This window comes from Stenotrophomonas maltophilia complex sp. Om-AH-Sm3, assembly GCF_059337855.1.
Map to the genome: position 1 here is coordinate 115344 of NZ_JBYBLQ010000005.1, position 112198 is coordinate 227541.

Here is a 112198-nt window from a genome sequence, read left to right on the forward strand (position 1 = left end):
CAGGTCGGCGGCCCGGCCGACCTCGACGCTGCCATGCGATGCCTGCAGCTGCAGATGACGCGCTGCCTGCAGCGTGGCCGTACGCAGCACGTCGGCCTGGCTCAGCCCCGCCTGCCGCAGCCACTGCAGTTCGTCGTGGTAACGCAGTCCACCCAGTCCGGTATCGGTGCCGACCAGTACGGTCACGCCAGCCCGATGGGCGGCGCCGGTGAGCGCCAGGCCATGGGTGAAGTAGGCCTTCAGCGCCTGTTCGCCGCGCGCGCCGGGATAGCGCGCCACGGTGGCCTTCAGATCGTCGCGCCATGCCCAGCGCGAGAGCGGATCCAGGTAGGCCAGGCGCGGGTCGTCGACGAACGCCGGATCGCGCGCGCGTGCATCCTCTTCGCGGGTGACATGGGTCGGTACGAACGCCGCACCGCTGGCCTGCATCAGGTCGAACGCCTGGGCGCAGAGGGCGGGCTGGTAGTCACCCACCATGGCTTCGGCGAGCGCGGTCGGGTTCCCGTCATCGAGCGAGCCTTCGCGCCAGGCGGCGGCACTGTCCACGCAATGGCGCACGAACAGATGGCCGTGCTCGAAGCTGCGCTGGCCCGCGTGCAATGCGGCTTCCAGCGGGACCGCCCTGGGCAGGTGTCCGACCAGGGGCAGATGCAGCTGCCGCGCTTCGCTGGCCAGCCGCTGGTAGGTCTCGGCGCGAAGGCGGTTGTAGACCTTGAACGCATCGACGCCGCGTGCGCGGTACGCGTGTGCACGTTCGCCCGCTGCATCCGGCGTCAGCGCCGGGTCCTCAAAATAGAAGCTGGCGATCTGTACGAAGCGCGGTGCAACCTGCTGCCCGGCAATGGCCTGTGCGGTCCAGCGGCGCTTGTCGGCCACGCAGGCGATCAGCGGATCGGTGGCCTGTGGGCAGTCCATCATGTCGCGGGTACCGGTGATGCCGTTGGCCAGCATCAACGGAAACTGCAGTTGCGGTGACAGCTGCAGTGCATGGGTGTGCATGTCCCAGAAACCGGGCAGCAGCCAGCGTCCGCCCGCATCGAGAACCGGCAACGTGGTCTCCGGCGGGTCTTCACCGATGGCGGTGATGGTGCCGTTGCGCACGGTCACCGTGGTGGGTTCGCTGGCCTGGCCGCGGGCGATGTCCACCACGCGTGCGTTGACGATCACGTGACTGTTGCCGGGGTGGGGCAGCGGTGGTTCAGACAGCGGCCAGAGCAGGGCGGCGGTGAACAACAGGGGGGGGACCAGCAGGAGCACGGCCAGCACGCGCGGCCAGCGGCGACGACGGGCGGAGCGGGGTAGTGCATCCATGAACCGGCAATCCTTGCATGGGGTCGCCTGCAGGGTGCGCCAACATGGGTGCCGATGCCAGTGACCATCGGCATCCCGCCCTCCATGCCGCGTGGGCAGGTACCCTGTGCAGCGGATTCCCTGATCACGCCGCGCCATGTCCATCGTTCTCACCGATTTCGCCCGTCCCCGCCTGTTCCCGCGCGTACCGCGTGGCAACACGATCCAGGACTGCACTGCCGAGCAGTTCGAAGCGCACCTCAACGCGCACGCGCCGATGAAGGTACTGGACGGCTATGCGCCGTTCTGCAAACTGTTCGTCTACGAGAACTGGACCAGCACGCGCTGCCTGACCGTGCCGATCACCGAGGCCAACCGCCATCTGCTGCGCAGTGGTTACGAGGCACGCAATCGCGACGAACTGCCGGTGCTGGTGCGCTGGTTCGAGGGCGTGGAGTCGCCGCGTGCGAACTATCTGGTGGTGATCCTGTACAGCGCCGAGCAACTGGCGAAGGAAGGCTCGCCGATCGAGGCCGACTGGGGCATCGTCGGCTGTATCTATACCGCCGAGCCGGAAGAGGTGCCGATGGCGCCGATCACGATGATGCGCAATGCGCTGGGCGTGGAAGAGGGCGGTTCCGGCGTGCCGTTGGACCGCGAGGCCTACCGGCGTTCTGTCGAGTTCTGGGAGAGCAACGCGAACTGGCGGCCGTGAGCGATATTGGTCATCCACGCATCGCGTGAGTGTACGGACCGCAGTAGAGCCACGCCATGCTTGGCTGCCTGGCCTTCAGGCAGCTTTCCATTCCCACCACGGGTAGTGGTACTCGCGGTCGATGGCCTGCCAATGCTGGCCGCAGTGCATGCAGGCAACGTTGTGGCAATCGCCCCAACCATCCTCGGCCTCCTGCAACGCGAGCAGCTGCATCTGCCCTTGTTCGATCAGGCGGCGCGGATCGAAGAACGGGTAGCCGGGATTGAGCGCGCACAGGCAGCCTGCGTGTGCCTGCCAGTGACGCAGCCGTTTCAGGGCCGCCTCCAGATGCGCCTGGTTGCTGATCAGCATGCCGCCGAGGGTGATGCCGTGGCAGCTGCGTTCAATCAGGTCCACATGCGCGGCCAATGCGTCCAGCGACGGTGCACTGAACAGTCGTGCGACGATGCGGGCGGCGTCGGTGATGCGCGTCGCGTCGCGCGACAGCAGGTCCTGCAGCAGCACATCGGCCTGCGCGTCTTCCAGCCTGGGCGGCGGTGCCGCAGACCACGGCCAGCGCATCAGCGTGCCTTGCCGATGGCAGCGTAGTGGCCGGCGGTCAGGCGCAGCAGGTCGGCCGGCGCCAGTTCCACTTCCAGGCCACGGCGGCCGGCGCTGACGTGCAGCGTGGGCAACACCTGCGCGCTGGCATCCAGGAACGTGCGCAGGCGCTTCTTCTGCCCCAGCGGGCTGATGCCGCCGACCAGGTAGCCGGTCGCACGCTGCGCGGCGTCGGCGGCGGCCATCTCGCACTTCTTGCAGCCGGCCGCTTCGGCCAGCGCCTTCAGGTCCAGGTGGCCGGCCACCGGCACGATCGCCACCAGCAGTTCATGTGCTTCAGTGCTGGCCAGCAGGGTCTTGAAGACCTGGGCCGGGTCGAGGCCGAGCTTGTCGACGGCTTCGCCGCCATACGATTCGGCGTGGGCGTCGTGCACATAGCTGCGCACGGTGTGGGCGATCTTCTCGCGCTTGAGCAGGTTGATGGCCGGGGTCATGGACGCATCCTAGCGCGGGGCAGGGGCGTTGCCTTGACCGAGACTCGCGCGTCAACGCAGAACGGGCGCCCGAAGGCGCCCGTCCCGGCTGCGATCGGCTGCATCCAGCATCAGCGCGACATCGACTGCTGCGTCTGCATCTGTTCCTGGGTCTGCCGCTGCGACAGTTCGTTGTCCAGGGCCTGGCTCTGCCGCGTGCTGTCCTGCAGATTGTGGTTCACCGCCTGCGACAGGTCGACGTAGGTGCGATGCATGGCGGGATCGCCGAGCTGGCCCTGCACCGCGAACACGCCCTGGTTGTCCGGCCGCGCCAGCACGGTATCGACCTGGCTCATGCCGGCCAACTTTGACTCGTAAGCCACCTGGCCTGCGGCGTTCTCGAGCTGGCTGCGGTCATTGAACAGCGGCGACAGGCCGCCCTGGCGCCGCTGTTCTTCCAGTGCTTCCAGCTTTTCCACGACCTGCTGGTAACGCGGGTTGTCGGCGTGGCCCGGGGTGGCCATGGTCGGTTCGGCAGCCGGTGCGCGCTGCTGCGTGGCCGCATCCAGTGCGGCCAGGGTAGTGCCGCCAGCCTTGCCGTCTACGGTGAGGTGGTGATCCCGCTGGAACTGCTTGACCGCTTCCAGGGTGCCGGGACCGAAATCGCCATCGGCCACCAGCGGCTTGCCGTCCTTGCCCAGATAGCCCAGGTCGGACAGCTTCTGCTGCATGGCCTGCACCTCATCGCCCTTGCTGCCGTTGACCAGCACGCCGTTGCCCGCAGGCGTGCCCGGTGACCCGTGCGAGGGAGCATGGGTGGGGGTGATGCCGATCTGGACCATGGCCCGGTCGAAGCGCTCATCGCGGCTGGCTACGGCGGCCTGCGACTGGATGCCGTATTTGGTGGCATCGACGAAGTTCTGCACGTCGCCGCGCGTCGGCGGATTGCCGGCCTGGACCGTGCCGCCCTGCAGCTTTTCCGCATTGCCGGCCAGATAGCTGATGAACTGCGGGCCCATGCTGCCGAACTGGTTGTCATAGTCCGCCATGGCCAACTGCAACTCCGGGTTGGCGGCGATGGCATCGGCCGCGGCCGGATTGGTTGCACGCACCTTGGCGATGGCCTGATCGACACGCTCGATGGCGCTGTCCAGCTTGGCGTTGGTGAGCTCGTCCATCCTGGCCTGCGGAATGGCCTGCAACTTGGCGTCGAGCGCCGCCAGCTGCTGGGTGCTCAAGCCGCCCTGCTGGGACAACAGTGCGATGTCACCATCGGTGAAGCCGTTGTCGCGCAGGAAGCGCCTGGCCTGCGGATTGCCGCCGACATCGAACTGCACCAGCCCGAACGAATAGGTGCTTGCGCCTTTCTGTGCGTATGAGAAGTGGTCCAGGTGGCGGGTGTCGCCGCCCAGCTCGGTGTTGAGGAACAGCGTGGACAGCTGTTCGCGCGTAAGGGTGGAATCCGTTGCCATGGTCATCGTCCTTCAATGAGAGAAAAGCGCCGGGCGTGCCCGGCGATTGTCAGCCGGCGCAGTGCTGCTGGGTGAAGCCGAGCAGCTGGCGGATAGCCTGGGTGCCGTAAGCAGCCGGCGCCGGTTCGAGGGCGAACTGGCCAACCATCTGGTTGCTGCACAGCTGTACGGTGCGCCTGCCGGCGGAGGTTTCCTGGGTGCAGTTGGCTGCGAGCAGGGCGTTGGCACCGCCGCCCATGTTCGTGGCGGCCGTGCAGCCCAGCAGGCGACCTTCCTGGCCGTTCTCACCCAGCAGCGTGTTGAAGTTAGCCAGCTGGCTGTTGGGATCGCGCAACACCAGCAGGTCCACGCACTGCTGCTGGCCGTCAGGGGCTTCGCATGCATCCTGATCGACCAGGCCGTCACGCGTAGCGGACAGCACCTTGAGGCGATCGGCGTACACCTGCCGCAGGCACTGTGCATCGGTGCACAGGTCGCGGGTGTGCTCCTGCCAGCGCTGCTGTTCGGCGTGCAGCTTGCTCTGCCCTGCTGCATCGAGCGTGGCCTGTGCGGCAGTGACCGCCTTGCCCATGTCCGCATCCAGGCCGGTCAGGGTCGGGTCCTTGCAGACCAGGGTCTGTGCCGGCGACGCTGCATCGGCGCAACCAGCGCTCGTGTCGGCAACCGTGGCGGGCGCGTCGGCGGCCTTGCCTGCGGGGCTGGCCTGTCCGCTGGCCGCAGCCGGAGCCGTAGCGCCGGCGTCGCCGGCAGGTGGGGTGCAGGCGGCCAGCAGGGCCACCCAGCACAGGGTCATCAGGGGCTTCATGGCCCGGTTCAGTCGTTCACGGTTGCGCGGCATGTCCTGTCCTTTGGTGTCTGCGTCCCGGCGCATGGCCTGCCGTTGGCAGCCCACGCGGGCGTAAAGCCTAGCAAGCAGCTTCTTAGTGCTCCGTGACAGGGTGCGCGGATCAGTTGCCGGGTGCCGCAACGCAGAACGGGCGCCCGAAGGCGCCCGTCCTGTCTGCATCCGTTGCCGGGGGCAGAGCCCTTTCATGCGGAAAGGGATCCGACCCGGCGTACGCCGGTAGTGCCGGCCGCTGGCCGGCACCCCACAGGCATCAGTAGCGGTAGTGGTCCGGCTTGAACGGGCCTTCCACCGGCACGCCGATGTAGTCGGCCTGTTCCTGGCTCAGGGTGGTCAGCTTCACGCCGATCTTCTCCAGGTGCAGGCGGGCCACTTCTTCGTCCAGCTTCTTCGGCAGCAGGTAGACCTTCTTCTCGTAACTGTCCTTGTTCGCCCACAGGTCGATCTGTGCCAGGGTCTGGTTGGCAAAGCTGTTGGACATCACGAAGCTCGGGTGGCCGGTGGCGCAGCCCAGGTTCACCAGGCGGCCTTCGGCCAGCAGGAAGATCGCGTTGCCGTTCGGGAAGATGTACTTGTCCACCTGCGGCTTGATGTTGACGTGCTTGATGCCCGGGTAGGACACCAGTGCGTCGACCTGGATCTCGTTGTCGAAGTGGCCGATGTTGCAGACGATGGCCTGGTCCTTCATCGCGCTCAGGTGCTCGATGCGGATGATGTCGCGGTTGCCGGTGGTGGTGACGTACAGGTCGGCACGGCCCAGGGTCGATTCGATGGTGTTGACTTCATAGCCTTCCATCGCCGCCTGCAGGGCGCAGATCGGGTCGATCTCGGTGACGATCACGCGCGCGCCGTAGGCACGCAGCGAGGCCGCGCAGCCCTTGCCGACGTCGCCGTAGCCGCAGACCACGGCCACCTTGCCGGCCAGCATCACGTCCATCGCGCGCTTCAGGCCGTCGGCCAGCGACTCGCGGCAGCCGTACAGGTTGTCGAACTTGCTCTTGGTGACCGAGTCGTTGACGTTGATCGCTGGGATCAGCAGGGTGCCGGCCTGGGCCAGCTGGTACAGGCGGTGCACGCCGGTGGTGGTCTCTTCGGAGACGCCCTTCCAGTCCTTGACCACGCGGCCCCAGTAACCCGGGCGCTCCTTGGCCACGCGCTTGAGCAGGTTCTTGATGACCTGTTCTTCGTGCGAGGCGGACGCGGTGTTGACCCAGTCGCTGCCGTTTTCCAGCTCGTAGCCCTTGTGGATCAGCAGGGTCACGTCACCGCCGTCGTCGACCACCAGTTCCGGGCCGGTCAGGGTGCCGTCGGCCAGGGTGAAGGTCAGCGCGTCCAGGGTGCAGTCCCAGTACTCTTCCAGGGTCTCGCCCTTCCAGGCGAACACCGGGGTGCCGGTGGCGGCGATGGCGGCAGCCGCGTGGTCCTGGGTCGAGAAGATGTTGCACGAGGCCCAGCGCACATCGGCGCCGATGTCCTTCAGGGTCTCGATCAGCACTGCGGTCTGGATGGTCATGTGCAGCGAGCCGGTCACGCGCACGCCCTTCAGCGGCAGCTCGGCCTGGTACTTGCGGCGGATCGACATCAGGCCCGGCATTTCGTGCTCGGCGATGTCCAGTTCCTTGCGGCCCCAGTCGGCCAGCGTGATATCGCGGATCTTGTAATCACCTTCGGTGGAGAAGGTCTTGGCAACAGCGTTCATTCGTGTGCTCCGGTTGTGGGCGAGCGGATGCTCGCATCTAGCCGGGCGCCGTTGTTACAAAGCCACCTTACCGAGCCTGGCCGGGCCTCGTGGGATCCGGTCGCAGCGCCCCTCGGCAGGGGAGAACCCCCATTATATCGCGGCCCCAGCGTGACATCGGCATGACCCAACCATCGGCAGATGGGGCCACGTGCACGGCCTGTTAAGGTCGGAGTTTTCACGCATCACACAGGTGGAACGATGAGCATGCACGCGCGCCGCACACGGCGCTGGACCGGCCTGGTCCTGTCGATGGGGCTGCTGGCGGTGGCCCCGCTGGCCTGGGCGGCCGCCTCGCAGCCAACTCCGGCGCAGGCGCAGGGCGTCAATGGCTACGAACTGCCATCGGCTGCACTGCAGGCAGTGGTCGACGCCCCGCGCGCGCCGTCGCTGTTCCTGTCGCCGCGCCGCGACGTGGCCGCGATGATGCAGATGCCGTCGCTGCCGTCGATCCAGGTGGTGGCGCAGCCGGAACTGAAGCTGGCCGGCCTGCGCATCAACCCGCGCACGTTCTCCGACAGCCGCTTCAGCTTCGGTGAGAAGCTGTGGTTGATGAACGTGGCCGATGGCAAGGAGCGGCAGATCAGTGGCCTGCCGGCCACGCTGTCGATCGCCAGTGTGATGTGGTCGCCGGACCAGAAGTGGCTGGCCTTCAACCAGGTCGACGCCGCCAGCGGCGCCAATGAACTGTGGCTGGTGGATGTGGCCGGTGGCAGCGCCCGCCGCCTGGTTGCCGGCCTGAACACGGTGATCGGCAGCGGCTACCAGTGGCTGCCGGACAGCCGCGGGCTGGTGGTGTTCACCCGCCCCGCCAACCTGGGGCCGGCCCCGGCCGCCGACGGCGTCCCGACCGGCCCTGCCGTGCAGCAGACCAGCCAGGGTGGCGGCGTGGTGTCGATCCGTACCTATCAGGACCTGCTGAAGAACGAAGCCGACGCCCGCCAGTTCGATTACTACGCGACTACCCAGCCGATGGAAGTCGGCCTGGATGGCAGTACCCGCGCGATCGGTGCGGCCGGCATCTTCATGGGCTTCTCGGTGTCGCCTGACGGCCGCTTCGTGCTGCGCCAGCCGGTGCAGCGTCCGTACTCCTACGTGGTGCCGGTAAGCAGTTTTCCGCGCCGCATTGAAGTGATCGAGCGTGCCAGCGGCAAGCTGGTGCACACCGTCGCCGTTCGCCCGCTGGTGGAAGGGCTGCCGACCGGCAACGATGCCGAAGTGACCGGCGTGCGCGACATCAGCTGGCGCGGTGATGCCGACGCCACCCTGGTCTGGGCCGAAGCGCAGGACGGCGGCGACCCGAACAGGGAGGCCAGGGTGCGCGATGCGGTGCTGATGCAGGCCGCGCCGTTCGACAAACCGCCGGTCACCCTGGCCCAGCTTGGCAGCCGCCTGGCCGGCATCAGCTGGGGCCGCGGTGACCTGGCCCTGCTGACCGAATCGTGGTGGAAGACCCGCAGGACCAAGACCTGGCTGATCGCCCCGGACAACGCCGGTGCCGAGCCGCGCCTGCTGTGGGATCGTGACGCGCAGGACCGCTATGCCGATCCGGGCCGGCCGCTGCTGGCCAGTGACGAGCGGGGTCGTTCGCTGCTGCAGACCAGCCCCGATGGCAGCAGCCTGTACCTGGCCGGTGCCGGTGCTTCGCCGGAAGGCGACCGTCCGTTCGTGGACCGCTTCGACATCGCCACGGGCAAGGCAACGCGCCTGTTCCACTCGCAGGCGCCGAGCTATTCGCTGCCGGTGGCGTTGCTGGACGACCAGGCCAGCTCGCTGCTGCTGAGCCGCGAGAGCCCGGATGAGCCGGCCAACTTCTACGTGCAGTCGCTGGCCGATGCCGGTGCTGCACCGCGCGCGCTGACCCATTTCGCGCACCCGCTGCCGCAGTTGAAGGGCGTGCAGAAGGAGCAGATCCGCTACAAGCGCAAGGATGGGGTCGACCTGACCGCGACCCTGCTGCTGCCGCCGGGCTACGACCCCAAGCGCGACGGCCCGCGGCCGCTGCTGATGTGGGCCTACCCGGGTGAGTTCAAGAGCGCGGCTGCGGCCAGCCAGGTGACCGATTCGCCGTACCGCTTCAACGCGGTCAGCTACTGGGGCCCGCAGGCGTTCCTGGCCAAGGGCTATGTGGTGCTGGCCAGCCCGTCGATGCCGATCATCGGTGAGGGCGACAAGGAGCCAAACGACACCTACATCGAACAGCTGGTGGCCAACGCGCAGGCAGCGGTGGATGAGGTGGTGCGCCGAGGCGTGACCGATCGCGATCACATCGCCATCGGCGGCCATTCCTATGGTGCGTTCATGACGGCCAACCTGCTGGCACACACCCGCCTGTTCAAGGCCGGCATCGCGCGCAGCGGTGCCTACAACCGCACGCTTACTCCGTTCGGTTTCCAGGCCGAGGAGCGCAACTACTGGCAGGCGCAGGACGTCTACCAGAAGATGGCGCCGTTCAATTACGCCGACAGGATCAAGGATCCGATCCTGTTCATCCACGGCGTGGACGACAACAACTCCGGCACGTTCCCGATCCAGAGCGAGCGCATGTTCGCCGCGGTGAAGGGCCTGGGTGGCACCGCGCGGCTGGTGATGCTGCCCAACGAATCGCATGCCTACCGGGCACGCGAATCGATCATGACCATGCTGGCCGAAAGCGAGCGCTGGCTGGAGCAGACCATCGGCCCGGCCGAGCAGGGCAAGGCGAAGAAGAAGCGCTGATACCTGCATGAGGGCGGCCCCTGTAACAGGGGCCGCCTGTGCGGCTGCGCCGCCGCCCGAGCATGGGCTCGGGCGCTACACAGTGTCACGCGCCACGACGCTTGTAGAGCCGAGCCCATGCTCGGCTGCGTCCGCCAGGGATGCGTGCAGATGAAACCATTTTTGCATCGCAGCACGCTGCCCGTTCTGGTTTAGGCTTGGGGTCTGGATCCGTTGACCGAGGCCTGTGCGTCGCCGATGAACGAGTACCGCAGCAGCATCGAGTTTGCTTCCCCCGATCTTCCGCTTCGCGATGACGTGCGCCGGCTCGGCGCACTGGTCGGCGACCTGCTGGTGGAACAGGTATCGGCCGCGTTCCTCGACGATGTCGAAGAGGTACGTACCCGCGCCATCGCCCGCCGCGAGAACCAGGCGCCGCTGTCGGAGCTGGCCGAAGGGCTGGCCGGGCGCACGCCGCAGCAGGCCGAGACCATGGTGCGGGCCTTCAGCACCTACTTCCAGGTGGTCAACATTGCCGAGCGCGTGCATCGCATCCGCCGCCGCCGTGACTACCAGCGTGCCGGTACCGCAGGGGCGCAGCCCGACGGCCTGCAGGATGCGCTGCAGCACCTGAAGGCGCAGGGCGTGGGCCTGGACGAGCTGGCGCAGTGGCTGCCGCGCATCGACATCGAACCGGTGTTTACCGCGCACCCGACCGAAGCGGTGCGCCGCGCGCTGCTGGAGAAAGAGCAGCTGATGGTGGCCAGCCTGGTCGACAACCTCGACGGCCAGCGCACGCCGGGGGAAGCGGCCGCCGATGCTGCGCGCTTCCGCATGGCGCTGACCGCGTCGTGGCAGACCACTGATTCCTCGCCGGTGCGGCCCACCGTCGATGACGAGCGCGAGCACGTCGGCTTCTATCTGGTGCAGGTGCTGTACCGCGTGATTCCGGTGCTGTACGAATCGCTGCAGCAGGCGCTGCGCGATACCTATGGTGAAGAGCTGCCACTGCCGCGCCTGCTGCGCTTCGGTACGTGGGTGGGCGGGGACATGGACGGCAACCCGAACGTGGATGCCCACACCATCCGCACTACGCTGGATGCGCAGCGGCAGGCGGTACTGGCGCGCTATCAGAAGGAACTGCTGCAGCTGGCCAGCCTGCTCAGCCAGTCCACCGAGCGGGTGGGCGTGAGCGATGCGCTGCAGGCGCGCGTGGCGCACTACCAGCAGCTGCTGCCGCAGGTACAGTCGCGCCCGCGCCATGCCGACATGCCCTACCGCCTGCTCAACGATCGCATGCGCGCGCGCCTGCAGGCCACGCTGGAAGACGGCGAGGGCGCTTACGCCGGCCCGGATGAACTGATCGACGACCTGCAGCTGATCCTCGACAGTTTGCGCGCCAATCGCGGCGAACACGCTGGCGGCTTCGCCGTGCAGCGGCTGTTGTGGCGGGTGAAGACGTTCGGCTTCCATCTGGCGCGGCTGGATGTGCGCCAGGAATCGAGCGTGCATGCGCGTGCGCTGGCCACGGTGCTGGGCAGTGACGTAGCGTGGGACGATCTCGATGCCGTGGGGCGTGCGCGCCTGCTGGCGCCGCATGCGAGTGGTGACACGCCGTTGCCGAAGGGCGACGACGAAGGCAACCAGCGGCTCGATGCGGTGTTTGCCGCGCTGGCTGATGCACGCGCACGCCATGGCGGCGATGCACTGGGCAGTTACATCATTTCGATGGCGCACGACCGCAGCGACGTGCTGGCGGTGCTGGCGCTGGCGCGGCGTGGTGGCCTGGTCGATGCCGATGGCGGCGTGCCGCTCGATATCGCGCCGCTGTTTGAAACTGTGGACGACCTAAAGCGCGGCACCGCCACGCTGCGCGACCTGCTGGAGGATCCGGTGTACCGCGCGCACCTGCGTGCACGCGATGATGTTCAGATGGTGATGCTGGGCTATTCGGACAGCAGCAAGGATGGTGGCATTGCTGCTTCGCGTTGGGGCCTTCAGCGCGCGCAGGTGGAACTGCTGGAGGTGGCGGCCGAGGCCGGCATCCGCCTGACCTTCTTCCATGGCCGGGGCGGCTCGATCAGCCGTGGTGGTGGCAAGACCACCCACGCCGTGGATGCGTCGCCACGCGGCAGCATCGATGGCCGCCTGCGGGTGACCGAGCAGGGCGAAGTGATCCATCGCAAATATGGCATCCGCGCGCTGGCCCTGCGCTCGCTGGAACAGGCCACCGGTGCGGTGCTGCGCGCCAGCCTGCGTCCGCGTGCCGCCGAGCCGCGCGAGGACGCGTGGCGGCCGGTGATGGATGCGGTGGCTGCGGCCAGCAGCGAGGTGTATCGCGCGTTCGTCGGCCAGCCCGGTTTCATGGATTACTTCCGTACCGCCACACCGATCGACGTGATCGAGCGGATGACGCTGGGTTCGCGGCCGTCGCGCCGGCTCGGCCAGGACGCAGCGCTGGGCAACCTGCGTGCGATTCCCTGGGTGTTCGCCTGGAGCCAGGCGCGTGCGGTGATTCCCGGCTGGTACGGCGTGGGCAGTGGCCTGCAGGCCGCGGTCGATGCCGGCCACGAACAGACCCTGCGCGATATGGCGCGGGACTGGCCGTTCTTCCGTACCTTCCTGGATGACATCGCGATGGTGCTGTCCAAGGGCGATATCACCATCGCCGAGCAGTTCTCGCTGTTGTCGGGTGAACTGCACGGGCGCTTCTTCCCACAGGTGCAGCGCGAACTGGAGCTCACGCGGCGCTGGCTGCTGGCGTTGATGGACCAGAAGACGCTGCTGGACCACGACGCGCGGCTGGCGCTGTCGATCCGCCTGCGCAATCCCTACGTCGATCCGATCAGCGTGCTGCAGGTGGATCTGCTGCAGCGCTGGCGGGCCAGCGGGCGCGAGGATGACGATCTGCTGCGCGCGCTGGTGGCGTGCGTGAACGGCGTTTCGCAGGGTGTGCAGAACACCGGTTGATCCGCATCCACCGGGCATGGCCCGGCGAATTCGAAAGGGTAGTGCCGGCCGCTGGCCGGCAACTGCGGCCTCGGTGGGTGCGGGGCTTGCCCCGCACGTCCTTATTCTTCCGGCGACGGCGGGTTCGACGCGAGCAGTTCCAGGTGGCGCTGTTCCATTTCCTGGCGCAGCTGGCGGCGGATCTGTGCTGCGGCCTGGCGGCGCTTTTCGTCGGACGTTGCCGGCTGCAAGGGCGGGACAGGCGTCGGCCGGCCTTCTTCATCCACTGCGACCATCGTGAAGAAGCAGCTGTTGGCGTGGCGCACGCTGCGCTTGAGGATGTCCTCAGCCACCACCTTGATGCCGATCTCCATCGATGAGGTGCCGGTGTAGTTCACCGAGGCCAGGAAGGTGACCAGCTCGCCCACCGCGATGGGCTGGCGGAACATCACCTGGTCCACCGACAGGGTGACCACGTAGCTGCCGGCATAGCGGCTGGCGCAGGCGTAGGCCACCTGGTCAAGCAGGCGCAGGATGGCGCCACCATGGACCTTGCCGGAGAAATTGGCCATTTCCGGCGACATCAGCACGGTCATGGACAGCTGGTGGGTTTTCAGTTCAGTCGACATGCGGCGATTGTATCGGCAACCGGTAGTGCCGGCCGCTGGCCGGCAACCACGCGGTTGTTCCCGGAGGCCATGAAAAAGCCGGCCAGCGGCCGGCTCTACCAGAAGCAGAAGGGCCGCTTGCGCGGCCCTTCGTGTTGCTTACTTCAGCTTCGCATCGGCGCGCAGGGCGGCGGCGCGGTCGGTCTTCTCCCAGGAGAAGGCCGTGGCGTTGACGGTCTCGCCTTCGCCGTTGAGGTAGCTGAACTCCTTCGGCTTGCGGCCGAAGTGGCCATAGGCCGCGGTCTGCTGGTACATCGGGTGGATCAGGTCCAGCATCTTGATGATGCCGTACGGGCGCAGGTCGAAGTGCTTGCGGATCAGCTTCTCGATCTTGTCGTCGCTGATCTTGCCGGTGCCGAAGGTGGTGACCGAGATCGAGGTCGGCTCAGCCACGCCGATGGCGTAGGAGACCTGCACTTCGCAACGGTCGGCCAGGCCGGCGGCAACCACGTTCTTGGCGACGTAGCGGGCCGCGTAGGCGGCCGAACGGTCGACCTTGGACGGGTCCTTGCCGGAGAAAGCACCACCACCGTGACGGGCCCAGCCGCCGTAGGTGTCGACGATGATCTTGCGGCCGGTCAGGCCGCAGTCGCCCACCGGGCCGCCGATCTCGAACTTGCCGGTCGGGTTGATGTGGAACTTGGTGCCCTTGTGCAGCCACTTGCCCGGCAGCACCGGCTTGATGATCTCTTCGCGGACGGCCTCGATGAGGTCCTTCTGCTTGATGCCCGGGGCGTGCTGGGTCGACAGGACCACGGCGTCGATGGCCGAGACCACGCCGTTTTCATAGCGCAGGGTGACCTGGCTCTTGGCGTCCGGGCGCAGCCACGACAGCGGCGAGTTCTTCTTCTTGCGGATCTTGGCCTGCTGCTCGACCAGGCGGTGCGACAGGTGGATCGCGGCCGGCATGTAGCTGTCGGTCTCGTTGGTGGCATAGCCGAACATCAGGCCCTGGTCGCCAGCGCCCATTTCTTCCGGCTTCTTGCGGTCCACGCCCTGGGCGATGTGCGGCGACTGCTTGCCGATCAGGTTCAGCACGCCGCAGGTGGCGCCGTCGAAGCCGACGTCGGAGCTGTCGTAACCGATGTCCGTGATGACCTTGCGGGTCAGCGCTTCCAGGTCGATCCAGGCGCTGGTGGTGATTTCACCGGCCACGATGGCAACGCCGGTCTTGACCATGGTCTCGCAGGCCACGCGGGCGCGCTGGTCCTGGGTCAGGATCGCGTCCAGCACCGCATCGGAGATCTGGTCGGCAACCTTGTCCGGATGGCCTTCGGAGACCGACTCGGAGGTGAAGAGATAGCTGGACATCAGGCGTAATATCCCTTGATTCGGATGGAAAGATGGGCGCGCATGATACACGGGGTGCGCCGCCTGTGCATTGTGAACCGGTACCGGTTGCCGGTGGTTAAGCCCGCGTAGGCCCGGCAGGGGCCGTCACGACGGGATTGGGGGCCAGCCTCGAGGCCCAGTGTTCCACCAGCGTGACAACAACAGACGGGGCTGCCCAACCCCCGACCGCGCAGGCCGCGACCCGGCCGTCAAGGGGGCCGGCCGTCATCGTTCTGCCCCGAAACCGCCATCTGGCTGCCGCCTGCCGGGCGCAGGCTGTCGGCCAATCCGGCCGCCGGGCATCAGTGGATCCGCCATGCAGGAACTCGAACAGCGTCTCCAGCAACGTTTCCCCGATTGGTTCCATGGCCGTCGCGGCCAATTGGCGCGGCCGTTGCTGCGCAGCGTCGGCCGCTGGTCGCGCCTGGACCAGATCGAAGCCTTCCTGCAGCGCAGCTCAGGCCTGCGCGGCTTCGGTTTCGTCGCCGCCGGCCTGGAGTTCATCGGCGGCCAGTACCAGGTGGATCCGGCCGCGCTGGCGAAGATTCCGGCCACCGGCCGCCTGCTGATCGTCGCCAACCACCCTTCCGGGGCTCTGGACGCACTGGCCCTGCTGGACGCGGTCGGCCGTATCCGCCGCGATGTGCGGATCGTGGCCAACGACCTGCTGGGGGCGATCGCGCCGCTGCAGGATCTGCTGTTGCCGGTGCGCATCCTGGGCGGCAAGGCGCAGCGCGGCAGCCTGCATGCGGTGGAGCAGGCGTTGGCCGCCGAGCAGTGTGTGATCGTGTTCCCGGCTGGCGAGGTCTCGCGCCTGTCGCTGCGCGGCATCCGCGATGGCCGCTGGCAGCGGGGGTTTGTCCGCTTTGCCCGCGCGGCCGGCGCGCCGGTGCTGCCGGTGCGGGTGGAAGCGCGCAACTCGGCACTATTCTATGGCGCCTCGACCCTGTTCAAGCCGGCCGGTACCGCGCTGCTGGCACGCGAGATGTTCACCCGTCGTGGCCGCCCGCTGCGGCTGAGCATCGGCGAGCCGATGCGGCTGGGCGACGGCGGCGACCCGGGTGCCCAACTGCTGGCGGTACGTCGCGCACTCTATGCGCTGGGCCGCAATGGCGCGGCCGGCAATGCCGCTGCCTGCGCGGGCCCTGAGCCGCTGGCCGCCCCGCTGCCACCTTCGCAGGTCGCCGCCGGCATCGCTGCCGCCACCCAGCTGGGCCAGACCGCCGACGGCAAGCAGATCCTGCTGGCCACCTGCACTGCCGATTCGCCACTGCTGCTGGAACTGGGCCGCCTGCGCGAACTGACCTTCCGCCAGGTGGGTGAGGGCACCGGCCGCAGCCGTGACCTCGACAACTACGACCCGCAGTACGAGCACATCGTGATCTGGGACGCCGCCGCGCAGCGCATCGCTGGCGCGTACCGGATCATGCGTGGTGCCCACGCGTTGGCCCGGCACGGCCTGTCCGGCCTCTACAGTGCGTCGTTGTTCCGCTATTCCGACGACGCCATCAGCCACATCGCCGAAGGCCTGGAACTGGGCCGCAGCTTCGTGGTGCCCGACTACTGGGGCAGCCGCAGCCTGGATTACCTGTGGCAGGGCATCGGTGCCTACCTGCAGTGCCGGCCGGGGATCCGCTACCTGTTCGGCGCGGTGTCGATCAGTGCGGCGCTGCCGCGCGATGCGCGCGAGCAGCTGGTGGCGTACTACCAGCGCTATTACAGCGGCACCGCCGGCATGGCCGAATCGAACCGGCCGTTCCAGTACTTCGCCGCACCGCCCAGTTTCGGTGAGCTGGATGCAGGCGCCGCGTTCGACGTGCTCAAGGCCAATCTGGCTGCACTCGGTACCGGCGTACCCACGCTGTATCGCCAGTACACCGATCTGTGCGAACCGGGCGGCGCGCGCTTCCTCGCCTTCGGGGTGGATCCGGACTTCAGCGATTCGATCGACGGCCTGATCGAGGTGGATCTGTGTGCGATCCGGCCGAACAAGCGCAAACGTTACCTGCGCGACGCGGGGACGCCGGCATGAGCACGCTGGCGAACCTGTCGCCGCACCGGCGCGCAGTGTTCGTCTCCGACGTGCACCTGGGATCACGTCACTGCCATGCCACCGAGCTGGCGCGCTTTCTCTCGCAGCTGCGCTGTGAACGGCTGTACCTGGTCGGCGACATCATCGACCTGTGGTGGATGGCGCACCGCCGTGCCAACTGGCGGCAGTCGCACAGCGAGGTCATCCAGGCGCTGCACGCATTGCGTCGCGCTGGCACCGAGATCATCTACATCCCCGGCAACCACGATGCATCGCTGCGCCAGGTGTGCGGGCTGATGCTGCCGGCGATGCAGGTGCGCCGCCGCGCCATCCACGTGACCGCCGATGGCCGCCGGCTGCTGGTCGCGCACGGCGACGACTACGACGGCGTGACCCACTTCGGCGGCCTGCAGGAAAAGTTCGGTGACTGGCTGTATTACCGCATCCTCACCGGCAACCAGGCATTGAACGCGGTGCGCCGCCAGCTTGGCATGCGCTACTGGTCGCTGTCGGAGTTCCTGAAGAAGCGCAGTGGTGCGGCTGAACGCTACATCGAGCGCTTCGTGCAGGCCGGCCTGGACGACGTGCGCCGGCGCGGCCTGGACGGCATCGTCTGCGGGCATATCCACCGCGCCGCGCTGGTCGAACGCGATGGCCTGGTCTATGCCAACGATGGGGATTGGGTGGAAAGCCTGACCGCGCTGGTCGAAGACCACGACGGCGCGCTGCGCCTGCTGGACCACAACGGCCAGACGCTGGTGGAGCTGCCGGGCGCGCGGTTGTCGCAGGCGGCATAGCCCGCGTGTGTCCCGCTGTAGAGCCGAGTCCATGCTCGGCTGTCGTTACGCGCAACGAAGAGCAGCAGAGCATGGGCTCGGCTCTACATACACCGCGCGCAAGCCGCTAGCATCGGCCCATGGATTCATTGACCCAGATCGTGCTCGGTGGCGCCGTCGCTGCTGCCATCGCTCCGCCCGGCCATCGCCGCGCGGCCCTGCTGGCCGGTGTCGCGCTCGGCACCCTGCCGGACCTCGACGCCCTGTGGCTTGGCTTCACTGCGGCCGACCCGGTGGCGAACATGACCGAACACCGCAGCTTCAGCCATTCGCTGCTGGTGCTGCCCTGGGTGGCCGCACTGATCTGGTGGTTGTTCAAGCGCTTCGGCAATGGTCGCGTCGCGCAGTCACCGCTGCGCTGGTTCTGGGCGATCCAGCTGGCGCTGGTTACCCATCCCTTGCTGGATGCGTTCACCGTCTACGGTACCCAGTTGTGGTGGCCGCTGCGGCCACACCCAACCATGGGCTCCAGCGTCTTCATCATCGACCCTGGCTACACGGTGTGGCTGCTGCTGGGCTGCGTGCTGGCCTGGTTCGGTCGTGCGCGGCCCTGGGCGGGCAAGGTGCTGGGCGCGGCGTTGCTGTTCAGCAGTGGCTACCTGGGCTGGGGGCTGATCGCCAAGGCGCAGGTCGATCGGGCCGCCCAGCAGAGCCTGGCGGCGATGGGCCTGGGTGACGCGCCGCGCTTCTCGGTGCCGATGCCGTTCAATACGCTGCTGTGGCGGGTGGTGGCGATGACGCCCAATGGCTACGTGGTGGGTGATCGCTCACTGGTGGCCGACCATGGGCCGATGCGGTTCGAAGGCCGTCCGTCCAACGTGCAGGCACTGCGCGAAGCGTCTTCAATTCCCGCCGTGCAGCGGCTGCAGTGGTTCAACCGAGGTTTCATGCGTGCGCAGGTGGTGGACGGCCGGCTGGTGCTGAGTGACCTGCGCATGGGGCTGGAGCCGGACTACACCTTCAACTTCGTGGTGGCTGAGCAGGCCGACGGGCAGTGGCGGCCGATAACACCCGAGCAGGTGCGAGTGGATTACAGCAGCCCGGCCGCGCGCGCCGACGCAGGTCGCCGGCTGGCCGCGATGTGGCAGCGGATCTGGCATGCGCCCGAGTAGATCCACGCCCTGCGTGGATGGCGGGACATCGGCGGTGGCAGCCACGCATGGCGTGGCTCTACTGCGTCGATCAGCGCCCGCAGCCGGTGCCGTTGAGTAGATCCACGCCATGCGTGGATGAAGGGACATCGGCGCTGGCAGCCACGCATGGCGTGGCTCTACTGCGTCGATCAGCGCCCGCAGCCGGTGCCGTTGAGCAGATCCACGCCCTGCGTGGATGAAGGGACATCGGCGCTGGCAGCCACGCGTGGCGTGGCTCTACTGCGTCGATCAGCGCCCGCAGCCGGTGCCGTTGAGTAGATCCACGTCATGCGTGGATGAAGGGACATCGGCGGTGGCAGCCACGCATGGCGTGGCTCTACTGCGTCGATCAGCGCCCGCAGCCGGTGCCGTTGAGTAGATCCACGCCATGCGTGGATGAAGGGACATCGGCGGTGGCAGCCACGCATGGCGTGGCTCTACTGCGTCGATCAGCGCCCGCAGCCGGTGCCGTTGAGCAGATCCACGCCATGCGTGGATGAAGGGACATCGGCGCTGGCAGCCACGCATGGCGTGGCTCTACTGCATCGATCAGCGCCCGCAGCCGGTGCCGTTGAGCAGATCCACGCCCTGCGTGGATGAAGGGACATCGGCGCTGGCAGCCACGCGTGGCGTGGCTCTACTGCATCGATCAGCGCCCGCAGCCGGTGCCGTTGAGCAGATCCACGCCCTGCGTGGATGAAGGGACATCGGCGCTGGCAGCCACGCGTGGCGTGGCTCTACTGCGTCGATCAGCGCCCGCAGCCGGCGTCGTTGAGTAGATCCACGCCATGCGTGGATACGGGAGCATTGGTGCCGCGTCGGCTCAATACACCGTCGCGCGGCCCTGAACGAACGAATAGAAGAACACTGCATTCGGGTCGTTCTGCACCAGCCGGAACTCGCGGCGCATGCCTTCCACGGTTTCCTCGTCCACCGAGCCGGCCTGCAGCAGCTGGTCGGCCGCCGACAGCAGCAGCTGCTCCCAGAACGCGATCATGGTCTTGCGACGGGCAGGCTCGCGGTTGTCCAGGTGGATGGTCTTGATCTCGGTATGCACGTCGCGGAAGCCGCCGGCCAGCAGCAGGTTGCCCAGCTTGGCGCCGACGAACGGGTCGCCACCGTGGTCGTACTGGAAGTCGTTGAAGGCCATCCAGTAGCGCCAGATGTGCGGCGAGTACGGATCAAGCAGGAACGAGGCATTCATCACCTCGGTGATGTAGACCGGTGAACCCGGCGCCAGCACGCGGCGCACTTCACTCAACACGCGTGCCGGTGACGGAACGTGTTCCAGCACCCAGCACAGGAAGGCCGAATCGAAGCTGCGCGCCTCGAACGGCAGTTCGCCGGCATCGGCCTGCTGCAGGGTGTAACGGTCGCTGCACGACGGGGTGCGCGCCAGGTTCTCGCGCGCGGTGGCCAGCTGGGTCTCGCTCAGGTCCACGCCGGTCACGTGCAGCTCGGGGAAGCGGCGCAGCAGGATCTCGGTCTGCGCACCCACGCCGCTGCCGACTTCCAGCAGGCGCCGTGCACCGCTGTAGTCGATCTGGCCGAAGATACTCGATTCCAGCAGGCGCGCCTGGGTCATCAGGCGCTGCTGTTCGGTGCCGGAAAACCCGTGCAGGTAGGTCGGAGAGGAAATCGGCGGGGTCATGGGGCGGGCTCTCGGAGTTCAATTCGGTCGAGCAGGCTCGACGTTGCGACGCGGCAGGGCGGTCAGGCTGCCGAAGACAGCGCCGGTTCCCCGTCAATCAAGCGGTCGAAGTACTCGGTGGTCAGCGCGATCTGGCTCTGCGGATCCTCCGCGCGGTTGACCACCGCACGGAAGGCGGCGTTCTCCGGCCGGTCCTTGGCATACCAGCCCAGGTGCTTGCGCGCGATGCGCACGCCCTGCGGTTCGCCATAGAAGGCATGCAGTGCGTGCAGGTGGCCAAGCAGGATGTCGCGCACTTCGGCCAGCGACGGTGGCGGCAGTTCCTGGCCGGTGGCCAGGTAATGCGCCACTTCGCGGAAGATCCACGGCCGGCCCTGTGCGGAACGGCCGATCATCACCGCGTCCACGCCGGTTTCCTTCAAAACGTGGGCAGCCTTCTGCGGCGAATCGATATCGCCGTTGGCGATCACCGGAATGCGCAGGGCGGCCTTGATCTCACCGATGGTGGCGTACTCGGCCTGGCCGGTGTAATGCTGGTCGCGGGTGCGGCCGTGCACGGCCAGTGCAGCGATACCGCTGTCCTCGGCGATGCGCGCGATCAGCGGGCCATTGCGGTGGTCACAGTCCCAACCGGTGCGGATCTTCAGCGTGACCGGCACGTCCACCGCGTTGACCACGGCTTCGAGGATGCGCGCCACCAACTGCTCGTCGCGCATCAGCGCCGAGCCGGCCCAGGCGTTGCACACCTTCTTGGCCGGGCAGCCCATGTTGATGTCGATGATCTGCGCGCCGTGGTCGACGTTGTAGCGCGCCGCCTCGGCCAGCTGCTGCGGCTCGGTACCGGCGATCTGCACGCTGATCGGCGCCGGCTCGCCCTCATGGTCCATGCGGTGGATCGACTTGCGCGTGTTCCAGAAGCGCGGGTCGCTGATGGTCATTTCCGAGGCGGCCAGGCCCGCGCCCAGCCGTTTGCACAGCAGGCGGAAAGGCTTGTCGGTGACGCCGGCCATGGGCGCCAGCACGACGTTGGGGGCGATGGTGTACGGGCCGATCTGCATGCGCCCATTGTAGGGCGCGGGCGGCGGTACGGCCGTGTCGGGTACGGTCCGGTTCAGGCCGATCGGCACCGACCTCATGCCGTACCGGCATCAGCAGATGCTTGACGGTTGCTTCCGTCGCCCCCAAGGGCGGGCGATGGTGGCCGGCTAACCCAGGCTCTGCCAGGCCTGGCGGGTACCCAGGGCGAAGGCCAGCCCCAGGCCCAGGCAGGCCAGCGAACTGACCACCCAGAAGCGCCGGCCGTTGTAGCCGGGTCGCAGCAGCGCCAGGCCGAAGCCCGTCGCGGCGCGCAGCAGCAGCAAGGCAGCGATGGCGGGCAGGACCAGGCGGCTGGCCGGCAGCGGCGAATGCCAGCCCGCGGCGGCCAGTGCGTACAGGGTCCAGGCCACCAGCACGGCCGTGATGCCGACGGTCATCAACGGTGGCCACCAGTGCCCCGCATGCGCGAGCCGGACCACGCGCTGGCCGGCACCGAAGTATCTGTACCACGCGGCGCCGAAGGCGATGCAGCCGATATGCAGCAGCGCCGCAGCGGCACTGCCTGCGGCCGCGACCAGCAACCAGGGGAATCCGTCCATGTCCTGCCCGTGCAAGGAAGCTGCGCGGATGGTGGGCGAGGGGCAGGATGTGGACAATGCGACAGGCAGTCGCAGGGACCGGGTAATGGGCAAAAGAAAGGCCCAGGTGCCTGTGCACCCGGGCCTTGTCATCCACACGTGGCGTGGAATTACTTGGCTTCGGCGTCGGCCGGGGTGAAGCGCGGCATCGCCGCTGCAGCGCCTTCCTTCTCGGTTGAACGGCCGGCGAACTGGTTGGCGAAGCGCACGTGGCGGGCGAACGGGGCATCGGCCACCTGCGCCAGCGACGCGGCCAGCGCACCGTTGAAGGCGTCACCGGCACCGGTGGTGTCGATGGCCTGCACCTGCTCGGCGCCGACGCGGTAGTACGGCTGGGTATCGCCGCGCAGGTTCTCGTCGGCATGCGAGACGAACACGCCCACCGAACCCAGGGTCACCACCACGGTACCGTTGCCGACCAGCTTGCGGCAGAGCGCATGCAGGCTGGCGCCATCCAGCGCGGCGACATCGTTGGCATCCACGCGCTCACCGACATGGCGGCCGAGCAGGGCGGCGAACTCGGTCTCGTTCGGGGTGATCACATCGGCCAGCTTGAGCAGGCCAATGGTCGAGGGCGCGTCGGCCGGTGCGGTGTTGAGCACGGTGGTGACACCGGCCTCGCGGGCCGTGGCCAGCGCCGCTTCGATGGTCTGCACCGGCGATTCCAGCTGTACCAGCACCACCTTGGCGCCGGTCAGCAATGCCTGCTGCTGTTGCAGGAAGTCGGTGCTGAGCGCGGCGTTGGCGCCCGGGCCGATCACGATGGTGTTACGGCCGCGCGCGTCCACATAGATGCCCGCAGTGCCGGTCGGCTCGCTGCTGGCTTCGGCAATCAGGCCAAAGCCATCGTGCGCGGCCAGTTCGCGTGCGGTGGCGCCGCCGGCGTCATCGCCCAGCGCGCACACGAAGTGCGTCTCAGCGCCGGCGCGGCAGGCGGCCACGGCCTGGTTGAAGCCCTTGCCTCCCGGGCCGGTGCTGTAGCGGCCGGCAATGGTCGCACCCGGTGCCGGCAGCGACTCGCACCGCCACACGTGATCGACATTGAAGGAACCGACGACAACGACACTGCTGCTCATAGGAAATCTTTTCTCAACCAGGGGTTCAACTGAAGTGCGTCAGCACGCCGGCGATGGTCGCCGTCATGAAGGTGGCAATGGTACCGCCCAACACCGCGCGCAGGCCGAACTTGGCCAGATCGTGGCGACGTTCCGGCGCCAGGCCGCCGATGCCGCCGATCTGGATCGCGATCGAGCTGAAGTTGGCAAAGCCGCACAGCGCGTAGGTGGCGATCAGGCGACCTTCGTCGGACAGGCTCACGCCCGCCACCTGGCCGTTCACGATCTGCGACAGCTCGGTGTAGGCCACGAACTCGTTGATCACGACCTTCTGGCCGATCAGCGAACCGACGGTGGTGGCATCAGCCCACGGGGTACCGATCACCCAGGCGATCGGGGCCAGCACGTAACCGAAGATGGTCGACAGGTTGGTCGGCTTGCCGATGGCAGCGGCCAGGCCGGTCACTTCGCCGAACCAGGTGAGCGGTGCATTCAGCAGCGCGATCAGGGCGATGAAGGCCAGCAGCATCGCGCCGATGTTCAGCGCCAGCTTCAGGCCGTCACCGGCACCGGCAGCGGCCGCGTCGATGATGTTGCTGGAGGTTTTCTCCACTTCCATCTTCACCGTGCCGCGGGTCAGCGGGGTGCCGGTTTCCGGAATCAGCAGCTTGGCCACGACCAGGGTGGCCGGTGCGGCCATGATGCTCGCCGCCAGCAGGTGCTTGGCGTAGAAGGCCTGCTGCACCGGGTCGCCACCGCCGAGCATGCCCACATAGGCCGCCAGCACGCCGCCGGCGATGTGCGCCATGCCGCCGATCATCATGGTCAGCAGCTCGGACTGGGTCATCCTGGCGATGTACGGGCGCACGGTCAGCGGCGCCTCGGTCTGGCCGATGAAGACGCTGGCGCAGACGCTGGTGGTTTCCGCGCCGGACACGCGCATCACCTTGGTGATCGACCAGGCCATCACGCGCACGATCGCCTGCATGACGTTGAGGTGGTACATGACCCCCATCAGCGCCGAGAAGAAGATGATGGTCGGCAGCACCTGGAAGGCGAAGATGAAGCCGTAGTTCTTGGTGTCCATCAACGAGCCGAAGATGAAGCCCGAGCCCTCGTTGACGAAGCTCAGGACCTTGACGAAGCCCTTGCCCAGCGCATCGAACACGTCGCGCCCGCCCGGCACCAGGATCACCAGCGCCGCGAAGGCGATCTGCAGGGTGATACCGGTGGCAACCAGCTTCCAGTCAACCGCACGCTTGTTGTTGGAAAACAACCAGGTGATGCCGATCAGCACCGCCAACCCGAACAGGCCGAAGCCGATCCTGCCCAAACCTTCGACCATGTGAGTGACTCCCCTGGGGCGTCGCGAAAAACGGGAAGCCTAGTGCAGGGCAGGGGCCGGGGCAAGAAAAAGCAGCGTGCGCGCGCCCATCGGTACCGATCAGGCCAGCAACGGCAAGGGCTTGCGGCCGGCGGCGGCAGGTAGAATGGGGCTCGATCCCGGCCCGGATGCGGGCCCGCAGCAGGAGATTCGCATGCAATACCGTCGCCTGGGCTCCACCGGCCTGCCGATTTCCGCCCTGTCCTTCGGCGCCTGGGTGACCTTCGGTGACCAGATCCCGCGCGACGAGGCCCGCAACCTGGTGGCTGCCGCCTGGGACCACGGCGTCAACTTCTTCGACAACGCCGAGGGCTATGCCAACGGCCGCGCCGAACAGGTGATGGGCGATGTGATCGCCGACCTGCGCCTGCCGCGCGATGGCATCTGCGTCTCCAGCAAGGTGTTCTTCGGCAGCGCCAAGGACCCACGGCCGACCCAGCGCGGCCTGTCGCGCAAGCATGTGACCGACGCCTGCCATGCTGCGCTCAAGCGCCTGCGGGTGGACTACCTGGACCTTTATTACTGCCATCGCCCGGATCCGGACGCGCCGATCGCCGAGACCGTGCATGCCATGGATACCCTGGTGCGGCAGGGCAAGATCCTCTACTGGGGGACCTCGGAGTGGTCGGCGGTGCAGATCCAGCAGGCGCTGGACATCGCCGAAGCACGCAACCTGCAGGGCCCGTCGATGGAGCAGCCGCAGTACAACCTGCTGCACCGCGAACGCGTCGAGGTCGAGTATGCGCCGCTGTATGCCGGTGCCGGCCTGGGCACCACCATCTTCTCGCCGCTGGCCTCGGGCCTGCTGACCGGCAAGTACGACCAGGGCATTCCGGCCGATGCGCGGCTGGGCCGCGAGGGCATGGAATGGCTGCAGGCGCTGGTGCTGGGTGACGACGCCGAGGCCCGCCTGGCCCAGGTGCGCCGCTTCAGCGAAGCAGCGCGTGAGCTGGGCCACGCCCCGGCCGCGCTGGCGATTGCCTGGTGCCTGCGCAACCCGAACGTCTCCAGCGTGATTCTCGGCGCCAGCCGGGTCAGCCAGCTGCTGCAGAACCTGCAGGCGCTGGAGGTGCTGGAGCAGGTCGATGCGGCTGGCTGGGCGCAGGTCGAAGCCGCCTTCGCCTGACAGCCCTTTGCGGAGTCGAGCCATGCTGGACTTCAGATTGACCAGGTCTTTGTAGAGTCGAGCCATGCTCGACTCCGCGCGCAGCGCGTGCGTTTCCAGGCGACGGTGCCAGGAGCAGTCGAGCATGGCTCGACTCTACAAAAGCGCTGTGCCCGTCTTTTGATTGATGGTGACTATCGAATTTTCGAATTCGATCATTAATCCCATCAATCAAATTGAGAATGGTTGTTGATTGTCAACTGAGAATCATTATCATTTGACTCGTCCCTCGCACGAGTCCAGATGCTCATGAATGCTCAACCTGTACTGCTGCGCCCCGAAACGCTGACCCTCCGCGATCGCCCGGTCCGTGTCGTTCCGCCGGAAGAGGTGATCGACAGCGAAGCCCTGCTCAAGGGCCGTCGTGAAATCCTGATCCAGCACGGCGACCGCTTCTACCGCCTGCGGCACACCAGCAACGACAAGCTGATCCTGACCAAGTAACCGCGGCCTGGTCGCCCGCCTCCCTCCCTCCTGCCGGCAGCGCCGGCAGGGTGGGCGACCCGTCCGCGCCCGCTCTCTCCCCCTCGGTCTACCGCGTGCACCTCCCGGGTGCGCCGGTAACCGGGGGTTCCCCTGCCTGACCGAACGAACCCGATGACCCGCCCTACCGCCCTTTGCCTCGCCGTCTGGATGGCCCTGCCGCTGTCCGCCCATGCTGCCGCCGCGGCCACCGCCGCGCCCGATGCGCGCGACTTCGACCGCGTGCAGGTCACCGCCACCCGCACCGAGCGGGCAGTGAGTGACGTGGCGGCCACCGTGGATGTCATCGACCGCGAGCAGATGGACCGGCACCTGGTGCAGGACATCAAGGATCTGCTGCGCTACGAGCCGGGCCTGTCGGTCAGCCGCAGCGCCGCGCGCTTCGGCCTTGGCAGCATCCGCATCCGTGGCCTGGACGGCAACCGCGTGCGCGTGCAGACCGATGGCATCGCCATGCCCACCAGCTTCAACATCGGCTCGTTCTCCAACGCCAACCGCAACTTCACCGATCTGGACACGCTCAAGCGCGTGGAGATCGTGCGCGGCCCGGCCAGCTCGCTGTACGGTTCCGACGCGCTCGGGGGCGTGGTGGCCTTCGTCACCAAGGATCCGGCCGATTACCTCAAGGATGGCAAGGACAGCTACGTCGGCCTGAAGTTCGGCTACGACGGTGAGTGGAAGGGCCTGCTCGGCGGCGTGACCAGCGCGTTCGGCGGCCAACACTGGAGCGGCATGGTCAACATCAACCATCGCCAGGGCCAGGAAACCGGTAACAAGGGCGATGTGCGCAGCCTCGACAACACCCGTACCGCGCCCAACCCGCAGGACCGCGACGGTCGCAGTGGCCTGGCCAAGCTGGTCTATGCACCGAGCGAGGACCAGCGCTTCCGCCTGACCGTGGAAGGCAACGAAGACAACACCGATACCAGCGTGCTGTCCTCGATCGACCGCACCACCACCACCGGCATGAAGGCGCGCGACACGCAGAACCGCACCCGCGTGTCGTTCGCCCATGAAATGGATGCGCTGGACAAGGGCTTCGCCGACAACCTGCATTGGCAGCTGTATACCCAGCACAGCGAGACCAACCAGATCACCGACGAAGACCGCGCCAACCGCAGCCGCCGCCACCGCGGGTTCAACTTCGACCAGCGCGTGTACGGCCTGCAGGCACAATTCAACAAGGCGTTCAGCACCGGCAGTGTCGAACACGCGCTGACCTACGGCTTCGAAGGTGCGCGTACCGAGATCCGCCAGAAGCGCGACGGCTATCAGGTTCTGGCCAATGGCCAGACCAGCACCACCATCCTGCCCGACGCCTTCCCGGTACGCGATTTCCCGATCAGCAAGACCACCGAGCTGGGCCTGTACGCGCAGGATGAAATGCGCATGGCCGGCGGCAAGCTGTCGCTGGTGCCGGGCGTGCGCGTGGATCGCTACGAGCTGAAGCCGGAAGTGGACAGCATCTTCGCCGACGACAATCCCGGCGTTGCGGTGGCCAGGCTGACCAAGACCAGCGTCTCGCCGAAGCTGGGCGTGGTCTATCGCTTCACCGACGAATGGTCGCTGTTCGCCGGCTACTCGCATGGTTTCCGCTCGCCGCCGTACAACGACGTCAACCTGGGCTTCACCAACTTCGCCTTCGGTTACACCGCCATCCCCAATCCGGACCTGAAGCCGGAAACCAGTGATGGCATGGAGCTGGGCCTGCGCTTCCTGTCACCGGCCGCCTACGTCAGCGTCAGCGGCTACTACAACGAATACAAGGATTTCATCGAGTCGCAGTCGCTGGTCGGCACCAACGCCCAGGGCCTGATGGTGTTCCAGTCGCGCAACATCGCCGATGCGCGCATTTACGGTGCCGAACTGAAGGCTGGCGTTGACTTCGGCCAGATCAACCCGGCGCTGCAGGGCTGGGCGCTGCGCAGCTCGGTGGCCTGGTCGCGCGGCGACAACAAGACCGAGGACACTCCGCTGGATTCGGTCGACCCGCTGCGCGGCACCGTCGGCCTGATGTACGACACCGACGCCTGGGGCGTCGAACTGGCCGGTACCTTCGTCAAGCGCAAGGACCGCGTCACTGCAGCGACGGTGTACCGCCCGGCCGGCTACGGCGTGGCCGACCTGATGGCGCACTGGAACTTCGCCCCGGGCGCGACCTTCAACGTCGGCGTGTTCAACCTGGGCGACAAGCGCTACATCGATTGGTCCAACGTGGGTTCGACGCTGTCTGCGACCAGCCGCGTGCTGGATCGCTACACCAGCCCGGGCCGCACCCTTTCCGCCAGCCTTGCCGTTTCCTGGTGACCTCATGAGCCGCGCCTTGTCCGCACGCAGGAATGACGCCATCGCCGTGCAGGGCAGCGCGGCCTGGCCGACCCCGGCACAGCTGGCCACGCTCGGCACCGTGTTGTGCCTGTACCACGCCGACGGCAACGAGCTGGGTGGCTGGCGCCAGGCGGTGCGCGTGCACGCCTGCCAGGGCGTGGACAGCGAGGGCATACGCGAAAGCCTGTGTTTCCTTGATACCCGCGGCCGCTGCGTGTGGCGCTTGTACCTGCTGCCCGACAGCGATTTCCTGGCCTGGGACCGGCTGGTCGCGGCGCTGCCGCCGGGCCCGGAGCACGACAGAGATGGCAGTGTCGGCGAACGCCTGTGGCGGCGCCTGGCCGGCCATCTTGGTGGCCAGCGCTGGCGCCTGTGCACGCTGCGCCTGCATGCCGCGGACGAGGGCCGCACGCTGGCAGCCAGCCTGTCGACCCTGTCCTCGCTGGGCGCGGCCACCGCGCGTCGCATCGCTCGGTTGGAAGGTGCCGAAGGCGAGCTGGCGATCGACGATTGCTGCTGCGCCGACGCCGCGCGCCGGCCGACACCCCGTATTCCCGGCGACCTGCCGCTGATCCGCCTGTGATCCTTTCCTGATGGAACGCCCGCCGGCCCTGGAAGGCCTCTCAACGAACCTGCAACCCCGAAGGAAGACCCGATGAAGTTCCAGACAGCCAGCGTCATGCTGTTGCTCGCTGCCAGCGGCGTGGCCAGCGCGCAGCCCTCCGACATCGCCCGCGACCACGACAGCATCCTCGCCATGCAGGGCGAGTACACCGTCGACTTCGCGTTCGACGAGACCGTGCTGCTCAAGCCCGGCTACGAGCGTGCGCCGGCGATGCGCAGCGGCGGCAGCGAAGTGGTCATCGTGGTCGAGGACACCCCGCAGCGCATCGTGCTGCAGCACCTGTTGCTCGACGAGAAGAGCGGCCACATCACCAAGCACTGGCGCCAGGACTGGGTCTACGAAGCGCCCAGCCGTTTCGAGTTCAGCGCCGACCAGACCTGGCAGGTACGCCGCATTCCCGCAGCGGTGAACCAGGGCGCCTGGACCCAGTGCGTGTATGAAGTGAGCGATGCACCGCGCTACTGTGGCACCGGCAAATGGACGTACACCAACAACGTGCCGAGCTGGACCAGCGACCTGAGCTGGCGCCCGCTGCCGCGTCGTGAATACACAAAGCGCAGCGACTACAACGCGCTGGCCGTGGTCAACCGCCACACGCTCACGCCCAATGGCTGGACCCACGAGCAGTTCAATACCAAGGTGCAGCGCAACGCCGACGGCAGCCAGGTGGAGATCGCCCGCGAGTTCGGCTTCAACGACTACGTCAAGACAACCGAGGTCGACTTCACCCCGGCCCGCGCCTACTGGAAGGCCACCGCCGGCTACTGGGCCAAAGTGCGCCAGCGCTGGGACGGCTTCCTCGGCCAGGCCCCGGGCGTGCACCTGAAGACCAAGCTCGATGGCATGGCGATGATCATCCCGCTGTTCACCCAGGCCGAAGAGATCCAGTCCGGCAAACAGGTGAAGGACGCGCAGATCGACGAGGTCTTCGCCAAGTACGTGGAAAAGGCGCAGTAGATCCACGCCATGCGTGGATGTGCTTGTTCCTTGAACACTGGCAACGCCGTCATGTGCTTTTGGCAGGTGCCGAGCTTGCTCGGCACGCACCCGGGTCCGACGCGGCCTCAGGCCTCGCGCAGCGCCAATGCCGGCGGCGTATGCAGGATCGCCCGCGTGCCCCACCAGCCCGCCAGCAGGCTCAAGCCGATGCCGACTACGCCGCCAATCAGCAGCCCCGGCCACGGCGGCAGCAATGGCAGCTCGAACACCTTCTGCGAGACCGCCACGCCGATCGCAGCGGCCGCGCCCACCGCCAGCATCGCCGCCAGCGTGCCCAGCGCGCCGAACTCCACCAGTACCGCGCCACGCAACTGGCGCCGGGTCGCACCCAGGGTGCGTAGTACCGCGCTGTCGTAGCGGCGCTCGCCGGCGGTGGCCTGCAGCGCGGCCAGCAGCACCAGCACGCCGGCCAGCAGGCTGAACACCATCACCAGCTGCACCGCCTGCGCCACGCGCTCCATCACATCGCGCACCTGCGAAATCACCGCATCCACGTCCAGCAGCGACAGGTTCGGCTGCGCGCGCACCAGTTCGCCCAGGCCCGCCGCCTTGCCGGCCGGCAGATGGAAGGCCGACAGCAGGTTGTGCGGGGTTTCGCCCACCGCATTCGGGTTCAGCAACACGAAGAAGTTCGGCCGGAAGGTGTTCCAGTCCGCCTTGCGCACGCTGGTGACGGTGAACTCGCGTTCCTGCTCGCCCACTGCAATGGTGATGCGGTCGCCCGGGTACAGGCCGTAACGCTTGGCCCAGCCGATCTCCACTGATGCCTCCGGCGCCGTGCTGTCGTTCTTCCAGAAGGTGCCGTTGACCAGCGTGTTGGCGGGGGGGAAGGTGCTGCGCCAGCTGAAGTTCAACGGCCGGTTCTCGTCGTCGTCATCGCGCTGACCTTCGCCTTGTGCCGCTTGTCCGTCCTGACCGGGCTCGCGGTCCACGCGCAGCGGTGGCTTGCCATTGATCGCGATCAGGCGGCCGGTGGCCATCGGTTCGATGCTGGCGTCACCGGCGCCCAGTCCACGCAGCGTGGCCAGCACGCTGTCGCGCTGTTCGGGCTGGATGTTGATCAGGAAGTAGTTGGGCGTGTCCGCCGGCAGGCGCTCGCGCCATTGCTGCAGCAGGCCGGGGCCGGTCACGGCCAGCAACAGCAGCGCGCACAGCGACAGCGACAGCCCGACCAGCTGCATTACCGCCAGCATCCGGCGCCGGGTCAGCGCGGCCAGGCCCAGCCGCCAGTGGCCGTGCAGGCGGTGCTGCAGGCCGCGCAGCAGTTGCAGCAGCACGAAGCCGACCACCCCGGCGGCCAGTGCCAGCGTGGCCAGGCCGCCCAGCACCCACAACGCCAGCTTCAGGTCGCCGGTGACTTGTACCGCCAGCAGCAGGCTGGCCGCCAGCGCTGCCACATAGGCCAGCAGTGACGCCGGCGGCAGGGCAGCGAAGGAACGGTTGAGCACCCGCATCGGCGGCACCCCGCGCAGGCGCAGCAGCGGTGGCAGGCCGAAGCCGAACAGCAGCAACAGGCCGATGCCGGCGCCGGTCAGCGCAGGCATCGCCTCGGGCAACGGCAGGCGCTGCGGCACCAGGCTGCCCAGTACCTGCACCAGGCCTTCCTGCGCGGCCATGCCCAGGCCGATGCCGAGCGCACAGGCCGGCACCGCCAGCATCAGCAGCTGCAGTGCCAGGCCAAGCAGGATGTCGCGCTGGCGCGCACCCAGGCAGCGCAGGATCGCCACCTGGTCGATGCGGCGCAGCGCGAAGCGGTTGGCCGCCAATGCGGTGGCCACGCCCGCCAGCAATACCGCCAGCAGCGCGCTCAGGCCGAGGAAGCGCCCGGCCAGATCGAAGGCCTGGCGCACGCCGCGCTGGGTGTCATCCACGCTCAGCAGGCGCAGGCCCTTCACCTGTGGCAGCAGCCACTCACGCAGGGACGCGACCAGCCCGGGCGGTCCTGCAAACATCAGCCGGTAGTTGATGCGGCTGCCGGGGCCAAGCAGTCCCGTGCCTTCCACATCGGCGCGGTTGACCAGCAGGGTGGGGGACAGCGTCAGCAGGTCGCCACCGGTGTCCGGCTCGGCCTCGATGATGCCGGCGATGCGCAGCGTGCCGGCGCCGAACTCGAGATCATCGCCGGCCTTCAGCCCGAGCCCCTGCAGCAGGCGTGGGTCGGCATAGGCCTGGCCCTTGGGTGGCATGCCGGCATCGGTGATCATCGTACCGCCGGGCGTGGCCCGTACCCGCAGCGTGCCGCGCAGCGGATAGCCCGCCTGCACCGCCTTGATGCTGGCCATCTGGCTGGCATCGCCGTTGAACAGCACGCTGCCGAAGCTGGCGATGCGGGTGTAGGCCAGTCCACGCCGTTGTGCCTCGTCGGCGAATGCCTGCGGCGGGTCATCACGCCCGGCGATGCCGAGATCGCCACCGAGCATTTCCGCCGCGCTGCCGGTCAGCGCCAGGTTGACCCGGTTCACCAGCGTGCCCACCGCGGTCATCACCGCCACGCCCAGCACCAGTGCGGCGAACACGGTGAGCAGGTCGCCGGCCAGCGCCTCGCGACGCAGCGCGCGCCACGCGTGCCGCAGCAGGTTCATGCCTGGGCTCCGCGCTCGACCGGCAGCAGGCGACCATCGTCGATACGATGGATGTACTGGCAACGCTGCGCCAGGCGCATGTCGTGGGTGACCAGCACCAGGGTAGTGCCGCTGCCGGCGTTGAGTTCGAACAGCAGGTCGCTGACGTGCTGGCCGGTGGCATGGTCCAGCGATCCCGTCGGTTCGTCGGCGAACAGGATGCGCGGCCGGGTGACGAAGGCACGCGCCAGCGCCACGCGCTGCTGCTCGCCACCGGACAGCTGGCGCGGGTAGTGGCGGGCGCGATGGGAGAGGCCGACCTGCGCCAGCACTTCATCGACCCGCGTGCGATCCTCGCGCCCGGCGAGTTCCAGTGGCAACGCGACGTTCTCGGCGGCGGTCAGCGCCGGCAGCAGGTGGAAGCTCTGGAACACGAAGCCAACCTCGCGCGCGCGCAGCTGGGCCCGCGCCTCTTCATCGAGGTCGCCCAGGTCCTGGCCCGACAGCGCAATGCGGCCCCGACTGGGCAGGTCCAGCCCGGCCAGCAGGCCGAGCAGGGTGGTCTTGCCCGAACCGGAGGCGCCGACGATGGCCGCGCTGGTGCCTTCATGGACGGTCAGGGTGATGTTGTCCAGTATGTGGACTTCACCCTCCGGGCCCTGCACGGATTTGCCGACCTGGTCGACGGCGATGGCGACGGGCGCGCTGCGGGGGGACAGGCTGTCGATGAGGAGACTCCAATGCGCAAGACGGGATGGAGCCGGCGAGCCGGCGCGATGATGGTGCTGCTGCTAGGGTTCCTGCTGTTGCCGGGGCTGGCCTGTGCCAAAGGTCCGGCTGGCACCGTGCTGGTGCTCGGCGACAGCCTCAGTGCCGCCCACAATATCCCTGCCGACGCCGGCTGGGTCAGCTTGCTGCAACAGCGGGTCAGGCAGCAGTCGAAAACCCCGGCGCGCATCGTCAACGCCAGCATGAGCGGGGAAACCACCGCCGGCGCGCTGACCCGCCTGCCGGGCCTGCTGGCCAGGGAGAAGCCGACCGTGGTGGTGATCGCGCTGGGCGGCAATGACGCGCTGCGCGGGCTGACCCCGGCGCAGGTGCAGGGCAACCTGGAAAAAATGGTGCAGGCCAGCCAGAAGGCCGGTGCCAAGGTGCTGCTGCTGGGCATCGACGTGCCGCCCAACTACGGACCGGCCTACCGCCAGCGCCTGGCCGCGGCCTACAAGGCGCTGGCCACGCAGTACAAGGTGCCGCTGCTGCCGTTCCTGCTGGAGGGCGTGGCCCTGCAGCCGGGCATGATGCAGCCCGATGGCCTGCACCCCACAGCGCAGGCGCAATCGAGGGTGCTGGACAACGTCTGGCCACTCCTGCGGCCCCTGCTCTGAATGATTTACAACCCTCTTGACGGAACTTCACATCGCGTCCACCGTCGATCCGGCATGTTTCACAAAGCTGAAGTTAGAGGGAATCACATGCGTCAGACGAAGGAGACCTCCGGCTTGGTGCTGGTGGTCGAAGACAACCGCAACATCTCCGAGATGATCGGGGAATACCTGGAAGGTCGCGGCTTCGAAGTCGACTATGCACAGGACGGCCTGGATGGCTACCGCCTCGCGGCGGAAAACAGCTATGACGTCGTGGTGCTCGACTTGATGTTGCCGCGCCTGGATGGCATCGAAGTATGCCGTCGCCTGCGCAACGATGCGCGCAAGTCCACCCCGGTGCTGATGCTCACGGCACGCGACACGCTGGACGACAAGCTCACCGGCCTCGGTTTCGGCGCCGATGACTACCTGACCAAGCCGTTCGCGATCCAGGAGCTGGAAGCCCGTCTGCGCGCGCTGATCCGCCGCGAACGCCGCCAGGTGGGTTCGGAAGTGCTGAAGGTCGCCGACCTGGTGCTCGATCCGGTCAGCATGCGGGCCACCCGTGCCGGTACCGAACTGCAGCTGTCGCCGATCGGCCTGCGCCTGTTGACCATCCTGATGCGCGAATCGCCGCGCGTGGTCACCCGCCAGGAGATCGAACGCGAGATCTGGGGCAATGGCCTGCCGGATTCGGACACCCTGCGCAGCCATCTGTACAACCTGCGCAAGATCATCGACAAGCCGTTCGACCGTCCGCTGCTGCACACCGTGCAGAGCGCCGGTTACCGCATTGCCGATATTGCCCAGCCGATGGCCTGATCGGGGCCAGGCCGGTGCAGCATCAGGCCCGGCCGGGCAACGACCCCGCACCGGGCACGGATGACCGGCCGGCACTGCCGCCGGTCATCCTCCGTGCACGACTACGGCGCAGCGCGCTGCCTATAATCGCAGCGCTCTGACCGGGACCCCGCAATGCCGCACGGCCTGCCGCGCAAGATCCGTATCGCCTTCATCCTGCAGGCAGTCCTGGCCAGCCTGGGCATCCTGCTCGGTGCCTGGCTGGTTTCGCTGGTGATCAAGCACAGCCTGGTCGGCGCCGCCCTGCGCGAGGAAGCGGCCTATTACTGGACGCTGCACGAGGCCTCGCCGGTGCAGCCACCGCCCAATACCCAGAACATCCGCGGCTACCTGCTGGAAAGCGGGCAGTCGGCGCTGTCATTGCCGGCCAACCTGCGCAACCTGGAACCCGGTTTCCACGAGCTGCCCAAGGATGACCAGCTGGTACTGGTCGATGTGCGTCCGGCCGGCCGCCTGTACCTGGTGTTCCTGCGTTCGCGTGCGGAGATGTTGGCGTTCTGGTTCGGCATCGTGCCGGTGCTGCTGACCCTGTTGGCGGTGTATGGCGCCAGCTGGGTCACCTACCGGGCCTCCAAGCGCCTGGTGTCGCCGGTGAACTGGCTGGCACGGCGCGTCTCGCGCTGGGACCCGGGCCACCCCGAAGCGGCCGATCTGGAGCCGAACAAGCTGCCGGCGGACATGCAGGGCGAGACCCGCCAGCTGGCGGCCGCACTGCATTCGCTGGCCAACCGGGTCAGCGCGCACGTGGCGCGCGAGCGCAACTTCACCCGTGATGCCAGCCATGAGCTGCGCACGCCGTTGACCGTCATCCGCGTGGCCAGCGACATGGCCCTTGGCGATGAAACCCTGCAGCCGCGCCTGCGCCGCAGCCTGCAGCGCATCCAGCGTGCAGGCCGTGACATGGAGGCGGTGATCGATGCGTTCCTGATCCTGGCCCGCGAGGCCGATGTCGAACCGCAGATCGAGCTGTTCGACGTCAACGACATCGTCCGCTACGAGGTGGACAACGCCAACGAGCTGCTGGGCAACCGGCCCGTATCGGTGCACCTGCACGGCGACGGCCCGGTACAGCTGCACGCACCGCCGCGGGTGCTGCAGGTGGTGGTCAGCAACCTGGTGCGCAATGCCTGCAGCTACACCGACGAAGGGCGTATCGACGTGCACGTGCTCAATGACCGGGTGGTGGTGCGCGATACCGGCATCGGCATGTCCGCCGAGGCGCTGTCGCGCGCGTTTGAACCGTTCTACCGCGCCGAGCCGAGCCGTCCGCAGGGCACCGGCCTGGGCCTGTCGATCGTGCGCCGGCTGTGCGACCGCTTCGGCTGGAAGGTCAGCCTGGCCAGCGAGCCGGGCAAGGGCACCGAGGCCACGGTGATCTTCCGGTAGAGGGATTTTGCCGGGCTGCGCCCGGCACCCGCCGAGGCAACATCAACATCAAAAGCGGGCATTCCGTGGAATGGCGGGGCGGTGTGGGTTTGCAGGACACGCCGTAAACCCGTCCATGGGGGCTCGATGGCGCCATCCATGGCGCCAACGGTCCTGCAAACCCACACCGCCCCGCCTTCGACAGTTTCCCGCGATCCGCAGTAGATCCACGCCATGCGTGGATGGGGTTGCTCAGTTGCAGTTGACCTTCGGCGCCAGCGCCCTGGTCCAGATCGCATAGCCGGCCGGGGTCATGTGCAGCATGTCCTCGCGGAACAGCGTCGCATCCGGCTGGCCATCGGCGCCGAGCATCGGCGTGTAGATGTCGGTGAAACCGGTGTTGGGCAGCTTGGCCAGCGCGGCCTTGATCAGCGTGTTGGCCTCGTTGATCGCCGGCAGCAGGTGCGCGCGCGACGGGCTCGGCTTGATCGACAGGTACTCCACCCTGGTCTTCGGCAGGTCGCGATGCACGCGCTGCACGAAGGCGACCACGTCGTCGCGCACCTGCACGGCGCTGCGGCCACTGTTGAGGTCGTTGTCGCCCGCGTAGAAGAACACTTTGCATGGCGCATACGGCACCACGATGCGGTCGGCGTACCAGGTGCTGTCGCGCACTTCCGAGCCGCCGAAGCCGCGGTTGAACACTGGCTGGCCAGGGAAGTCGGTGGCCAGGCTCTCCCAGAAGCGGATCGAGGAGCTGCCGATGAACTCGATGCCACCGCGCGGCGGCGGGGTGGACTGGTCGGCGCTGGCGAAGCGGGCCATGTCGCCGGCCCAGGCCACGTTGGAGACCTGTTCTGGCACACGGGGCGACTCGGCCGGGCTCAGCGCCTGGGCCAGCGGTGCGGCAGTCAGCAGGCCCAGCATCAACAGGCAGGTACGGCGACGGGACATCAGGCGCTCCAGCAGGCAAGGGGCATCCATCATAGGAGCATGCCCGGGCCGTTGCTTGCCCCTGGCAGGCCGTTCAGCGGGCCGGCGCGGGCTGCGGTTGGCGGCCTTGTGGCAAAATGGCCGCCATCTGCCTATTCCTGTGCACCCATGATTCCCTGCCGTGCGTCTGAGCGGTCGCTGCGCCGCGCCCCCGTTGCTGGATGTTCCACCCGTGGCTGATCAGTTCGGCCACCTGCCGCGCGGCCCGCGCCGCATCTTCCAGGCCGCCCGCTGGTCCTGGCAGGGCCTGCGCGCTGCCTGGCTGCACGAGTCCTCGTTCCGGCTTGAGGTCTACCTGCTGATCCTGCTGACGCCGATTGCGATCTGGCTGGGCCAGACGCCGGTCGAACGCGCGCTGCTGATCGGCTCGATGCTGCTGGTGCTGGCGATGGAGCTGGCCAACTCGGCCATCGAAGCGGTGATCGAACGCTACGGCAGTGAGATTCACGAGCTGGCCGGCCGCGCCAAGGACATGGGCTCGGCGGCGGTGTTCGTGCTGATGATGAACGTGTTGCTGTGCTGGGCGCTGGTCGTGGTTCCGCACGCGCTGGCCGGCAACTACGGCTGAAACCCCATTCCCCCACTGCCTTGAAGAGTTTCCATGTCCTTTGAGTTCCTCGCCGACCCCAATGCCTGGGTGACCCTGTTCACGCTCAGCGCGCTGGAAATCGTGCTCGGCATCGACAACCTGGTGTTCATTTCCATTGCTGTCAGCAAGCTGCCGGAAGAGCGCCGCCCGTTCGCCCGCAAGCTCGGCATCGCGGTGGCCTGCATTACCCGCATCGGCCTGCTGGTATCGCTGGCCTACCTGGCGCACATGGCGGCAAACCTGTTCACCGTGGCCGGCATGGGCATCTCCATCCGCGACCTGGTGCTGATCGTTGGCGGCCTGTTCCTGATCATCAAGGGCTGCATGGAGATCAAGGAACTGATCAGCGGTGGCGAGGATGAAGATCCCAGCACCACCAAGGCCTCGGCCGTGTTCGGCTACGTGATCGCGCAGATCGCGGTGATCGACATCGTGTTTTCGCTGGACTCGGTGATCACCGCCGTCGGCATCGCCGACCACATTCCGGTGATGGTCGCCGCGATCCTGCTGTCGGTGATGGTGATGCTGCTGGCCGCCAACCCGCTGGGCCGCTTCATCGATGCCAACCCGACCGTGAAGATGCTGGCGCTCGCCTTCATCCTGATGATCGGCGCGGTGCTGATCCTGGACGGCCTGGACGTGCACGTGCCCAAGCCCTACATCTACGCCGCGATGGGCTTCTCGGTGCTGGTGGAGTGGCTGAACCTGCTGATGCGCCGCCGCGCCCGCGAGCACAACGTGCCGGGCGCCGGCAACTGGTAAGCGCGCCACTGGCGTGTGAGTCCCTCAGAACCCCCGGCATTCCGGGGGTTCTGCGTTGTGGGGGCGAGGTCGGTTCTGCAACGGCATTGTGGTTTTTGCACTTGTGGCTGCGTTCCGGCTTCCACTTGTGAACCAGGATCAACAGTGTTTTCCCGGGGCGAGGCTTAATCCGGCGCAGCAAAGCGCGCAGGCTACGCACTCCCGATTCCCGCCCCCAGGACCCCCCCATGAATTCCAGAGCCGCCTTGCTGGCGCTTGCCGTTGGCGCCTTCGCCATCGGAACCACCGAGTTTGCCCCGATGGGCCTGTTGCCGGTCATCGCCGACGGCGTCGGCGTTGGCATCCCCACTGCGGGCATGCTGATCACCGCCTATGCCGTGGGCGTGATGCTGGGCGCGCCGGTGATGACCCTGCTGATGGGGCGTTTTGGCAAGCGCACCGCGCTGATGCTGCTGATGTCGATCTTCGTCGCCGGCAATCTGTTGTCTGCGCTGGCGCCGAACTACGGGATGCTGCTGCTGTCGCGCCTGGTCACCAGCCTCAACCATGGTGCCTTCTTCGGCATCGGTGCGGTGGTCGCTGCGAGCCTGGTGCCGAAGGAAAAGCAGGCCGCTGCCGTGGCCACCATGTTCATGGGCCTGACCATCGCCAACATCGGCGGCGTGCCGCTGGCGACCTGGGTGGGGCAGCAGCTGGGCTGGCGCCTGTCCTTCGCCGGTACCGCAGTGCTGGGCCTGGTTGCGATCACTGCGCTGGGTTTCGCGCTGCCGGCATCTGCACCGGGGCCGCGCCCGGACGTGCGCCGCGAACTGAAGGCGATCCTGCAGCCGCAGGTGCTGCTGGCGATGGCCACCACCGTGCTTGGTGCGGGTGCGATGTTCACCCTCTATACCTACGTCGCACCGGTGCTGACCGAATTGACCGGCGCCTCCAATGCCTTCATCGCGATGTCGCTGGCCCTGATCGGCATCGGCTTCACCTTCGGCAACGGCATCGGTGGACGCATGGCTGACTGGTCGCTCGATGGCGCCACACGGATCCTGCTGGCCGTCCTGGCGGTGCTGATGTTCGTGCTGCCGCTGGCCTTCATGAGCCACGCCACCGCGGCGCTGGGTGTACTGCTGTTCGGTGCGGCGACCTTCGCCCTCGTGCCGCCGCTGCAGATCCGGGTGATGCAGGTGGCCAGCGAGGCGCCGGGCCTGGCGTCGTCGATCAACGTGGGTGCATTCAACCTGGGCAATGCGGTAGGTGCTGCGCTGGGGGGGGCGGTGATCAGCTCGGGACTGGGCTACGCCGCGATTCCGGTGGCCGGTGGCCTGCTGGCCGCGTCGGGCCTGCTGCTGGCATGGCTGGGGCGTCCGCGTACTGCGGTGGCTGAGGCCTGCTGAGTGATATGGGGTTCCGGCAGGGCTTGCAGCCCTGCACCCGCTAAAGGCGAAGGCAACCGCCGAAGCAACAGCAACCGCAACAGCCGGCGCTGGTTTTCTGAGGGTTGGGCGGGGCGGTGTGGGTTGGCAGGACACGCCGTGAACCCATCCATGGGGGCTCGATGGCGCCATCCATGGCGCCAACGGTCCTGCCAACCCGCACCGCCCCACCTCCGACAGATTGCCGCGATCGGTCGGAACGGCGTTCTGCTTTGGTAGGTGTCGACCTTGGTCGACACGAATGCCTGAAGAACCGGCTTTTGCTTTTGATTTTTCTTTTGATCTTCCCGCGGTGCGCAGAAAACTGTCCATGGCCGGGAGGGTGGGTTGGCTGGGGGCGTGAGCCGCATGGATGCGGCGACCGAGCTTACATGGACGTACTTGCAGCGGCCCCCAGCCGACCCACCCTCCCGGCCCATCCCCGAGCTGGCTGGACCACACCGCGGAGGGGGCGGCGCCGATGGCCGGTCTTTCACCCGAACCATGGCATGCTCGGCGCCAAGCCCACCCGGAACCTCCGCCATGCGCCTGTTCACCCGTGTCCTGCCCCTGATGCTGCTGGCCTCCCTGCTGTCCGGCTGCGGCTACAACGCCATCCAGCAGAAGGATGAGGCGGTCAAGGCCAGCTGGTCCGAAGTGCTCAACCAGTACAAGCGCCGCGCCGACCTGGTGCCCAACCTGGTGCAGACAGTCAAAGGTTTCGCCAGCCAGGAAGAGCGCGTGCTGACCGAAGTCACCAACGCCCGCTCGCGTGTCGGCCAGATCAACGTCAACGCCGACGACGAGGCCTCGCTCAAGCAGTTCCAGCAGGCCCAGGGTGAACTCGGCAGCGCGCTGTCGCGGCTGCTGGTGGTGACCGAGAACTACCCGGTGCTGAAGTCCGACCAGAACTTCCGCGACCTGCAGGCCCAGCTGGAAGGCACCGAAAACCGGATCACGGTTGCGCGTGGTCGTTACATCCAGCAGGTGCAGGACTACAACACCTACATCCGTTCGTTCCCGCAGGTGATCACCGCCAAGATCTTCGGCTACAAGACCAAGCCGAACTTCACCGTGGACAACGAAGCGCAGATCTCCAACGCACCGGCGGTGGATTTCGGCAACGCGCCGCAGCAGCAGCCGGCACCGCAGCCGGGCCACTGACCGATGCGCCTGGCCACTGCGCTGCTGGCCCTGCTGCTGTGGCTGCCGCTGGCGGCACAGGCCCAGCAGCTGGCGCCGATTCCGGCGCTGGATTCGCCGGTGGTCGATACCACCGGCACGCTGGATGCTGCGCAGAAGCAGGCGCTGGTGCAGCAGGCGCTGGACCTGCAACAGCGCAAGGGCAGCCAGCTGCAGGTGCTGGTGGTACCCACCACCCAGCCGGAGGACATCGCGCAGTACACCACGCGGGTCTTCGACCAGTGGCAGATCGGCCGCAAGGGCGTGGATGACGGCGTGCTGCTGGTGGTGGCCAAGGAGGACCGGCGCGTGCGGATCGAGCCGGGTTACGGCCTGGAAGGCGCGATTCCCGATGCCATCGCCAACCGGGTCATCCAGGAGTACCTGGTGCCGCGCTTCCGCGCCGGCGACTACGCCGGGGGCATCACCGATGCCACCGCCGTGCTGGTCAAGCTGATCGATGGCGAAACGCTGCCGGCACCGGTCAGTGGCCATCGTGGGCGCGAGCCGGGTGCCGGCGGCGATGCCTGGTTTCTGGCGCTGTTCATCGGTGTGTTCGCCGGCAGCATCCTGCGCGGCGTGTTCGCGCGCGTGCCGCGCCCGCTGCGTGGCCTGCTCGGCGGCGCTGGCGCAGCCGTGGCGGCGTTCCTGTTCACCTCCACCCTGCTGGCCAGTGGCCTGGCCGGCGTGGTTGGCCTGATCGTGGCGATGCTGTCCGGCCATCCGGGGCGCTTTGCCGGCGGTGGTGGCTGGGGCGGCGGCAGCTGGGGCGGGGGAGGCGGCTTCGGCGGTGGTGGTGGATTCGGCGGTGGTGGCGGCTGGGGCGGCGGCGGTGGCCGTTCCGGTGGCGGTGGCGCTTCGGGAGGCTGGTGATGATCCAACGTCTGTTCCGCCATGTATTCTCGCCCTCGGTGCGGCGTGCCTTCCCGCCAGCCACGCTGCAGGCGATCACCGAGGCCATCGCCGCCGGTGAGCAGCGCCACGGCGGTCAGGTGATGTTCGCTGTGGAGGCCGATCTGCCGCTGGCCGCGTTGTGGCACAAGGTCACCCCGAGGCAGGCCGCCGAGCATGCCTTCGCACGCCTGCGCACCTGGGATACCGCCCACAACAACGGCGTGCTGATCTACCTGCTGCTGGCCGACCATGCCATCGAGATCGTCGCCGACCGAGGCCTGCATGGCCGGGTCAGCCCGGCGCAGTGGCAGCGGGTCTGCACCCATCTGCGCGAGGGCCTGCGTGGTTCCAATCCGGTGGAAGCGCTGCAGGATGCCATCGACGAGGTCTCCAGCCTGATCGAAGGGCACTTTCCGGCCTCGACGCGGTCGAACGATGACGCGTTGCCGAACTCGCCCCAGCTTCTTGGTTGAGCCGGGGCGGCACTGGCCCGAGAATAGGCGTTCAACCGCAAGGCACCTTCCATGATCTATTTCCACGACATCGACCCCATCGCCCTCTCGCTGGGGCCGATCAAGGTGCACTGGTACGGCATCATGTACCTGCTCGGCTTCACTGCGGCCTGGCTGCTGGGCCGCACGCGCATCGCGGCCGGGCGCCTGCCGGGCGTCGATGCCAACGGCTTCTCCGACCTGTTGTTCTACGCCATGCTCGGCGTGGTGCTGGGCGGCCGCATCGGCTACATGCTGTTCTACGCGCTGGGCGATTTCCTGCACAACCCGCTGCTGCTGTTCAAGGTGTGGGACGGTGGCATGAGCTTCCATGGCGGCCTGCTGGGCGTGCTGGGTGCCTGCTGGTGGTGGTCGCGCAAGCACGCGCTGCACTTCTTCGACACCATGGATTTCATGGCGCCGCTGGTACCGCTGGGCCTGGGTTTTGGTCGCATCGGCAACTTCATCGGCGCCGAGCTGTGGGGCAAGTACACCGACGGCACGTGGGGCGTGGTGTTCCCGTCGGGCCTGCCGGCGCCGCTGAACCAGTTGGACCACGCGACCCTGCAGGCGCAGTTCGCCACCGGCGCGCTGAACCAGTTCGCCCGCCATCCCTCGCAGCTGTATGAAGCGTTCCTGGAAGGCCTGGTGATGTTCGTGGTGCTGTGGACGGTGTCGGCCAGGCCGCGCCACCGTTATCTGGTCGGCGGCCTGTTCGCGCTGATGTACGGCCTGTTCCGCTTCGCCGTCGAATTCGTACGCATGCCCGACAACGGCGTCTACGTGGCCTTCGACTGGCTGACCCGTGGTCAGATCCTCAGCCTGCCGCTCATCGCCTTCGGCCTGGTGCTGCTGGCGATGTCGCGCCGCGCGCCGGTGCTGCAGCCGCAACCGGTGATGGCTGCGGAGGGCAAGGCATGAAGGCCTACCTGGACCTGCTCGCGCATGTGCTGGAACATGGCGCGCAGAAGAGCGACCGCACCGGCACCGGCACCCGCAGCGTGTTCGGCTGGCAGATGCGCTTCGACCTCAATGAAGGTTTCCCGCTGGTCACCACCAAGAAGCTGCACCTGCGCTCGATCATCCACGAGCTGCTGTGGTTCCTGAAGGGCGATACCAACATCGGCTACCTGAAGGACAACCAGGTACGCATCTGGGACGAGTGGGCCGACGAGAACGGCGACCTCGGTCCGGTCTACGGCAAGCAGTGGCGCAGCTGGGCCACCGCCGATGGCCGCGAGATCGACCAGATGCAGTGGCTGGTGGACGAGATCAAGCGCAACCCCGATTCGCGCCGGCTGGTGGTCAGCGCCTGGAACGTGGGCGAGCTTTCGCAGATGGCGCTGATGCCGTGCCACAACCTGTTCCAGTTCTACGTGGTGGACGGCAAGCTCAGCTGCCAGCTCTACCAGCGCAGCGGCGACATCTTCCTCGGCGTGCCGTTCAACATCGCCAGCTATGCGCTGCTGACCCACATGGTGGCGCAGGCCACCGGCCTGGGCGTGGGCGACTTTGTGCATACGCTGGGCGACGCGCACCTGTATTCGAACCACTTCGAGCAGGCGCGCGAGCAGCTTTCGCGTGAACCGCGCGCGCTGCCGAGGCTGTGGTTGAACCCGGAGGTGACCGACCTGTTCGGCTTCCGGTTCGACGACATCCGCATCGACGGCTATGACCCGCACCCGGCGATCAAGGCGCCGGTGGCGGTGTGAGTGCCATGAAGCTCTCGATGATCGTGGCGCTGGACCGCAACTGGGGCATCGGCCAGGGCAATGCCATGCCCTGGCACCTGCCGGATGATTTCAAGCACTTCAAGGCGCTCACCCTGGGCAAGCCGATCCTGATGGGGCGCAGGACGGCCGAGTCGATCGGCCGCGTACTGCCGGGGCGGACCAACCTGGTGCTGACCCGCAGCGGCCAGGTGCCGTTCGCGGGCATGCGCGCGGTGGCGTCGCTGGACGAGGCGAAGGCGATTGCCGAAGGCGAGGGCGCCAGCGAGCTGTGCATCATCGGCGGCGGTGAGATTTTCCGTCAGCTGCTCGACCAGGCCAGCGACCTGTACCTGACCTGGGTCGATGCCGAAGTCCCCGCGGATACCCATTTCCCCGAGGTGGACGTGCAGGACTGGCGGGAAGTGAGCAGCGAGCCGCACCCGGCCGACGAACGCCATGCCTACGCGTTCCGCTTCGTGCACTACGTGCGCCGCTGAGGATGGTTTCCTGTAGAGCCGAGCCATGCTCGGCTGCTGTTGCCTGACCCCTCCCGTAGCCGAGCATGGCCCGGCTCTACAGGGGCCTACGGCATCCGGTAGTGCCCGATGATCGCGTGCTGGAACAGCAGGTTCTCTTCACGCGTGCCGCGTGCGATGTTGTGCAGCACCAGCGGTGTGCCATTGGCCAGCCTCCGGTCGGAGACGATGCCGACATGCAGCAGACCGTTGCCGTTGAGCTTCCAGGCCACGATGTCACCGGCCGCATAGTCGGCGGCGAGGGCGGTGATCGGTTGCTGCCAGCCCTGCCGTTCGAACCAGCGCATCAGGTTCGGTACGCGGCGATGATCAATGTTGCGGTCCGGTCGTGACAGGCCCCAGATCGCCGGATAGGCGCTGAAGTTGCCGCGCATGTCTTCGTGCAGGCGCGCCTGCAGGTCCAGGCCCTGGCTGCGCAGGGCGCGCACCACCACGTCGGTGCACACGCCGCGATCAAGCGGGACGTCGCCGCCGGGATAGGACAGGACCTGGTAGGCGGGATCGTAACGGGTGGTGACGCCGATCTGCGCGCGCGCTGCAGCCACCAGTGGCGGCGAAGGCGCCTGTGGCTGCGATGGCGTGGGGGCGGCATTTCCGCCGCCGGTGGGAGCCGGAGCCGAAGCAGGCTGGCAGCCGCTGACCAGGGCCAGCGTCAGCAGCAGCACCCTCCATGGTGCCCAGCCGCGCCGCGTCATGCCTGCGGCGCGGCGCCGTTGTTGTTGGGTCCACCGGAACCTCCACCACCACCACCACCTCGACGGCGACGACGGCGCGGACCACGGTTGCCCGGGCTGGCAGCAGCGGCGTTGCCGCCGCCCTGTTCCTTGCCCTGCACCGCAGCGGAGGGGCGCTCGTGCGCCGGTCGCGCCGGCGGGCGGGCGTGGGGTATGGGGGCCGGTACATCGCGGCCCGGCACCTGCACCACGCGCAGCTCGTCGGTATCGAGCTGGATCGCGGTCAGCTTGCCGCCCCAGACTGCGCCGGTGTCGATGGCGTGCACGCCCTGGGTGATGGTCAGGCCCAGCGCCGACCAGTGGCCGCAGACGATCTTGAGGTCGCGCTCGACCCGGCCCGGTACTTCGAACCAGGGGTAGAGTCCCTGTTCCTGCGTGCCGGGGGTGCCCTTGTCCTCGATGCCGATGCGCCCGCGCGGGGTGCAGTAGCGCATGCGGGTGAGCACGTTGATGATCGCGCGCGAACGGTCGTAGCCGGACAGGTTCGGCGCCCAGCTTGGCTTGTCGCCGTACATGTTGCGGAACAGCTTGCGGTAGCCGGCGCCGTGCAGCTGCACCTCGACTTCGGCAGCGTGCTTCTCTGCCATCTGCGTGGTCCACTTCGGCGCCAGGCCGGCGTGCACCATCATCCAGCCCAGCTCGCGATCCACATGCACCAGCTTCTGCAGGCGCAGCCAGTCCAGCAGTTCGTCGCGGTCCTCGGCCTGCACGATGCGCAGCAGGTCCGGGTTGACCTTGCGCTGCTCCTCTTCGGTGCGTGCACCGACGGCCAGCAGCGAAAGATCATGGTTGCCCAGCACCACCACGCTGTGCTCGCGCAGCGAATGCACCAGCCGCAGCGTTTCCAGCGACTGGCCGCCACGGTTGACCAGGTCGCCGCAGAACCACAGGGTGTCCTGGGCCGGATCGAAGCGGATCTTCTCCAGCAACCGCTGGGTAACGTCGTAGCAGCCCTGCAGGTCGCCGATCGCCCACACACTCATCGTTCGGCCTCCGTGTCAGTGCAGGGTACGCGGGACGGCCAGCACGAACGGTGCGACCGGCGCGGCAAATTCGGTGCCATCGTCGGCGACCATGTCGTAGTGCCCCTGCATCGTCCCGTGATCGGTCCCCAGCATGACACCGGACGTGTAACGGAAGTCTTCACCGGGGCGCAGCCGCGGCTGCTCGCCGATCACCCCGTCGCCATCGACATGCTCGACACGGCCGTTGGCATCGGTGATGCGCCAGTGGCGTGCGACCAGGCGTGCGGCGACCCGCCCCTGGTTGTGGATGCGGATCGTGTAGGCGAACGCAAAGCGACCGTCTTCCGGCGCGGATTGATCGTCGAGGAAGCGCGGCGCGACTTCGACGGAGATGGCATATACGTCAGCGTCTTCCATACCGGCAGTGTAATCAGGAGGCATTGGCCAAAGCGATGAATTCGGCCACGTCCAGCTGTTCGGCGCGGGCATCGGGACGCACGCCGGCGGCGATGAACTGCTCGGCGGACACCACGTTGTTCAGGGCATTGCGCAGGGTCTTGCGGCGCTGCCCGAAGGCGGCCTTGACCACCTCGGCGAAGCGCGTGTGGTCGTTGATGTTGATCGAGGCCGGATCACGCGGCACCAGCCGCACCACGGCCGAATCGACTTTCGGCGGCGGCCGGAACGCGCCCGGCGGCACCACGAACAGCGAGGTCACCTGGCAGTAGGCCTGCAGCATTACGCTGAGGCGGCCATACACCTTGCTGCCGGGGCCGGCGGCCATGCGGTCGACCACTTCCTTCTGCAGCATGAAGTGCATGTCGCGGATCACCGCGGCATGCTCCAGCGCGTGGAACAGGATGGGCGAGGAGATGTTGTAGGGCAGGTTGCCGACCAGGCGGATCGGCTGGCCGTCGGCCAGTTCGGTGAGGTCCACGCGCAGCACGTCGCGATGGACGATGGTCAGCTCGCCCAGCGGCTCGGCGGCAGCGGTCAGTGGCGCGATCAGGTCGCGGTCGAACTCGATCACCGTCAGCTTCGGGTGCACGCGCAGCAGCGGCAGGGTGATGGCGCCCTGGCCGGGTCCGATCTCGACCAGGCGGTCACCATCTTTCGGATTGACCGCCATCACGATCTTGTCGATGTAGTGGCGATCGGCCAGGAAATGCTGGCCAAGCTGCTTCTTGGCCGGTGCGGTGAACACTGGGCCGGAGGGGGAATGCGGGGAATTCATGCGCTCAGTGTACGTTGCCGCGCCAGCTGCGCACACAGCGTCGTTGCCGCCTGCAGGCTGGAAGGATCGGCGATGCCGCGGCCGGCCAGGTCCAGCGCGGTGCCATGGTCGACCGCCACGCGCGGGTAGGGCAGGCCCAGGGTCAGGTTCACCGCCTGCTCGAAGCCGGAATACTTCAGCACCGGCAGGCCCTGGTCGTGGTACATCGCCAGCACGGTGTCGAAACCGGCCAGCTTGGCCGGCAGGAAGGCGGTGTCGGCCGGCAGCGGCCCGACCAGGTCCATGCCCTCCGCACGCAGGCGCTGCAGCAGCGGGATGACCAGGTCCAGTTCTTCGCGGCCCAGGTGGCCGTCTTCGCCGGCATGCGGGTTCAGGCCGAGCACCGCGATGCGCGGCGCAGGCAGGCCGAACTCGCGGCGCAGCGCGGCATGCACCGTGCGCAGGGTGTGTTCCAAGCTGGGCGCGGTGATCGCATCGGCCACCTCGCGCAGCGGCAGGTGGGTGGTGGCCAGCGCAACGCGGACAATGTGATTGGCCAGCATCATCACCACCTTCACTCCGGCCTGGTCGGCCAGCAGTTCAGTGGTACCACTGTAGGCAATGCCGCCTTCGTTGATGACCGCCTTGTGTACCGGGCCGGTCACCACACCGTGCAGCTCACCGGACAGGCAGGCCTGGCCGGCGCCGAGCAGGGCACCGATGACCGCGCTGGCATTGGCCGGATCGGCCTGGCCGAAGTGGCTGGGCGCCGCGTTGCGGACGGCGCGCAGGCGCAGATCGCCCGGGGCGCGTGCTTCGGCGTCCTCGGGCAGCAGTTGCAGGGGCAGGTTCAGCGCGGCCGCGGCCGCGCGCAGGGTGTCCGGGTCGGCGAAGGCCAGCAGCCGGCAATCTTCACGCGGCTGCTGGACGAGGCGGACACACAGCTCCGGGCCGATCCCGGCGGGCTCGCCCGGTACCAGAGCGAGCTCGGGGCGCATCGGTCAGGACTGCGGCGGAGTGGCGGTGTTTTCCGCGCGGTCGCCGCTGCGGAAACTGACGTAGGCTTCGCCACGCAGTTCCTGCAGGAAGCGGTTGTACTCGTCTTCCAGCTTGCGACGGCCGATGGTCTCGCGGACCTGGGCACGCTGGTTGTCGGTGGTCACGTCGGTCTGGCGGGTCGCCACGCGCTGCACGATGTGCCAACCGGCGTCGGTGCGGAACGGCTGGCTGACGCCACCATCCTGCAGGCCACTCACCTGCTGGCCGAAGGCCGGACCGAACGCGTCAGCCGGGAACCAGCCGAGATCACCGCCCTGGCCCTTGCTGTTGTTGTCCTCGGAGGACTCCCTGGCAACGGTCTGGAAGTCGGCGCCGCCAGCAATGCGGGCGCGCAGGGTATCGATCTTGGCCTTGGCAGCGGCATCGGTCTGGTGGTCGTCCACGCGGACCAGGATGTGGCGGCCGTGGTACTCGGTGACCGTCTGCTCACCGGCGGCGGAACTGCTGTCACGCACTTCCACCAGCTTCAGCAGCTGGAAGCCGCTCGGGCCGCGGATCGGGCCGACCACCTCGCCCGGCTTCATCCTTTCCATCAACTGGGCAAAGGCCTGCGGGATTTCATCCAGGCTGCGCCAGCCCAGATCGCCGCCTTCCAGTGCGTTCGGGCTGTCCGAATAGCGCACGGCCGCCGCGTTGAAGTCCAGCTCGCCCTTGTCCAGCAGGGCCTTCACGCCATCGGCCTTCTTCTGGCCGGTGGCGATCTGGTCGGCGTTGGCACCGTCGGGCAGGGCGATCAGGATGTGCGCCAAATGGTACTGGTTGCCTACCGTGGCCTGCTGCTTCAGCGCGGCGTCGACTTCACCCTCGCTGACGCTGATGCGGCTCTGCGCGAAGCTCTGGCGCAGGCGCTGCACGGTGATCTCGTCACGCACCGACGCGCGGAAATCGTTGAAATCGATACCGTCCTGGGCCAGGCGCTGGCGCAGGGCATCCAGGTTCGAACCGTTCTGCTGGGCGATGGCGTTCATCGCCTGGTTCAGCTCCTGGTCGCTGACACGGATGCCGCTGCCCTGGGCGCGGGCCACCTGCAGCTTGACCAGCACCAGGCGTTCGAGCACCTGGCGGCTGAGCACGTCTTCCGGCGGCAGCTGGTTTTCACGGCCGGCGTACTGCGCCTTGATGTTGGCGATCGCACGCTGGAGCTCGCTCTGCAGGATCACGTCCTCATCGACGACGGCAGCGATGCGGTCAAGCGGCTGCGCCTCCTGGGCAAGCACCTGCAGGGGGGCGGACACGCTGGACACCGCCAGCAGCGAGGCGAGAAGAACGGGGAAGCGCTTGGTCATGGGATCAGGTTCGGATCGTAGTCATCCCGGGTCGCCCCGGTGTTGCTCGGCGGCACGAGATAGAGGTCGTCGCGGTTGTAGCCGAGGATAGCACGGCGCAGGGTACGGTCCGTGTCCTGCCCCAGGGAGCTCAGGCCCTTGAGCACGAACTCCAGCTGGATGGCGTTGTTCATCTCGCCTTCGCGGTTGCGGACGTAACGGCGGGCGACCGCACGCACGGCCAGGCAGCAGCTGTCCCACTGGACGCCGGCGATGATTTCCAGCGGTTCCTTGTCCTGCAGCGAGTAGTAGTAGCGGCCGACCAGGCTCCAGCGCGCATTCAGCGGGTACAGGAACGACAGGTCGGCCTGTTCCAGCAGGGTACGGTCGTGCTTGTTGGCGGTGGCCGGGGCGCCCGAGTTGATGCGGTAGCGGTAGCTGAGGTTGATCACGCCATCGTTGGGCATCAGGTAGCGGGCACGGACGCTGGCCAGATCCTCGCGCTTGTACTTCGGGTCCCACTGGTAGGTGGCACCCAGGGTCCAGCGGTCGTTGATCATGTAGTTGCCGTCGGCGATCCACGCCGACTTGCCCTTTTCCACCGGCGCGCCGCCCGGGGTGACGGTCACCCGCGACTCGTCGAAGTACTGGATCTGGCCGATGGCAGCCGAGAAGCGTTCCTTGCCGGTGGTCTGGTCGATGAAGCGGGTGCCCAGTGCCAGGGTCAGCTGGTTGGCATCGTTCTGGCGGTCGGCGCCGGTGTAGCGCGAGTCGCGGAACAGCTGGCCCCAGCTGAAGGTGAAGTCACGGGTATCGAAGATCGGCAGCTCGTCCTGGTTGCGGTACGGCGTGCGCAGGTAGAACAGGCGCGGTTCCAGGGTCTGCAGGAAGGACTTGCCGCCGATACGGGTCTCGCGGTCGAAGAACAGGCCGGCGTCGATGCTGCCGATCGGCAGGCTGCGGCTGGGCGAGGTGTTGCCGCGCAGCTGTTCCGGTGTGGCGGTGTTCGGGTCGATGCCCTGCGAACGCAGGATCTGGCCACGGATACCGTCCACGCCGTCGGCCAGGCCGCGATCCAGCTGGTAGGCGGTATAGCGGTAGGCCAGGGTCGGCGTGATGTACCAGGCCGCGCCACTGATCGGGAACGACACGTACGGCTTCACGTCCAGACGCGAGCCGCCGCTCACATTCAAGCCCTCGGTCTTCCGGCGACCATCGCGCGTGTACTGCAGGTCGGGTCCCGCATCGGCGCCGTACTTGAAGTTGATGTCGTCGTGGGTGAAGCGCACGGCTTCGGCATAGATGCCGGTTTCCAGCCACGGCAGGACCGGCTTGTCCCAGTTGAGGTACAGGCGCGGCTGGCGGTTGTACGGCAGCGCGCTTTCATTGAGCGTGTAGTCGGTCAGCTGCCAGCGGTCGGCCATGATGCCGGCCGTCCAGTTCCTGCCGGTGCCGTACAGGCCTACGGTGCTCTGCAGGTTCGAGGCAGTCACCCCGACCAGGCGGTTGGCGAAGTCCTCGACATAGCGCTCGTCGCTGACCCAGGCCAGGTTGGCGCGGGCCTGCCAGTGGCTGTCCACGTTGTGGTACCCGCTGAACATCACCCGGCCGCGGTCGCGGTCGCGCAGCTTGTCATTGGGCATGAACGCGGTCAGCAGTTCGCCGCGGCCGCCGTTGTAGAGATAGCGGAACTCGTTGTCGAGCATCAGGCCGCGCCGGCTCATGTAGCGCGGGGTCAACGTGTCGTCGTAGTTCGGCGCCAGGTTGAAGTAGATCGGCTGTGCGTAGTCGAAACCGTTGCGTCCGGACATGCCCAGCTGCGGGAACAGCAGGCCGGTCTTGCGCCGGTCATCGATCGGGAACTTGAAGTACGGTGCCCACAGCACCGGCACCTTGCCGATCCGCAGCACGGCGTTGCGGGCGGTACCGAAGCCCTCGTCGTTGTCCACTTCGATCTGCGGCGCCGACAGCTTCCACACCGGCTGTGACGGGTCGCAGGTGGTGTAGGTGGAGCGGTGCATCTGGCCGACCGCGCCCTGCAGGTCGACCGACTCGGCATCGCCGTTGCCGCGGCGCGACACCAGCTGGTACTTGATGTCGGTGATCTTGTGGGTGTCGCTTTCCTGGTTGCCCTCGGCGCGCTTGGCGACCATGCGGATCGAGGAGTCCTGGTAGCGGACATTGCCGTCGGCGATGTAGTTGCCGCTCTCGGTATCGAAGCTGAGCTTGTCGGTGCCGACGAACTGGTCGCCGCGGCGCAGGGCCACGTTGCCTTCGTACTGCGGCACGGTGGTCGTGCCCAGCAGCTGGTCACCCTCGATGTCGGTCGGCTGCTGCTCGCGCGCAGCGCTGGCGGCGGCCTTGTCCTGCCCCGGGACCGGGGTGGGGGCATCGGTGAACGCGGGAATCACGTCGGTAGCCGGGCACAGGCCCCAGTTGAGCGGCTTTTCATCGGCCATTGCCGGCAGGCAGATGGCGATGCTCAGAGGCAGGGGAAGCAGGCGGAGGGCTCGGCGCACGCGGTTCGGATTCGGGCGAAAACGGACGGTAGCTTGCCCCATCCCTTGCATAGGGGCAATGAAGGACGCCGGAGCCTGCCGGTTCGGGTTCATCCGGAGACGCTGCCGGGAGGGGGCGGCAGCAGGGCCCGGACATGGGCCACGCTGCACTCGGCAAGCGCCTGCAGGTCATAGCCGCCTTCCAGCATCGAGACCACCCGGCCGGCCGCATGGCGCCGCGCCAGCGCATGCAGTTCCCGGGTGATCCAGGCGAAATCGTCGGTTTCCAGCATCAGGTCGGCCTGCGGGTCGCGCAGGTGGGCATCGAAGCCGGCCGAGATCAGCAGCAGCTGCGGGCGGAAGTCGTCGATGGCCGGCAGCATCTCGTCGGCCCACACGTTGCGGAAGCGGAAACCGCCACTGCCGGGGGGCAGCAGGATGTTCATCAGGTTGCCGGCACCGCGGTCGCGGCGCAGGCCCGAATTGGGGAACAGCCCGGCCTGGTGGGTGCTGTAGTAGGAGACCCGGGCGTCGTGCTGGAAGATGTCCTGGGTGCCGTTGCCATGGTGGACATCGAAATCGACTACTGCGATCCGCTCCAGCCCATGGCGGTCACGGGCATAGGCGGCGGCGATGGCGATGTTGTTGAGCAGGCAGAAGCCCATCGCCGTGCTGCTGGTAGCGTGGTGACCCGGGGGCCGCACTGCGCAGAAGGCCAGCGGGTCCTCGCCCAGCATCACCGCATCGACCGCCGCCACCCCGGCGCCGGCGGCGTGCACGGCGGCACTGGCCGAGCCCGGCGAGGTCCAGGTGTCCATGTCCAGCTGGCGCAGCGGCGCGGTCTGCGGCTGCAGCACGAAGTCCAGCAGGGCGCTGTCGTGGACCCGGGTCAGTTCGCCGAACTTGGCCGGCGGCGCCTCGCGCCAGTCCAGCTGGCCGGGGAACGCGGTGTGCAGGGCATCGAGCACATGCTGCAGGCGTTGCGGGCACTCCGGATGGCCAGGGCCGGGGTCATGCAGCAGGCAGGACGGATGGGTGAAGACCAGCATCGTGCCGACTCAGCGCTGGCGCTGCTGTGGCTGCCACAGCGCTTCGCCATGGCCGTCGGCGCGGGCCAGTACGCGGGCCAGCACGAACAACAGGTCCGACAGCCGGTTGAGGTACTGCAACGCCTCGCTGCGCACGGCTTCGTGGCGGGCCAGGGTGACCGTCTCGCGCTCGGCGCGGCGGACGATGGTGCGGGCCAGGTGGCAGCGTGCGGCGGCCTCGCCCCCGGCCGGCAGGATGAACTCCTTCAACATCGGCAGGTGGGCGTTGTAGTGGTCCAGCTGCTGTTCCAGTGCCGAGACATCGGCGGCGTGGATGGCGGCGTGGCCCGGGATGCAGAGCTCGGCGCCCAGGTCGAACAGCTGGTGCTGCAGATGCACCACCAGCGCGCGGACATCCTCGGGCAGCGCGGTGGCAAGCAGCAGGCCGAGCGCAGCGTTGGCTTCATCGACGGTGCCGTAGGACGCCACCCGGGCGTCGTCCTTGGCGACGCGCTGGCCGTCGCCGAGGCCGGTAGTGCCGTCGTCGCCGGTGCGGGTGTAGATGCGCGAGAGGCGATGACCCATGGCGCGGCTCAGTGCCGGATGTCGCGGCGGGCCTGCTGGAGCTTCAGTACCTGCTCCACCGCCAGCTGCAATGCCGCCGCCAGCGCCACGTAGATCGCGGTGGTGCGCAGGTAGGGGCCGAACCATTGTGCGTAGTTCTGCGCCCAGCCGGCCAGCGTCGGCTCGGCGACGTTGCGGGTGGTCCAGTAGAAGCCGCCCTGCGCCAGCAGGTGGCAGACCGCCACCGACGCCACCAGCAGCAGCGCACCCTTGGCCAGCACCGGCCAGCGCGCGCCTTGGTAGTTGCGGCCCAGCAGCATGCCGCCGGCCCACAGCGAGAAGTACGCCGGCAGCAGCAGCCAGTAACCCGGCGACACGCAGTAGTGCTGCCAGAAATCCAGGCCGCTGCTGCGGATCACGATCCAGTCCACCAGCACGGCGAACACCATCAGCAGCGGAAACGCCCAGCGTGTCCACGTGGCCAGGTAGAAGCCACCGATGAAGAACACCGCCCAGGAGGCATCGGGGATCGCCGCGAAGTGGTTGACCCGGGTCGCCGCCAGCAACAGCACGAGGACGGACAGGACGAAGGCGCGGTTGGCGGTGGCGGACATGGCAGCGGGCCCGGAGCGGATTCAGGTTTCATTCTAGCCCGCCGCGCCGGTTGGCGCAGGTCGGGTGGTGTTGGGTGTTCGGGCAGGGCGAGCGCGTATCATGAACATCATGAGTGAACGACATGACGTGCTGATCGTCGGTGGTGGCCTGGTCGGTGCCAGCCTGGCCATCGCCCTGGACCGCCTGGGTCGCGATGTGGGCCTGCTCGAGGCCAGCCCGGCCGGCGAGCTGCCAGCGGTGTTCGACCAGCGCAACCTCAGTTTTGCCGCTGCCACGGTCAATGCGCTGACCGCTTTGGGGGTCATGCAGAAGCTGGCGATGGCGCCGGGCCCGATCCGCCGCATCCACGTCAGCCGCGCCGGCGACTTCGGCCGCGTGCAGCTGGAGGCTTCCGACTACGACCGGCCGTGGTTCGGCCAGGTAGTGGTGGCGCGGGACTTCGGCCAGGCGCTGGAAGCGCGCCTGCAGGAGCTGCCGCGGCTGCGGCGCTACCGGCCGATGCGCTTCCTGGGCCTGGGCGAGGTGGTCGACGGCTACCGCCAGGTGCGGGTGGCCGACGAGACCGGCGAGCGCGTGCTGCTGGCCCGGCTGGTGGTGGGGGCCGATGGCACGACCAGTGGCGTGCGCGGCGCGCTGGGCATTGAGGTCGACCGCCATGATTTCCGGCAGACCCTGTTCGTGGCCCGCGTGCGCAGCCAGCGTGCGCCGGACGGCACCGCCTGGGAGCGCTTCACCGATACCGGCCCGACCGCCCTGCTGCCGCGTGGCGATCGCCACTTCGGCACCGTGCACGGTGTTGCGCGCGACCAGGCCGATGCGGTGATGGCGCTGGACGATGCGGCTTGGCTGCAACGCCTGCAGAACGCGATCGGCTGGCGCGCAGGCCGGCTGCTCGAATCCGGCCCGCGCAGTGCGTATCCGCTCATCCAGGTGCTGGCGCGCGCGCTGGCCGGAGAGCGTGCGGTGCTGCTCGGCAATGCCGCGCAGACCATCCATCCGCTGGGTGCGCAGGGCTTCAACCTGGGCCTGCGCGATGCGCTGACCCTGGCCGAACTGCTGGAGGATGCGCATGAGGATGCCGGCAGCGATGCACTGCTGCAGGCCTATGTCGCGCGCCGCGAGGAGGACCGCCGGCAGACGGTGGCATTCTCCGGCGGGCTGGCGCGCCTGACCAGCAATCCGGCGCCGCTGATGCGGCCGCTGCGCAGCCTCGGCCTGGTGGCCGCGCAGCGCGCCTCGGTGCAGTCGATGCTGGTCGGTGGCGCGATGGGCTTCCGCGGCGAGGTGCCGCAGCTGTGCCGTGGAGAAGTGGCATGAGCCGGCGTGCGCGTCTTGATGTGGCCATCGTTGGCGGTGGCGTGGTCGGTGCCGCCTGTGCGCTGGCGCTGGCTGATGCTGGCCTGTCGGTCGCGCTGGTGGAAGGTCGCGAACCGGCGCCGTGGCAGGCCGCACAGCCGGACCTGCGCGTGTTCGCCTTCGCTGCCGACAACGTACAGCTGCTGAACCGCCTGGGCGTGTGGCCGGCGATCGCGCAGGCCCGTGCATGGCCCTACCGGCGCATGCAGGTGTGGGACGCGGCCGGTGGCGAGGATCTGCTGTTCGACGCCGATCGCTTCGGCCGTCGCGAACTGGGCTACATCGTCGAGAACGGGCTGCTGCAGGACCGCCTGTGGTCGGCGCTGCCGGCGGCGGGTGTGCAGCTGCACTGCCCGGCGCGGGTGGACGCGCTGGAGCAGGACGAGGACGGCGTGCGCCTGCGCCTGGATGACGGGCGTCGCCTGGAAGCGGCGTTGGCGGTGGCCGCCGACGGCGCCGAATCGACCCTCCGCCAGCTGGCCGGGATCGAGGTGGAACGCCATGACTACCACCAGCGTGGCGTGGTGGCCTACGTGGACAGCGATCTTCCCAACCAGGCCACGGCCTGGCAGCGCTTCCTGCCAAGCGGGCCGCTGGCGTTGCTGCCGGTGGCCGAGCGCCGCAGCTCGATCGTCTGGACCCTGCCCGAGGACGAGGCGGCGCGTGTTCTGGCACTGGACGAGGACAGCTTCAACCGCGAACTGACCCGCGCCTTCGCGGCACGCCTGGGTGAGCTGCGGCTGGCCTCACCGCGTGCGGCATTCCCGCTGCGCCGCCAGCTGGCCCGTCACTACGTGGCCGGTCGTGTGCTGGCGTTGGGTGACGCGGCGCATGTGGTGCATCCGCTGGCTGGGCAGGGCGTGAACCTGGGGCTGCGTGATGTCGCCGCCCTGCAGCAGTGGCTGGCGCCCTCGGCAGAGCGCCGCGGCCAACCGCGGCTGTCGCCGCAGCGCCTGCAGCGCTGGGCACGCGAACGGCGCAGCGACAACCACATCGCCGCCTACAGCTTCGATGCGATCAACCGCCTGTTCTCCAACGACGAAATGCACCTGACCCTGGCCCGGGGCCGTGCGCTGGGCTGCGTCGGCCGATGGCCGCCGCTGGTGCAGGCGTTCTGGAAGCGCGCCGCCGGCGTCTGAAGCAAAAAGGGGACGGAGGGGATTAAGTCGTTTGTGCACATACGACTTAATCCCCTCCGTCCCCTTTTTCACATACGACTTAATCCCCTCCGTCCCCTTTTTCAATCCACCAGCCAGCCGGCCAGGTCGGTGCGGTCCAGCTTGCCGCGGTGCCTGCGGTCCAGCGAATTGAATTCGTCGGCCAGCGCCGGATTGGCCTGTGCTTCCTCGCGGCTGATGAAACCGTCGCCATTCACGTCGAGGTCGCTGAAGCGGATGCGGTACTGGCCAACCACGCTGCTGGGTTCCAGCGAGCGCACGGTCACCTGTGCCTCGCCGACCGGCTGCGGAATATCGACACTGCCGGTGACCCGACCGGCATCCAGCGGCTGCTGACGGATCGCGCCGCCGGTCGGGCCCAGCGGCTGGCTCTGCGCGGGGGTGGACGGGCCATGCTGGGCCATCGCCGGTACCGAGGCCAGCAGGGTGGCCGCCAGCACGGCGGAACGGGGAATGTTCATGACAGGCTCCTTGCCAGAGGGTACCGGGAGCGTACTCCCGGCAACCTGTGCCGCCGATGACGGATCAGCGCAGCGGCGAGGCCAGCACCGTGATTTCTTCCCGATCGTGATACAGCTGCTTGGCACGCACCACCAGCGCCTTCCCGGCCTGGTCCTGGAACAGGTCCAGGCACAGCCGGGTCTCGTCCCAGCGCTTCTTCATCGGCAGCTTCAGATTGAAGATCGCATGCCTGCACCAGCCTTCGCGGAACCAGGTGGCCATGCGTTCGGCGACGCGACGCGGCTGCTCGACCATGTCGCAGACCATCCAGTCCAGCGGTTGTTCCGGGTGCCAGTGGAAGCCGTCGGCGCGCAGGTGCTCGACCAGGCCGGTGTCCAGCACGTGCTGGCGCAGCGGGCCGTTGTCGATGCTCAGCACGTGCATGTGCTGGCGGGTCAGTACCCAGGTCCAGCCGCCGGGGGCGGCGCCCAGGTCGGCCGCACGCATGCCGGGCTTGGCCAGTGCTTCGCGTTCTTCCGGCGTCAGCAGGGTCAGCAGTGCTTCGTCCAGCTTCAGTGCCGAACGCGAAGGCGCCTCGGGCAGCAGCTTCAGGCGCGGAATGCCCAGTGCCCACGGCGCGCTGTCGGCCGGGTCGGCCACGCAGATGAAGGCATGGGTACCGTCGACGAACACCACATGCAGGCGCGGCAGGCGGGTGTTCGGCTTGTCGCTGAGCTTGCCGGCCTTGCGCAGCGCCGGGCGCAGTGCATTGCCAAAGGCACGCGCCAGCCCGGACAACGGCTTGCCAGCGTCGGAATCGGGATGCTCCACCCACAGGTCGCCGAAGCGCGGCGCATCGGCCAGCACCTCCAGCATCGGCGTGATGCGGTCGGCCGGATCCAGCTGTGGCAGCTCGGCCAGCACCACCAGCTTCTGGCGCGCGAAGATCAGTTCGCGCCAGCGCAGGCGCGGTGCCAGCGCCGCGGCCTCGTCGCACATGAAAAGCACGTAGCCGTCATTGCGCTGGGTGCGGGCATAACCGGCGAAACAAGCTTCGCCGGCACGGAACTGCAGCTCGCCGGCCAGCTCGGGCTCGAAACCCTGCCGGCACAGGCACAGCAGGCCGATGCCGGTTTCAGTAACGGGCGCCATCGCTTTCCCCATAGGCACGCAGCACGCTGCGCGCGGCGTCGCGGTTCAGGCCCTGCACCACTTCGATGCCACGCTTGTTGAGCTCGCCCACCCAGTCGGCTGGCAGCGGGCCTTCGTCGAACGGGGTCAGTTCTTCGACGTCGGCCGCGCTGGCACCGATCAGCAGGCGGTCGATGCCGGCCCACACGGTGGCGCCGTAGCACTGGCAGCACGGCTGCGAGCTAGTGGCCAGGGTGACCGGCGACAGCACCGCGTTCAGGCGCGGGCTCTGCAGGCGCTGCTGGGCCAGCATGTAGGCCATGTTCTCGGCGTGCGCCAGCGAGGTCGCGTGCGGCATCACCCGGTTCACGCCGGCGGCGATCACCTTGTCATCCGGGCCGAACACCACCGCGCCGAACGGGCCGCCACTGGCGTGCTCGACGTTCAGCCGCGACAGCTCGATCGCCAGCGCGACCTTGGCCTCATCGCCCGGATATCGACGATCCAGGTCGATCTGGTCGTGGATCCAGGCGGGAAGGGTCAGGTGGACTTGCGCGTACAGCATCGCGGGGGGTGCCTCGTGTGGGATGGGAAAAGTGCGGTTGCTTGGGAAACCGGCGCGCAGTGTAGCCGCACCGGCCTGTACCGGGTGTGGCGGTGGGTCAGCCGGGCGAGCCGGTGCGGATCACCACGTACTGCTTGCGGAATTCCAGCCCGGCCTGCGGCCAGCTGGCCGCATAGGCACGCAGCAGGGGCAGGGCGGCGGCGAAGTCGTGGCCGTTGACCCGGCAATCGGCCTCGCACAGGCCATCGGCATCGCGCGAGGCGAACAGGCGGATGGCCAGGAACGGGCGCGCCTTCAGCAGTTCGTCGAAAGCGTCCATGCTCCTGGTGAACAGGCAGCACGGACAGGACCCATGGTCGTCCTCGCTGCAGCTGCTGGCGTCCACCTCGTGCTCGCGGTAATGCGCCAGCGGACCCAGCACCACGGTGCGTTCGTGTTCCTGGCCGTCATCGCCGGCCGGATAGGTCAGGCCCATCATCGGCAGGCCCTGTGCGTCTTCGGCGCCGATCGCGGTCTGCAGGGTCACCAGGTCCACCCGTGCCCAGGCCTGGAAGCCGGCCAGCAGCGATGCCTGTTCATCGGTACCGTTGGCGTGCTGGTACTCGAACAGGCCATCGGCGAACAGCCGCGGATGCTGGCTTTCGACGACGGTGGAGGTCTGCCAGCCGCCGTTGTCGCGCGCGTGTGCGGCCATCGCATGCGGGGTCAGGCGCAGTCCGCTGTCCAGCAGCAGCGCGTTGCCGTCGACGCGGCTGGCGGTGCCGGCGTCCTGCAGGGCCTGCTGCAGCAGTGGGAGGAGGGCGATGGACGTCGTGGTCATGTCAGGCCTTTGGATGGATCGGGTGGAGCATCCAGGCCGGGCCTGGTGCTAGCGGTCGAGCGCGTCAAGTTCGGCGCGATACCGCTGCGCGTCGGACTGCTGCTGCGGGTCGTTGCCGTGGTCGCGCAGCCAGCTTTCCAGTTCGCGGCGATAGTCGGCGCGGAAATCGGCATTGCCCGGGCTGAAATGCAGCTTGCGTGCTGCCACCTCCACGCGCTCGCGCGCGCTGGACCGGGCCTGGGCGATGCCGTGGGGTGATTCGTTGGTGAGGATGACGAAGTTGCGCGGGAAACCCGGCGTGTACTTGACCACGAACGGCTGGTCGCGCGCCGGGATGCGGATGGCGTTTTCCAGCGGCCACAGCGAGGCGGTGTTGGTGTGGAACACCGCCTCCACATCGCGCCCTTCGGCAGTGCGCAGCACCGCTTCGTAGCGCCAGATGTACTGTTCGTTGAGCGTCGAGCTGGTTCGCTCTGCCTTGACGATCACCGCTTCGCCGCGCTCGCCTACCAGGTTGAGGAAGGTGGCGTTGAGGAAGTGGCCGAAGAACATGTTGAGCATCGCCAGCGGGAACACCACGATGGCGTAGCCTGGAAAGCGTCGCCACCACGAGACCAGCCCGGCCAGCACCATCGCTGCAAAGAACGTCAGCAGCGGATGCTGCGAGATGAACCAGAGCAGGACGGACAGGGCGGTGATCATCGTCGGGGGCGTGCGGGCGCCATCCCGGCGCCCGCGCAGGTCCTCAGGCCGACCAGGTGTCGCGCAGGGTCACGCTGCGGTTGAACACCGGCTTGGCTTCGGTGTGATCGCGGCGGTCGGCGACGAAATAGCCGGTGCGCTCGAACTGGAACGACTGCTCCGGTGCGGCGCTGGCTGCGGCCGGCTCGACATAGCCGGTGACAGTACGGCGCGATTCCGGGTTCAGGTAGTCGCGGTAGGTCTTGCCTTCCGATTCGTCGTCAGGATTCGGCACCGAGAACAGGCGGTCGTACAGGCGGATCTCGGCCGGCACGCCGTGCACGGCGCTCACCCAGTGGATGGTGCCCTTGACCTTGCGGTTGGCGCCTTCCATGCCCGGACGCGATTCCGGATCGAGCCAGCCGCGCAGTTCGATGATGGTGCCGTCGGCATCCTTGATCACTTCGTCGCAGCGGATGATGCCGGCGCCACGCAGGCGCACTTCGCCGCCCGGCACCAGGCGCTTCCAGCCCTTCGGCGGCACTTCGGCGAAGTCCTCGCGATCGATCCACACTTCGCGGGCGAACGGAACTTCGCGGCTGCCGAAGCTTTCGTCCTTCGGGTGGTTGCTGAAGGTCAGCAGTTCTTCGTGGCCTTCCGGAAGGTTGGTCAGCACCAGCTTGACCGGGTCGACCACGGCCATGCGGCGCGGCGCGGCGCTGTCGAGGTCCTCGCGCAGTGCGCCTTCGAGCACGCTGAAGTCGATCAGCGAATTCTGCTTGCTGATGCCCACGCGCTCGGCGAACAGGCGCATCGCGGCCGGGGTGTAGCCGCGTCGGCGCAGGCCCTGCAGGGTCGGCATGCGCGGGTCTTCCCAGCCGTCCACCAGCTGTTCAGTGACCAGCGCCATCAGCTTGCGCTTGCTCATCACCGTGTAGTTGATGTTCAGGCGCGAGAACTCGATCTGGCGCGGCTTGGCCGCTTCGCGTGGCAGCCCGGCATCGACCAGCGGCTGGGTCAGCGCGTCGTCATGGGCGAAATCGACGTTGTCCACGCACCAGTCGTACAGCGGGCGGTGGTCTTCGAATTCCAGCGTGCACAGCGAGTGCGTGATGCCCTCGATCGAATCACCCAGCGCATGGGCGAAGTCGTACATCGGGTAGATCGGCCACGCGTTGCCGGTGTTCTGGTGCTCGACGTGCTTGATGCGGTACAGCGCCGGATCGCGCAGGTTGATGTTGCCGCTGGCCATGTCGATCTTCGCGCGCAGGGTGCGCGCGCCATCGGGGAACTCACCGGCGCGCATGCGGCGGAACAGGTCGAGGTTTTCCTCGACGCTGCGGTCGCGCCACGGCGACGGGCGACCCGGCTCGGTCAGGGTGCCGCGGTAGGCACGCACTTCTTCGGCCGACAGGTCGCAGACATAGGCCTTGCCCTGTTCGATCAGCTTCTCGGCGGCCAGGTAGTAGGCCTGGAAGTAGTCCGAGGCGTGGCGCAGCTCGTTCCAGCTGAAGCCCAGCCAGCGCACGTCGTCCTGGATCGCGGCCACGTATTCCGGATCTTCCTTGGCCGGGTTGGTGTCATCGAAGCGCAGGTTGCAGACGCCGCTGAATTCACCGGCGATGCCGAAGTTCAGGCAGATCGACTTGGCGTGACCGATGTGCAGGTAGCCGTTCGGCTCCGGCGGGAAGCGGGTCTTGATCGCCTGGTGCTTTCCGCTGGCCAGGTCCTCGCGCACGATCTGGCGGATGAAATCGCGCTTCTCGTGGCTGTCGGCGGGGGTCTCGGGGCTGGCGGGGGTGTGCTCGGACATGAGTCGGCGAAAAGAAAGGCAGAAAGACCAACAGTCTAGCGCGTACCGGGCGGGGTTGCCCGGCGGGGTATGGGATGCCGGCCAGCGGCCGGCACTACCTGCATGGCCGGCATCGGCTGTCACCGCCACCATTCAGCCCCCAGGCGTATGCTGGACCCTTGTCCCGAGGAGCCGCCGCATGCACATCGTGTACAAGGCCGACAATCTGTTCGACGCCCATCTGGTCAAGCACGCCCTGGAAGACGCCGGTATCCCCGCGTTTGTGTTCGGAGAGCAGTTGCTGGGCGGGATGGGCGAGCTGCCGCTGTTTGGCGTGTTGCGGGTCGGCATCCCCGATGCGGCGCGGCCGCAGGCCGAGGACATCGTAGCGGCGCTGGACTTGGGCCAGGCCCCGTCCGACCCCATTTCCGATGCAGACGACATTGCCGGCCTTCCGGCGTAGGAGCGCATCATGTTGGGAATTGGCCAGGGCATCCTCGGCATCGGCGCCTTCAAGCAGCGCTTGCCGCGCCTGGAAGAGGCGCTACCGGGGCGTGACCAACCACTGCCGCTGCACAGCAACCAGCACTTCGTGAACAGCCATCCGCTGAAGGACCGTTTCGCCGGCCTGCAGCAGATCCGCTTTGCGCTGGGCTGTTTCTGGGGCGCCGAGCGCAAGTTCTGGACCGAGCCGGGCGTGTACAGCACGTCGGTCGGCTATGCAGGCGGCATCACGCCGAACCCGACCTATGAAGAGGTCTGCTCGGGCCTGACCGGCCACACCGAAGTGGTACAGGTGGTGTTCGACCCGGCGGTGGTGAGCCTGGAGCGGCTGCTGCAGCTGTTCTGGGAAAGCCACGATCCAACCCAGGGCATGCGTCAGGGCAACGACACCGGCACCCAGTACCGCTCGGCGATCCATGCCACCGACGAGGCCCAGTACAAGGCCGCGCTGGCCAGCCGCGAGGCCTACCAGGCGCAGCTGGCTGCGGCCGGCTACGGCCCGATCACCACCGAGATCGTGTACCCGGCACCGGCGTACTACTACGCCGAGGACTACCACCAGCAGTACCTGGCGAAGAACCCTAACGGCTACTGCGGCATCGGCGGCACCGGCGTGAGCTGCCCGATCGGGTTGGATGTGGAGGCGCCGCGCTGACGCGCGGTGGTCCGCCTGCGGCGGGCAGAGCCAAAGCCAAAGCCAAAGCCAAAGCCAAAGCCAAAGCCAAAGCGGCTCTGGGTTGCTGATGGTTGGGCGGGACGGGGGCGGCTGGCAGGACACGCCGTGAACCCGTCCATGGGGGCTCGATGGCGCCATCCATGGCGCCAACGGTCCTGCCAGCCGCCCCCGTCCCACCTTCGACAGTTTCCCGGTGACGGTGGGCAAGAGCATGGGTTACTGACGAACTGAAGAAAAACAAAAAGGACGCGGCGTTTGCCGCGTCCTTTTTGTTTGATCCTGCAGTACTTTCTGTAGAGCGGAGCCATGCTCCGCTCCAAGCAAGCGAAGCGCGCGACCCGCTGTTGCTCTTCATTTCTTCCTTCCGTGGTGGGCGGCCGCAGGAAACTGTCGAAGGCAGGGTGGGTAGGCCGTGCAGGGGCGTGAGCCGCATGGATGCGGCGACCGAGCTTACATGGACGTACTTGCAGCGTCCCCTGCACGGCCTACCCACCCTGCCAACCGCATGACCCGCTCTTCGCGACCAAGCCCCCCGCCACGAGGGGCTCAGCCGTTGGCCGGAATCACAGTGCCGCGCGGATCCGCTCGCGCAGCGCTTCCAGATCCTTGGCAAACGCATCGATGCCGGTCGCCAGCTTCTCGGTGGCCATCGGATCGGCCGCCAGATCCGCCGCGAACTTCGCCGCATCGATCGGGGTCACCGCCGCGCCATCGGCGGCACCGGCCACCAGCTTGCGCGGCAGCTCGCCGTGGTCGGCGTCCAGCTTCTCCAGCAGGTCCGGCGAAATCGTCAGGCGGTCGCAGCCGGCCAGTGCTTCGATCTGCGCGGTCGAACGGAACGAGGCGCCCATCACCACCGTCGGCGAACCGCGACGCTTGAATTCGGCGTACACGCCGCGCACGAACTTCACGCCCGGGTCTTCGTCGATGGTGGCCGGGGTCTGGCCGTTGGCCACGTACCAGTCGAGGATGCGGCCGACGAACGGCGAGATCAGGAACGCGCCGGCTTCGCTGCAGGCCAGCGCCTGGGTCGGGTTGAAGATCAGCGTCAGGTTGCAGTCGATGCCTTCGGCCTGCAGGATGCGCGCGGCTTCCACGCCTTCCCAGGTCGCGGCGATCTTGATCAGGATCTTCTCGCGCGGCACGCCGGCATCGGCGTACATCTGGATGAACTGGCGGGCCTTGGCCACGGTGGCAGCGGTGTCGTGAGCCAGGTCGGCATCCACCTCGGTTGACACCCGGCCCGGCACCAGCGTGCTCAGCAGCGCGCCGACGCCAATGGTCAGGCGGTCGGCCACGGCGTGCACCACGGCTTCGCGGTCGCCACTCTGCTGGCGGCCCCAGGCCAGTTCGCGTTCGATCAGCTCGGCGTAGACCGGCAGGTCCAGCGCCTTCTTCACCAGGGTCGGATTGGTGGTGCAGTCCACCGGCTGCAGGCGCTTGATCGCCTCGTAGTCACCGGTATCGGCAACGACCACGGACAGTTCGCGCAGCTGGGACAGTTTGGACGGGGTACTCATTACGGCTCCTGGGGCAGGGGGATCGAATCGCGCGCGGTGCGCAGCGGTAATCAGGGGCGGTCGTTGTGGACCGCGGTCACGCGCAGGCGCAGCTTGCGGCCGCCGGGCGCGTTCCAGTCGATGCTCTGGCCGATCGAAAGGCCGAGCAGGGCACTGCCGACCGGGGCCAGCACGGAAACCTTGCCTTCATCGACGTTGGCTTCGCGGGGGAAGACCAGGGTCAGGACGTGCTTCTCGCCCGACACTTCATCTTCGCACTCCACGCGCGAATGCATCATGACGATGCCTTCGGGAATCTGATCCGGTGCCAGCACGGTGGCCCGGTTGAGCTCTTCAGCAAGCGCGAGCGCGGCAGGCGTCTGGCTCAGCGCGGGAGATTCGAGCATGGCGTCCAGGCGGTCCATGTCGAAGGTGGAAACGGTGATCGACGGCGGCAGGCCGCTGGCGGTACTCATGGTGAAGCTCCTTGGTTGAAAGCCATGCAAAAGGCGGCACCTGCTGGCGCCGCCTGTCTGTATTGTGGGGACAAATGCGGCCGGAATCGACTCCTGCCGATTCCAGGCCGGTACTGCGGGGGGCTCAGCCGTTCAGCGCGGGGCCGGGCAGGGCCGGTGCATCGCTGCCGGCATCGAGCGCCTCCAGCGTGAACAGCGCCTGCGGCAGACGCTTGAACTGGTCGGCCAGGTCCATCAGGAAGTCGTTCATGGCCGAGCTGCGGCGCCAGATCATGGCGATGCGGCGGCTGGGACGGCCTTCGCCGGTGAAGTCGAGCAGGCGGATGTTGTTCGAGCGCGGCACTGGCGGCTGCACCGACAGGCTCGGCAGCAGGGTGATGCCGACGTCGGCGGCGACCATCTGCCGCAGCGTTTCCAGGCTGGTGGCGCGGAACTCGGACTTCTCGTTGGCGCCGAACAGGCGGCAGACTTCCAGCGCCTGGTCGCGCAGGCAATGGCCGTCCTCCAGCAGCAGCAGCTTCTGCGTGGCCAGTTCCTGCACGTCCAGGTGCTCGCGACGTGCCAGCGGGTGGCGACCGGAGACGGCCAGCAGGAACGGTTCCTCGAACAGGAACTCGGCATGCAGCTGGTCGTCGATCACCGGCAGCGCCAGCAATGCAGCGTCGAGCTTGCCTTCGCGCAGGCGGTCCAGCAGCACATCGCTCTTTTCCTCGACCAGCAGCAGTTCCAGCTCCGGGAAGCGCTCGCGGATGCGCGGGATCACATGCGGCAGCAGGTACGGGCCGAGGGTCGGGAAGATCCCCAGGCGCACCGTACCGGCTTCCGGATCGCGGCTGCGTCGCGCCGCTTCCTTCAGCTGTTCCACTTCGGACACGATCACCCGCGCCCGTGCGGCCGCTTCCTGGCCGGCCGGGGTCAGCATCACCTTGCGCGGTGCGCGTTCCACCAGCGGCAGGCCGAGCTCTTCCTCCAGCTTGCGGATCTGCGTGGACAACGTCGGCTGGCTGACAAAGCAGGAAGCGGCCGCCCGGCCGAAATGCTTGTGGTCGGCCAGGGCTACCAGGTACTTCAGATCACGTAGGTTCATCCTTACACCCCAGGGGTAACGGACCGGCTGACGGCGTGGTTACCCGACAGGCAGACAATGTTCCCGGTGATCTGGGAACGGTGGATCAGGCCGCTTCAGCAACGGCACCGCTGCTGTTGCTCACCGACGAGCGGATCAGGTGGTCGAACGCGCTCAGTGCGGCGGTGGAACCGGCGCCCATGGCGATGATGATCTGCTTGTAGGGCACCGTCGTGCAATCGCCAGCAGCAAACACACCCGGCAGGTTGGTCTGGCCGCGATCGTCGATGACGATCTCGCCACGCGGCGACAGCGCCACCACATCCTTCAGCCACTCGGTGTTGGGCAGCAGGCCGATCTGCACGAAGATGCCTTCCAGCTCGACGCGGTGGGCATCGCCGCCGATGCGGTCCTTGTAGACCAGGCCGGTGACCTTGCTGCCGTCGCCGAGCACTTCGGTGGTCTGTGCGCTGGTCAGCACGGTGACGTTGCCCAGGCTGCGCAGCTTCTTCTGCAGCACTTCGTCGGCACGCAGGCTGGAATCGAACTCCAGCAGGGTTACATGCGACACGATGCCGGCCAGGTCGATGGCCGCTTCCACACCGGAGTTGCCGCCGCCGATCACCGCCACGCGCTTGCCCTTGAACAGCGGACCATCGCAGTGCGGGCAGTAGGCCACGCCCTTGTTGCGGTACTGGTCCTCGCCCGGCACGTTCATCTGCCGCCAGCGCGCGCCGGTGGACAGGATCACCGAACGCGACTTCAGCACCGCGCCGTTCTCCAGCTGCACCTGCACCAGGCCGTCTTCGCCGGCCGGCACCAGCGCACTGGCGCGCTGCAGGTTCATGATGTCCACGTCGTACTCGCGCACATGCTGCTCCAGCGCCGTGGCCAGCTTCGGGCCTTCGGTTTCCTTCACCGAGATGAAGTTCTCGATCGCCATGGTGTCCAGCACCTGGCCACCGAAGCGCTCGGCAGCGATGCCGGTACGGATGCCCTTGCGCGCGGCATAGATCGCCGCTGCAGCACCGGCCGGGCCGCCGCCGACCACCAGTACGTCGAAAGCATCCTTGGCGGCGATCTTCTCGGCATCGCGCTTGCTGGCATTGGTGTCCAGCTTGGCCACGATCTGCTCCAGGGTCATGCGGCCCTGGTCGAACACTTCACCGTTGAGGTACACGGTCGGCACCGACATGATCTCGCGCTTCTCGACTTCGTCCTGGAACAGCGCACCATCGATGGCCACGTGCTGGATGCGTGGGTTGAGTACCGCGGCCAGGTTCAGCGCCTGCACCACGTCCGGGCAGTTCTGGCAGGACAGCGAGAAGTAGGTTTCGAACTTGTATTCACCTTCCAGGTTCTGCACCTGCTCGATCAGCTCGGCGGTGGCCTTGGACGGGTGGCCGCCGACCTGCAGCAGGGCCAGCACCAGCGAGGTGAACTCGTGACCCATCGGCAGGCCGGCGAAGGTCAGGTGGATGTCCTGGCCCGGCGTGCCCAGGTCGAAGGACGGCACGCGGCCCTGGCCATCGCGCAGGACCTGCAGCGAGATCTTGTCCGACAGGCTTTCCAGGGTCTGCAGCAGTTCCAGCATTTCCTGGGACTTGGCGCCGTCGTCGGCGTGCGCGGTGATCTGGATCGGGCGGGTCACGCGCTCCAGATAGGTCTTCAGCTGCGACTGCAGGTTGGCGTCCAACATCGGGTCATCTCCTGGCTTCAGGCAAACAGGGGGCGTGGCACCGCTGTAGAAGGTAGCGGACCAGCAGGGGGTAGGGGTGAACCCAAGACAGCGACCGTGGAAGGGGCTGGCTGGCCAAAGCTGGCGCGCGTTAGCTGTCTTGGGTTCACCCCCACGCCGGCGGGGGGACCGGCACGGGGATGAAGGGCGCGCCGTGGCGTGGGGCCACGGCAGGCCGGTACTGCCTTAGATCTTGCCGACCAGGTCCAGCGACGGGGTCAGGGTCTTCTCGCCTTCCTTCCACTTGGCCGGGCAGACCTGGTTCGGGTTGGCGGCGGTGAACTGGGCAGCCTTCAGCTTGCGCAGGGTCTCGGACACGTCACGGGCGATCTCGTTGGAGTGGATCTCCAGGGTCTTGATCACGCCTTCCGGGTTGATGATGAAGGTGCCGCGCAGGGCCAGGCCTTCTTCTTCAATGTGCACGCCGAAGGCGCGGGTCAGCTGGTGGGTCGGGTCGCCGACCAGCGGGAACTGGGCCTTGCCGACGGCCGGCGAGGTTTCGTGCCACACCTTGTGCGAGAAGTGGGTGTCGGTGGTGACGATGTAGACCTCGGCGCCGGCCTTCTTGAACTCGGCGTAGTGGTCAGCGGCGTCTTCGATCTCGGTCGGGCAGTTGAAGGTGAAGGCGGCCGGCATGAAGATCAGGACGGACCACTGGCCCTTCAGGCTGGCGTCGGAAACCTTGATGAACTCGCCGTTGTGGTAGGCGTTGGCTTCGAACGGCTGGATCTGGGTATTGATGAGGGACATCATTTTTCCTCTTGGTGAAGGGGAGTGGGTGAATCGACAGGAGCTAGGTTACCCATTCGCTCGCGATAAGAACAATCCATTGATTGCATCTATTTGATAGATGGAGTCTATCAAATGGCCATGAGCAGGCACTGAACCCTGCCGCTCCCATCCTGCAACTGCTTGTGTGACAAGGAAAATCGATCGGGACGTGTGAAGAGGGCTGATAGCCCCTCCTTATACCCTCTGGCGAAACCTGAACGGATTCCAGCTTTTTGTAGCGTCGAGCCATGCTCGACGGTGGATCTGTAGAGCCGAGCCGATGCTCGGCTGTTCCAGCAGCAGCCGAGCATCGGCTCGGCTCTACAATTGAGGCATGTCTTTCCAACCCGAACCCACCCTGCGTCAGGTCGTAGCTGACGCCAGTGCCCGCTTGGGCGGTGTCGACGCCCGCCACGAAGCCGAACTGCTGCTGCTGCATGTACTGGAGCGCCCGCGCAGCTGGCTGTTCGCCCATGCCACCGATCCGCTGGCCGCCAATGACCAGGCCGCCTTCGAAGCCTTGCTGGCCCGCCGTGTGGCCGGTGAGCCGGTTGCCTACCTGACCGGGCGCCGCGGTTTCTGGACGCTGGACCTGGAGGTCGACCCGGCCACGCTGATCCCGCGCCCGGAAACCGAGCTGCTGGTCGAGTTGGCGCTGGAGCGACTGCCGCCGGACCAGGCGTTGCAGCTGGCCGACCTCGGTACCGGCAGCGGTGCGATTGCACTGGCACTGGCCAGCGAACGGCCCCGGGCACAGGTGCTGGCCACCGATGCCAGCCCGGGTGCGCTGGCCGTGGCCGCGCGCAATGCGGCCCGCCATGAACTGGACAACGTCCGTTTCGCCGAGGGCGGGCACGACTGGTATGCGCCGCTGCAGGGCGTGCGCTTCGACCTGATCGCCAGCAATCCGCCGTACATCGCCAGCAACGACCCGCACCTGGAACAGGGCGACCTGCGCTTCGAACCGTCTACCGCGCTGGCCTCGGGCATGGACGGCCTGGATGACATCCGCCGCATCGTCGATGGTGGCCAGGCCCACCTGCGGCCCGGCGGTTGGTTGCTGATCGAGCACGGTTGGGACCAGGGCGCGGCGATCCGGGCACTGTTCGAGGCGACGGGATTTGCCGAGGTGCAGACCGTGCAGGACCTGGAGCAGCGCGACCGCATCACCCTGGGCCGGCGTCCGGCCTAGAATGGAGGTTCTCCTGCCCCGGCAGGGCATCACCCTGGAGCTGCAAGCATGCGTACGCTGTACCCCGCCATCACCCCCTACGACGTCGGCACCCTGAAGGTCGACGACCGCCACACGCTGTACTTCGAACAGTGCGGCAACCCGGAAGGCAAGCCGGTGGTGATGCTGCATGGTGGCCCGGGTGGCGGCTGCAGCGACAAGATGCGCCAGTTCCACGATCCGTCCAAGTACCGCATCATCCTGTTCGATCAGCGCGGTGCCGGCCGTTCCACCCCGCACGCGGACCTGGTGGACAACACCACCTGGGACCTCGTCGCCGATATCGAGAAGCTGCGCGAGCACCTGAAGGTCGATCGCTGGCAGGTGTTCGGTGGCAGCTGGGGCTCGACCCTGGCGCTGGCCTATGCCGAGACCCATCCGCAGCGCGTGACCGAACTGGTCCTGCGCGGCATCTTCATGCTGCGTCGCTGGGAGCTGGAATGGTTCTACCAGGAAGGCGCCAACCGCCTGTTCCCGGATGCGTGGGAGCACTACCTCAAGCCGATTCCGCCGGTGGAGCGCCATGACCTGATCTCGGCCTTCCACCGCCGCCTGACCAGCGAAGACGAGACCACCCGCCTGGAAGCGGCCAAGGCGTGGGCGGTGTGGGAAGGCGCGACCAGCTTCCTGCACGTCGATGATGACTTCATCAACAGCCACGAAGACCCGCATTTCGCGCTGGCGTTTGCCCGCATCGAGAACCACTACTTCGTCAACGGCGGCTTCTTCGAGGTGGAAGACCAGCTGCTGCGCGACGCACACCGCATCGCCGACATTCCGGGCGTGATCGTGCACGGCCGCTACGACGTGGTCTGCCCGCTGGCCAACGCCTGGGACCTGACCAAGGTGTGGCCGAAGGCGAAGCTGGAAATCACCCCGGCCTCGGGCCATTCGGCGTTCGAGGCCGAGAACGTGGACGCGCTGGTGCGCGCCACCGATAGCTTCGCGTAATGCCCCGGGGTCAGATCCCTTTCCCACGGAAAGGGCTCTGACCCCAGCCAGGAATCCATCCACGCATGGCGTGGATCTACTGCACCCGGTAGTGCCGGCCGCAGGCCGGCAACGCCTCACCGGTAGCGCCGGGCCATGCCCGGCGGCGATTCTCTCCCTTGTTCAAGGCTGTCGCTATTGGCCTTGAACCGGGGCGAGGCGCGCTGGCACCGTGGACGTCCGTGCAGTTTTCGGCGACCCCACCATGTACACCCGCCTGCTGTTGACCAAGGAAAAGGCCTCTCCAACCGATGCATACGTTGGCGGCGGTGCGTTTCTTCCAGAGAACATACCTTGGCCAGCCTGTGTTGAAGGCCGTGCGCTCTTTCACCTGATGGCACTCCCTGCACATTGGTTCTATCCGCAGGGCGTTGCTGAGGATTTCTGGTTCTCAGTCTTCATCCCCACCGATACGCGGGATCATTCCCACTTCCGTCGGCTGCGCGCGGTGCAGGGAACTAGCGACGCAGTTGTGCTCGCATACAGGCGTGGCGGCGCATCCAGAAGCCGATGCATGAGCGACTCGCTTGAGCGCGGCCGTATCGAGCGTGTGGAGTGTTTGGAACCTGACGATGATGAGAACCTGGATTCCAAGCTGGATGGAGTCGATGCATGGCTGCAATCACCTTTGACGTGGAATGGCGGTCGCCGTCGCTTGATGCTCTACGGCGCGGACATCGACGGCATTCTGCCTTCGCAAAAAGGCGTACTGTCCGACGGCATGGCGTATCTGTTCCTCCGGGATAAGCCTGATTTTTCTCCGGTAGGACGCGCCGGGGCGTTCTTTCTCCAATTGGGCTGAATCAGTTTTTGCTGCGTCGCGCGCTGGCTCTGCACCGAAGTCCACATCCACGCGCGGCGTGGATCTACTGCACCCGGTAGTGCCGGCCGCTGGCCGGCAACGCCCTACCGGTAGCGCCGGGCCGTGCCCGGCGGCATTCCGTTCCGTCGCCGCGATGCGGCTCGCCGGGCATGGCCCGGCGCTACCGCGAAGCCGAACTCCATCCACGCATGGCGTGGATCTACCAGTCCCCAGCCAGCAACGCGTCGGCCAGTACCTGCAATTTCGGCGAATGCTGGCGCGACGGCGGGTAGATCAGTGACAGCGCGCGGCTGCGGCCCTCAAACGGCTGCAGCACGCGCTGCAGGCGGCCATCGGCCAAGGCGTCGGCCACCGCGAAATCCATCACCTGCACGATGCCGATGCCGGCGATCGCCGCTTCCACCAGCGGATCGCCGCTGTCGAACACCATCCGCGCCGGTGGCGTGAAATCATGAAGCTGGCCGTCCTGCAGGAACTGCCAGTCCACCAGCCGGCCACTGCGCAGGTTGCGCACCGCCAGGCAGGCATGATCCGGCAAGGCGGCCACATCGTCGGGCGCGCCACAGCGGTCGAGGTAGTCCGGGCTGGCCACCGTCACCCAGCGCAGCGGCCGCAGTGGCCGCGCGACGATGCGCTGGTCGGCGATGACGCCGGTGCGCAGCGCGGCATCGAAACCTTCCTCGACCAGATCGACCAGGCGGTCGTTGAGCACGGCTTCCACCTGCAGTTGCGGGTGCTGCTGCAGCATCGGCCCCAGCAGCGGTACCAGCACCTTGCGCCCGAACATCGAGGGCGCACTGATCTTCAGGGTGCCCGAGGGCGTGCACGGACGGTCGGCCAACTGGCGTTCGGCGTCCTCGAGACCGCACAGCAGGGGCGCGACCTGATCGACGAACTGGCGACCATCCGGGGTCAGTGCCACGTTGCGGGTGTTCCGCTGCAGCAGCTTCACCCCCAGCATGGCCTCCAGCCGACTGATCGCGCGCGACAGGCCTGACTGGCTCAGGCCCAGCTGCCCGGCGGCGACGGTGAAACTGCGTGCTTCGGCCACCTGCACCAGCATGCGCACGGCATTGAGGTCCATCGAGGTTCCATTCATGCTGAAAATCATGACAGATATGGACGGAAAGGGGTTTATTGATAGCTCTGCATCAATGAGACTGCGCTCCCCCACAGCACCGGAGCGTCGATGCCTCCCCTCAAGTACCCGCGCTGGGCGCTGGCCCTGCTGGCCACCGCCCAGCTGATCATCGCCCTGGACGCCACCATCATCTTCGTCGCCCTGCATGACATGGGGCGCGCGCTGGAGATCAACGCACAGCAGCTGCAATGGGTGGTCAGTGCCTACACCGTGGCCTTTGGCGGCAGCCTGCTGCTGGGCGGGCGTGCCGCCGACCTGATCGGCCGCCGCCGCTTCTACCGGCTGGGCATGCTGCTGTTCGCACTGGCATCGCTGCTCGGCGCGCTGGCGCCGAACGCCACCCTGCTGATCATCGCGCGTGCGGCGCAGGGCATCGGCGCGGCACTGCTGTTCCCGGCCACGCTGGCGCTGATCAACACGTTGTATGCGGAAGGTCCGGTGCGCAACCGTGCACTTGCGATCTGGAGCATGGCCAGCGCGGTGGGCCTGGCGCTGGGCACGCTGCTCGGTGGCGTGCTGACCCAGGCGTTCGGCTGGCCGGCGGTGCTGGCGGTGATCGTGCCGCTGGCCACCACCTGCGCGGTGGCTGCGGGTGCGTGGTTGCCGGCCGATGGCCCGCGTGCGCAGGGCCGCTCGTTCGATCTGGCCGGCTGCATCACCGTCACTGCCGGCGGCAGCCTGCTGGTCACTACCCTCGTGCAAGGGCCGGAGTGGGGCTGGACTGCGCCGGCCACGCTGGGCTGCCTGCTGCTGTCGGTGCTGCTGCTGGTGGCGTTCGTGCAGATCGAACAGCGCAGCCGCGATCCGCTGATGCAGTTCGCGTTGCTGCGGCTGCCCGGACTGCGCGCGGCACTGGGGCTGACCTTCGCCTTCATGAGCAGCTATGGGGTGCAGTACTACTTCATGGCGCTGTACTTCCAGGACGGCTACGGCTGGAGCCCGCTGCAGGCCGGCCTGGCATTCCTGCCCGCCACCGCGGTGTGCACGGTCGGCATCCAGCTGGCCGAGTGGATGCTGCAGCGCTGGAGCGCGCGCAAGGTGCTGGTGGTCGGGCAGCTGGCCGGCGCCATCGGTATCGCCTGGGTGGCCGCGACGCTGCCGCACGGCGCGAACTTCTGGCCGCTGCTGCCGGGCGTGGTAGTGCTGAGCATCGGCCAGGGCATGACCTGGACCTCGATGTGGATCGTGGCCGGGCAGGGCGTGCCGTCCGCACAGCAGGGTGTTGCATCTGGCATGGCGGCGACCGCGCAGCAGATCGGTGGTGCGCTGGGCCTGGCGGTGCTGGTGATGGTGGCCAATGCCGATGCGGGTGCAGCCGGGTCGCTGAGTGCACTGGCCGGGCTGGTGCGCGCCGAATACGGTGCCGCCTTGTTTTCACTGTTCGGCGTGGTGATCGCGCTGGGCCTGCGCCCGGCGCCGGCCGAATCGGCCGCCACCGTCTGCCCGGCCAACGAGGCATGATTGAAGGCGCTGCCGTGGGTGGATGTGCCGGCCAGCGGCCGGCACTACCGGTTCGGCATGGATGCACGCGCGTTCAACCCAGCGCCAGCAACTCCGGTTGCAGCGCGCTGAAGATCCGCGCCAACCGCTCGGCCCACGCCTGCTGCCCTGCCATATCGGCAATGAGGTCCTGGCGGATCTCCAGTTCCACGTGCACCAGCCCACGGCCTTCGCCATGCACCGGCACCGCGTAGTCGCTGGTGCTGCTGACCGAATACGGTTCATTGTCCCCCACCACCAGGTCGCCTTCGTCGCGCAATGCCTGCAGCAGGGCATGGGCAAAACGCATGTCCTGGTGGTACAGCACGCCGGCGTGCCAGGGCCGCTGCGTGCCGTTCATCACGGGGGTGAAGCTGTGCATCATCACCAGCAGGGTGGGCTGGCCGGCATCACGGCGCGCATCAAGCTCGGTCTCGATGCGTGCATGGTACGGCGCGTGGATCGCATCGATGCGCTGCTGTCGCTGCGCCGCCGACAGCCCGGCATTGCCCGGCACCACGGTGTGGTCGCTCACCTCCGGAATCAGCGTCGGTGAGGCCAGTGGGCGGTTGCAGTCGATCAGCAGCCGCGAGTACGTCTGTTCGATCGCCCAGGCATCGAGCCGTTCGGCCAGTGCACGGGTGGTGCCGGCGATGCCGATGTCCCAGCCGATGTGGCGGTCCAGCTCGGCCTGGGGCAGGCCGAGCCCGGTCAACGCACGCGGCACCTGCTGGCCGGCGTGGTCGGCCAGCAGGAGGTAGGGCGAGACGCCCTGCGCCCGGTGGATCGTGTAGATCGCCGGGTCGTCGGCGCCGAGCAACGCAGGCAGCCTGTGCAGGTCCGCGTCAGCCACGTGGGCGTCCGTCCAGGTGGTGCTCGATCATCCACAGCCCGGCCCAGAGCTTGGCGTCCAGCTCGTAGCCTTCGCCCATCTTCTGCACCAGCCAGGCCGCAGCCTCGCTGCGTGGAATCTCGTGCACGGTGATGTCCTCGCTGTCATCACCGCCCCCTTCGCCGATGCGGCGCAGGCCGGTGGCGCGCACAAAGGCGATCTTCTCGCTGCTGGCGCCGGAAGACGTCGGGCCGATCATCAGCACTTCGGCGTGATCAGCGGTCCAACCTGTTTCTTCTTCCAGTTCGCGCACGGCCGAGACTTCGATCGATTCGCCGGCGTGGATGTCGCCGACCAGGCCGGCCGGCATCTCGATGGTGGGTGCCTGCAGCGGCACGCGGAACTGCTCGACGAACAGCACCTTGTCCTCCGGGGTAACGGCGATGATGATCGCCGCCAGGCCACCGGCATGGGTACGTTCGCTGTATTCCCAGGTGCCGCGCACCAGCATGCGCTGGTACTTGCCTTCGTAGACGACGCGCGGGGCTTCGGTATTGCGCTTGCTCATGCGGGCTCGCTGTGGGAGGGAAGAGGATCGGCCACGCCGGCGGCGTCGAACAGCCGGCGGCGGGTCATCGGGCCGAAGCGCAGGGTCTGGCACAGGCCACCGAGCAGCTCTGGATCGGCCGATTGGCGCAGCAGTCCGGGCTGGCTGCCCTCCAACGGCGCATCCAGCGCGATGGTGGTCAGCTGGCGCCAGAGCTGGGCGTGCTCGCGCTGCTCGCGCAGCCGCACTGCCATCTGTGCAGCGCCACGCAGGCGCAGGAACGGCACTTCGTCCAGTCGTTCGAACAGCGCATCCATGCTGCCGAAATGGGCCAGCAGCACGGCGGCCGATTTGCTGCCGACGCCACTGACACCGGGAATGTTGTCCACCGCATCGCCACACAGCGCCAGGTAGTCGGCGATCTGGTGCGCGTGCACGCCGTGCCGCGCCTTCACCCCGGCCACGTTCCAGCGCTGGTTGCGGGCGTAGTCCCACTGCTCGTCATAGTCGACCAGCAGCTGCGACAGGTCCTTGTCGGCGGAGATGATCACCCCGCGATGGCTGCTCCGGTGCACGTGCAGGGCGCTGCCGATCAGGTCGTCGGCCTCGTATTCGTGGTGGGCCAGGACGGCAAGGCCCAGCGCCGCGCATAGCGCCTTGCAGTGCACGAACTGGCGCTTGAGCGCTTCCGGTGCTGGCTCGCGGTTGGCCTTGTAGGCCGGATACAGCCGGTGGCGGAAACCACTGTCAAGCGCTTCATCGAAGGCGATGGCGATGTGCCGCGGGCGCTCGCGCTCGAGCAGGTCCAGCAGGAAGCGGGCGAAGCCGTGCACCGCATTGGTGGGCCAGCCCTGTGCGTCCTGGAACTGGTCTGGCAGTGAATGCCAGGCACGGAACACGTAGATGCTGGCATCAACCAGGTACAGCGACGGCGGGGCAGCCGGCAGGGTCATGCCGGGGGCGTCCAGTCGCGCAGCAGGGCCGCCGGGTCGGGGCGCTCGCGCTCGGGTACGTCGGCCTTGGGCGTACCGATGTGGATGAAGCCGGCGATGCGTTCGCCGTCGACCAGGCCCAGGTGGGCCTGAACAGCCGGATCGAAGGCCATCCAGGCGGTCAGCCACTGCGCGCCGAAACCCAGCGCCTGCGCGGCCTGCAGCAGGGCGAAACAGACGCAGCCGGCGGTCATCAGCTGTTCCTGTTCGGGCACCTTCGGGTCCGGCCGCGGGCTGGCCACCACCACGATCACCAGCGGTGCGTGGCTGAAACGCTGGCGGTCCTTCTCGAACACGGCCTCGCCCGCATGTGGGTCGCGCTGGCGGCTGCGTTCAGCCAGGAAGTCGCCCAGAGTGTGACGTGCATCGCCTGCGATTTTCAGGAAGCGGAACGGTACGCGCTTGCCGTGGTCGGGCACGCGCACCGCTGAGGCCAGCATCCGCTGCAGAGTGGCCGGGTCCGGCCCGGGCTCGGCCAGTTGCCGCGAGGGCACCGAGCGGCGGGCATCCAGGGCGAGCAGGGCGGCAGGATCGGGCATGGAGGCTGAACCGGTCATCACGGGCGTTTGATTATAGTCGGGGTGGTCAATGACGCCGTCTGTGTCGCGTCCGGCCCCTGAATACCAAACTGTGATGAACATCATGCCACTGGCGGGAAACGGACAGCCGCTTCCCCTCGCCTCGTGGGCCTTGCACGGCTTACGATATCTGTCTTGCCGGGCCGCCGGTCATGAGGTTTGAAGTGAGGACTGTTTCACTGTCCGTGACGGGCTGGCCGGCCTACCATCGACGTTCCGGTACATGGGGTGTGCCGGAAGCCGCGATGTCCATGCTGTCTGTCGTACCAGAGAAGGTGGGGAGCCTTCCCGAATGATGAGCGTGCCCACACCGATGGGATCGCCGGGCCGTGACCCGGCCCAGCTCCAGCGTGCCCGGGACATGGTCCTGCCCGCGTTGTGCCAGGCCTTCGGGGCGGCACTGGCGCGTTTCGACGATGCCCTGTTCGACCGCGCCGGCAATGCCGGCTCGTCGCAGTTGCTGTTCCTGGACGCGATGCGCGAACTGCGCCGGCGCCGTGAGGACATCGCGGCCGCTTTCGCAGGCCACCTGCAGCAGGCCTGGGCCGCATTGGAGGCTGGTGAGCCGCTGTCAGCCGAGGCGACCCTGTCCGGGCCGGCCGAGGATGGGCTCAGCCTGCTGGCCGAGCATGTGCTGGAATCACGGTTGGCGGTGCGCAATTTCGCCACTGTATTGCTGCGTGACTTCAAGCCGGTGCTGGCGCGGCTGGATCGCCGCCTGGGCCGGTTGATCGGCGGCGCGGAACTGGACGCCGACCACAATCCGATCAGCCCCGAACACCTGGGCGTGGCCATCCACGAAGCCTTTGCCGGCTGTGAACTGGCCCCGGAAGTGCATCTGGTGCTGATCAAGCTGTGCGAGCGCGACCTGCGTGCACCGGTCGGTCGCATCTACGAGAAGCTGGACGAGCAGCTGGCCGCAGCCGGCGTGATGTCGCAGATGGGGGCTCCGCAGCGCCCACAACCGCCGGCACCGGATCCGCGCATGGCCGGGATGCTGGATGACCTGGTCGAGCATCGCCACGGCGCGGGCGTCGATCCGGGGTTCAGCGATGACGAGCAGGCCGCACCGGCCTGGGCGCAGCGCTTTGCCGCCCGCTGGTCCGAGCGCCGCGGGCATATGCAGCAGCACCTGGGCGGCGATGACGGCGCCACCGGCGAGGCCTACGCTGGCCAGCAGGGCATGCTGCTGGAAGCGCTGCACGAACTGCTGCAGCAGACCCGCCACGTGCGTGAGGACGCCACGTCTGCGGCACAGGTGGCAGTTGGCCAGCAGCGCCCGCTCAGCCAGCGCGAAATGATGTCGGTGCTGTCGCTGCTGCAGGCCACGCCCAGCGCCACCCTGCGCGCCGCCATCGGCGAGGACGGCGAATCGCTGGCCCAGCGCCTGAAGAGCGAAGTGCTGTCCAGCGCCACCCAGCTTGGCGTCGATCCGGGCCAGACCCGGCTGGACCCGCAGGATGAGGATGCCATCGACCTGGTCGGCATGCTGTTCGACGTGATGCTGGACGAGCGTGAACTGGAAGGCCGCTCGCGCGAACTGATCGGCCGCCTGGTGGTGCCTTTCGTCAAGGTCGCCATGCTCGACCGCCGCATGTTCGTGCAGAAGACCCACCCGGCGCGCAAGCTGCTCAACTCGCTGGCCGAGGCCTGCGAGGGCAACACCGGCGAGAGCCAGGCCGAGCGCATGCTGATGGCCAAGGTCGAAGAGATCATCGAGCGCCTGGTGGCCGAGTTCAACGAGAACCTGGCGATCTTCCTGACCCTGGAAGAGGAATTCCGCGAGTTCCTGGTGCAGCATCGCCGCCGCGTGGAAATCGCCGAGCGTCGTGCCGCAGAAACGCAGCGCGGCCAGGAAAAGCTGGAAATGGCCCGCAGCCGGGCCGGTGCGGAACTGGACCGCCGCATCGGTGACGCCACGCTGCCGCCGGCCATTGCCGAGTTCCTGCGCCAGCCGTGGCAGCACCACCTGACCCTGGCGCTGCTGCGCGAGGGCGAAGAAGGCGCCTCGGTGGCCGAGGCATTGAGCCTGGGCGACGGCTTGCTGGAGGAAGTGGCCGAGGCCCGCCGCCAGATCGTCGGCAAGCCGTGGCTGCAGGCCTGGCAGCCGGTGCTGGCCAAGGTGTTTGCCAGCGTCGGCGTGCACGGCGATGCGGCAACCGCCGCCATCGATGCCCTGCATGACACCCTGCAGGGCATCGCCGAGTCGCGGCCGGAACTGCAGCGTGCGCTGCCGGAGCTGCCGCAGGTTGCCTTGCCGGCCCCGCCAGTGGCTGAATCGCCGGCGGTTGAGCTTGGCGGGCAGATCGACGCCGACGATTTCGACAACGCCGATGCCGACCGCTTCCGCCGCATGGAAATCGGCAACTGGCTGGACTTCGTCGACAAGGATGGCAAGGTGCAGGCGGGCAAGCTGTCCTGGGTCAGCCCGATTTCCTCGCGCCTGCTGTTCGTCAACCGTCGCGGCGTGCGCTTCTGCGTGGCCTCGCCGGAAGAACTGGCGGTGATGATGCGGCTGGGCCGCCTGCGTGCCCACGTTGATGATGGCGCCTTCGACAGCGCCATGCAGGGCGTGATCGATCGCCTCGACCCGGGCAGCGCCACGCTGCACTGAGCGGGTGCCGCCTGCTAGGATCGGGAAACTCACCGATCAGCGGGGACCTGCATGGCCGTGGCGTTGCTGGGGATCAAGGAGACCGCGCCGGGCGAACGGCGCGTGGCACTGACGCCGGAGACCGCGCGCAGGCTCGGGGCCTTGGGCATTGCCGTCTGGTATGAGGCGGGCGCGGGTCTGGCCGCTGGTTTCACCGACGCCGCCTATGACGATGCCGGTGGACGCGCCTTCGACGCGGGCCGCTGGGCCGAGATCGATATCCTGCTGTGCGTGCAGGCCCCCCCTGCGGCGGTGCTGGAACAGCTCAAGCCCGGCGCCAGCGTGGTCGGCCTGCTGGCCCCGGCCAGCGATCCGGCGCTGGCCGCGCTGGCGGCCGATGGTCGCCTGCAGCTGTTCCCGCTGCAGCAGCTGCCGCGCACCACCCGTGCGCAGGCGATGGATGTACTCAGTTCGCAGGCCGGCATGGCCGGCTACAAGGCGGCGCTGATCGCCGCCGAACGCGCGCCGCGCTTCTTCCCGATGCTGACCACTGCGGCCGGCACCGTGCGGCCGGCCAAGGTGCTGGTGATCGGTGCCGGCGTGGCGGGCCTGCAGGCCATCGCCACTGCGCGCCGCCTCGGTGCACAGGTGGAAGGCTTCGACGTGCGCCCGGAAACCCGCGAGCAGATCCAGTCACTGGGTGCACGCTTCCTCGACCTCGGGGTCAGCGCGGCGGGCGAGGGAGGCTATGCGCGGGCGCTGACCGATGACGAGCGCGCCGAGCAGCAGCGTCGGCTGGCCGACCACCTGCGCAGTGTGGACGTGGTGATCTGCACGGCTGCGGTACCGGGCCGCCCGGCACCGACCATCGTGACCGCCGCGATGGTGGAAGGCATGGCCACCGGCAGCGTCATTGTTGATCTGGCGGCGGAAAGTGGCGGCAACTGCGCACTGACCCTGCCGGGGCAGTGCATCGAACACCAGGGCGTGACCATCGACGGTCCGCTGGGCCTGGCCAGCCGCGGCGCGACCCAGGCCAGCGAGATGTATGCACGGAACCTGCTCAACTTCGTTGCGCTGTTCGTGCGCGACGGGCAGCTCGGTTTCGATTGGGACGACGAACTGCTGGCGAAGACGCGCTGGCAGGCGTGAGTGATACGGGGTCAGATCCCTTTGCCTCTGGCAAAGGGATCTGACCCTGGTATCCCGAAGGCTTACCGTGGCTTCGCCGGCGGCGGGTTCTTCCGCACCCAGTCCTTGCGTTGCTCCGGCGTCATCTGCGACCAGCGCTCGCGCAGTGCGTCGCGCTGCGCGGGCGGCAGATCCCGCATCTGACCGAACAGGGCCCGGGCCTGCTCACGCTGTTCCGGGCTCATGTGCTCGAAGCGGCGCAGGCCGCGGCGGGCCTTGTCGCGTTCCTCCGGGCTCATCGATTGCCAGCGCTGGCCATGCGAGAGCATCCGCTGGCGCTGGCCGGCATCGGCGCTGTTCCAGCGGTCGCGCAGCGGCGCCAGCAGGGACTCACGCTGGGATTCGCTCAGCTGCTCCCACGCAGGCAGCGTGGCGCCCGGCGCAGGGCGTGCAGCAGGCGCGGGCGCTGCGCTCTGCGCCAGTACCGGGACGGCCGGCAGCAGCAACAGGGTCAACAGCAGCGGCAGGGTATGCAGTCGGGACATGGTTCACTCCATCGCCAGGTCGGTATCGCCCAGCCACAGGTACAGATCGGGATTTTCGTCGTACAGCGCGCTGTTGTCTTCCACCGAGGCCAGCACCGGTGCCGGCACGGCGGGCGACAGGGGGCTGTGGCCGCTGAACTGCAGGCCGATTCCCAGCGCCACCACCAGAGAACAGGCGCTGGCCAGCCACCAGCGCCAGCGCCCGTGACGGGCTGCGCTGGCGCCGTGGCGGGCCTGGCGCAACCGTGCCAGCGTGGCCGGCGACAGCGCCTGCAGCGACTGCGCGTGCAGGTTGCGCAGCATGTCATCGGAGGGCAGGGAGCGGTTCACGGGTGGGTCTCCAGGTAGTCCTGCAGCGCCTGCCGGGCGCGTGCCAGATGGGTTTTTACCGCGCCTTCGCTACAGCCCATGGCGCGGGCGGTGGTGGCCCCGTCCAGGTCCTGCAGCACGCGCAGGGTGAAGGCCTCGCGCTGGCGTGCGGGCAGGGTACGCAGCGCCTGTACCAGTTGCTGGTACTGCTGGCGCTGTTCGTGCGCCTGCGCCGGGTCCGGGCCGGGGTCGGCCCAGTCGATCCCGCCTCCGTAGGCGTCCTGGTTGTCGCGCCAGAACGGCAGGCGGAAACGGCGCCGGCGCTGCAGGTCGATCACGCGGCGGCGCAGGATGCTCCAGAACAGGGGCGCCCATTCGGCCGCCGGCTTGTCGGCGTAGTCCAGCATGCGCATCAGCGCGTCCTGAACCGCGTCCATGGCGTCTTCGCGCTGGCGCAGGCCGGCCTCGGCGAAACGGAACGCGCGCGGGCCGACGCTGGCCAGGAACGCGTCCAGCGATGCTGGCAGGGCATCGGTGTCGGCGCTCGGGGGGACGGGGCTGCTCACCAGCACAGGGTACGGTTCCTCGCTCGGGGTCACCATCGACAACGCGTGAGCGTCACCGCGGTTGACGCCGGGTGCGCGCCGGGTTCAGCCCGTGGTTATGATGGGCCGACGAAGACAGAGCGGGAGCGTTGCCAGTGAGTGACGGGTTCGTAGCGCTGTACATCTTCATGCTGGCGGCCATCGCCGGCCACGTGATCATTTCGCGGGTGCCGGTGATCCTGCATACCCCGCTGATGTCGGGTTCCAACTTCATCCACGGCATCGTGCTGATCGGCGCGATGGTGGTGCTGGGGCACGCGCAGACGCCGCTGGAAAAGGCGCTGGGCTTCCTTGCCGTGGTGCTCGGTGCCGGCAATGCCGCCGGTGGCTACGTGGTCACCGCGCGCATGCTGGAGATGTTCAAGCCGAGCGCGCCCAAGGGCGGCAGGGACGAACCGAAGGAGCCACAGGCTTGAACATCAGCACCGTCGAACTGCTCGACTGGCTGGTCAAGGCCAGCTACCTCGTCGCCGCCACGCTGTTCCTGCTGGGTCTGCAGCGCATGGCTTCGCCGCTGACCGCGCGCAGCGGCATCCGCTGGGCCGGGCTGGGCATGCTGCTGGCCACGGTGGCGACCTTCTTCCTGCCTGAACTGCACAACGTGCCGCTGATCCTGGTGGCACTGCTGCTGGGCGCCGGCCTGGCCTGGTGGTCGGCCGGCAAGGTGGCCATCACCGACATGCCGCAGATGGTGGCGTTGTACAACGGCATGGGCGGTGGTTCGGCCGCGGCGATCGGTGCGGTGGAGCTGCTGCGCTATGCCTTCCTTGCCAACCGCGATACCAGCCATTGGAGCGAGCAGGCGCTGGCCGACCTGGCCGCGCGCCAGCCGTCGGGCATGGTGCTGCTGCTGGCGGTGGTCGGCGCGGCGATCGGTGCGGTCTCGCTGTCCGGTTCGGTGATCGCCTGGGCCAAACTGGACGGACGACTGGACAAGCGGGTGACCTGGCCCGGCCAGCAGGTGATGAACCTGATGGTGGCACTGGCAGTGGCGGTGCTGGCGATCATCGCGGCCAGCACGCTCAGCACCTGGGCGATCGTCGCCTTCTTCGTGCTGGCGCTGGCACTGGGCGTGCTGATGACGTTGCCGATCGGTGGCGCCGACATGCCGGTGGTGATCTCGCTGTACAACGCATTCACCGGCCTGGCGGTGTCCTTCGAAGGTTATGTGCTGGGCAATGAGGCGCTGATCATCGCCGGCATGATGGTCGGCGCGGCCGGCATCCTGCTGACCCGGTTGATGGCCAAGGCGATGAACCGGCCGATCCGTAACGTGCTGTTCTCCAACTTCGGCGGCGGTGCCGGAGGCGAGGCACAGGCGATCACCGGCGCGCAGAAGCCCATCGAAGCGTCGGACGTCGCGGCGATGATGGCCTTTGCCGAGCGCGTGGTGATCGTGCCCGGCTACGGCATGGCGGTGGCACAGGCCCAGCACAAGATCTGGGAACTGGCGCAGCGGCTGGGCCAGCGCGGCGTGAAAGTGAAGTTCGCGATCCACCCGGTGGCCGGGCGCATGCCCGGGCACATGAACGTGCTGCTGGCCGAGGCCGGCGTGCCCTACGACCTGATCGCCGACATGGATGACATCAACCCCGAATTCGCCAATACCGATGTGGTGCTGGTGATCGGTGCCAACGACGTGGTCAATCCGGTGGCGCGGACCGACCCGGCCAGCCCGATCTACGGCATGCCGGTGCTGGACGTGGTCAACGCGCGCAACGTGGTGGTGATCAAGCGTGGCAAGGGCACCGGTTTTGCGGGCATCGAGAATGCGCTGTTCTACGCCGACAACACCCGCATGCTCTATGGCGACGGCGCCGAAGCGGCGGCCTCGCTGGTGAGCGAGCTGAAGGCGCTCGACGGCGGGCATTGAGTTGAGGACCGGGGTCGGATCCCTTTCCGCAGGAAAGGGCTCTGACCCCTTTGCCGGCCAGCGGCCGGCACTACCGAATCCACGGATCTCTACGCGCTCAGCGCGCCAGCCAGGCACCTACGGCCACGGCCACGGCCAGCCACAGCCATTCCACCGCGCCATTGGCCAGGCTGATCAGGGTCCAGGCCAGGTGCGGGCCCATCCGCGTGGTGGCATCCCACAGGTCCAGGCCGATCGAGCCGCCCATCCAGGCGCTGGCGATGGCCCAGTTGGCCACGGCGGCCACCAGCAGGGTGCCGAGCACGACCAGGGCGACGCGCAGCCGGCCTGGGCCCAGCGTGCCCAGGCGCAGCATGAACACCAGTTCCAGGGCGGCCAGCACCGCCATCCAGCCGACCTGCCGGCCGGTCATCAGCGCCAGGACCATCCAGGCGAGGGGAGCGACAAACAGGCCCAGCAGCAGCATGAGGGGCCAGAGCCAGGTCACGGTCCTGGCACGCGCGGCATTGGAGGACATCGAAGCTCCCAGAAGATCACCCACAGGATACTGTGGTTTGCCGCAGTGCACCGGCGGTGCGGGGGCGGCTGGGCTAGAATGCCGTCTTGCGTGGCCTCGGCCACGGCCCCATATCGGTCCCCATGTATTCCCGTAGCAGCGAACCTGTCCACTTCGAACGCGATTGCGAGGCCGTGATGGTCCCGCAGGGCGATACCGTGACCCTGCCTGCCGGCAGCTATGGGTACATCACCCAGGCGCTGGGCGGCAGTTATTCGGTGTTCGTCGAGGGCAACCTGTTCCGCATCGCCGGCAAGGACGGCGATGCCATCGGCAAGGAGGCACCGGCGCCGCTCGAGCTGCCGGCCGACGCCACCGATGAACAGGTGGAGCAGCTGGTGTGGCAGCAGCTGCGCACCTGCTTCGATCCGGAAATTCCGGTCAACATCGTGGAACTGGGCCTGGTCTATGAAGTCGAGATCAAGCACCTGGATGAGGGCAAGCGCGAGATCGACGTGAAGATGACCCTGACCGCCCCGGGCTGCGGCATGGGCGAGATCCTGGTCGACGACGTGCGCAGCAAGCTTGAAATGATCCCGACGGTGGCCGAGGCCGACGTCGACCTGGTGTTCGACCCGCCGTGGAACCAGCACATGATGTCCGAGGCGGCCCGGCTAGAGACCGGCATGCTTTGACCCAGGGCCCGCAGTGACGCGGGCCCGGCACTACCCGCAACCAGAACAGGAATCCTCCGGTGTCCCAGTCCATCCCCAGCTTCGCCGTCACCCGTTCGGACCACCCGCGCAGCGCTGAAGAGCGCGCCAAGATCCTGGAGAAGCCGGGCTTCGGCCTGCACTTCACCGATCACATGGTGGAAGTGCGCTGGGACAAGGATGCCGGCTGGCACAATGCCAATGTGCGCGCCTACGGCCCGCTGCAGCTGGACCCGGCCGCCGCCGTGCTGCATTACGGCCAGGAAATCTTCGAAGGCATCAAGGCCTACCGCCACGCCGACGGTTCGATCTGGACCTTCCGCCCGGATGCCAACGGCCGTCGCCTGCAGCGTTCGGCGCAGCGCCTGGCGTTGCCGGAACTGCCGGTGGAGATCTTCGTCGAATCGCTGAAGCAGCTGATCGCCGTCGACAGTGACTGGGTGCCTTCGGCCGATGAGTCGAGCCTGTATTTCCGTCCGTTCATGATCGGCGACGAGGCCTTCCTCGGCGTGCGCGGCGCGCACAAGGCCGGCTACTACGTCATCGCCAGCCCGGCCGGCCCGTACTTCGCCAAGGGCGTTGCCCCGGTGTCGATCTGGCTGTCCACCGAGTACGCGCGTGCGGCCAAGGGCGGCACCGGTGCTGCCAAGTGCGGTGGCAACTACGCCGCCTCGCTGCTCCCGCAGCAGAAGGCGCAGGCACAGGGCTGCTCGCAGGTGCTGTTCCTCGACCCGGTCGAAGGCAAGTACCTGGAAGAACTGGGCGGCATGAACGTGTTCCTGGTCTACAAGGACGGCACGCTGGTCACCCCGGAACTGTCGGGCAGCATCCTCGAGGGCATCACCCGCGAGAGCATCCTGCAGCTGGCCCGCGACCGCGGCATGAAGGTCGAAGAACGCAAGGTCAGCATCGACGAGTGGAAGGACGGCGTCGCCTCCGGTGCGATCAGCGAAGTGTTTGCCTGTGGCACCGCCGCGGTGGTCACCCCGATCGGCCAGCTGAAGGGCGAGGGCTTCTCGGTGGGCGACATCAACGCCCCGGCCGGCGAAGTGACCATGTCGCTGCGCAAGGAACTGACCGACATCCAGTACGGCCGCCTGCCGGACCGCCACAACTGGCTGGTCAAGCTGGGCTGATCGCCCACATCGAATCGTAGAGCCGGGCCCGCGCCCGGCTGCGCTTCTGGAAAGCCCGTCCCCGCGACGGGCTTTCTGCATTTCAGGCCAAGGGGGTCAGATCCCTTTCCGCGTGAAAAAGGATTTGACTCCGGATTGGCGGACGCCGATGTCGGCAAAGTCATTCCGGGACATGTGATGGCCCAGTCAGGTCTGTGCAGGACGCGAGAAAGTTCCTTCACCTTCACAAACCCTTGACCCGAAAAGTCTCAGAACGAACATTTCATCTAGCTGAAAAGACGCTGAAAATCTTGTGGTGTCCGGTTTCGGCCATTAGCGTCATCTGCACGGCGGATCGTTAGGGGGATCCGCTGGCTCGCCGGACTTCGAACCTCGCCAATGCAAGCCAGCACAGGGTTCGGGCCGGTGCTTCTGCCGATTCCGGCATTCACACCACAAGAAAGGGAAATACGATGTCCCAGGTAACGCAACCGCGTGTGCGTCGAGTGTGGGTGGTCCTTGGTGCGTCCGTTCTGTCATCGCTGCTGCTGGCCACGCCTGCGCTGGCCGGCGATGTCCAGCTCAGCGGCCTGCAGTCCGCGCCGACCCACCAGCGTTTCATCGTGAAGTACCGCGACGGCAGTGCGCCGGTGGCCAACACCACCGCACTGGCCTCTTCACTGAAGAATGCCGCCGCCGGCCTGGCCAGCAGCCAGGGCCGCGCACTGGGCCTGCAGCAGGTCCGCAAGCTGGCCGTCGGCCCGACCCTGGTCAGGACCGATCGCCCGCTCGACCAGGCTGAATCCGAGCTGCTGATGCGCAAGCTGGCCGCCGATCCGAACGTGGAGTACGTCGAAGTCGACCAGATCATGCGCGCGACGCTGACCCCGAACGACACCCGCTTCAGCGAACAGTGGGGCTTCGGTACCTCCAATGCGTCGATCAACGTGCAGCCGGCCTGGGACAAGTCGACCGGCACCGGCGTGGTCGTGGCGGTGATCGACACCGGCATCACCAACCACCCCGATCTCAACGGCAACATCCTGCCCGGCTACGACTTCATCAGCGACGCCGCGATGGCGCGCGATGGTGGCGGTCGCGACAACAACCCGAACGATGAAGGCGACTGGTACGGCGCCAACGAGTGCGGCTCGGGCATCCCGGCCTCCAACTCCAGCTGGCACGGTACCCACGTCGCCGGCACCGTGGCGGCAGTGACCAACAACAGCACCGGCGTGGCCGGTACCGCGTTCAACGCCAAGGTTGTGCCGGTGCGCGTGCTCGGCAAGTGCGGCGGTTACACCTCCGACATCGCCGACGCGATCGTATGGGCCTCCGGCGGCACCGTCAGTGGCGTGCCGGCCAATGCCAACCCGGCTGAAGTCATCAACCTCTCGCTGGGTGGTGGCGGCAGTTGCTCCACCACCTACCAGAATGCGATCAATGGCGCTGTCGGCCGTGGCACCACCGTGGTGGTCGCCGCCGGCAACAGCAACACCAACGTGTCCTCGTCGGTGCCGGCCAACTGCCCGAACGTGATTGCCGTGGCGGCCACAACCTCGGCCGGTGCGCGTGCCAGCTTCTCCAACTACGGCACCGGCATCGACATCTCGGCACCGGGCCAGAGCATCCTGTCCACGCTCAACACCGGCACCACCACGCCGGGCAGCGCCAGCTACGCGTCGTACAACGGCACCTCGATGGCGGCGCCGCATGTGGCCGGCGTGGTTGCGCTGATGCAATCGGTCGCGCCAAGCCCGCTTAGCCCGGCGCAGGTCGAGAGCATCATCAAGAGCACCGCACGCCCGCTGCCGGGCGCCTGCTCGGGTGGCTGCGGCGCCGGCATCGTCGACGCCAACGCGGCCGTGGCTGCGGCGATCAACGGCGGTGGCAACCCGAACCCGGGTGGCAACGTGCTGCAGAACAACGTGCCGGTGACCGGCCTGGGCGCCGCAACCGGTGCCGAGCTGAACTACACCGTCGCCGTTCCGGCCGGTAGCAGCCAGCTGCGCGTGACGATCAGTGGCGGCAGCGGCGATGCCGACCTGTACGTGCGCCAGGGCAGTGCCCCGACCGATACCAGCTACACCTGCCGTCCGTACCTGAGTGGCAACAGCGAGACCTGCACCATCAACAGCCCTACCGCCGGCACATGGTATGTGCGGGTGAAGGCCTACAGCACCTTCTCGGGCGTGACCCTCAACGCCCAGTACTGAGCCCAAGTCCCTCTCCAAGGGCACGCCCTGGCTTCGGCCGGGGCGTTTTCGCTTCTGCAGAGCCGAGTCCATGCTCGGCTGCTCCGGCTGCCGACCGTTGTGCCACGCTGGCACGCGGTTGCCGAGCATGGCCCGGCACTACAAGGACAGTGCTCTGGCAGGTGCCGACCTTGGTCGGCACGCGGTTCCTCAGACCGACTCGAAGCGGTTCGCAGCCACGTTCTTGCGCACGTGCTGCGGGTCGAAGATCCGCCCGTTCATCGCGATGTACACGCCGCTCGGCAGCGACTGCACCGCACCGATCGCACAGCCGATGTTGAACTCGGCATCCGAGCCGCGGAAGCGTGCCGGGCTCAGTGCGCCGGTCATCACGATGGTCTTGTCGGGGATTGTCGCCAGCACCTTGCCGGTGTGCACCATCGAGTCGGTGCCGTGGGTCACCAGGACGTGCCGGGTCGGCTGCGCGGCGATGGTGGCGCGGATCAGTTCGCGGTCCTCATCGTTGATGTGCAGCGAATCCTTGCGCAGGATCGGAATCACGTTGAAGCGGAACGTCACGCCCAGCTCGCGCAGGATCATGCCGATCTGCGGATCGCCGATCTGGTAGTCCGACTTGTCGTCGAAGTAGATCTTGTCGATCGTGCCACCGGTGGTGACGACCAGGAGCTCTTCCATCATGTGCATGCGCGAAACCAGGACAGGTACTGCGGCGCGGGGCCAGGAATGCAGATGATACGACCCAGCGGGCGCAGCGTCAGCGTTGCTTGCCGAAGCGGGCGCGCAGGCCGGGCAGGCTGGCGCTGAAGATCACCAGGAGGGCCAGCGCGATCTCGATCAGCGCCAGCCAGCGCGTTTCCGGGTGGCTCCAGGCGCTCATCACGCCGTGGCTGAACCAGCCCAGCGCCAGTACCGAGGCCCAGAATCCGGCCTTGCGCCAGCCCAGGCGCACGGCGATGGCCAGCGCCAGCGGCGGCGCGGTGAACACCAGCTGGGTCGCCAGCCAGTGCTTGTCATTGATGAACCAGCCCGCGAACAGCGCGGCCAGCCCCATCAGGGCCAGCAGCAGGACCGTGCGCGGCGCGGCGCTCATCGGGCCAACCGCTGCGCGATGCCGGCCACCCGGCGCCCCAGCGCGCGCGCCAGCACGGCTTCGTCGTCGGTCGGCTGCGGGTCGTCGGCGGCACCGGCTACGTGGCTGGCGCCATAGGGTGTGCCGCCACTGGTGGTATGGCTCAGCGCCGGTTCGGTGAACGGGATGCCGACGATCACGCAGCCATGGTGCAGCAGCGGCACCTGCATCGACAGCAGGGTCGATTCCTGGCCGCCATGCATGGATGCGGTGGACGTGAACACGCCGGCCGGCTTGCCGGACAGGGTGCCATTGACCCATTCGGCGCCCAGCCCATCCAGGAAATGCTTCACCGGCGCGGCCATGTTGCCGAAGCGGGTCGGGCTGCCGAGCAGCAGGCCCTGGCATTCGACCAGGTCCTGCACGCTTACATAGGGGGCGCCATCTTCGGGTACCGGCGGCTGCGCGGTCTGGGTCACTGCGGCCACCGGCGGCACCGTGCGCAGGCGCGCGGTCATGCCCGGCACTTCGCCGATGCCCCGCGCGATCTGGCGCGCCAGCCGTGCCACCGAACCGCCCCGGCTGTAATACAGCACCAGAATCTCGCCCATCGTGCCCGCTTCTCCTCGTCGTGTGGCCACCAGTATGGCTATCCTGCGAGCATTCCGCATCGGGTACCCTTCCACCGATGGAACCTTTGGATACGCTCAACCTGTGGATGGAGCGCGCGCGGGATCGCGCACGGGCCATCAGTTTCGGCCGCTTCCTGTGGCATCGCTTCCTCGACGACCGCCTGTTCCAGGCAGCGGCGGCGCTGGCGTACACCACGGTGTTCGCGCTGGTGCCGCTGGCCATCGTGGTATTCGGCGTGCTCTCGGCCTTTCCCGTTTTCGACCGCTGGAGCGATCAGCTCAGCGACTACGTGTTCTCCAACTTCGTGCCCTCCGCGGCGCGCGCGGCCGAGGGTTACCTGCGGCAGTTTTCGGCCAGTGCCGGCCAGCTGACGGCCGCCGGCTTCATCGCACTGGTCGCCTCACTGCTGATCACGCTCAACAGCGTGGAAGAGACCTTCAACCAGATCTGGCGGGTCGGCTCGAGCCGGCCCAAGCTGACCCGCTTCCTGGTCTACTGGACCGTGCTGACCCTGGGCGCGATGCTTGCCGCCGCATCGCTGGCAGTATCGGCGAGGGTGTTCGCGATGCCGTTGTTCGGTACCCAGGAGGGCCGTTGGTTGGCCGAACTGGCGCTGCGGCTGGCACCGATCCTGATCGAGTTCGTCTGCATCACGCTGATGTTCCGCGTGGTACCGCACCACACGGTGAAATGGCGGCATGCCGTGCCCGGCGCGATCCTGGCGGCGGTCATCCTTGAACTGGTGAAGTGGGGCATCGGCGCGTATCTGGGCAGCTTCCAGTCCTATCAGAAGCTGTATGGCACGGTCGCCTTCGTGCCGATCCTGCTGCTGTGGATCTACCTGTGCTGGGTGGCGGTGCTGCTGGGTGCGTCGCTGGCCTCCTCGATGGCCGCCTTCCGCTACCAGCCGGTCGAGCTGCGCCTGCCGCAGGGGTACGAGTTCTATGGGCTGCTGCGCCTGCTTGGCCGCTTCCAGCATGCACGGGCCAAGGGCAAAGGCCTGGCCGATGACGAGATCCTGCGGCTGGAGCCGATGCTGACCGATTCACTGCTGCAGGACCTGATCTGCAACCTGCAGGAGATCGACCTGCTGCGCCGCGATGAGCGCGGCGAGTGGCTGCTGTCACGCGACCTGGACCAGGTCAGCCTGGCCGATCTGTACGAATGCACCCAGCTGCGCATCCCGGTAGCCGAGCAGCACCTCCCGTACCGCGACGACAGCCTGGGCCGTGCCGCCTTGGCGGCGCTGGATGACCTGCGACTGCCCCTGCGCGAACGCCTGAAGCGCAAGGTCAGTGATATCTATACCGACTCTGGAGACACCCCATGACCCGCAAGACGTCGTTGCCGCTGCTGCTCCCGTTGACCCTGCTGCTGGCCCTGGCGGCCTGCAAACCGGCCCAGGAGCCGGCACCGGCCAGCAGCCAGCCACCGGCGCAGGCACCGACGCCGAGCACGCCGGCACCGGTCGAGGAAACCCCGGCCGAGCGCACCACCGCCGAGTTCCCGACGCTGAAGATGAAGGCGGTGGATGGCAGCGACTACGACCTGGCCGCGCATCGCGGCAAGTGGGTGGTGGTGAACTTCTGGGCCACCTGGTGCGCGCCGTGCCGCAAGGAAATGCCCGAGCTGTCGGCCCTGCATGCGATGCGTAGCAACATCGAAGTGGTCGGCTTGGCCTACGAGGACATTGAAGTGCCGGAGATGCAGTCGTTCCTGGCCAAGCATCCGGTGACCTATCCGATCGTGATCGTGGACCCGTTCGATCCGCCGGCCGACTTCGCCACGCCGCGTGGCCTGCCGCTGACGCATCTGCTGGACCCGCAGGGCAAGCTGGCGCACACGTTCCTTGGCCCGGTGACCGCCGCCGACATCGAAAAGCAGATCGCGGCTGCCAAGTAGTGGGTTTGTCGGCAGGGCCTGCGGCCCTGCACCCGCCGAAGCGGTAGTGCCGGCCGCTGGCCGGCAGCAACAGCAACAGCCGAAGCAACAGCAACAGCGGGCTATCCGTGGGATGGCGGGGCGGTGTCGGAGTGCGGGGACGCCGCAAGTACGTCCATGTAGGCTTGGCAGCCGCATCCATGCGGCTGACACCCCGCACTCCGACACCGCCCCACCTCTGACAGATTCCTCATGTCTGGTAGATCCACGCCATGCGTGGATGATTCTCCAGACAAATCGAATATTTCGAATTGAATTCGAAGAGCATCCACGCATGGTGTGGATCAACGACAGATCGCGGAAATCTGTCGAAGGCGGGGTGGGTCCGGGTGCGGGGGCGTGAGCCGCATGGATGCGGCGACCGAGCTTACATGGACGTACTTGCAGCGCCCCCCGCACCCGGACCCGCCCCGCCATCCCTCAGGAAGCCCGCCGTTGCTGTTGCTGTTGCCGTTGCTATGGCTTCGGCAGGTGTAGGGCCGCAGGCCCTGCCGACCCACCCTAATCTTCGACCGGGAAATCCTCGATCGGCTTCAGCACATCGTAGTGCTCGCGATGCAGCTTGCCCTTCAGCTTCGGCAGCTCCGGCAACGGTGCGTCCACCCGCGTGTCCGGCAACCGGTCCAGCAGGTTGCGCACCAGCGTCAGCCGCCCCAGCCGCTGGTCGTTGAAGTCCACCAGCGTCCACGGCGCCGCCTCGCGATGCGTCGCGCGCAGCATCGCCTCGCGTGCCTCGGTGTACGCGCTGTACTTGCTGCGCGATTTCAGGTCGACCGGTGAGAGCTTCCAGCCCTTCAGCGGATCGAGATGGCGTTCGGCGAAGCGCTTTTCCTGTTGCTCCTGGTCCACGCACAACCAGTACTTGAACAGCAGGATGCCGTCGTCCACCAGCAGCTGTTCGAACACCGGCGCCTGGCGCAGGAACTGCTGGTATTCGGTTTCGCTGCAATAACCCATCACCCGTTCAACACCGGCACGGTTGTACCAGCTGCGGTCCATCAGCACGATCTCGCCGGCGGCGGGAAGATGCGCGGCGTAACGCTGGAAGTACCACTGCGTGGCTTCACGGTCGGTGGGCTTGGGCAGCGCCACCACCCGGCATTGGCGCGGGTTGAGATGCTGGCTGATGGCCTGGATCGCGCCGCCCTTGCCAGCTGTATCGCGGCCTTCGAACAGCACCAGCAGGCGTTGCCCGCTGTACTGCACCCAGCGCGCCATTGCGGTCAGTTCCAGCTGCAGCGGCAGCAGCAGTTCGTCGTAGTCCTTGCGCTTGAGCTTGGCCATCGTCACACCACGCGGGGAGGAAGCCGGAGCGTAACGCAGGGGTTGCTCAGGGGGTGTCGACGCCCTGCCAGCCCTGCTCGCCCGCCAGCGTCTGCAGCAGGGCGGAAAGGTCATGGGCAAAACCTGCCATGTCGAATACACCACTGTCTTCGCGTGCCTGCGCCAGTTCGGCACGCAACGCTGCCAGCGCCACCGGGTCGTTGCCCAGCGCGCTGGCGGTGGCGATGAACGCCGCATCGTCGGCAACGTTCATCCGCGAAAGACCCAGATGATGGTTGAGGCTGCCGGCCACGCGCGCGGCGAAGGTATCGCCCGGGCAGGTCAGCACCGGGCAGCCGGCCCACAGCGCATCGGAGGCGGTGGTGTGCGCGTTGTACGGATGCGTGTCCAGGAACAGGTCGGCCAGCTGATAGCGGGCCAGGTACTGCGGATGCGGCAGTTTGGCCATGAACACCAGCCGCGTTGGATCCAGGCCTGCGGCCTGCGCGGCCGCACGCAGGCGCGCATCGGCCTTGCCGGGCCCGGACAGCAGCCACAGCACGCTGCCGGGCACGGCCTGCAGCACCGCGAAGGCGCGGCCCATGCTGCGCGGGTTGAGCTTGTAGCTGTTGTTGAAGCAGCAGAACACCACGCCGCGTTCGGGCAGGCCGCACTCCGCGCGGGACGGTGCCGGCTCCAGTACGCGGGTGTTGTCCGAGGGCTGGAAGGCACGTGGCAGGCGCAGGACGCGTTCGCTGAAGTGACGTTCCAGCGATGCCGGCAGCACGAATTCGTCGGCGACCACGGCATCCAGCCAGCGCGCACCCGATGTGCCGGGGTAGGCCAGCCAGTTCAGCTGCAACGGGGCCGGGCGCATGGCCAGCACTTCGGGCGTGCCGCCGCCCCCCCAGCCGCGCAGGTCGAACAGCAGGTCGATGCCCTGTGCACGGATGCGGGCCGCGATGTCGGCATGCCGCAGTGCGGCCACGTCATGCAGGCGGGCCGCAGCCTGCAGGCGTTCGCGGATGCGGCTGCCATCGGCGCGGTTCAGCGCGAACAGGTGCAGCTGCAGCGCCGGGTCATGGCGCAGGTGTTCGAGCAGGGCCACGGTCAGCAGCCCGGTGGGATGCGCGCCGAAGCCATTGGAGAGGAAGCCGACGCGCAACGCGCCGTGCTCGCGAACCTTCACTGCAGGAAGGGGGCGCACCGCCGACGCAACGACCGCCGCGCGTGCGCGCGCACAGGCCAACTGCTCCGCAGCGCTTACGTCTTCACTGAGGAAGGCGAAGGGTTCCACTGCACCCTGCCCGGAAGCGAGCGCGGCACGTACCTGCGCAGCCAGCGTGTCCACGTCCTGCCAGTCACACAGGCGGCGCTGCCAGGCCAGGCGCTGGGCCGCGATGTAGGGTTCGCCCGGCATCAGCGCGTGCGCGCGGCGATAGGCCGCAGCTGCGCCTTCGGCATCATCGGCATCTTCCAGCGCATGGCCCAGCCACAGCGCGATGCCCGGGTGCTGCGGGGCCAATGCCGAGGCCTGGCCGAGCAGCTTCGCCGCGTCGGTGTGCGCGCCGGCCATCCACGCCACGCGGCCCAGCCGCGCCAGCGCTTCGGGGTGGTTCGGGCGCAGTTGCAGGGCGTGTCGTGCGGCCTGCTCGCCGGCAGCGATGTCGCCGGCTTCCAGTTCCAGGTCGGCCAGCATCACCCAGGCGACGAAGTCGCCGGGCTGGCGTGCGATCGCCTGCTGCAGGTGCTGCCGCTGCTGCCAGGCCGTCATCGTGCTCAGCCCGCCGACAGCTGGGCCAGGGCGTCGACCTGGTGTTCGTGGCTGAGCCGCTGCAGCAGCGGGTCGAGGTCACCGGCCAGGATGTTGGGCAGGTCGTACAACGTCAGGCCTTCCACGCGGTGGTCGGTGATCCGGCCCTGCGGGAAGTTGTAGGTGCGGATGCGCTGGCTGCGATCGCCGCTGCCGACCTGCAGGCGCCGCGATTCGGCCTGTGCCGCGTCCTGGCGCTGGCGCTCGGCATCGAGCAGCTGCGCCTTCAGGCGCTTCATCGCCTTGTCGCGGTTGGCGTGCTGGCTGCGCTCGGTCTGGCACTCCACCACCACGCCGGTTGGCACATGGGTGATGCGGATCGCGGACTCGGTCTTGTTGACGTGCTGGCCACCGGCGCCGGACGAGCGGAACGTATCCACCTTCAGGTCGGCCGGATTGATGACGATGTCATCGACTTCGTCGGCCTCGGGAATGATCGCCACGGTGGCGGCCGAGGTATGGATGCGGCCCTGCGATTCGGTGGCCGGCACGCGCTGCACGCGGTGCGTGCCCGATTCGAACTTCAGGCGCGAGAACGCACCCCGGCCGACCACACGTGCCACCACTTCCTTGTAGCCGCCATGCTCGCCGGGGTTGTCCGATTCGATCTCGACCTTCCAGCCCTGGCGTTCGGCATAGCGGGCGTACATGCGGAACAGGTCGCCGGCGAAGATCGCGGCTTCGTCGCCGCCGGTGCCGGCGCGTACTTCAAGGAACAGGTTGCCTTCGTCGCGCGGATCGCGCGGCACCAGCAACAGGGCCAGTTCCTGTTCCAGCTCCTGCAGGCGCGCCTGGGCGGCGGCGATTTCCTCGTCGGCCAGGTCGCGCAGCTCGGGGTCGGCGCGCATGCCTTCGGCGGCGGCCAGGTCGGCCTTGGCACGGGCTTCATCGGCGAGCGCGGCAGCGACCGGCTCCAGTTGGGCGAATTCGCGCGAAAGGTCGCGGAAACGGGTGTTGTCGGCGACCACATCGGGTTCGGCGAGCAGGCGTTCCAGTTCTTCGCGGCGCTCGGCCAGCGCTTCCAGCTTACGGCGCAGGGTCGGCGTCATCGGGTCTCACGGGTGGGTGGCGGTAGCCCGGCGTGGCCGGGAACAGGCGCTCGGCGGCGCGGGTCAGGTCGGCATCGCCACTCAGCGCGGCGGCGCGCAGTGCGGCGGTCGGCGGGTGCAGCAGGCGGTTGGTCAGGCCGTGGGCCAGCAGTTCCAGCACTTCGTCGGCGGGCTTGCCGTTGGCCAGCTGCTGGCGTGCGCGCTCCAGCAACTCGGCGCGGGTGGCCTCGCCGAACGCACGCAGCTGCCGCAAAGGCGCCTGATGGGCACTGGCCTGCTGGGTCTCGACGTAACGCGATACCTGCAGGTCGATGATCGCCTCGGCTTCGGCGGCGGCCTCGCGGCGGCCACGACGGTTGTCTTCCACCGCGCGTTCCAGATCATCGACGGTGTAGAGGAAGGCATCGTTGAGCGTGCCGACCTCGGCTTCGATGTCGCGCGGAACGGCCAGGTCGAACAGCAGCATCGGCTTGTGCCGGCGTGCACGCAGGGCCTTGGCCACCATCTCGCGATGGATCACCGGCTCGCGCGCGGCGGTGGCCGAGAACACCACGTCGGCCTCGCCCAGGTGGCGGTCCAGTTCGGTCAGCGGCAGGGCCACGCCGCCATGGCGGCTGGCCAGTTCCTGCGCGTGGGCCAGGGTGCGGTTGGCGATCAGCAGCCGCCGCACCTTGCCTTCGCTCAGGTGCCGTGCAGCCAGCTCGATGGTCTCGCCGGCCCCGACCAGCAGCACGGTGGAGTCGTCCAGCCGGGCGAACGCGTTCTGCGCCAGGCGCACCGCGGCCGATGCCACCGATACCGGGTTGGCACCGACCTGGGTATCGGTGCGCGCACGCTTGGCCACCGAGAAGGTCTGCTGGAACAGGCGGTCCAGACGCTGTCCGAGCAGTCCATGGTCGCGCGCGGTCGACCAGGCGTCCTTCACCTGGCCGAGGATCTGCGGTTCGCCCAGCACCATCGAGTCCAGCCCGGTGGCGACCCGGAACAGGTGGCGCACGGCCTCGGCATCGGCATGCTGGTACAGATAGCCCTGCAGGTCGCCGGCCTGGCTGCGCAGCCACTGGTCCAGCGCCTGTGCCGAGTCGGCCACGGCGTACAGCTCGGTGCGGTTGCAGGTCGACAGCAGGACCGCCTCGGCGATCTGCGGGGTATCGCGCAGCGAGCCCAGCGCACGCGGCAACGCCTCACCGGCGAAGGCCGCGCGCTCGCGCAGCTCTACCGGTGCGGTCTGGTGATTCAGTCCGAGCACCCACAGGGTCATTGTTCAGTTGCTTGCGATAAGCTGCTGGCCATTGGACGACATTTTAAGGCCCCGATGCCGACGATGCCCGCATTGATTCGCATCCCCAGTGTTCTGCTGCTGTCCCTGGCCTGCGCCCAGGCCCTGGCGGCGGTGCCGGCCAGGGCCCCCGTGCGGGCCGCGGCCACCGGGGAACTGGCGCTGGAGCCGGTGATGGCCGGTGAGTTCGCCCTGCAGGCCGGCAAGCTGGCCGAGGCCGCGCGCTGGTACCTGCAGGCCGCGCAGCAGACCGACGGCGACGCTGGCCTGGCCGAGCGCGCGACCCGTATCTCCATGCTTGCCAATGATGACGCCAGCGCCGCCAAGGGCCTGGCCCTGTGGCAGCAGCGCGCCCCGCGTTCGTTGACCATGCGCAGCGCCGCCGGTGCGCTGGCCATGCGCCAGGGCGATGTGAAGGCCGCCCGCACTGAATTGCAGGCGCTGCTGGCCGACCCCGACGAGCGCGGCTGGAAGTTCGCCCTGGCCGCGCTGATCGGCGGTGGCCGCGACCCGGCGGTGCCGGCGCAGGTGCTCGGCGAGCTGGTCGATGCCAATGCGATTCCGCCGAAGATCGAGGCCTGGCAGGAGTTCGGCCGCCTCGCCCTGCGCATGGACAAGCCCGACCTGGCGCGGCGCTTGATCGATGAAGTGGTCAGGCGCTTCCCCGAAGAACCGCGCGTAGCGTTGCTGCGTGCCAGCCAGCTGCAGCAGGCCGGCGAGACCGACAAGGCCTTGTCGCTGCTGCACGACGTCGAGCCGAAGACACGGCAGGACCCCGAGCTGCGCAATGCGGTGGCCATCGCCTACGACAGCCTGGGGCAACCGGCTGCGGCCGAGCGCGTACTGGCATTCGGCCCGCAGGATGTGCAGACCTGGGGCATGCGCGCTTCACTGTTGGCCAAGCAGGGCGACAAGGCGGCGCTGTCCAACCTCTACAACGAACTGTCGCGGCAGGCGGCCAAGCCGGACCCCGCGCAGCGCCTGTTGCTGGGCAAGATCGCCGAATACCTGAAGCGCTATCCCGAGGCGGTGCAGTGGTACCACAGTGTGCCCGGCGGTGATGAGCTGAGCGAGGCGCGCCTGCGTGCGGCCAACGCCCAGGCCCTGGCCGGACGGCTGCCGCAGGCACTGGATGAGGTGCACGCGATCCAGTCCGACGCGGTGGTCGATGATGATGTGCGCCGTGACGCGTATCTGCTGGAGGCCGAGCTGCGCCAGCGCGGCGATGACAGTGCTGGCGAGCTGGATGCGCTGGCCCGCGGCCTGGCCGCCTACCCGGATGACAATGGCCTGCTGTACGCCCGCGCGCTCACCTGGGAGCGTCGTGACGATATTCCGCGCGCCGAGGCCGACCTGCGCAAGATCCTGGTGACCGACCCGGAAAACGTGCCGGCCCTGAATGCCTTGGGCTACACCCTGGCTGACCGTACCGGGCGCCTGCAGGAGGCGCTGGAGCTGATCGACCGCGCCCGCGTCGCCGAGCCGGACAACGCCGCCATCGTCGACAGCTATGGCTGGGTGCTGTATCGCCTGGGCCGCAAGGACGAAGCGCTGGTGCAGCTGCGCCGGGCCTGGACCCTGGCCAAGGACCCGGAGATCGCCGCCCATGTCGGCGAGGTGCTGTGGGTGCTGGGCAAGCATGACGAGGCCCGCCACTTCTTCGACGAAGCGGCCAAGCTCGACCCTGAAAACCGCGCGCTGCTGCGCGCCCGCGAGAAATTCAATCCATGAGTGTTTCCCTGATCCGGCCGCTGCTGTTGGCGGCTGCGACCCTGGCGGTGACCGCCTGTACCAGCGTGGGCACGCAGAAGACCCCGCCACCGGCGGTGGTCGAGACGGTCTCGGCCGAAGCGGCGCAGGCCGAAGCGGCGCGAGTGGCCGCCCTGCATGCACAGCCGGACTGGGCCTTCCAGGGCCGGGTCGCGGTCAGCAAGGGCAAGGACGGCGGCAGCGGTCGCATCGACTGGAAGCAGCAAGGCCGCCGCTACGTGGTGGAGTTGAGCGCGCCGGTGACCCGGCAGAGCTGGAAGCTGACCGGTGACACCCATTCCGAAGCTGGCCGCCTGGAAGGACTGGCAGGCGGTCCGCGCGACGGCGAGGACGCCCAGCAGCTGTTGCTGGAAGCGACCGGCTGGGACATTCCGGTCAACCAGTTGCCGGAGTGGATCCGTGGCCTGGTGGCCGGCGACGCCGCCGGCCCCGAGACGGTCGAACGCGACGGCGAAGGCCGGCCCCGCCGCATGCAGCAGATGGGCTGGCAGGTACAGTACCTGGACTGGTACCCGGCCGACGCCGGACGGCCGGCGCTGCCGCGCCGGATCGAGGCCAGCAACGGTGACGCCAAGGTGCGCCTGCTGGTGGACGAGTGGAGGCAGGGCACGCCATGAGCGGGGCAGTCGACGACGCGGGCTGGTCCTGGTGGCCGGCCCCGGCCAAGCTGAACCTGTTCCTGCACATTACCGGCCGCCGGGCCGACGGCTACCACGAACTGCAGACCGTGTTCCGCCTGCTGGACTGGGGGGACCGCATCGGCCTGCGCCTGCGTGAAGACGGCCAGGTGCGCCGGCAGGGCGAGGGCCTGGCCGGCGTGGCCGAGGCCGATGATCTGGCGGTGCGCGCCGCGCGTCTGCTCCAGGAAGCGGCGAAGGTTGCGCAAGGTGCTGACATCATCGTCGAAAAGCACGTTCCTGCCGGTGGTGGATTTGGCGGCGGTTCGTCCGACGCGGCCACCGTACTGGTGGTACTGAACCGGCTCTGGCATGCCGGCCTGGATGAAGATGCCCTGGCCGCGCTGGGCCTGCGCCTGGGCGCCGACGTGCCGGTGTTCGTGCGCGGCCGCAACGCCTGGGCCGAAGGGGTGGGCGAGCGCCTGCAGCCGATCACGCTGGCGCCGGCCTGGTATGTGGTGGTTGAACCGGGCGTTCATGTTCCCACGCCGGCCCTGTTTGCAGACCCGGATTTGACGCGCGACAGCCCAGTGGCGAAAATAGAGGACTTCGCTTCCGGGACCCTGGTCGGGAACGCGTTCGAACCGGTGCTGCGCCGCCGTGAGCCTGCCGTCGAGGCAGCGCTTGCCGCGTTGAGCGACATCGGCACGGCGCGGCTGACCGGCTCGGGAAGTGGTTGTTTCGTCGAATTCGCGTCGCAGTCTGCTGCAGAGCAGGGACGGTCGAAATTGCCGAAGGAGTTGCGGGCAAGGGTGGCAGCGGGCGTTGCGCGTTCGCCACTGCTGGATGCACTCGAGCAACACTGATTTATCAATGCAGGGGCGTCGCCAAGAGGCCCAAGGCACCAGGTTTTGATCCTGGCATTCGTAGGTTCGAATCCTACCGCCCCTGCCAATAGCGGCTGTGTCCGCGCCTTCCAGCGCATCGCCCGCGCGGGACGTGGAAACAACCGCGGTGTTGTCAGCAGCAAGGGTCCATCCGGGTCCTTGCCGCCCCCGGATCCCCGCCACTCGTCCCCGCCCGAGACAATCATGATGCAAGAGTCCCCGAACCTGCTGGTCTTTTCCGGCAACGCCAACAAACGTCTGGCGCAGAACATCTGCAAGGAACTGGGGGTTCGCCCGGGCAAGGCGCTGGTCTCGCACTTCTCCGATGGTGAAGTGCAGGTGGAGATCGAAGAGAACGTCCGCAAGCAGGACGTGTTCGTGATCCAGCCGACCTGCGCGCCGAGCGCGGAAAACCTGATGGAACTGCTGGTGCTGATCGACGCGCTCAAGCGCGCATCGGTGGCCAGCGTGACCGCCGTGGTGCCGTACTTCGGCTACTCGCGCCAGGATCGCCGCATGCGCTCCTCGCGCGTGCCGATCACCGCCAAGCTGGCGGCCAAGATGTTCAGCACCGCGGGCGCTGATCGCGTGCTGACCGTCGACCTGCACGCCGACCAGATCCAGGGCTTCTTCGATATTCCGGTGGACAACGTGTATGCGTCCCCGCTGCTGCTGGCCGACATCTGGCGCGCCTACGGCACCGAGAACCTGATCGTCGTCTCGCCGGACGTGGGCGGCGTGGTCCGCGCCCGTGCGGTGGCCAAGCGCCTGGATGACGCCGACCTGGCGATCATCGACAAGCGCCGCCCGCGCGCCAACGTCTCCACCGTGATGAACATCATCGGCGACGTCGAAGGCAAGACCTGCGTCATGGTCGATGACATCGTCGATACCGCCGGCACTCTGTGCGCCGCTGCCGCTGCCCTGAAGGCGCGCGGTGCGCTCAAGGTCGCCGCCTACTGCACCCACGCGGTGCTGTCGGGCCCGGCGGTGGACAACATCACCAATTCCCAGCTCGACGAACTGGTGGTGACCGACACCATCCCGCTGAAGGACGCCGCGCGGGTGTGCAGCAAGATCCGCCAGCTGAGCGTGGCGGAAATGCTGGCCGAAACGATGCGCCGCATCGCCTTCGGCGAGTCGGTCAGCTCGCTGTACGTCGACTGAGTTTTTCGTCCCTGCCGGCAACGGCGGGGACATACCCCGGGTGCTTCTGGTCGCGGAAGCATCTTCAACCGCCAAGCCGCAAGGCGAGGCAACAACCTGAGTAGTCGAAAATGTCGAAGACCCATGAAATCAAGGTCACCAAGCGTGAACTGCAGCGTAAGGGTGCGAGCCGCCGCCTGCGTCACGCGGGTGTGATCCCGGCCATCGTGTACGGCGGCAACGCCGAGCCGGTCGCCATCAGCCTGGACCACAACGAAATCTGGCTGGCCCAGCAGAACGAGTGGTTCTATGCCTCGATCCTGGACCTGAACCTGGACGGCCAGGTGCAGAAGGTCCTGCTGCGTGACATGCAGCGCCACCCGTACAAGCAGCTGATCATGCACCTGGACTTCCAGCGCGTGAACGAGAACGAAGCCCTGACCGCTTCGGTCCCGCTGCACTTCGTCAACGAAGACACCTCGCCGGCTGGCAAGGCTGCCGACGTCGTGGTCACCCACGAACTGAAGGAAGTGACCATCACCTGCCTGCCGAAGGACCTGCCGGAGTCGATCGAAGTCGACCTGGGCGAGCTGAAGGCCGGTGACGTGGTGTACCTGTCCGACATCAAGCTGCCGAAGGGCGTGGAAATCCCGGCGCTGGCGCTGGGCAAGGACCACGACGACGCCATCGTCACCGCCAAGGCCGGCAAGGCCGACGCGGCTGACGAAGAAGCGGCTGCCGCCGAGTAATACCGTTACGGTGCCTGCCTCCGGGCAGGCACCGTACTGGAAGGAACCATGGCAGGACTGCGACTGATCGTCGGTCTGGGCAACCCCGGATCGGAACACGCCCGGACCCGGCACAATGCCGGGTTTCATTTCGTTGAGGCCCTGGCGGAAAAAGCCGGTGCGCGATGGAATGTGGACAGCAAGCTGTTCGGTGAGACCGCCAAGGTCGAGATCGCCGGGCAGACGGTGTGGCTGCTCAAGCCCGCCACCTTCATGAACCTCAGCGGCAAGTCGGTCACCGCCGCCCAGCGGTTCTGGAAGATCGAGCCGGAGGAAACCCTGCTGGCCCACGACGAACTGGACCTGCCGCCCGGCGCGGCACGGCTGAAGTTCGACGGTGGCCACGGCGGCCAGAACGGCCTGCGCGACACCATCCGCCTGCTCGGCCACGGCAGGTTCCATCGCCTGCGCGTGGGCATCGGCCATCCCGGCCACAAGGACCGCGTGGTGGGTTGGGTGCTGGGGCGCCCGTCGAAGGACGACGACGTGCTGATTGCACGCGCCATCGATGATGCGATCGACGTGATGCCGCTGGCGGTGCAGGGCGATTTCAACGAAGCGATGAAGCGGCTGCATACCCCGCGCTGACCATGACCGACCCGCGTACTCCCTGCACCGTGTGTGGCGCCATGATCCTGCTTGCGACGGCGGCCCGGAACAATGGGCTCTGCATGCCCTGCCGGAATGGCACGCGGCAATGCATGGAAGAGGCGAGGGTGCGAAACAAGGAAATGCGCGAAGAGCGGGACCGATACGAGAATTCCGCTGCAGGGCGCCACTGGAACTGGCTGGTGGAACAGGAAGGCGGTTCGGGTTGTGGATTCTCTGGGCTACTTGTGCCAGACCAGCGCTACTTCGCGGTTTCGGTGACAAGCAGCGAAGTCTGGCGTGGCGGTATTGGTACGTACTTCGACAGTTACTCGGGTGCCTATTACGAAGAGACGCTCGCAGGTCTTGAAGAAATGGGGCTGGTCGAACTGGCCGACGTGCTGAAAGAAGCCAAAATGGTGCTGTTCGGTGATGAAGCCGTGCCCAAGGATGAAGGTGTCCGCTGGGAGAAAATGTACGGTCAGCATAATGAGCTGCCGGACGGTGTCGGAGTCCTGCTGGACCGCTTGAGCCAGAGATTTTGTGAGACTGAGGAGAGGCTAGAGCTTTCTGCTGCACTGCAGACCTACGCTGAGAAGCACAAGCTGTACGCTGCGTTCTAGCTTGGGCTACTGGAAGGACGATTGGGGATTGAGGGCATGCCCGCAGGCGAGCCTTGAATCCCGAATCATCCACTTACACTCAAACCCGGATTCAACCCATGGGTATCAAATGCGGCATCGTCGGCCTGCCCAACGTCGGCAAGTCGACCCTGTTCAATGCGCTGACCAAGGCGGGTATCGCCGCGGCGAACTTCCCGTTCTGCACCATCGAGCCGAACGTCGGCATCGTGCCGGTGCCGGATCCGCGCCTGAACGAGCTGGCGGGCATCATCAACCCGCAGAAGGTCATCCCGACCGCGGTCGAGTTCGTCGACATCGCCGGCCTGGTGGCCGGTGCCGCCAGCGGTGAAGGCCTGGGCAACAAGTTCCTGGCGCACATCCGCGAAGTCGATGCGATCACCCACGTGGTGCGCTGCTTCGAGCACGGCGACATCGTGCACGTGGCTGGCAAGGTCGATCCGATCTCGGACATCGAAACCATCGATACCGAGCTGGCGCTGGCCGACCTGGACAGCGTCGAGAAGGCACTGAACCGTGCCGAGCGTGCGGCCAAGGGCGGCGACAAGGATGCAGCGGCGCGCAAGCCGGTGCTGGCCAAGCTGCAGGCGGCGCTGTCGGAGGGCAAGGCCGGCCGCTCGGCCGGCCTGGACGAGGAAGAGAAGGCGCTGGTGCGCGACCTGTTCCTGCTCACCCTGAAGCCGGTGATGTACATCGCCAACGTGCTGGAAGACGGCTTCGAGAACAACCCGCACCTGGAAGCCGTGCGCGCGCACGCCGCCGCCGAGGGCGCGCAGGTGGTGCCGGTGTCGGCCGCGATCGAAGAAGAGCTGTCCCAGCTCGACGATGAAGACCGCGATACCTTCCTGGCCGACCTGGGCCTGAGCGAGCCGGGCCTGAACCGCGTGATCAACGCGGCCTACAGCCTGCTGGGCCTGCAGACCTACTTCACCGCTGGCGTGAAGGAAGTCCGTGCGTGGACCGTGCGCAAGGGCGCCACTGCCCCGCAGGCCGCCGCGGTCATCCACACCGACTTCGAGAAGGGCTTCATCCGCGCCGAAACCATCGCGTATGACGACTTCATCAAGTACAAGGGCGAAGCCGGCGCCAAGGAAGCAGGTCGCCTGCGCCTGGAAGGCAAGGAATACCGCGTGCAGGAAGGCGATATCCTGCACTTCCGCTTCAACGTCTGATCCGGCGGCAACGGATCGACCCCGGACGCCCCGCCCTGTGCGGGGCGTTCGCGTTTCCGGCGATGGACAAAAAATCACCACACTGCGAAACGCTTGCGGCGTGACGTTCGCCGGCACTTGTCCACAGCAAACTCCCATCGCTTTCCACGCCACATGTGGAAAACCGCACAGCTCCCCTGTAGAGCCGAGCCTACGCTCGGCTCAGGGGGGTATCAGCAGAGCGTGGGCTCGGCTCTGCCAGGTTGCCTGTGCAATATGGACAAATTTTCACCACGCTTCGAAACGCCTGCGGTGCAATGCTCGCACCCACTTGTCCACACCAAATCCCAACCACTCTCCACGGCGGATGTGGAAAACCGCGCATGGGCGTGGACAAAAAAACGCCACTCCCTGAAACGCTTGGTGCGTGGAGCTCACCGCCACTTGTCCACACCAAACTCCCACCGCTTTCCACGCGGCATGTGGAAAAAGCGCCCAGCACTCCCTTGCCGGGCACTTCCCGCATCACCAGGTGTACGACACGCCCAGCTGGGCACCGACGTCGCGGAAGCCCATGCCGCCGCTCTGCCGGCTCAGTTCGCCCCAGCCGCGCCAGCCGCCGGACAGATCCACCTGTACACCGGCCTTGGCCTCGTAGATGTCGCGCGGCAACTGCCGCTGCAGCCGTTCACCGTCCATCGCCAGGCCCGCGCCATTGCCGCCGGACCACCAGTTCACTGCCACGTACGGATGCACCTGGCCCTGCGCCGCGCTCAACCCGCGGCTGTACAGGCGCAGGCCGAGGCGGGTGCTGGTCTCGTCACCACCGCGGTCTTCGACCACCGTGCCGTTGGCCTCGACCACGCGGTCGCTGTCATAGCGGCTGTGCACCACCTGCAGTTGCGGTTGCAGGTAGATGCCGCGCAGCGCGGTGCGCCGCAGGGGCAGCACATAGCCAGCTTCGGCCGATGCACTCCAGTTGCGGGCGTCATAACGTTCCTTCTGCAGTCCATCGCCCTGCACGCTGTTGCGGAAGCGGCCGTACTGCAGCCAACCATCCACATAGGCGCCGCCTTGCATGCGTGCATCCTGCAGCCAGGTGGCATAGGCACCCACACTGGTGCCGGTGACCACGCCACGCGCGGTGTAGCCGGTCACCTGCGAGCGGCTGTCATTGCGCGCGCGGCCGTGGCCGAGCATCGCACCTGCCTGCAGTTCGCCCGCGCCGCCCACCTCGAAGCGACGGCCGACGCCGACCAGCACGCTGCTGATCTGCCCATCGACCTGGACCTGGCGGTTGCGGTCGTGGCTGTCGGGCTGCGCGCTGCGAAGGTGCATCCAGGCCACGGCATCGCTGCTGGCGCCGGCCTCGGCGGCGGGGTCACCGGCGCGGTCGTGCAGGCTGTGCCGGAACATGCCCAGCGCGGCGTTGCGGTTGGCCAGGTAAGCCGCCGGTTCCGGGCGTTCCACCTGCGGGCGCGGCGGGTCGATCGGCGGTTCCGGCGGCAACGGCGGGTCGACCGGTGGTTCCGGCGGTGACGGCGGGTCGACCGGTGGTTCCGGCGGTGACGGCGGGTCGACCGGCGGTTCCGGTGGCTGCGGCGGATCAATCGGCGGTTCCGGCGGCTCCGGCGGATCGACGGGTGGCACGTATTCCGAACGCAGGTACCAGTTGCCATCATCCGGGGTCGACACGCCGCCCTTGAACAGGAAGTAGTCGTAGGCACCGGCGACCGCGCGTCCCTGCAGGCTGAACTGTGCATCGGACTGGCCGCCAACGGTGATCAGGCGGATACCCTCCTGCGTCAGTGCACCGGCACCGCCGGCATTGCGCACGCTCACGCTGGCAGTGCCGCTGCTGTTGCCATTGATGACCAGCTGGTCGCCCAGCGAAGTGTCGTCACCCAGTGCACGGTTGAAGATCCAATGGCCACCGTTGCCCACGTAGTCGCCGCTGACGGTAACGGTCTTGAAGCCGCTTGCCCCCGGGGTATCGAAGGCGATGGTGCCGGCGTGTTCGAGCGCGCCGACGCTGGAACTGGCACGCACGTTCCACTGGCTGCTGCCATCCAGCGCAAGCTGTGCGACCTGGTAGCCGGAGTCGTTGCGCAGAGCACCGCTGAACGTGGTGCCGTTGCCCAGCACCATGCGTACGTCAGCCGTTTCGCTGTCGACCACCACGTCACCGCGCAGCGTGCTGGCGTCGGCGCTGAAGTCGATGCGGCTGGTCGCCACGCTGCTGCCATCGGTGAACACCGTGTCGCTGACGCGCAGCAGGCGCCCGCTGCCGTCGCCTGCGGTCACATCGCTGCCATTGACGGTCAACGCATGGTTGCTGCCCTGCAGCCAGAACGCGGCGCCGCTGGCGGTCTCGATGTGGCTGTCATTGAAGGTGGCGCGGTTCCAGTACGGGCCGAACGCAGTCAGGTAGGAGCGGTAGCCGCCGCTGTTGCTGCCGGTCATGCGGATGTCCAGGCGATCGGCCTGGGTCAACCGCGCGGTGTTCATGTGCACGATGCCGAACACGTTCTCGCCGTCGCCGCGGATCGCAACGGTGTCGAGCAGCGCGGTGGCGGTGGAGCCACCGATGAACACGCCGCCACCCCCGTTGCCGCGCACGTCGATCACGCTTCCGGTGGCTTCAATGCGGCTGGCGGTGCTGCCGGTGGAACCGGTCACGCGTACGCCATAGGTCGCATCGCCGTGCGTGGTGATCCGGCCGCCCTGCACGGTGGCGACCCCGCCAGCGATCTCAACGCCGTAGCCGTAGGTGTCGGTCCAGGTGTCGATGGTGCTGTCGGTCAGCTGCAGGCGCGACTCATCGCTGGCCAGCCAGAATCCGGAGTAGCCGTCGCGGACATCGAACGCGGCATCGCGGGCGGTCAGCTGGCCCCAGCTGTTGATGTTCACGCCATAGCCACCGACGGTGTAGAAGCTGCCGCCGTTGATCACCGCGCTGGAATAGGTCTTGCTGATGCGGCTGCCGAGCAGGCGCATGCTGCCGCCCACCGAGTGCGCTTCCACGTTCTCCAGCAGCACGCTGCCGCCACTGTCGATATCGAACCAGCCGCCGTCCATGTAGGTGTCGTACAGCTCGGCACGGCTGCCCGCGCCATCAACGGCAACGCCCGCGAGGATGCCGCCGGGGGCGAGAGTGATGCGGCTGTTGCGGATCGTCAGCAGGCCGGCGCTGTCGGCGCGCAGGCGGGCACCACTGTCGGCACTCATCTGCAGATTGTCCAGGTGCGCTTCACTGCCCTTGCCGGAGGCGCCGATCAGGGTGCCGACGCCGCCGGTCATCGCGATGCGGCCGCCGGTGTAGTGGACCACGCCACCGTTGTAGGCCTGTACGACGCCGAATCCGCTGCCGTTGCGCGTGGCATCGATGTCGACATCGCGCGCATCGATCACACTGCCGGCACCATTGGCATACAGTGCGTAGAAGCCAACACCGGTGGCCGGTGCGATCGACAGCGTCGCCCCGCGCAGTTGTACCTGGCCGCCATTGGCGGCAGACACGGCGCTGCCATTACCAGTCACGTTGATGCGGCTGCCGTCGATCAGTGCGCTGCTGCCAGCGCCGGTGACGGTCAGTGCGAAGCTGCCCGAGCCATGGGTGAGGACATCATCGGCACCGAGCTGCAGGCTGTTGCCATCGCTGACCTGCAGGGGCCCGGTCAGATCGGCGGCGTGGACCGGCAGTGCCGCCCACAGGGCGGTCGCCAGCAGGCTGGGAAGGAGGGAAGCAGGCGCGAGGCGCGCGCGCCCGGACGCACGGCGGCGCCGAGGGGGGGAGGCATACATGCTGTTGGACTTCCTGTGGCAGGGCGCAGCAGGGCTGCGCGGACTGGCGCGGCAGGGCCGCGTCGCTGCGGAAGCCACACGCGATGGCAGCTGCAGGCGCCACCGGGCTTCCGTCCCCCACGGCGACGCGGTTGCTGCCGGCAGGCGCACCATGGCGGGATGCGTCCAGCCTAGAAATCGGCACTGTCCTATGGAATCAGGCGTTTCCTAAAGCCGTCGCAGGCCCTCGTACGGGGCCTGCAGGATTCAGCCTGGAGTGGGCCTCAGGCGAACAACGAGGCCTGCAGGCAGTACTCGATCAGTGCCTGGTCACTGTCCACGCCGAGCTTGCGCATCGCACTGATCTTCTGCGTGCTGACCGTCTTGGCGCTGCGCTGCAGCTGGCGTGCGATGTCGCCCACGCTCATGCCGCCGGTAAACAGCCGGATCACTTCCAGCTCGCGCGGCGACAGGCGCGCACGGACCGCATCGGCGTCGGCTGGTTCGCTCGCCGCGACCGGTAGCAGGCCCGGCGGCCGGTAGACGCGGTCGGCCAGCACCACGCGCAGGGCCTGTACCAGGCTGCCCAATCCATGGCTCTTGAGCACGACGCCGCCCGCACCGGCGGCATACATCGCTGCAACCAACGACGGATTGGACACCATCGTCAGCACCAGCAGGCGCGTCTCCGGGAAGCTGCGGCGCAGGAACGAGATCAGCTTGATGCCGTCACCGAAGCGGTCGCCCCCCGGCATGCTGTAGTCGGTGATCACGACCTGTGGCCGGGTCCGGGTCATCAATTCGATCAGCGTCGCCGGGTCGGCCGCTTCGCCCACCACGTCCAGGTCAAGTTCCCCGGCCAATACGTCGCGGATGCCGGCAAGCACGATCGGGTGGTCGTCAGCGATGAGGATCCGTGTGGTCATGGTGGGGTCGGGTCGTCAGGTGGGGGAGGGGAGGCCGCATCAAGCAGCGGATGCAACAGCTGTTCGAGGCGACGCTGGAAGCGGGCAAGCGACGCCGCTTGGGTGGCCAGGTCATCGCCGCCAGCAAGGCTGTGCTCGATCTGCAGGCCGCTGTGCACCAGCGTGGGTGCGCCCACGATGACCAGTGCGCCACGGATGCGATGCAGTACCTGCACCACGCGCGCGGGATCGGCGCTGGCAATCGACTGGCGCAGGCTGTGCAGGTCAGCCTGCATGGTCTGCACGAACAACGCCTGCATCTTCGCGGGAACCTGCAGCGGGAGATCATCATCGCGCGTATCGGTGGATTCCGGTCCTTGCGGTGGCGCGGCAACCGTTGCATCGCCCCGGGTGATCTGGATCAGCAGGCGTTGCAGCGCTTCCAGCGTGATCGGCTTGACCAGCACGCCCTGCATGCCCGATTCCTGGCAGCGCTGGCGTTCGGCCGGGTCGGCGTTGGCAGTGGCACCGTGGATCGGCACGCGGGCACCACGCACCCGCAAGGCACGGGCCAGGCCATAGCCATCCAGCCCCGGCATGTTCAGGTCGGTCAGCACCAGCGCGAACTCGTCCTGCTGCCAGTAGCCCAGCGCTTCATTGCCGTCGCTGGCGACCACGGCGCGGCAGCCGAGCTGTTCCAGCTGGTCGCGCAGGATCGCCTGGTTGATCGGGTTGTCCTCCGCCACCAGCACCTGCAGGCCGAAACGGCGCGTAGCCGGCAGGCGCCCTTCGGTGCTGGCCGCCAGTGGCTGGCCACTGGCGGCAGCCAATGCGAGCACGATCGCGTCAAACCGGTGCAGGCCAACCTGCCAGGCGCCATCGATCTGCCGTGGCCGGACGCCGCCTTCGCGGCAGGCAACCACACGCGGTCCATCCACCCACTCGGGCAACGCGTCGTCCAGGACCAGGTCGAGCAGCACGGTGGACGACGGCAAGCCCGCCGCGCCTTCATCGCGGTACACGCTGGCCAGTGCACCGCGCTGCTGCAGGCGCTCGCACAGCGATTGGACCAGCTCGCGCACACCGCCCCGCACCTGTACCTGCAGGCCCGCAGGCAACTGCGGCGCAGGAGATTGCTGCGGATCGGACGGCGCCGTGGGCAGCGGCAGTTCGACGCTGAAGCTGCTGCCCAGGCCGCTCTCGCTGACCACGCGCAGCTGGCCTTCCATC

The 112198-nt window shown here is 67.6% G+C and carries 106 protein-coding genes, 1 tRNA gene and 1 riboswitch (2 of these 108 only partly in view); of the genes, 49 read left to right on the top strand and 58 right to left on the bottom strand.

The window, feature by feature from the left end:
- Positions 1-1311: the 5' portion of an amidohydrolase family protein gene (locus AC10QF_RS08165; protein WP_069139509.1), read on the bottom strand. It extends 198 nt beyond the left edge of the window; 1311 of the gene's 1509 nt are visible here — the first part of the coding sequence; it begins with the start codon at positions 1309-1311; its stop codon lies beyond the left edge, outside the window.
- 136 nt (positions 1312-1447) lie between these two features.
- On the opposite strand from AC10QF_RS08165, the gene AC10QF_RS08170 reads away from it, so the two are divergent.
- On the top strand, positions 1448-2005 hold the full coding sequence (locus AC10QF_RS08170) for a DUF3228 family protein (protein ID WP_053498826.1): 558 nt from the start codon (positions 1448-1450) through the stop codon (positions 2003-2005).
- A gap of 75 nt (positions 2006-2080) precedes the next feature.
- Here AC10QF_RS08170 and AC10QF_RS08175 read toward each other — a convergent pair whose 3' ends face one another.
- The 5 genes from AC10QF_RS08175 to ahcY form a co-directional block, all read right to left on the bottom strand.
- Positions 2081-2566, bottom strand: coding sequence for a hypothetical protein (locus AC10QF_RS08175; RefSeq protein ID WP_005415307.1), 486 nt, complete (start codon positions 2564-2566; stop codon positions 2081-2083).
- Entirely contained in the window at positions 2566-3039 is a 474-nt protein-coding gene (gene ybaK / locus AC10QF_RS08180) for a Cys-tRNA(Pro) deacylase (RefSeq protein WP_005415308.1), read from the bottom strand. Before ybaK ends, AC10QF_RS08175 begins: the two co-directional genes overlap by 1 nt.
- A 110-nt stretch (positions 3040-3149) precedes the next feature.
- Positions 3150-4490, bottom strand: coding sequence for a peptidoglycan-binding domain-containing protein (locus AC10QF_RS08185; protein WP_235649826.1), 1341 nt, complete (start codon positions 4488-4490; stop codon positions 3150-3152).
- A gap of 49 nt (positions 4491-4539) precedes the next feature.
- Positions 4540-5328 carry a lysozyme inhibitor LprI family protein gene (locus AC10QF_RS08190; protein ID WP_005415310.1) on the bottom strand — a complete coding sequence of 263 codons (789 nt, stop codon included), beginning with the start codon at positions 5326-5328 and terminating at the stop codon, positions 4540-4542.
- A 259-nt stretch (positions 5329-5587) separates the two neighbouring features.
- The gene (gene ahcY, locus AC10QF_RS08195) at positions 5588-7033 is read right to left on the bottom strand and encodes an adenosylhomocysteinase (protein WP_033834449.1); all 1446 of its coding nucleotides are present in this window, start codon (positions 7031-7033) and stop codon (positions 5588-5590) included.
- A gap of 36 nt (positions 7034-7069) precedes the next feature.
- A riboswitch (S-adenosyl-L-homocysteine riboswitch) is annotated at positions 7070-7153 on the bottom strand.
- Between the two features lie 120 nt (positions 7154-7273).
- Between ahcY and AC10QF_RS08200 the strand changes: the two genes are divergently transcribed.
- Entirely contained in the window at positions 7274-9790 is a 2517-nt protein-coding gene (locus AC10QF_RS08200; RefSeq protein ID WP_494542030.1) for a S9 family peptidase, read from the top strand.
- Positions 9791-10027: 237 nt separating this feature from the next.
- Positions 10028-12739 carry a phosphoenolpyruvate carboxylase gene (gene ppc / locus AC10QF_RS08205; RefSeq protein WP_494542031.1) on the top strand — a complete coding sequence of 904 codons (2712 nt, stop codon included), beginning with the start codon at positions 10028-10030 and terminating at the stop codon, positions 12737-12739.
- 101 nt (positions 12740-12840) lie between these two features.
- Here ppc and AC10QF_RS08210 read toward each other — a convergent pair whose 3' ends face one another.
- Both AC10QF_RS08210 and metK read right to left on the bottom strand, forming a co-directional pair.
- Positions 12841-13347 carry an acyl-CoA thioesterase gene (locus AC10QF_RS08210; RefSeq protein ID WP_005415314.1) on the bottom strand — a complete coding sequence of 169 codons (507 nt, stop codon included), beginning with the start codon at positions 13345-13347 and terminating at the stop codon, positions 12841-12843.
- A 138-nt stretch (positions 13348-13485) separates the two neighbouring features.
- Positions 13486-14697: a methionine adenosyltransferase gene (metK, locus tag AC10QF_RS08215; protein ID WP_069139514.1), complete on the bottom strand. Its 1212-nt coding sequence runs from the start codon at positions 14695-14697 to the stop codon at positions 13486-13488.
- Between the two features lie 337 nt (positions 14698-15034).
- On the opposite strand from metK, the gene olsF reads away from it, so the two are divergent.
- The 3 genes from olsF (at position 15035) to AC10QF_RS08230 (ending at position 18698) form a co-directional block, all read left to right on the top strand.
- The gene (olsF, locus tag AC10QF_RS08220; protein ID WP_111128367.1) at positions 15035-16750 is read left to right on the top strand and encodes a bifunctional ornithine lipid synthase OlsF; all 1716 of its coding nucleotides are present in this window, start codon (positions 15035-15037) and stop codon (positions 16748-16750) included.
- Positions 16747-17547, top strand: coding sequence for a UDP-2,3-diacylglucosamine diphosphatase (locus tag AC10QF_RS08225; RefSeq protein ID WP_005415316.1), 801 nt, complete (start codon positions 16747-16749; stop codon positions 17545-17547). Before olsF ends, AC10QF_RS08225 begins: the two co-directional genes overlap by 4 nt.
- 119 nt (positions 17548-17666) lie before the next feature.
- Positions 17667-18698 (top strand): metal-dependent hydrolase, encoded by a 1032-nt coding sequence (locus tag AC10QF_RS08230; RefSeq protein WP_494542032.1) that lies wholly within the window; start codon positions 17667-17669, stop codon positions 18696-18698.
- Positions 18699-18868: 170 nt separating this feature from the next.
- Here AC10QF_RS08230 and AC10QF_RS08235 read toward each other — a convergent pair whose 3' ends face one another.
- The 7 genes from AC10QF_RS08235 to AC10QF_RS08265 form a co-directional block, all read right to left on the bottom strand.
- Positions 18869-19009 carry a hypothetical protein gene (locus AC10QF_RS08235; protein WP_494542033.1) on the bottom strand — a complete coding sequence of 47 codons (141 nt, stop codon included), beginning with the start codon at positions 19007-19009 and terminating at the stop codon, positions 18869-18871.
- A gap of 359 nt (positions 19010-19368) precedes the next feature.
- The gene (locus tag AC10QF_RS08240; protein ID WP_181452199.1) at positions 19369-19509 is read right to left on the bottom strand and encodes a hypothetical protein; all 141 of its coding nucleotides are present in this window, start codon (positions 19507-19509) and stop codon (positions 19369-19371) included.
- Positions 19510-19542: 33 nt separating this feature from the next.
- The gene (locus AC10QF_RS08245; protein ID WP_494542034.1) at positions 19543-20370 is read right to left on the bottom strand and encodes a methyltransferase domain-containing protein; all 828 of its coding nucleotides are present in this window, start codon (positions 20368-20370) and stop codon (positions 19543-19545) included.
- Between the two features lie 62 nt (positions 20371-20432).
- Positions 20433-21428, bottom strand: a complete 996-nt coding sequence (gene dusB, locus AC10QF_RS08250; protein ID WP_053500098.1) for a tRNA dihydrouridine synthase DusB — start codon at positions 21426-21428, stop codon at positions 20433-20435.
- 147 nt (positions 21429-21575) lie between these two features.
- Positions 21576-22007 (bottom strand): hypothetical protein, encoded by a 432-nt coding sequence (locus tag AC10QF_RS08255; protein WP_494542035.1) that lies wholly within the window; start codon positions 22005-22007, stop codon positions 21576-21578.
- A 149-nt stretch (positions 22008-22156) separates the two neighbouring features.
- A complete protein-coding gene (locus AC10QF_RS08260) occupies positions 22157-23122 on the bottom strand; it encodes a ribokinase (RefSeq protein WP_235647306.1) in 966 nt (321 codons plus the stop codon).
- 25 nt (positions 23123-23147) lie between these two features.
- The gene (locus AC10QF_RS08265) at positions 23148-24446 is read right to left on the bottom strand and encodes a NupC/NupG family nucleoside CNT transporter (RefSeq protein ID WP_095379333.1); all 1299 of its coding nucleotides are present in this window, start codon (positions 24444-24446) and stop codon (positions 23148-23150) included.
- 193 nt (positions 24447-24639) lie between these two features.
- Between AC10QF_RS08265 and AC10QF_RS08270 the strand changes: the two genes are divergently transcribed.
- From AC10QF_RS08270 to AC10QF_RS08290, 5 genes are all read left to right on the top strand, one after another.
- A complete protein-coding gene (locus AC10QF_RS08270) occupies positions 24640-25611 on the top strand; it encodes an aldo/keto reductase (protein WP_065178787.1) in 972 nt (323 codons plus the stop codon).
- A 288-nt stretch (positions 25612-25899) separates the two neighbouring features.
- Positions 25900-26094 (top strand): hemin uptake protein HemP, encoded by a 195-nt coding sequence (gene hemP / locus AC10QF_RS08275; RefSeq protein ID WP_005412278.1) that lies wholly within the window; start codon positions 25900-25902, stop codon positions 26092-26094.
- Positions 26095-26247: 153 nt separating this feature from the next.
- A complete protein-coding gene (locus tag AC10QF_RS08280; protein ID WP_494542036.1) occupies positions 26248-28440 on the top strand; it encodes a TonB-dependent hemoglobin/transferrin/lactoferrin family receptor in 2193 nt (730 codons plus the stop codon).
- 4 nt (positions 28441-28444) lie between these two features.
- Positions 28445-29044, top strand: a complete 600-nt coding sequence (locus AC10QF_RS08285; RefSeq protein ID WP_065178741.1) for a ChuX/HutX family heme-like substrate-binding protein — start codon at positions 28445-28447, stop codon at positions 29042-29044.
- A gap of 72 nt (positions 29045-29116) precedes the next feature.
- On the top strand, positions 29117-30043 hold the full coding sequence (locus tag AC10QF_RS08290; protein ID WP_065186809.1) for a DUF6607 family protein: 927 nt from the start codon (positions 29117-29119) through the stop codon (positions 30041-30043).
- 107 nt (positions 30044-30150) lie between these two features.
- Here the strand turns inward: AC10QF_RS08290 and AC10QF_RS08295 are convergent, their stop codons facing one another.
- Complete coding sequence (locus tag AC10QF_RS08295) at positions 30151-32667, bottom strand: ABC transporter permease (protein ID WP_494542037.1); 2517 nt, start codon at positions 32665-32667, stop codon at positions 30151-30153.
- Positions 32664-33311, bottom strand: coding sequence for an ABC transporter ATP-binding protein (locus AC10QF_RS08300; protein WP_005415330.1), 648 nt, complete (start codon positions 33309-33311; stop codon positions 32664-32666). Before AC10QF_RS08300 ends, AC10QF_RS08295 begins: the two co-directional genes overlap by 4 nt.
- A gap of 75 nt (positions 33312-33386) precedes the next feature.
- Between AC10QF_RS08300 and AC10QF_RS08305 the strand changes: the two genes are divergently transcribed.
- The 3 genes from AC10QF_RS08305 (at position 33387) to AC10QF_RS08315 (ending at position 36257) form a co-directional block, all read left to right on the top strand.
- Entirely contained in the window at positions 33387-34031 is a 645-nt protein-coding gene (locus AC10QF_RS08305; RefSeq protein WP_494542038.1) for an arylesterase, read from the top strand.
- 87 nt (positions 34032-34118) lie between these two features.
- The gene (locus AC10QF_RS08310; RefSeq protein WP_002811889.1) at positions 34119-34832 is read left to right on the top strand and encodes a response regulator transcription factor; all 714 of its coding nucleotides are present in this window, start codon (positions 34119-34121) and stop codon (positions 34830-34832) included.
- Between the two features lie 153 nt (positions 34833-34985).
- On the top strand, positions 34986-36257 hold the full coding sequence (locus AC10QF_RS08315) for a sensor histidine kinase (protein ID WP_494542039.1): 1272 nt from the start codon (positions 34986-34988) through the stop codon (positions 36255-36257).
- Between the two features lie 231 nt (positions 36258-36488).
- Here AC10QF_RS08315 and AC10QF_RS08320 read toward each other — a convergent pair whose 3' ends face one another.
- On the bottom strand, positions 36489-37190 hold the full coding sequence (locus AC10QF_RS08320) for an SGNH/GDSL hydrolase family protein (protein ID WP_197575279.1): 702 nt from the start codon (positions 37188-37190) through the stop codon (positions 36489-36491).
- Positions 37191-37401: 211 nt separating this feature from the next.
- Here AC10QF_RS08320 and AC10QF_RS08325 point away from each other — a divergent pair, with 211 nt between their 5' ends.
- The 9 genes from AC10QF_RS08325 to AC10QF_RS08365 all read left to right on the top strand — a co-directional run bounded on the left by AC10QF_RS08325 (position 37402) and on the right by AC10QF_RS08365 (position 44762).
- Entirely contained in the window at positions 37402-37797 is a 396-nt protein-coding gene (locus AC10QF_RS08325; protein ID WP_005415335.1) for a diacylglycerol kinase, read from the top strand.
- Between the two features lie 33 nt (positions 37798-37830).
- Positions 37831-38580 carry a TerC family protein gene (locus AC10QF_RS08330; RefSeq protein ID WP_005415336.1) on the top strand — a complete coding sequence of 250 codons (750 nt, stop codon included), beginning with the start codon at positions 37831-37833 and terminating at the stop codon, positions 38578-38580.
- Positions 38581-38807: 227 nt separating this feature from the next.
- Positions 38808-39968 carry an MFS transporter gene (locus AC10QF_RS08335; RefSeq protein WP_005415337.1) on the top strand — a complete coding sequence of 387 codons (1161 nt, stop codon included), beginning with the start codon at positions 38808-38810 and terminating at the stop codon, positions 39966-39968.
- Positions 39969-40529: 561 nt separating this feature from the next.
- Positions 40530-41150, top strand: coding sequence for a LemA family protein (locus AC10QF_RS08340; protein WP_005415338.1), 621 nt, complete (start codon positions 40530-40532; stop codon positions 41148-41150).
- A 3-nt stretch (positions 41151-41153) separates the two neighbouring features.
- Positions 41154-42041 carry a TPM domain-containing protein gene (locus AC10QF_RS08345; protein WP_494542040.1) on the top strand — a complete coding sequence of 296 codons (888 nt, stop codon included), beginning with the start codon at positions 41154-41156 and terminating at the stop codon, positions 42039-42041.
- A complete protein-coding gene (locus AC10QF_RS08350; protein WP_099494709.1) occupies positions 42041-42535 on the top strand; it encodes a TPM domain-containing protein in 495 nt (164 codons plus the stop codon). Before AC10QF_RS08345 ends, AC10QF_RS08350 begins: the two co-directional genes overlap by 1 nt.
- A gap of 51 nt (positions 42536-42586) precedes the next feature.
- A complete protein-coding gene (lgt, locus tag AC10QF_RS08355; protein WP_099494710.1) occupies positions 42587-43474 on the top strand; it encodes a prolipoprotein diacylglyceryl transferase in 888 nt (295 codons plus the stop codon).
- Positions 43471-44265 (top strand): thymidylate synthase, encoded by a 795-nt coding sequence (locus AC10QF_RS08360; protein ID WP_099494711.1) that lies wholly within the window; start codon positions 43471-43473, stop codon positions 44263-44265. Before lgt ends, AC10QF_RS08360 begins: the two co-directional genes overlap by 4 nt.
- A gap of 5 nt (positions 44266-44270) precedes the next feature.
- Complete coding sequence (locus tag AC10QF_RS08365) at positions 44271-44762, top strand: dihydrofolate reductase (protein ID WP_099494712.1); 492 nt, start codon at positions 44271-44273, stop codon at positions 44760-44762.
- Positions 44763-44848: 86 nt separating this feature from the next.
- Here the strand turns inward: AC10QF_RS08365 and AC10QF_RS08370 are convergent, their stop codons facing one another.
- From AC10QF_RS08370 to AC10QF_RS08415, 10 genes are all read right to left on the bottom strand, one after another.
- Entirely contained in the window at positions 44849-45496 is a 648-nt protein-coding gene (locus AC10QF_RS08370) for a DUF1287 domain-containing protein (RefSeq protein ID WP_099494713.1), read from the bottom strand.
- Positions 45493-46518, bottom strand: coding sequence for a symmetrical bis(5'-nucleosyl)-tetraphosphatase (locus tag AC10QF_RS08375; protein ID WP_099487845.1), 1026 nt, complete (start codon positions 46516-46518; stop codon positions 45493-45495). The genes AC10QF_RS08370 and AC10QF_RS08375 overlap by 4 nt, the downstream gene beginning before the upstream one ends.
- A gap of 15 nt (positions 46519-46533) precedes the next feature.
- A complete protein-coding gene (gene apaG, locus AC10QF_RS08380; RefSeq protein ID WP_008268668.1) occupies positions 46534-46917 on the bottom strand; it encodes a Co2+/Mg2+ efflux facilitator ApaG/CorD in 384 nt (127 codons plus the stop codon).
- Between the two features lie 13 nt (positions 46918-46930).
- Positions 46931-47734, bottom strand: a complete 804-nt coding sequence (rsmA, locus tag AC10QF_RS08385) for a 16S rRNA (adenine(1518)-N(6)/adenine(1519)-N(6))-dimethyltransferase RsmA (protein WP_049414494.1) — start codon at positions 47732-47734, stop codon at positions 46931-46933.
- The gene (gene pdxA, locus AC10QF_RS08390) at positions 47731-48711 is read right to left on the bottom strand and encodes a 4-hydroxythreonine-4-phosphate dehydrogenase PdxA (RefSeq protein WP_099487843.1); all 981 of its coding nucleotides are present in this window, start codon (positions 48709-48711) and stop codon (positions 47731-47733) included. The genes rsmA and pdxA overlap by 4 nt, the downstream gene beginning before the upstream one ends.
- A gap of 3 nt (positions 48712-48714) precedes the next feature.
- Entirely contained in the window at positions 48715-50058 is a 1344-nt protein-coding gene (locus AC10QF_RS08395; RefSeq protein ID WP_428986743.1) for a peptidylprolyl isomerase, read from the bottom strand.
- Positions 50055-52556, bottom strand: a complete 2502-nt coding sequence (gene lptD, locus AC10QF_RS08400) for an LPS-assembly protein LptD (RefSeq protein WP_494542041.1) — start codon at positions 52554-52556, stop codon at positions 50055-50057. The genes AC10QF_RS08395 and lptD overlap by 4 nt, the downstream gene beginning before the upstream one ends.
- A gap of 89 nt (positions 52557-52645) precedes the next feature.
- Positions 52646-53584, bottom strand: coding sequence for a histone deacetylase family protein (locus tag AC10QF_RS08405; protein WP_099487841.1), 939 nt, complete (start codon positions 53582-53584; stop codon positions 52646-52648).
- Between the two features lie 9 nt (positions 53585-53593).
- Positions 53594-54148, bottom strand: a complete 555-nt coding sequence (locus AC10QF_RS08410) for a cob(I)yrinic acid a,c-diamide adenosyltransferase (RefSeq protein ID WP_049440155.1) — start codon at positions 54146-54148, stop codon at positions 53594-53596.
- A gap of 8 nt (positions 54149-54156) precedes the next feature.
- Positions 54157-54741, bottom strand: coding sequence for a hypothetical protein (locus AC10QF_RS08415; RefSeq protein WP_005415353.1), 585 nt, complete (start codon positions 54739-54741; stop codon positions 54157-54159).
- A gap of 109 nt (positions 54742-54850) precedes the next feature.
- Between AC10QF_RS08415 and ubiH the strand changes: the two genes are divergently transcribed.
- A complete protein-coding gene (gene ubiH, locus AC10QF_RS08420; protein WP_049440159.1) occupies positions 54851-56059 on the top strand; it encodes a 2-octaprenyl-6-methoxyphenyl hydroxylase in 1209 nt (402 codons plus the stop codon).
- Positions 56056-57237, top strand: a complete 1182-nt coding sequence (locus tag AC10QF_RS08425) for a UbiH/UbiF family hydroxylase (protein WP_049414487.1) — start codon at positions 56056-56058, stop codon at positions 57235-57237. Before ubiH ends, AC10QF_RS08425 begins: the two co-directional genes overlap by 4 nt.
- A gap of 101 nt (positions 57238-57338) precedes the next feature.
- Here AC10QF_RS08425 and AC10QF_RS08430 read toward each other — a convergent pair whose 3' ends face one another.
- The 6 genes from AC10QF_RS08430 to AC10QF_RS08455 form a co-directional block, all read right to left on the bottom strand.
- A complete protein-coding gene (locus tag AC10QF_RS08430; RefSeq protein ID WP_049440161.1) occupies positions 57339-57737 on the bottom strand; it encodes an EF-hand domain-containing protein in 399 nt (132 codons plus the stop codon).
- 64 nt (positions 57738-57801) lie between these two features.
- A complete protein-coding gene (gene rlmM, locus AC10QF_RS08435) occupies positions 57802-58869 on the bottom strand; it encodes a 23S rRNA (cytidine(2498)-2'-O)-methyltransferase RlmM (RefSeq protein ID WP_447906264.1) in 1068 nt (355 codons plus the stop codon).
- The gene (locus AC10QF_RS08440) at positions 58853-59413 is read right to left on the bottom strand and encodes a nucleoside deaminase (RefSeq protein ID WP_099494717.1); all 561 of its coding nucleotides are present in this window, start codon (positions 59411-59413) and stop codon (positions 58853-58855) included. Before AC10QF_RS08440 ends, rlmM begins: the two co-directional genes overlap by 17 nt.
- Positions 59414-59510: 97 nt before the next feature.
- Positions 59511-60233 carry a DUF6348 family protein gene (locus AC10QF_RS08445; RefSeq protein WP_049440164.1) on the bottom strand — a complete coding sequence of 241 codons (723 nt, stop codon included), beginning with the start codon at positions 60231-60233 and terminating at the stop codon, positions 59511-59513.
- A 48-nt stretch (positions 60234-60281) separates the two neighbouring features.
- Positions 60282-60935 (bottom strand): hypothetical protein, encoded by a 654-nt coding sequence (locus tag AC10QF_RS08450; protein WP_494542042.1) that lies wholly within the window; start codon positions 60933-60935, stop codon positions 60282-60284.
- A 43-nt stretch (positions 60936-60978) separates the two neighbouring features.
- Positions 60979-62727 carry a glutamine--tRNA ligase/YqeY domain fusion protein gene (locus tag AC10QF_RS08455; protein WP_065186344.1) on the bottom strand — a complete coding sequence of 583 codons (1749 nt, stop codon included), beginning with the start codon at positions 62725-62727 and terminating at the stop codon, positions 60979-60981.
- Positions 62728-62905: 178 nt separating this feature from the next.
- On the opposite strand from AC10QF_RS08455, the gene AC10QF_RS08460 reads away from it, so the two are divergent.
- Together AC10QF_RS08460 and msrA are read left to right on the top strand one after the other, a co-directional pair.
- Positions 62906-63169 (top strand): putative signal transducing protein, encoded by a 264-nt coding sequence (locus tag AC10QF_RS08460; protein WP_005415362.1) that lies wholly within the window; start codon positions 62906-62908, stop codon positions 63167-63169.
- Positions 63170-63199: 30 nt separating this feature from the next.
- Positions 63200-63865, top strand: a complete 666-nt coding sequence (gene msrA / locus AC10QF_RS08465; RefSeq protein WP_494542060.1) for a peptide-methionine (S)-S-oxide reductase MsrA — start codon at positions 63200-63202, stop codon at positions 63863-63865.
- 584 nt (positions 63866-64449) lie between these two features.
- Here the strand turns inward: msrA and AC10QF_RS08470 are convergent.
- The 5 genes from AC10QF_RS08470 to ahpC form a co-directional block, all read right to left on the bottom strand.
- The gene (locus tag AC10QF_RS08470) at positions 64450-65406 is read right to left on the bottom strand and encodes a transaldolase (protein WP_005415364.1); all 957 of its coding nucleotides are present in this window, start codon (positions 65404-65406) and stop codon (positions 64450-64452) included.
- A gap of 50 nt (positions 65407-65456) precedes the next feature.
- Entirely contained in the window at positions 65457-65861 is a 405-nt protein-coding gene (gene rnk / locus AC10QF_RS08475; protein ID WP_005408156.1) for a nucleoside diphosphate kinase regulator, read from the bottom strand.
- A gap of 124 nt (positions 65862-65985) precedes the next feature.
- Positions 65986-66948 (bottom strand): LysR substrate-binding domain-containing protein, encoded by a 963-nt coding sequence (locus AC10QF_RS08480; RefSeq protein WP_049414506.1) that lies wholly within the window; start codon positions 66946-66948, stop codon positions 65986-65988.
- A gap of 85 nt (positions 66949-67033) precedes the next feature.
- Entirely contained in the window at positions 67034-68626 is a 1593-nt protein-coding gene (ahpF, locus tag AC10QF_RS08485) for an alkyl hydroperoxide reductase subunit F (RefSeq protein ID WP_494542043.1), read from the bottom strand.
- Between the two features lie 225 nt (positions 68627-68851).
- Positions 68852-69415, bottom strand: coding sequence for an alkyl hydroperoxide reductase subunit C (gene ahpC / locus AC10QF_RS08490; protein ID WP_005415368.1), 564 nt, complete (start codon positions 69413-69415; stop codon positions 68852-68854).
- 355 nt (positions 69416-69770) lie between these two features.
- On the opposite strand from ahpC, the gene prmC reads away from it, so the two are divergent.
- The 3 genes from prmC (at position 69771) to AC10QF_RS08505 (ending at position 72459) form a co-directional block, all read left to right on the top strand.
- On the top strand, positions 69771-70628 hold the full coding sequence (prmC, locus tag AC10QF_RS08495; protein ID WP_065196909.1) for a peptide chain release factor N(5)-glutamine methyltransferase: 858 nt from the start codon (positions 69771-69773) through the stop codon (positions 70626-70628).
- Between the two features lie 48 nt (positions 70629-70676).
- Positions 70677-71618 (top strand): prolyl aminopeptidase, encoded by a 942-nt coding sequence (gene pip, locus AC10QF_RS08500; protein ID WP_494542044.1) that lies wholly within the window; start codon positions 70677-70679, stop codon positions 71616-71618.
- A gap of 244 nt (positions 71619-71862) precedes the next feature.
- Entirely contained in the window at positions 71863-72459 is a 597-nt protein-coding gene (locus AC10QF_RS08505; RefSeq protein ID WP_069139570.1) for a hypothetical protein, read from the top strand.
- Positions 72460-72679: 220 nt separating this feature from the next.
- Here AC10QF_RS08505 and AC10QF_RS08510 read toward each other — a convergent pair whose 3' ends face one another.
- Positions 72680-73564 carry a LysR family transcriptional regulator gene (locus tag AC10QF_RS08510; RefSeq protein ID WP_494542061.1) on the bottom strand — a complete coding sequence of 295 codons (885 nt, stop codon included), beginning with the start codon at positions 73562-73564 and terminating at the stop codon, positions 72680-72682.
- 105 nt (positions 73565-73669) lie between these two features.
- Here AC10QF_RS08510 and AC10QF_RS08515 point away from each other — a divergent pair, with 105 nt between their 5' ends.
- Complete coding sequence (locus AC10QF_RS08515) at positions 73670-75082, top strand: MFS transporter (RefSeq protein ID WP_329846128.1); 1413 nt, start codon at positions 73670-73672, stop codon at positions 75080-75082.
- A 73-nt stretch (positions 75083-75155) separates the two neighbouring features.
- Here the strand turns inward: AC10QF_RS08515 and AC10QF_RS08520 are convergent, their stop codons facing one another.
- The 4 genes from AC10QF_RS08520 to AC10QF_RS08535 are packed head-to-tail and all read right to left on the bottom strand — an operon-like array spanning position 75156 to position 78010.
- Positions 75156-75953: an N-formylglutamate amidohydrolase gene (locus AC10QF_RS08520; protein WP_095379291.1), complete on the bottom strand. Its 798-nt coding sequence runs from the start codon at positions 75951-75953 to the stop codon at positions 75156-75158.
- Entirely contained in the window at positions 75946-76500 is a 555-nt protein-coding gene (locus tag AC10QF_RS08525; protein ID WP_065179592.1) for an NUDIX hydrolase, read from the bottom strand. Before AC10QF_RS08525 ends, AC10QF_RS08520 begins: the two co-directional genes overlap by 8 nt.
- Positions 76497-77432, bottom strand: a complete 936-nt coding sequence (locus AC10QF_RS08530; RefSeq protein WP_494542045.1) for a 5'-3' exonuclease — start codon at positions 77430-77432, stop codon at positions 76497-76499. The genes AC10QF_RS08525 and AC10QF_RS08530 overlap by 4 nt, the downstream gene beginning before the upstream one ends.
- Entirely contained in the window at positions 77429-78010 is a 582-nt protein-coding gene (locus AC10QF_RS08535; RefSeq protein WP_494542046.1) for a nitroreductase family protein, read from the bottom strand. Before AC10QF_RS08535 ends, AC10QF_RS08530 begins: the two co-directional genes overlap by 4 nt.
- Before the next feature lie 331 nt (positions 78011-78341).
- Here AC10QF_RS08535 and pacR point away from each other — a divergent pair, with 331 nt between their 5' ends.
- Entirely contained in the window at positions 78342-80663 is a 2322-nt protein-coding gene (gene pacR, locus AC10QF_RS08540; protein WP_032953949.1) for a PacR family protein, read from the top strand.
- A gap of 51 nt (positions 80664-80714) precedes the next feature.
- Positions 80715-81794, top strand: a complete 1080-nt coding sequence (locus AC10QF_RS08545; protein ID WP_494542047.1) for an NAD(P) transhydrogenase subunit alpha — start codon at positions 80715-80717, stop codon at positions 81792-81794.
- A gap of 62 nt (positions 81795-81856) precedes the next feature.
- On the opposite strand, the gene AC10QF_RS08550 is transcribed toward AC10QF_RS08545, so the two are convergent.
- From AC10QF_RS08550 to AC10QF_RS08560, 3 genes are read right to left on the bottom strand one after another with little or no spacing between them, the layout of a single operon-like run.
- Positions 81857-82318 (bottom strand): DUF3106 domain-containing protein, encoded by a 462-nt coding sequence (locus AC10QF_RS08550; RefSeq protein ID WP_494542048.1) that lies wholly within the window; start codon positions 82316-82318, stop codon positions 81857-81859.
- A gap of 3 nt (positions 82319-82321) precedes the next feature.
- Positions 82322-82648, bottom strand: a complete 327-nt coding sequence (locus AC10QF_RS08555) for a hypothetical protein (protein ID WP_099494727.1) — start codon at positions 82646-82648, stop codon at positions 82322-82324.
- Positions 82645-83229, bottom strand: a complete 585-nt coding sequence (locus AC10QF_RS08560) for an RNA polymerase sigma factor (protein WP_494542049.1) — start codon at positions 83227-83229, stop codon at positions 82645-82647. Before AC10QF_RS08560 ends, AC10QF_RS08555 begins: the two co-directional genes overlap by 4 nt.
- A gap of 98 nt (positions 83230-83327) precedes the next feature.
- Here AC10QF_RS08560 and AC10QF_RS08565 point away from each other — a divergent pair, with 98 nt between their 5' ends.
- Entirely contained in the window at positions 83328-83648 is a 321-nt protein-coding gene (locus AC10QF_RS08565) for an NAD(P) transhydrogenase subunit alpha part 2 (protein ID WP_005415382.1), read from the top strand.
- Positions 83645-85105, top strand: coding sequence for an NAD(P)(+) transhydrogenase (Re/Si-specific) subunit beta (locus AC10QF_RS08570; RefSeq protein ID WP_494542050.1), 1461 nt, complete (start codon positions 83645-83647; stop codon positions 85103-85105). The genes AC10QF_RS08565 and AC10QF_RS08570 overlap by 4 nt, the downstream gene beginning before the upstream one ends.
- Before the next feature lie 97 nt (positions 85106-85202).
- On the opposite strand, the gene AC10QF_RS08575 is transcribed toward AC10QF_RS08570, so the two are convergent.
- Positions 85203-85622 carry a membrane protein gene (locus AC10QF_RS08575; protein ID WP_032953950.1) on the bottom strand — a complete coding sequence of 140 codons (420 nt, stop codon included), beginning with the start codon at positions 85620-85622 and terminating at the stop codon, positions 85203-85205.
- Positions 85623-85744: 122 nt separating this feature from the next.
- Between AC10QF_RS08575 and sufT the strand changes: the two genes are divergently transcribed.
- The 3 genes from sufT (at position 85745) to AC10QF_RS08590 (ending at position 89645) form a co-directional block, all read left to right on the top strand.
- On the top strand, positions 85745-86296 hold the full coding sequence (sufT, locus tag AC10QF_RS08580) for a putative Fe-S cluster assembly protein SufT (protein ID WP_005415385.1): 552 nt from the start codon (positions 85745-85747) through the stop codon (positions 86294-86296).
- A gap of 59 nt (positions 86297-86355) precedes the next feature.
- Entirely contained in the window at positions 86356-87450 is a 1095-nt protein-coding gene (locus tag AC10QF_RS08585; protein ID WP_005412326.1) for a branched-chain amino acid aminotransferase, read from the top strand.
- Between the two features lie 452 nt (positions 87451-87902).
- The gene (locus AC10QF_RS08590) at positions 87903-89645 is read left to right on the top strand and encodes a S8 family peptidase (RefSeq protein WP_494542051.1); all 1743 of its coding nucleotides are present in this window, start codon (positions 87903-87905) and stop codon (positions 89643-89645) included.
- A 189-nt stretch (positions 89646-89834) separates the two neighbouring features.
- Here the strand turns inward: AC10QF_RS08590 and AC10QF_RS08595 are convergent, their stop codons facing one another.
- The 3 genes from AC10QF_RS08595 to wrbA all read right to left on the bottom strand — a co-directional run bounded on the left by AC10QF_RS08595 (position 89835) and on the right by wrbA (position 91325).
- On the bottom strand, positions 89835-90320 hold the full coding sequence (locus AC10QF_RS08595; RefSeq protein WP_053501049.1) for an asparaginase domain-containing protein: 486 nt from the start codon (positions 90318-90320) through the stop codon (positions 89835-89837).
- 79 nt (positions 90321-90399) lie between these two features.
- Entirely contained in the window at positions 90400-90735 is a 336-nt protein-coding gene (locus AC10QF_RS08600) for a DUF2069 domain-containing protein (RefSeq protein WP_005415388.1), read from the bottom strand.
- On the bottom strand, positions 90732-91325 hold the full coding sequence (gene wrbA / locus AC10QF_RS08605; protein WP_053501045.1) for an NAD(P)H:quinone oxidoreductase: 594 nt from the start codon (positions 91323-91325) through the stop codon (positions 90732-90734). The genes AC10QF_RS08600 and wrbA overlap by 4 nt, the downstream gene beginning before the upstream one ends.
- A gap of 77 nt (positions 91326-91402) precedes the next feature.
- Between wrbA and AC10QF_RS08610 the strand changes: the two genes are divergently transcribed.
- Both AC10QF_RS08610 and AC10QF_RS08615 read left to right on the top strand, forming a co-directional pair.
- Positions 91403-92677, top strand: a complete 1275-nt coding sequence (locus AC10QF_RS08610; RefSeq protein ID WP_005415390.1) for a YihY family inner membrane protein — start codon at positions 91403-91405, stop codon at positions 92675-92677.
- A complete protein-coding gene (locus AC10QF_RS08615; RefSeq protein WP_053501043.1) occupies positions 92674-93249 on the top strand; it encodes a TlpA family protein disulfide reductase in 576 nt (191 codons plus the stop codon). Before AC10QF_RS08610 ends, AC10QF_RS08615 begins: the two co-directional genes overlap by 4 nt.
- Before the next feature lie 540 nt (positions 93250-93789).
- On the opposite strand, the gene ppk2 is transcribed toward AC10QF_RS08615, so the two are convergent.
- Genes ppk2 through hemA form a run of 4 tightly spaced genes read right to left on the bottom strand, consistent with a single transcriptional unit; the run spans position 93790 to position 98674 of the window.
- Positions 93790-94572, bottom strand: coding sequence for a polyphosphate kinase 2 (ppk2, locus tag AC10QF_RS08620; RefSeq protein WP_005415392.1), 783 nt, complete (start codon positions 94570-94572; stop codon positions 93790-93792).
- 46 nt (positions 94573-94618) lie between these two features.
- Complete coding sequence (locus tag AC10QF_RS08625) at positions 94619-96325, bottom strand: O-linked N-acetylglucosamine transferase, SPINDLY family protein (RefSeq protein WP_494542052.1); 1707 nt, start codon at positions 96323-96325, stop codon at positions 94619-94621.
- Positions 96326-96330: 5 nt separating this feature from the next.
- Positions 96331-97413, bottom strand: coding sequence for a peptide chain release factor 1 (gene prfA, locus AC10QF_RS08630; protein WP_494542053.1), 1083 nt, complete (start codon positions 97411-97413; stop codon positions 96331-96333).
- Positions 97391-98674: a glutamyl-tRNA reductase gene (gene hemA, locus AC10QF_RS08635; RefSeq protein WP_069139548.1), complete on the bottom strand. Its 1284-nt coding sequence runs from the start codon at positions 98672-98674 to the stop codon at positions 97391-97393. The genes prfA and hemA overlap by 23 nt, the downstream gene beginning before the upstream one ends.
- A 63-nt stretch (positions 98675-98737) precedes the next feature.
- On the opposite strand from hemA, the gene AC10QF_RS08640 reads away from it, so the two are divergent.
- The 9 genes from AC10QF_RS08640 to ychF all read left to right on the top strand — a co-directional run bounded on the left by AC10QF_RS08640 (position 98738) and on the right by ychF (position 106301).
- Positions 98738-100423, top strand: coding sequence for a tetratricopeptide repeat protein (locus tag AC10QF_RS08640; RefSeq protein ID WP_494542054.1), 1686 nt, complete (start codon positions 98738-98740; stop codon positions 100421-100423).
- Positions 100420-101079 carry a lipoprotein insertase outer membrane protein LolB gene (gene lolB, locus AC10QF_RS08645; protein WP_005415398.1) on the top strand — a complete coding sequence of 220 codons (660 nt, stop codon included), beginning with the start codon at positions 100420-100422 and terminating at the stop codon, positions 101077-101079. The genes AC10QF_RS08640 and lolB overlap by 4 nt, the downstream gene beginning before the upstream one ends.
- Positions 101076-101945, top strand: a complete 870-nt coding sequence (gene ispE, locus AC10QF_RS08650) for a 4-(cytidine 5'-diphospho)-2-C-methyl-D-erythritol kinase (RefSeq protein ID WP_065196902.1) — start codon at positions 101076-101078, stop codon at positions 101943-101945. Before lolB ends, ispE begins: the two co-directional genes overlap by 4 nt.
- An 11-nt stretch (positions 101946-101956) precedes the next feature.
- Positions 101957-102033 (top strand) — tRNA-Gln (locus AC10QF_RS08655).
- 140 nt (positions 102034-102173) lie between these two features.
- Positions 102174-103133: a ribose-phosphate diphosphokinase gene (locus tag AC10QF_RS08660; protein WP_005415400.1), complete on the top strand. Its 960-nt coding sequence runs from the start codon at positions 102174-102176 to the stop codon at positions 103131-103133.
- Positions 103134-103243: 110 nt separating this feature from the next.
- The gene (locus AC10QF_RS08665; protein WP_005415401.1) at positions 103244-103861 is read left to right on the top strand and encodes a 50S ribosomal protein L25/general stress protein Ctc; all 618 of its coding nucleotides are present in this window, start codon (positions 103244-103246) and stop codon (positions 103859-103861) included.
- 48 nt (positions 103862-103909) lie between these two features.
- A complete protein-coding gene (gene pth / locus AC10QF_RS08670; protein WP_069139551.1) occupies positions 103910-104488 on the top strand; it encodes an aminoacyl-tRNA hydrolase in 579 nt (192 codons plus the stop codon).
- Between the two features lie 41 nt (positions 104489-104529).
- Positions 104530-105111 carry a DMP19 family protein gene (locus AC10QF_RS08675; protein ID WP_288038609.1) on the top strand — a complete coding sequence of 194 codons (582 nt, stop codon included), beginning with the start codon at positions 104530-104532 and terminating at the stop codon, positions 105109-105111.
- 98 nt (positions 105112-105209) lie between these two features.
- Positions 105210-106301 carry a redox-regulated ATPase YchF gene (gene ychF, locus AC10QF_RS08680; RefSeq protein ID WP_005415403.1) on the top strand — a complete coding sequence of 364 codons (1092 nt, stop codon included), beginning with the start codon at positions 105210-105212 and terminating at the stop codon, positions 106299-106301.
- A 504-nt stretch (positions 106302-106805) separates the two neighbouring features.
- On the opposite strand, the gene AC10QF_RS08685 is transcribed toward ychF, so the two are convergent.
- The 3 genes from AC10QF_RS08685 to AC10QF_RS08695 form a co-directional block, all read right to left on the bottom strand.
- The gene (locus AC10QF_RS08685) at positions 106806-110084 is read right to left on the bottom strand and encodes an autotransporter family protein (protein WP_494542055.1); all 3279 of its coding nucleotides are present in this window, start codon (positions 110082-110084) and stop codon (positions 106806-106808) included.
- 263 nt (positions 110085-110347) lie between these two features.
- Positions 110348-110989, bottom strand: coding sequence for a response regulator (locus AC10QF_RS08690; protein WP_049416983.1), 642 nt, complete (start codon positions 110987-110989; stop codon positions 110348-110350).
- Positions 110986-112198, bottom strand: partial view of a hybrid sensor histidine kinase/response regulator gene (locus AC10QF_RS08695; RefSeq protein ID WP_447900676.1) — the 3' portion only. It continues 2015 nt past the right edge of the window; 1213 of the gene's 3228 nt are visible here — the last part of the coding sequence; the start codon falls outside the window, past its right edge; it ends in the stop codon at positions 110986-110988. The genes AC10QF_RS08690 and AC10QF_RS08695 overlap by 4 nt, the downstream gene beginning before the upstream one ends.

Bases quoted from the DNA above. Each gene is read 5' to 3' on its own strand.
- AC10QF_RS08170 (WP_053498826.1), top strand. From the start codon at position 1,448: ATGTCCATCGTTCTCACCGATTTCGCCCGTCCCCGCCTGTTCCCGCGC.
- AC10QF_RS08175 (WP_005415307.1), bottom strand. From the start codon at position 2,566: ATGCGCTGGCCGTGGTCTGCGGCACCGCCGCCCAGGCTGGAAGACGCG.
- ybaK (WP_005415308.1), bottom strand. From the start codon at position 3,039: ATGACCCCGGCCATCAACCTGCTCAAGCGCGAGAAGATCGCCCACACC.
- AC10QF_RS08185 (WP_235649826.1), bottom strand. From the start codon at position 4,490: ATGGCAACGGATTCCACCCTTACGCGCGAACAGCTGTCCACGCTGTTC.
- AC10QF_RS08190 (WP_005415310.1), bottom strand. From the start codon at position 5,328: ATGCCGCGCAACCGTGAACGACTGAACCGGGCCATGAAGCCCCTGATG.
- ahcY (WP_033834449.1), bottom strand. From the start codon at position 7,033: ATGAACGCTGTTGCCAAGACCTTCTCCACCGAAGGTGATTACAAGATC.
- AC10QF_RS08200 (WP_494542030.1), top strand. From the start codon at position 7,274: ATGAGCATGCACGCGCGCCGCACACGGCGCTGGACCGGCCTGGTCCTG.
- ppc (WP_494542031.1), top strand. From the start codon at position 10,028: ATGAACGAGTACCGCAGCAGCATCGAGTTTGCTTCCCCCGATCTTCCG.
- AC10QF_RS08210 (WP_005415314.1), bottom strand. From the start codon at position 13,347: ATGTCGACTGAACTGAAAACCCACCAGCTGTCCATGACCGTGCTGATG.
- metK (WP_069139514.1), bottom strand. From the start codon at position 14,697: ATGTCCAGCTATCTCTTCACCTCCGAGTCGGTCTCCGAAGGCCATCCG.
- olsF (WP_111128367.1), top strand. From the start codon at position 15,035: ATGCAGGAACTCGAACAGCGTCTCCAGCAACGTTTCCCCGATTGGTTC.
- AC10QF_RS08225 (WP_005415316.1), top strand. From the start codon at position 16,747: ATGAGCACGCTGGCGAACCTGTCGCCGCACCGGCGCGCAGTGTTCGTC.
- AC10QF_RS08230 (WP_494542032.1), top strand. From the start codon at position 17,667: ATGGATTCATTGACCCAGATCGTGCTCGGTGGCGCCGTCGCTGCTGCC.
- AC10QF_RS08235 (WP_494542033.1), bottom strand. From the start codon at position 19,009: ATGACGTGGATCTACTCAACGGCACCGGCTGCGGGCGCTGATCGACGC.
- AC10QF_RS08240 (WP_181452199.1), bottom strand. From the start codon at position 19,509: ATGGCGTGGATCTACTCAACGACGCCGGCTGCGGGCGCTGATCGACGC.
- AC10QF_RS08245 (WP_494542034.1), bottom strand. From the start codon at position 20,370: ATGACCCCGCCGATTTCCTCTCCGACCTACCTGCACGGGTTTTCCGGC.
- dusB (WP_053500098.1), bottom strand. From the start codon at position 21,428: ATGCAGATCGGCCCGTACACCATCGCCCCCAACGTCGTGCTGGCGCCC.
- AC10QF_RS08255 (WP_494542035.1), bottom strand. From the start codon at position 22,007: ATGGACGGATTCCCCTGGTTGCTGGTCGCGGCCGCAGGCAGTGCCGCT.
- AC10QF_RS08260 (WP_235647306.1), bottom strand. From the start codon at position 23,122: ATGAGCAGCAGTGTCGTTGTCGTCGGTTCCTTCAATGTCGATCACGTG.
- AC10QF_RS08265 (WP_095379333.1), bottom strand. From the start codon at position 24,446: ATGGTCGAAGGTTTGGGCAGGATCGGCTTCGGCCTGTTCGGGTTGGCG.
- AC10QF_RS08270 (WP_065178787.1), top strand. From the start codon at position 24,640: ATGCAATACCGTCGCCTGGGCTCCACCGGCCTGCCGATTTCCGCCCTG.
- hemP (WP_005412278.1), top strand. From the start codon at position 25,900: ATGAATGCTCAACCTGTACTGCTGCGCCCCGAAACGCTGACCCTCCGC.
- AC10QF_RS08280 (WP_494542036.1), top strand. From the start codon at position 26,248: ATGACCCGCCCTACCGCCCTTTGCCTCGCCGTCTGGATGGCCCTGCCG.
- AC10QF_RS08285 (WP_065178741.1), top strand. From the start codon at position 28,445: ATGAGCCGCGCCTTGTCCGCACGCAGGAATGACGCCATCGCCGTGCAG.
- AC10QF_RS08290 (WP_065186809.1), top strand. From the start codon at position 29,117: ATGAAGTTCCAGACAGCCAGCGTCATGCTGTTGCTCGCTGCCAGCGGC.
- AC10QF_RS08295 (WP_494542037.1), bottom strand. From the start codon at position 32,667: ATGAACCTGCTGCGGCACGCGTGGCGCGCGCTGCGTCGCGAGGCGCTG.
- AC10QF_RS08305 (WP_494542038.1), top strand. From the start codon at position 33,387: ATGCGCAAGACGGGATGGAGCCGGCGAGCCGGCGCGATGATGGTGCTG.
- AC10QF_RS08310 (WP_002811889.1), top strand. From the start codon at position 34,119: ATGCGTCAGACGAAGGAGACCTCCGGCTTGGTGCTGGTGGTCGAAGAC.
- AC10QF_RS08315 (WP_494542039.1), top strand. From the start codon at position 34,986: ATGCCGCACGGCCTGCCGCGCAAGATCCGTATCGCCTTCATCCTGCAG.
- AC10QF_RS08320 (WP_197575279.1), bottom strand. From the start codon at position 37,190: ATGTCCCGTCGCCGTACCTGCCTGTTGATGCTGGGCCTGCTGACTGCC.
- AC10QF_RS08330 (WP_005415336.1), top strand. From the start codon at position 37,831: ATGTCCTTTGAGTTCCTCGCCGACCCCAATGCCTGGGTGACCCTGTTC.
- AC10QF_RS08335 (WP_005415337.1), top strand. From the start codon at position 38,808: ATGAATTCCAGAGCCGCCTTGCTGGCGCTTGCCGTTGGCGCCTTCGCC.
- AC10QF_RS08340 (WP_005415338.1), top strand. From the start codon at position 40,530: ATGCGCCTGTTCACCCGTGTCCTGCCCCTGATGCTGCTGGCCTCCCTG.
- AC10QF_RS08345 (WP_494542040.1), top strand. From the start codon at position 41,154: ATGCGCCTGGCCACTGCGCTGCTGGCCCTGCTGCTGTGGCTGCCGCTG.
- AC10QF_RS08350 (WP_099494709.1), top strand. From the start codon at position 42,041: ATGATCCAACGTCTGTTCCGCCATGTATTCTCGCCCTCGGTGCGGCGT.
- lgt (WP_099494710.1), top strand. From the start codon at position 42,587: ATGATCTATTTCCACGACATCGACCCCATCGCCCTCTCGCTGGGGCCG.
- AC10QF_RS08360 (WP_099494711.1), top strand. From the start codon at position 43,471: ATGAAGGCCTACCTGGACCTGCTCGCGCATGTGCTGGAACATGGCGCG.
- AC10QF_RS08365 (WP_099494712.1), top strand. From the start codon at position 44,271: ATGAAGCTCTCGATGATCGTGGCGCTGGACCGCAACTGGGGCATCGGC.
- AC10QF_RS08370 (WP_099494713.1), bottom strand. From the start codon at position 45,496: ATGACGCGGCGCGGCTGGGCACCATGGAGGGTGCTGCTGCTGACGCTG.
- AC10QF_RS08375 (WP_099487845.1), bottom strand. From the start codon at position 46,518: ATGAGTGTGTGGGCGATCGGCGACCTGCAGGGCTGCTACGACGTTACC.
- apaG (WP_008268668.1), bottom strand. From the start codon at position 46,917: ATGGAAGACGCTGACGTATATGCCATCTCCGTCGAAGTCGCGCCGCGC.
- rsmA (WP_049414494.1), bottom strand. From the start codon at position 47,734: ATGAATTCCCCGCATTCCCCCTCCGGCCCAGTGTTCACCGCACCGGCC.
- pdxA (WP_099487843.1), bottom strand. From the start codon at position 48,711: ATGCGCCCCGAGCTCGCTCTGGTACCGGGCGAGCCCGCCGGGATCGGC.
- AC10QF_RS08395 (WP_428986743.1), bottom strand. From the start codon at position 50,058: ATGACCAAGCGCTTCCCCGTTCTTCTCGCCTCGCTGCTGGCGGTGTCC.
- AC10QF_RS08405 (WP_099487841.1), bottom strand. From the start codon at position 53,584: ATGCTGGTCTTCACCCATCCGTCCTGCCTGCTGCATGACCCCGGCCCT.
- AC10QF_RS08410 (WP_049440155.1), bottom strand. From the start codon at position 54,148: ATGGGTCATCGCCTCTCGCGCATCTACACCCGCACCGGCGACGACGGC.
- AC10QF_RS08415 (WP_005415353.1), bottom strand. From the start codon at position 54,741: ATGTCCGCCACCGCCAACCGCGCCTTCGTCCTGTCCGTCCTCGTGCTG.
- ubiH (WP_049440159.1), top strand. From the start codon at position 54,851: ATGAGTGAACGACATGACGTGCTGATCGTCGGTGGTGGCCTGGTCGGT.
- AC10QF_RS08425 (WP_049414487.1), top strand. From the start codon at position 56,056: ATGAGCCGGCGTGCGCGTCTTGATGTGGCCATCGTTGGCGGTGGCGTG.
- AC10QF_RS08430 (WP_049440161.1), bottom strand. From the start codon at position 57,737: ATGAACATTCCCCGTTCCGCCGTGCTGGCGGCCACCCTGCTGGCCTCG.
- rlmM (WP_447906264.1), bottom strand. From the start codon at position 58,869: ATGGCGCCCGTTACTGAAACCGGCATCGGCCTGCTGTGCCTGTGCCGG.
- AC10QF_RS08440 (WP_099494717.1), bottom strand. From the start codon at position 59,413: ATGCTGTACGCGCAAGTCCACCTGACCCTTCCCGCCTGGATCCACGAC.
- AC10QF_RS08445 (WP_049440164.1), bottom strand. From the start codon at position 60,233: ATGACCACGACGTCCATCGCCCTCCTCCCACTGCTGCAGCAGGCCCTG.
- AC10QF_RS08450 (WP_494542042.1), bottom strand. From the start codon at position 60,935: ATGATCACCGCCCTGTCCGTCCTGCTCTGGTTCATCTCGCAGCATCCG.
- AC10QF_RS08455 (WP_065186344.1), bottom strand. From the start codon at position 62,727: ATGTCCGAGCACACCCCCGCCAGCCCCGAGACCCCCGCCGACAGCCAC.
- AC10QF_RS08460 (WP_005415362.1), top strand. From the start codon at position 62,906: ATGCACATCGTGTACAAGGCCGACAATCTGTTCGACGCCCATCTGGTC.
- AC10QF_RS08470 (WP_005415364.1), bottom strand. From the start codon at position 65,406: ATGAGTACCCCGTCCAAACTGTCCCAGCTGCGCGAACTGTCCGTGGTC.
- rnk (WP_005408156.1), bottom strand. From the start codon at position 65,861: ATGAGTACCGCCAGCGGCCTGCCGCCGTCGATCACCGTTTCCACCTTC.
- AC10QF_RS08480 (WP_049414506.1), bottom strand. From the start codon at position 66,948: ATGAACCTACGTGATCTGAAGTACCTGGTAGCCCTGGCCGACCACAAG.
- ahpF (WP_494542043.1), bottom strand. From the start codon at position 68,626: ATGTTGGACGCCAACCTGCAGTCGCAGCTGAAGACCTATCTGGAGCGC.
- ahpC (WP_005415368.1), bottom strand. From the start codon at position 69,415: ATGTCCCTCATCAATACCCAGATCCAGCCGTTCGAAGCCAACGCCTAC.
- prmC (WP_065196909.1), top strand. From the start codon at position 69,771: ATGTCTTTCCAACCCGAACCCACCCTGCGTCAGGTCGTAGCTGACGCC.
- pip (WP_494542044.1), top strand. From the start codon at position 70,677: ATGCGTACGCTGTACCCCGCCATCACCCCCTACGACGTCGGCACCCTG.
- AC10QF_RS08505 (WP_069139570.1), top strand. From the start codon at position 71,863: ATGTACACCCGCCTGCTGTTGACCAAGGAAAAGGCCTCTCCAACCGAT.
- AC10QF_RS08510 (WP_494542061.1), bottom strand. From the start codon at position 73,564: ATGGACCTCAATGCCGTGCGCATGCTGGTGCAGGTGGCCGAAGCACGC.
- AC10QF_RS08515 (WP_329846128.1), top strand. From the start codon at position 73,670: ATGCCTCCCCTCAAGTACCCGCGCTGGGCGCTGGCCCTGCTGGCCACC.
- AC10QF_RS08525 (WP_065179592.1), bottom strand. From the start codon at position 76,500: ATGAGCAAGCGCAATACCGAAGCCCCGCGCGTCGTCTACGAAGGCAAG.
- AC10QF_RS08530 (WP_494542045.1), bottom strand. From the start codon at position 77,432: ATGACCCTGCCGGCTGCCCCGCCGTCGCTGTACCTGGTTGATGCCAGC.
- AC10QF_RS08535 (WP_494542046.1), bottom strand. From the start codon at position 78,010: ATGCCCGATCCTGCCGCCCTGCTCGCCCTGGATGCCCGCCGCTCGGTG.
- pacR (WP_032953949.1), top strand. From the start codon at position 78,342: ATGATGAGCGTGCCCACACCGATGGGATCGCCGGGCCGTGACCCGGCC.
- AC10QF_RS08545 (WP_494542047.1), top strand. From the start codon at position 80,715: ATGGCCGTGGCGTTGCTGGGGATCAAGGAGACCGCGCCGGGCGAACGG.
- AC10QF_RS08550 (WP_494542048.1), bottom strand. From the start codon at position 82,318: ATGTCCCGACTGCATACCCTGCCGCTGCTGTTGACCCTGTTGCTGCTG.
- AC10QF_RS08560 (WP_494542049.1), bottom strand. From the start codon at position 83,229: ATGGTGACCCCGAGCGAGGAACCGTACCCTGTGCTGGTGAGCAGCCCC.
- AC10QF_RS08575 (WP_032953950.1), bottom strand. From the start codon at position 85,622: ATGTCCTCCAATGCCGCGCGTGCCAGGACCGTGACCTGGCTCTGGCCC.
- sufT (WP_005415385.1), top strand. From the start codon at position 85,745: ATGTATTCCCGTAGCAGCGAACCTGTCCACTTCGAACGCGATTGCGAG.
- AC10QF_RS08590 (WP_494542051.1), top strand. From the start codon at position 87,903: ATGTCCCAGGTAACGCAACCGCGTGTGCGTCGAGTGTGGGTGGTCCTT.
- AC10QF_RS08595 (WP_053501049.1), bottom strand. From the start codon at position 90,320: ATGGAAGAGCTCCTGGTCGTCACCACCGGTGGCACGATCGACAAGATC.
- AC10QF_RS08600 (WP_005415388.1), bottom strand. From the start codon at position 90,735: ATGAGCGCCGCGCCGCGCACGGTCCTGCTGCTGGCCCTGATGGGGCTG.
- wrbA (WP_053501045.1), bottom strand. From the start codon at position 91,325: ATGGGCGAGATTCTGGTGCTGTATTACAGCCGGGGCGGTTCGGTGGCA.
- AC10QF_RS08610 (WP_005415390.1), top strand. From the start codon at position 91,403: ATGGAACCTTTGGATACGCTCAACCTGTGGATGGAGCGCGCGCGGGAT.
- AC10QF_RS08615 (WP_053501043.1), top strand. From the start codon at position 92,674: ATGACCCGCAAGACGTCGTTGCCGCTGCTGCTCCCGTTGACCCTGCTG.
- ppk2 (WP_005415392.1), bottom strand. From the start codon at position 94,572: ATGGCCAAGCTCAAGCGCAAGGACTACGACGAACTGCTGCTGCCGCTG.
- AC10QF_RS08625 (WP_494542052.1), bottom strand. From the start codon at position 96,325: ATGACGGCCTGGCAGCAGCGGCAGCACCTGCAGCAGGCGATCGCACGC.
- prfA (WP_494542053.1), bottom strand. From the start codon at position 97,413: ATGACGCCGACCCTGCGCCGTAAGCTGGAAGCGCTGGCCGAGCGCCGC.
- hemA (WP_069139548.1), bottom strand. From the start codon at position 98,674: ATGACCCTGTGGGTGCTCGGACTGAATCACCAGACCGCACCGGTAGAG.
- AC10QF_RS08640 (WP_494542054.1), top strand. From the start codon at position 98,738: ATGCCCGCATTGATTCGCATCCCCAGTGTTCTGCTGCTGTCCCTGGCC.
- lolB (WP_005415398.1), top strand. From the start codon at position 100,420: ATGAGTGTTTCCCTGATCCGGCCGCTGCTGTTGGCGGCTGCGACCCTG.
- ispE (WP_065196902.1), top strand. From the start codon at position 101,076: ATGAGCGGGGCAGTCGACGACGCGGGCTGGTCCTGGTGGCCGGCCCCG.
- AC10QF_RS08660 (WP_005415400.1), top strand. From the start codon at position 102,174: ATGCAAGAGTCCCCGAACCTGCTGGTCTTTTCCGGCAACGCCAACAAA.
- AC10QF_RS08665 (WP_005415401.1), top strand. From the start codon at position 103,244: ATGTCGAAGACCCATGAAATCAAGGTCACCAAGCGTGAACTGCAGCGT.
- pth (WP_069139551.1), top strand. From the start codon at position 103,910: ATGGCAGGACTGCGACTGATCGTCGGTCTGGGCAACCCCGGATCGGAA.
- AC10QF_RS08675 (WP_288038609.1), top strand. From the start codon at position 104,530: ATGATCCTGCTTGCGACGGCGGCCCGGAACAATGGGCTCTGCATGCCC.
- ychF (WP_005415403.1), top strand. From the start codon at position 105,210: ATGGGTATCAAATGCGGCATCGTCGGCCTGCCCAACGTCGGCAAGTCG.
- AC10QF_RS08685 (WP_494542055.1), bottom strand. From the start codon at position 110,084: ATGTATGCCTCCCCCCCTCGGCGCCGCCGTGCGTCCGGGCGCGCGCGC.
- AC10QF_RS08690 (WP_049416983.1), bottom strand. From the start codon at position 110,989: ATGACCACACGGATCCTCATCGCTGACGACCACCCGATCGTGCTTGCC.